The 96,088-nt window shown below is 47.8% G+C and carries 92 protein-coding genes, 1 tRNA gene, 1 rRNA gene and 1 pseudogene; 61 read left to right on the top strand and 34 right to left on the bottom strand.

Annotation, left to right across the window (positions count from 1 at the left end):
* The 3 genes from G358_RS0121750 to G358_RS0121760 all read right to left on the bottom strand — a co-directional run.
* Positions 1-205: ribosomal RNA gene (locus tag G358_RS0121750) — 16S ribosomal RNA — on the bottom strand; the annotation flags it as partial.
* A 337-nt stretch (positions 206-542) separates the two neighbouring features.
* Complete coding sequence (locus G358_RS0121755) at positions 543-1,661, bottom strand: HD-GYP domain-containing protein (protein ID WP_019639376.1); 1,119 nt, start codon at positions 1,659-1,661, stop codon at positions 543-545.
* A 200-nt stretch (positions 1,662-1,861) separates the two neighbouring features.
* Positions 1,862-2,830 carry a LacI family DNA-binding transcriptional regulator gene (locus tag G358_RS0121760; RefSeq protein ID WP_019639377.1) on the bottom strand — a complete coding sequence of 323 codons (969 nt, stop codon included), beginning with the start codon at positions 2,828-2,830 and terminating at the stop codon, positions 1,862-1,864.
* A gap of 115 nt (positions 2,831-2,945) precedes the next feature.
* On the opposite strand from G358_RS0121760, the gene G358_RS0121765 reads away from it, so the two are divergent.
* A complete protein-coding gene (locus G358_RS0121765) occupies positions 2,946-4,379 on the top strand; it encodes a glycoside hydrolase family 1 protein (RefSeq protein ID WP_019639378.1) in 1,434 nt (477 codons plus the stop codon).
* Positions 4,380-4,588: 209 nt separating this feature from the next.
* Here G358_RS0121765 and gyrA read toward each other — a convergent pair whose 3' ends face one another.
* Positions 4,589-7,147 (bottom strand): DNA gyrase subunit A, encoded by a 2,559-nt coding sequence (gene gyrA, locus G358_RS0121770; protein ID WP_019639379.1) that lies wholly within the window; start codon positions 7,145-7,147, stop codon positions 4,589-4,591.
* Positions 7,148-7,496: 349 nt separating this feature from the next.
* Between gyrA and G358_RS0121775 the strand changes: the two genes are divergently transcribed.
* On the top strand, positions 7,497-8,276 hold the full coding sequence (locus tag G358_RS0121775) for a YheC/YheD family protein (protein WP_019639380.1): 780 nt from the start codon (positions 7,497-7,499) through the stop codon (positions 8,274-8,276).
* Positions 8,277-8,376: 100 nt separating this feature from the next.
* On the opposite strand, the gene gyrB is transcribed toward G358_RS0121775, so the two are convergent.
* The 10 genes from gyrB to gnd form a co-directional block, all read right to left on the bottom strand.
* Positions 8,377-10,290, bottom strand: a complete 1,914-nt coding sequence (gene gyrB / locus G358_RS0121780) for a DNA topoisomerase (ATP-hydrolyzing) subunit B (protein ID WP_019639381.1) — start codon at positions 10,288-10,290, stop codon at positions 8,377-8,379.
* 50 nt (positions 10,291-10,340) lie between these two features.
* Entirely contained in the window at positions 10,341-10,589 is a 249-nt protein-coding gene (gene remB, locus G358_RS0121785; protein WP_019639382.1) for an extracellular matrix regulator RemB, read from the bottom strand.
* 17 nt (positions 10,590-10,606) lie between these two features.
* The gene (gene recF, locus G358_RS0121790; RefSeq protein ID WP_019639383.1) at positions 10,607-11,719 is read right to left on the bottom strand and encodes a DNA replication/repair protein RecF; all 1,113 of its coding nucleotides are present in this window, start codon (positions 11,717-11,719) and stop codon (positions 10,607-10,609) included.
* Positions 11,720-11,788: 69 nt separating this feature from the next.
* Positions 11,789-12,004, bottom strand: coding sequence for a S4 domain-containing protein YaaA (gene yaaA / locus G358_RS0121795; protein ID WP_019639384.1), 216 nt, complete (start codon positions 12,002-12,004; stop codon positions 11,789-11,791).
* 61 nt (positions 12,005-12,065) lie between these two features.
* Positions 12,066-13,208, bottom strand: a complete 1,143-nt coding sequence (gene dnaN / locus G358_RS0121800; RefSeq protein ID WP_019639385.1) for a DNA polymerase III subunit beta — start codon at positions 13,206-13,208, stop codon at positions 12,066-12,068.
* A gap of 294 nt (positions 13,209-13,502) precedes the next feature.
* A complete protein-coding gene (dnaA, locus tag G358_RS0121805) occupies positions 13,503-14,849 on the bottom strand; it encodes a chromosomal replication initiator protein DnaA (protein ID WP_019639386.1) in 1,347 nt (448 codons plus the stop codon).
* A 749-nt stretch (positions 14,850-15,598) separates the two neighbouring features.
* Complete coding sequence (gene gntK / locus G358_RS0121815) at positions 15,599-17,146, bottom strand: gluconokinase (RefSeq protein WP_019639388.1); 1,548 nt, start codon at positions 17,144-17,146, stop codon at positions 15,599-15,601.
* A 74-nt stretch (positions 17,147-17,220) separates the two neighbouring features.
* Complete coding sequence (locus G358_RS0121820) at positions 17,221-18,582, bottom strand: GntP family permease (RefSeq protein ID WP_019639389.1); 1,362 nt, start codon at positions 18,580-18,582, stop codon at positions 17,221-17,223.
* Positions 18,583-18,752: 170 nt separating this feature from the next.
* The gene (locus G358_RS0121825) at positions 18,753-19,424 is read right to left on the bottom strand and encodes a GntR family transcriptional regulator (RefSeq protein ID WP_019639390.1); all 672 of its coding nucleotides are present in this window, start codon (positions 19,422-19,424) and stop codon (positions 18,753-18,755) included.
* Between the two features lie 71 nt (positions 19,425-19,495).
* Positions 19,496-20,392, bottom strand: a complete 897-nt coding sequence (gene gnd, locus G358_RS0121830) for a phosphogluconate dehydrogenase (NAD(+)-dependent, decarboxylating) (RefSeq protein ID WP_019639391.1) — start codon at positions 20,390-20,392, stop codon at positions 19,496-19,498.
* Positions 20,393-20,709: 317 nt separating this feature from the next.
* On the opposite strand from gnd, the gene rpmH reads away from it, so the two are divergent.
* The 12 genes from rpmH (at position 20,710) to G358_RS0121895 (ending at position 33,161) form a co-directional block, all read left to right on the top strand.
* A complete protein-coding gene (rpmH, locus tag G358_RS0121835) occupies positions 20,710-20,844 on the top strand; it encodes a 50S ribosomal protein L34 (RefSeq protein WP_019639392.1) in 135 nt (44 codons plus the stop codon).
* Positions 20,845-21,348: 504 nt separating this feature from the next.
* Positions 21,349-21,699 carry a ribonuclease P protein component gene (gene rnpA / locus G358_RS0121840; RefSeq protein ID WP_019639393.1) on the top strand — a complete coding sequence of 117 codons (351 nt, stop codon included), beginning with the start codon at positions 21,349-21,351 and terminating at the stop codon, positions 21,697-21,699.
* A 75-nt stretch (positions 21,700-21,774) separates the two neighbouring features.
* On the top strand, positions 21,775-22,650 hold the full coding sequence (locus tag G358_RS0121845) for a YidC/Oxa1 family membrane protein insertase (RefSeq protein WP_019639394.1): 876 nt from the start codon (positions 21,775-21,777) through the stop codon (positions 22,648-22,650).
* Entirely contained in the window at positions 22,647-23,357 is a 711-nt protein-coding gene (gene jag, locus G358_RS0121850) for an RNA-binding cell elongation regulator Jag/EloR (protein ID WP_019639395.1), read from the top strand. The genes G358_RS0121845 and jag overlap by 4 nt, the downstream gene beginning before the upstream one ends.
* Before the next feature lie 766 nt (positions 23,358-24,123).
* A complete protein-coding gene (mnmE, locus tag G358_RS0121860; protein WP_019639397.1) occupies positions 24,124-25,503 on the top strand; it encodes a tRNA uridine-5-carboxymethylaminomethyl(34) synthesis GTPase MnmE in 1,380 nt (459 codons plus the stop codon).
* Positions 25,504-25,641: 138 nt separating this feature from the next.
* Entirely contained in the window at positions 25,642-27,528 is a 1,887-nt protein-coding gene (gene mnmG / locus G358_RS0121865) for a tRNA uridine-5-carboxymethylaminomethyl(34) synthesis enzyme MnmG (protein WP_019639398.1), read from the top strand.
* Between the two features lie 4 nt (positions 27,529-27,532).
* Positions 27,533-28,255 (top strand): 16S rRNA (guanine(527)-N(7))-methyltransferase RsmG, encoded by a 723-nt coding sequence (gene rsmG, locus G358_RS0121870; protein WP_019639399.1) that lies wholly within the window; start codon positions 27,533-27,535, stop codon positions 28,253-28,255.
* A 448-nt stretch (positions 28,256-28,703) separates the two neighbouring features.
* Positions 28,704-29,522 (top strand): nucleoid occlusion protein, encoded by an 819-nt coding sequence (gene noc, locus G358_RS0121875; protein WP_019639400.1) that lies wholly within the window; start codon positions 28,704-28,706, stop codon positions 29,520-29,522.
* A 242-nt stretch (positions 29,523-29,764) separates the two neighbouring features.
* Positions 29,765-30,526 (top strand): ParA family protein, encoded by a 762-nt coding sequence (locus G358_RS0121880; RefSeq protein WP_019639401.1) that lies wholly within the window; start codon positions 29,765-29,767, stop codon positions 30,524-30,526.
* A complete protein-coding gene (locus G358_RS0121885; protein WP_019639402.1) occupies positions 30,519-31,358 on the top strand; it encodes a ParB/RepB/Spo0J family partition protein in 840 nt (279 codons plus the stop codon). Before G358_RS0121880 ends, G358_RS0121885 begins: the two co-directional genes overlap by 8 nt.
* Positions 31,359-31,482: 124 nt before the next feature.
* Positions 31,483-32,637, top strand: a complete 1,155-nt coding sequence (locus tag G358_RS0121890) for an aminotransferase class V-fold PLP-dependent enzyme (RefSeq protein WP_019639403.1) — start codon at positions 31,483-31,485, stop codon at positions 32,635-32,637.
* Positions 32,638-32,660: 23 nt separating this feature from the next.
* Positions 32,661-33,161, top strand: a complete 501-nt coding sequence (locus tag G358_RS0121895) for a DUF4446 family protein (RefSeq protein ID WP_019639404.1) — start codon at positions 32,661-32,663, stop codon at positions 33,159-33,161.
* On the opposite strand, the gene yyaC is transcribed toward G358_RS0121895, so the two are convergent.
* A complete protein-coding gene (yyaC, locus tag G358_RS0121900; protein ID WP_019639405.1) occupies positions 33,133-33,741 on the bottom strand; it encodes a spore protease YyaC in 609 nt (202 codons plus the stop codon). The two genes, G358_RS0121895 and yyaC, sit on opposite strands and share 29 nt — an antisense overlap.
* A 171-nt stretch (positions 33,742-33,912) precedes the next feature.
* Here yyaC and G358_RS0121905 point away from each other — a divergent pair, with 171 nt between their 5' ends.
* The 4 genes from G358_RS0121905 to G358_RS0121925 all read left to right on the top strand — a co-directional run bounded on the left by G358_RS0121905 (position 33,913) and on the right by G358_RS0121925 (position 35,646).
* The gene (locus G358_RS0121905) at positions 33,913-34,146 is read left to right on the top strand and encodes a putative Se/S carrier protein (protein ID WP_205621561.1); all 234 of its coding nucleotides are present in this window, start codon (positions 33,913-33,915) and stop codon (positions 34,144-34,146) included.
* 15 nt (positions 34,147-34,161) lie between these two features.
* Positions 34,162-35,040 carry a mechanosensitive ion channel family protein gene (locus G358_RS30650; RefSeq protein ID WP_019639407.1) on the top strand — a complete coding sequence of 293 codons (879 nt, stop codon included), beginning with the start codon at positions 34,162-34,164 and terminating at the stop codon, positions 35,038-35,040.
* 135 nt (positions 35,041-35,175) lie between these two features.
* Entirely contained in the window at positions 35,176-35,394 is a 219-nt protein-coding gene (locus G358_RS0121920) for a DUF951 domain-containing protein (RefSeq protein ID WP_019639409.1), read from the top strand.
* A 161-nt stretch (positions 35,395-35,555) separates the two neighbouring features.
* A tRNA-Ser gene (locus G358_RS0121925) sits at positions 35,556-35,646 on the top strand.
* Between the two features lie 666 nt (positions 35,647-36,312).
* On the opposite strand, the gene G358_RS0121930 is transcribed toward G358_RS0121925, so the two are convergent.
* Positions 36,313-36,510, bottom strand: a complete 198-nt coding sequence (locus G358_RS0121930; RefSeq protein WP_019639410.1) for a YjzC family protein — start codon at positions 36,508-36,510, stop codon at positions 36,313-36,315.
* Between the two features lie 329 nt (positions 36,511-36,839).
* On the opposite strand from G358_RS0121930, the gene rpsF reads away from it, so the two are divergent.
* The 17 genes from rpsF to G358_RS0122020 all read left to right on the top strand — a co-directional run bounded on the left by rpsF (position 36,840) and on the right by G358_RS0122020 (position 54,396).
* Positions 36,840-37,124, top strand: coding sequence for a 30S ribosomal protein S6 (gene rpsF, locus G358_RS0121935; RefSeq protein WP_019639411.1), 285 nt, complete (start codon positions 36,840-36,842; stop codon positions 37,122-37,124).
* 80 nt (positions 37,125-37,204) lie between these two features.
* The gene (gene ssb, locus G358_RS0121940; protein WP_019639412.1) at positions 37,205-37,693 is read left to right on the top strand and encodes a single-stranded DNA-binding protein; all 489 of its coding nucleotides are present in this window, start codon (positions 37,205-37,207) and stop codon (positions 37,691-37,693) included.
* Between the two features lie 20 nt (positions 37,694-37,713).
* Complete coding sequence (gene rpsR, locus G358_RS0121945; protein WP_018750422.1) at positions 37,714-37,983, top strand: 30S ribosomal protein S18; 270 nt, start codon at positions 37,714-37,716, stop codon at positions 37,981-37,983.
* Positions 37,984-38,438: 455 nt separating this feature from the next.
* A complete protein-coding gene (locus tag G358_RS0121955) occupies positions 38,439-39,467 on the top strand; it encodes an ABC transporter ATP-binding protein (protein ID WP_019639414.1) in 1,029 nt (342 codons plus the stop codon).
* 16 nt (positions 39,468-39,483) lie between these two features.
* Positions 39,484-40,425 (top strand): ABC transporter ATP-binding protein, encoded by a 942-nt coding sequence (locus G358_RS0121960; protein ID WP_019639415.1) that lies wholly within the window; start codon positions 39,484-39,486, stop codon positions 40,423-40,425.
* A complete protein-coding gene (gene opp4B / locus G358_RS0121965) occupies positions 40,425-41,387 on the top strand; it encodes an oligopeptide ABC transporter permease (RefSeq protein ID WP_019639416.1) in 963 nt (320 codons plus the stop codon). Before G358_RS0121960 ends, opp4B begins: the two co-directional genes overlap by 1 nt.
* A gap of 27 nt (positions 41,388-41,414) precedes the next feature.
* Positions 41,415-42,323 carry an ABC transporter permease gene (locus G358_RS0121970; protein ID WP_019639417.1) on the top strand — a complete coding sequence of 303 codons (909 nt, stop codon included), beginning with the start codon at positions 41,415-41,417 and terminating at the stop codon, positions 42,321-42,323.
* Positions 42,324-42,338: 15 nt separating this feature from the next.
* Positions 42,339-44,168 (top strand): oligopeptide ABC transporter substrate-binding protein, encoded by a 1,830-nt coding sequence (locus G358_RS0121975; protein ID WP_019639418.1) that lies wholly within the window; start codon positions 42,339-42,341, stop codon positions 44,166-44,168.
* A 454-nt stretch (positions 44,169-44,622) separates the two neighbouring features.
* Positions 44,623-45,693: an LCP family protein gene (locus G358_RS0121980; RefSeq protein ID WP_019639419.1), complete on the top strand. Its 1,071-nt coding sequence runs from the start codon at positions 44,623-44,625 to the stop codon at positions 45,691-45,693.
* A 199-nt stretch (positions 45,694-45,892) separates the two neighbouring features.
* Complete coding sequence (locus G358_RS0121985) at positions 45,893-46,324, top strand: CBS domain-containing protein (RefSeq protein ID WP_019639420.1); 432 nt, start codon at positions 45,893-45,895, stop codon at positions 46,322-46,324.
* A gap of 94 nt (positions 46,325-46,418) precedes the next feature.
* A complete protein-coding gene (locus G358_RS0121990; protein ID WP_019639421.1) occupies positions 46,419-46,721 on the top strand; it encodes a MazG-like family protein in 303 nt (100 codons plus the stop codon).
* 6 nt (positions 46,722-46,727) lie between these two features.
* Entirely contained in the window at positions 46,728-47,651 is a 924-nt protein-coding gene (locus tag G358_RS0121995; protein WP_019639422.1) for a DUF2232 domain-containing protein, read from the top strand.
* Between the two features lie 11 nt (positions 47,652-47,662).
* Positions 47,663-49,651 carry a DHH family phosphoesterase gene (locus G358_RS0122000; RefSeq protein ID WP_019639423.1) on the top strand — a complete coding sequence of 663 codons (1,989 nt, stop codon included), beginning with the start codon at positions 47,663-47,665 and terminating at the stop codon, positions 49,649-49,651.
* Positions 49,648-50,091: a 50S ribosomal protein L9 gene (gene rplI / locus G358_RS0122005; RefSeq protein ID WP_019639424.1), complete on the top strand. Its 444-nt coding sequence runs from the start codon at positions 49,648-49,650 to the stop codon at positions 50,089-50,091. The genes G358_RS0122000 and rplI overlap by 4 nt, the downstream gene beginning before the upstream one ends.
* 1 nt (position 50,092) lies before the next feature.
* Positions 50,093-51,454: a replicative DNA helicase gene (gene dnaB / locus G358_RS0122010; protein ID WP_019639425.1), complete on the top strand. Its 1,362-nt coding sequence runs from the start codon at positions 50,093-50,095 to the stop codon at positions 51,452-51,454.
* A 212-nt stretch (positions 51,455-51,666) separates the two neighbouring features.
* Positions 51,667-52,614 carry a hypothetical protein gene (locus G358_RS33720; RefSeq protein WP_019639426.1) on the top strand — a complete coding sequence of 316 codons (948 nt, stop codon included), beginning with the start codon at positions 51,667-51,669 and terminating at the stop codon, positions 52,612-52,614.
* A 240-nt stretch (positions 52,615-52,854) separates the two neighbouring features.
* Entirely contained in the window at positions 52,855-54,396 is a 1,542-nt protein-coding gene (locus G358_RS0122020; protein WP_019639427.1) for a peptidoglycan DD-metalloendopeptidase family protein, read from the top strand.
* Between the two features lie 174 nt (positions 54,397-54,570).
* On the opposite strand, the gene G358_RS0122025 is transcribed toward G358_RS0122020, so the two are convergent.
* From G358_RS0122025 to G358_RS0122040, 4 genes are all read right to left on the bottom strand, one after another.
* Positions 54,571-55,620 carry an efflux RND transporter periplasmic adaptor subunit gene (locus G358_RS0122025; protein ID WP_019639428.1) on the bottom strand — a complete coding sequence of 350 codons (1,050 nt, stop codon included), beginning with the start codon at positions 55,618-55,620 and terminating at the stop codon, positions 54,571-54,573.
* Complete coding sequence (locus G358_RS0122030) at positions 55,617-58,733, bottom strand: efflux RND transporter permease subunit (protein WP_019639429.1); 3,117 nt, start codon at positions 58,731-58,733, stop codon at positions 55,617-55,619. Before G358_RS0122030 ends, G358_RS0122025 begins: the two co-directional genes overlap by 4 nt.
* Before the next feature lie 102 nt (positions 58,734-58,835).
* Positions 58,836-60,185 carry a sensor histidine kinase gene (locus tag G358_RS0122035; protein WP_019639430.1) on the bottom strand — a complete coding sequence of 450 codons (1,350 nt, stop codon included), beginning with the start codon at positions 60,183-60,185 and terminating at the stop codon, positions 58,836-58,838.
* Entirely contained in the window at positions 60,182-60,868 is a 687-nt protein-coding gene (locus G358_RS0122040) for a response regulator transcription factor (RefSeq protein WP_019639431.1), read from the bottom strand. Before G358_RS0122040 ends, G358_RS0122035 begins: the two co-directional genes overlap by 4 nt.
* Positions 60,869-61,083: 215 nt before the next feature.
* Here G358_RS0122040 and yycF point away from each other — a divergent pair, with 215 nt between their 5' ends.
* The 5 genes from yycF to G358_RS0122065 are packed head-to-tail and all read left to right on the top strand — an operon-like array spanning position 61,084 to position 66,503.
* Entirely contained in the window at positions 61,084-61,797 is a 714-nt protein-coding gene (gene yycF, locus G358_RS0122045) for a response regulator YycF (RefSeq protein ID WP_019639432.1), read from the top strand.
* A gap of 1 nt (position 61,798) precedes the next feature.
* Positions 61,799-63,622, top strand: coding sequence for a cell wall metabolism sensor histidine kinase WalK (gene walK, locus G358_RS0122050; protein ID WP_019639433.1), 1,824 nt, complete (start codon positions 61,799-61,801; stop codon positions 63,620-63,622).
* The gene (locus tag G358_RS0122055) at positions 63,619-64,902 is read left to right on the top strand and encodes a YycH family regulatory protein (RefSeq protein WP_019639434.1); all 1,284 of its coding nucleotides are present in this window, start codon (positions 63,619-63,621) and stop codon (positions 64,900-64,902) included. The genes walK and G358_RS0122055 overlap by 4 nt, the downstream gene beginning before the upstream one ends.
* A gap of 36 nt (positions 64,903-64,938) precedes the next feature.
* Complete coding sequence (gene yycI / locus G358_RS0122060) at positions 64,939-65,688, top strand: two-component system regulatory protein YycI (protein ID WP_019639435.1); 750 nt, start codon at positions 64,939-64,941, stop codon at positions 65,686-65,688.
* 8 nt (positions 65,689-65,696) lie between these two features.
* Positions 65,697-66,503, top strand: a complete 807-nt coding sequence (locus G358_RS0122065) for an MBL fold metallo-hydrolase (RefSeq protein ID WP_019639436.1) — start codon at positions 65,697-65,699, stop codon at positions 66,501-66,503.
* Here G358_RS0122065 and G358_RS0122070 read toward each other — a convergent pair.
* On the bottom strand, positions 66,472-66,678 hold the full coding sequence (locus tag G358_RS0122070; protein WP_019639437.1) for a hypothetical protein: 207 nt from the start codon (positions 66,676-66,678) through the stop codon (positions 66,472-66,474). The genes G358_RS0122065 and G358_RS0122070 overlap by 32 nt on opposite strands.
* Positions 66,679-67,113: 435 nt before the next feature.
* On the opposite strand from G358_RS0122070, the gene G358_RS30655 reads away from it, so the two are divergent.
* From G358_RS30655 to rlmH, 5 genes and pseudogenes are all read left to right on the top strand, one after another.
* Positions 67,114-68,439: a S1C family serine protease gene (locus G358_RS30655; protein WP_084662866.1), complete on the top strand. Its 1,326-nt coding sequence runs from the start codon at positions 67,114-67,116 to the stop codon at positions 68,437-68,439.
* A 283-nt stretch (positions 68,440-68,722) separates the two neighbouring features.
* Positions 68,723-70,075 (top strand): annotated as a pseudogene (locus G358_RS31870) (glycerol-3-phosphate dehydrogenase/oxidase); the annotation flags it as partial.
* 132 nt (positions 70,076-70,207) lie between these two features.
* Complete coding sequence (locus G358_RS34610) at positions 70,208-70,675, top strand: glycerol-3-phosphate dehydrogenase C-terminal domain-containing protein (RefSeq protein ID WP_420836070.1); 468 nt, start codon at positions 70,208-70,210, stop codon at positions 70,673-70,675.
* A gap of 132 nt (positions 70,676-70,807) precedes the next feature.
* Entirely contained in the window at positions 70,808-70,975 is a 168-nt protein-coding gene (locus tag G358_RS32570; protein ID WP_019639440.1) for a CxxH/CxxC protein, read from the top strand.
* 399 nt (positions 70,976-71,374) lie between these two features.
* Entirely contained in the window at positions 71,375-71,854 is a 480-nt protein-coding gene (gene rlmH / locus G358_RS0122090; protein ID WP_019639441.1) for a 23S rRNA (pseudouridine(1915)-N(3))-methyltransferase RlmH, read from the top strand.
* A 143-nt stretch (positions 71,855-71,997) separates the two neighbouring features.
* Here rlmH and pssA read toward each other — a convergent pair whose 3' ends face one another.
* Genes pssA through G358_RS0122105 form a run of 3 tightly spaced genes read right to left on the bottom strand, consistent with a single transcriptional unit; the run spans position 71,998 to position 74,530 of the window.
* Positions 71,998-72,693, bottom strand: a complete 696-nt coding sequence (gene pssA / locus G358_RS0122095) for a CDP-diacylglycerol--serine O-phosphatidyltransferase (RefSeq protein ID WP_033404315.1) — start codon at positions 72,691-72,693, stop codon at positions 71,998-72,000.
* Between the two features lie 46 nt (positions 72,694-72,739).
* Complete coding sequence (locus G358_RS0122100) at positions 72,740-73,819, bottom strand: MBL fold metallo-hydrolase (protein ID WP_019639443.1); 1,080 nt, start codon at positions 73,817-73,819, stop codon at positions 72,740-72,742.
* A gap of 15 nt (positions 73,820-73,834) precedes the next feature.
* Positions 73,835-74,530, bottom strand: a complete 696-nt coding sequence (locus G358_RS0122105) for an SDR family NAD(P)-dependent oxidoreductase (RefSeq protein ID WP_019639444.1) — start codon at positions 74,528-74,530, stop codon at positions 73,835-73,837.
* A 117-nt stretch (positions 74,531-74,647) separates the two neighbouring features.
* Here G358_RS0122105 and G358_RS0122110 point away from each other — a divergent pair, with 117 nt between their 5' ends.
* The 3 genes from G358_RS0122110 (at position 74,648) to G358_RS0122125 (ending at position 76,642) form a co-directional block, all read left to right on the top strand.
* Positions 74,648-75,271 (top strand): TetR/AcrR family transcriptional regulator, encoded by a 624-nt coding sequence (locus G358_RS0122110; RefSeq protein WP_019639445.1) that lies wholly within the window; start codon positions 74,648-74,650, stop codon positions 75,269-75,271.
* Positions 75,271-76,080 carry an archaetidylserine decarboxylase gene (gene asd / locus G358_RS0122115; protein WP_019639446.1) on the top strand — a complete coding sequence of 270 codons (810 nt, stop codon included), beginning with the start codon at positions 75,271-75,273 and terminating at the stop codon, positions 76,078-76,080. Before G358_RS0122110 ends, asd begins: the two co-directional genes overlap by 1 nt.
* A 325-nt stretch (positions 76,081-76,405) precedes the next feature.
* A complete protein-coding gene (locus G358_RS0122125; protein ID WP_019639448.1) occupies positions 76,406-76,642 on the top strand; it encodes a DUF6953 family protein in 237 nt (78 codons plus the stop codon).
* Between the two features lie 380 nt (positions 76,643-77,022).
* On the opposite strand, the gene G358_RS0122130 is transcribed toward G358_RS0122125, so the two are convergent.
* Genes G358_RS0122130 through G358_RS0122140 form a run of 4 tightly spaced genes read right to left on the bottom strand, consistent with a single transcriptional unit; the run spans position 77,023 to position 80,139 of the window.
* Positions 77,023-77,934, bottom strand: a complete 912-nt coding sequence (locus G358_RS0122130; protein WP_019639449.1) for a DMT family transporter — start codon at positions 77,932-77,934, stop codon at positions 77,023-77,025.
* A complete protein-coding gene (locus G358_RS34710) occupies positions 77,874-78,155 on the bottom strand; it encodes a Rid family hydrolase (RefSeq protein ID WP_338042723.1) in 282 nt (93 codons plus the stop codon). Before G358_RS34710 ends, G358_RS0122130 begins: the two co-directional genes overlap by 61 nt.
* Positions 78,156-78,201: 46 nt before the next feature.
* Positions 78,202-79,200 carry an alpha/beta hydrolase gene (locus G358_RS0122135; protein ID WP_019639450.1) on the bottom strand — a complete coding sequence of 333 codons (999 nt, stop codon included), beginning with the start codon at positions 79,198-79,200 and terminating at the stop codon, positions 78,202-78,204.
* 42 nt (positions 79,201-79,242) lie between these two features.
* Positions 79,243-80,139 (bottom strand): MBL fold metallo-hydrolase, encoded by an 897-nt coding sequence (locus tag G358_RS0122140; protein ID WP_019639451.1) that lies wholly within the window; start codon positions 80,137-80,139, stop codon positions 79,243-79,245.
* Between the two features lie 329 nt (positions 80,140-80,468).
* Between G358_RS0122140 and G358_RS0122145 the strand changes: the two genes are divergently transcribed.
* On the top strand, positions 80,469-81,014 hold the full coding sequence (locus G358_RS0122145) for a helix-turn-helix domain-containing protein (RefSeq protein WP_019639452.1): 546 nt from the start codon (positions 80,469-80,471) through the stop codon (positions 81,012-81,014).
* A gap of 311 nt (positions 81,015-81,325) precedes the next feature.
* Here the strand turns inward: G358_RS0122145 and G358_RS0122150 are convergent, their stop codons facing one another.
* On the bottom strand, positions 81,326-81,796 hold the full coding sequence (locus G358_RS0122150; RefSeq protein WP_019639453.1) for a MarR family winged helix-turn-helix transcriptional regulator: 471 nt from the start codon (positions 81,794-81,796) through the stop codon (positions 81,326-81,328).
* 107 nt (positions 81,797-81,903) lie between these two features.
* On the opposite strand from G358_RS0122150, the gene G358_RS0122155 reads away from it, so the two are divergent.
* The gene (locus tag G358_RS0122155) at positions 81,904-82,824 is read left to right on the top strand and encodes an alpha/beta hydrolase family protein (RefSeq protein ID WP_019639454.1); all 921 of its coding nucleotides are present in this window, start codon (positions 81,904-81,906) and stop codon (positions 82,822-82,824) included.
* A 53-nt stretch (positions 82,825-82,877) separates the two neighbouring features.
* Positions 82,878-83,870 carry an alpha/beta hydrolase family protein gene (locus G358_RS0122160; RefSeq protein ID WP_019639455.1) on the top strand — a complete coding sequence of 331 codons (993 nt, stop codon included), beginning with the start codon at positions 82,878-82,880 and terminating at the stop codon, positions 83,868-83,870.
* Positions 83,871-84,075: 205 nt separating this feature from the next.
* Here the strand turns inward: G358_RS0122160 and G358_RS0122165 are convergent, their stop codons facing one another.
* Entirely contained in the window at positions 84,076-84,615 is a 540-nt protein-coding gene (locus G358_RS0122165) for a hypothetical protein (protein ID WP_019639456.1), read from the bottom strand.
* Positions 84,616-84,640: 25 nt separating this feature from the next.
* On the opposite strand from G358_RS0122165, the gene G358_RS34080 reads away from it, so the two are divergent.
* The 5 genes from G358_RS34080 to G358_RS0122190 all read left to right on the top strand — a co-directional run bounded on the left by G358_RS34080 (position 84,641) and on the right by G358_RS0122190 (position 89,386).
* The gene (locus G358_RS34080; RefSeq protein WP_019639457.1) at positions 84,641-84,844 is read left to right on the top strand and encodes a helix-turn-helix domain-containing protein; all 204 of its coding nucleotides are present in this window, start codon (positions 84,641-84,643) and stop codon (positions 84,842-84,844) included.
* A gap of 536 nt (positions 84,845-85,380) precedes the next feature.
* A complete protein-coding gene (locus G358_RS0122175) occupies positions 85,381-85,968 on the top strand; it encodes an RNA polymerase sigma factor (RefSeq protein ID WP_019639458.1) in 588 nt (195 codons plus the stop codon).
* Positions 85,943-87,001, top strand: a complete 1,059-nt coding sequence (locus tag G358_RS0122180; RefSeq protein WP_019639459.1) for a hypothetical protein — start codon at positions 85,943-85,945, stop codon at positions 86,999-87,001. Before G358_RS0122175 ends, G358_RS0122180 begins: the two co-directional genes overlap by 26 nt.
* Positions 87,002-87,200: 199 nt before the next feature.
* Positions 87,201-88,274, top strand: a complete 1,074-nt coding sequence (locus tag G358_RS0122185) for a hypothetical protein (RefSeq protein WP_019639460.1) — start codon at positions 87,201-87,203, stop codon at positions 88,272-88,274.
* An 83-nt stretch (positions 88,275-88,357) separates the two neighbouring features.
* Positions 88,358-89,386: a hypothetical protein gene (locus G358_RS0122190; protein ID WP_019639461.1), complete on the top strand. Its 1,029-nt coding sequence runs from the start codon at positions 88,358-88,360 to the stop codon at positions 89,384-89,386.
* Positions 89,387-90,095: 709 nt separating this feature from the next.
* Here G358_RS0122190 and G358_RS0122200 read toward each other — a convergent pair.
* The 3 genes from G358_RS0122200 to G358_RS0122210 form a co-directional block, all read right to left on the bottom strand.
* Complete coding sequence (locus tag G358_RS0122200) at positions 90,096-90,923, bottom strand: CPBP family intramembrane glutamic endopeptidase (protein ID WP_019639463.1); 828 nt, start codon at positions 90,921-90,923, stop codon at positions 90,096-90,098.
* 88 nt (positions 90,924-91,011) lie between these two features.
* On the bottom strand, positions 91,012-91,665 hold the full coding sequence (locus tag G358_RS0122205) for a response regulator transcription factor (RefSeq protein ID WP_019639464.1): 654 nt from the start codon (positions 91,663-91,665) through the stop codon (positions 91,012-91,014).
* Positions 91,652-92,827: a sensor histidine kinase gene (locus tag G358_RS0122210; RefSeq protein WP_019639465.1), complete on the bottom strand. Its 1,176-nt coding sequence runs from the start codon at positions 92,825-92,827 to the stop codon at positions 91,652-91,654. Before G358_RS0122210 ends, G358_RS0122205 begins: the two co-directional genes overlap by 14 nt.
* Positions 92,828-92,967: 140 nt before the next feature.
* Between G358_RS0122210 and G358_RS0122215 the strand changes: the two genes are divergently transcribed.
* Together G358_RS0122215 and G358_RS0122220 are read left to right on the top strand one after the other, a co-directional pair.
* Complete coding sequence (locus G358_RS0122215; RefSeq protein WP_019639466.1) at positions 92,968-93,393, top strand: MerR family transcriptional regulator; 426 nt, start codon at positions 92,968-92,970, stop codon at positions 93,391-93,393.
* Entirely contained in the window at positions 93,393-93,746 is a 354-nt protein-coding gene (locus tag G358_RS0122220; RefSeq protein ID WP_019639467.1) for a DUF4260 domain-containing protein, read from the top strand. The genes G358_RS0122215 and G358_RS0122220 overlap by 1 nt, the downstream gene beginning before the upstream one ends.
* A gap of 282 nt (positions 93,747-94,028) precedes the next feature.
* On the opposite strand, the gene G358_RS30670 is transcribed toward G358_RS0122220, so the two are convergent.
* Positions 94,029-94,385, bottom strand: a complete 357-nt coding sequence (locus tag G358_RS30670) for a DUF4190 domain-containing protein (RefSeq protein ID WP_019639468.1) — start codon at positions 94,383-94,385, stop codon at positions 94,029-94,031.
* A gap of 253 nt (positions 94,386-94,638) precedes the next feature.
* On the opposite strand from G358_RS30670, the gene G358_RS0122230 reads away from it, so the two are divergent.
* From G358_RS0122230 to G358_RS34300, 3 genes are all read left to right on the top strand, one after another.
* Entirely contained in the window at positions 94,639-95,076 is a 438-nt protein-coding gene (locus tag G358_RS0122230) for a DinB family protein (protein ID WP_019639469.1), read from the top strand.
* A gap of 12 nt (positions 95,077-95,088) precedes the next feature.
* On the top strand, positions 95,089-95,421 hold the full coding sequence (locus G358_RS0122235; RefSeq protein ID WP_019639470.1) for a hypothetical protein: 333 nt from the start codon (positions 95,089-95,091) through the stop codon (positions 95,419-95,421).
* Positions 95,422-95,521: 100 nt separating this feature from the next.
* Positions 95,522-95,644 (top strand): hypothetical protein, encoded by a 123-nt coding sequence (locus G358_RS34300; protein WP_019639471.1) that lies wholly within the window; start codon positions 95,522-95,524, stop codon positions 95,642-95,644.
* Positions 95,645-96,088 lie beyond the last annotated feature (444 nt).

Consider the following 96,088-nt stretch of genomic DNA (forward strand, 5'->3'; position numbering starts at 1 on the left):
CCCTCATGCGAGAAAGCAAATTATCCGGTATTAGCTAACGTTTCCGCTAGTTATCCCGAGCATAGGGGCAGGTTGCCTACGTATTACTCACCCGTCCGCCGCTAGGTGATTTCGGAAGCAAGCTTCCAAAATAACCTCGCTCGACTTGCATGTATTAGGCACGCCGCCAGCGTTCGTCCTGAGCCAGGATCAAACTCTCCAATAAAGTTCGGATAAGTGCTCTTGCCCGAAAGCAAGAGGCGCTCCATCCGATTATCGAATAAGCTGATAGCTCATTTTGAATCTGACGAGATCAGATTTATATCTGACTCTATTATTTAGATTTCACTTGCGTGAAACCCGCTCACTCGTTGTTCAGTTTTCAAAGATCAACTTCGTTTCTTGCATGTGCCGTTGTTTCAGCGGCAACTCTTATAATATAACATCTGCTGCGAATAATTGCAAGAGTTTTTTTAAAAATATTTTTAAAGTTTCAAGTTCAACTCTTTCAGTTATCGTACAGCAAGGAATACTATATCCTATTTTCTATTTAAAAAGCAAGCCTAGGAAAGAACTTCCTCAATATACAAACTAGTATCCTGCATTAAATTAATAATTTCGCCATTTACCGATACCATGGGCCGGGTAGGATGATTACGATCGGAGAATACAATTTCCCCTGTCATATCATTGTTGAGGCGTACTTTCATTCCGTTATGGAACTGCGTTACCTTCTCGACAAAGGTTTGTACGATACTCGGATCCAACTTGCCGAATGCTTCGGATTTTATCTGCTCCAATACTAAATACGGCGATTGCGCCTTGCGATATCTGCGGTTCAAGGTCATGGCATGAAATATATCTGCTACCGCTACGATCCTCGCATATATATGAATCTTATCTCCCGTCAAGTGGAAAGGATAACCCGAACCATCCATTTTCTCATGATGCTGCAGGGCAGTCAGACGAACTCCCTCATTAATGGCGGACGTTTTCCGAAGCTGTTTATATCCATAGGTCGTATGCATGCGCATTTCTTCAGCTTCGCTCTCTGACAGCGTATCGGGATTGTAAAAAATCCGCGGATCCACTTTCGTATTCCCAATGTCATGCAGCAATCCGGCAAAAGCGACCTGCATCCAATCCTTCTGCGGCAGGCCATACCACTGGGCAAGCAAATAAGAAGTCATCGAGGAGAGGATGGCATTATGGTACAGATAGTCATATTCGTTCATATTTCGTGGCGTAAACGTCAATACTTTGTAATGTTTCATTTGACCGGTCAAAGCCTCCAACTGACGACGCAGCTCATAGATCGGCAAATCGGCTGCTAATACAGACTGAAAGGCGCTTTTCGTCAAATGAAGCATACGGTCATATTCCTGATGAAGTGCACTTACCGATAAAGAAAGCTCTGCTTCCGGATGAGCTGCATCGGATTTTGTTGAAGCGGCTTGCGATTGGTTTCCCGTTTCTGGAGCTGGAGAAGCTGCCTGCGAATTTTTCGCAGAAGCAGGTGATTTCTCGATCTCTACCTCCTGAATTAGAAAAGCGCTTAAAATATCCAAATCCCTCGGCAGCAGTACCTTCCCTTTTTGCAATAAAAGACCGCCTAAAGGACTATAGACGTGGTTTACAATTTTAAATCCAGGTTTAAGTTCTGCTACAGGGATGCTGGTCATTTGCATTCTCTCCTCAAAATTCGCTTTTATAGCGTATTTCTTCTGCTCTTAATATGAATTCTTAATATGAATTAGACTTAGTACTATTGTCATTATAGTATGACCGTAAATACCCAACAATCTCCTTTTTGTAAAAACGCTCTAAAAAAAGAATTTTGCTTAATCGTGTATTGTAGCAGATAACTTCAATTCTCGTATATTCAAGTCGTTTGGCGCTCAACAAGGCGGTAACTTAATTGCGGAAGTTCTAAGCATTCGTCACCGATGATGTTCCATATATGATAAAAGGCATTCTGCGCCTGCTCTTTGATAGGATTATGAACGGTCGTTATGGCTAGTGAGGCCGATAACTCTGTATCGTCAAAGCCGACTATCGCCAGTTGGCCAGGGATAGCCAGGTGTTGGCGGCGAGCCTCGTTCAGCATGCCTGCGGCTGCATAGTCGTTAGAGCAAAGAACGGCTGTGGGAGCCTCCTTCATGGCGGAGAGCGAACGCCAAGCTTTTTCTCCGTCAAGCATTCCGTAAACCCCATAACGATACCATTCTGCTCTGATCGGCAAGCCGTGCTGCTTCATCATGGATTCATATGCCAGCCTGCGGCTTCTCGTATTCAAACTGTCCGGTCTGCCAAATATATTGGCAATTTGGGTATACCCTTTCTCCAGCAAGCGGGCAAGCCCCAGCTTGTACCCTTCACCTTGATCCATCGCGATGGAAGAAATTTGGCCTCTCCGCATACGCTGCCACGCTATAATAGGCCCATATTTGCAATAAGCAGACAGCTTTCCCGGATCATTGACACAGGTAATAATCAATAAGCCATCTACCCGTTTGCTTCGCAAATCTTCAAAGGCCTGCATCTCTTTCGTTTTATCCCCTTGAGAAGTGTAAATAAGAGTTTGAAACCCATAACCTACAGCAGTTTTTATAAAATGATCCAAAAAGGAAACCGTAATTTCATGAAGCGCCACAATGACGATGCCGATTTGATTCGTCCGGCCCTTCGACAGCGCTACGGCGTTCCGGTTAGGGGCATAGTCGAGCTGCTTCATAATTGTTAAAATTTTGTCTCGCGTTTCTTTGTTCACGTTAGGTGAATTGTTGATGACTCTTGACACTGTTGCCCTGGAGTAACCGGATAATAACATGATCTGTTTGAACTTTGACATGTAAATATCCCTTTCTCAAAAGTTAAGTTGACATGTAACCCGTTCCAACAATTACGATGAAATCAAGTCTTATCTAGTGTAGCATAAATCCAAAAATTCGAATGGGGTGCAGTAAATGAACAAGAACAACGGATTAGAAATTAATTTCCCGGAAGATTTTCTGTGGGGAGGAGCTGTCGCGGCCAATCAACTGGAGGGTGCTTATAATAAAGATGGCAAAGGTTTATCCACGCAGGACATTATGCCGAATGGAATAGCCGGGCCAATCACGGAAGCTCCGACACCTGACAATATGAAGCTGGTTGGCATCGATTTTTACCACCGTTACAAGGAAGATATCAAACTGTTCGCGGAAATGGGCTTTAAAGTGTTCCGGACCTCTATCGCCTGGTCACGCATTTTTCCACAAGGGGACGAGACGGAGCCGAACGAAAAGGGGCTGCAATTTTACGACGATTTGTTCGACGAATGTTTGAAATACGGCATTGAACCGCTAGTGACTTTGTCCCACTATGAAACCCCGCTGCATCTTGCCAAACAATATGACGGCTGGGTCAACCGGAAGCTGGTGGATTTCTACAAACGTTATGTTTCCACCGTATTCCGCCGTTACAAAGGAAAAGTGAAATACTGGCTGACCTTTAATGAGATCAACTCTATTCTGGAAGCCCCATTTATGAGCGGGGGCATTTACACGCCAAAGGAAAAACTGAGTAAACAGGATCTTTATCAAGCTGTCCACCACGAATTAGTAGCCAGTGCTGCTGCGGTCAAGCTCTGTCATGAGATCGATCCGCAGGCCAAAATTGGCTGCATGATATTGAGCATGCCCACCTATCCACTGACGCCGAACCCCGATGATATCATTAAGGTCATGGAGTTCGAACACCGGAACTATTTCTTTGGAGATGTGCACGCCCGGGGCGTTTATCCGGGATACATGAAACGTTACTTCAGAGAAAACGGTATAGAGATCAAGTTCGAGCCTGGCGACGAGGAAATTTTACGGCACACGGTTGATTTTATCTCCTTCAGCTATTATATGAGCATTTGCCAGACCGCTGATCCAGAGAAAAAGGCTGCCGGCGAAGGGAATTTGCTTGGCGGTATCCCTAACCCTTATCTGCAAGCCAGCGAATGGGGATGGCAAATTGATCCGCAAGGTCTGCGCGTTGTGTTGAACGACTATTATGACCGTTATCAAAAACCGCTATTTATTGTTGAAAACGGTCTGGGCGCGGTCGATGAACTAATCGTAAACGAAGCGGGAGAGAAAACGGTGGAAGATGACTATCGCATTAATTATTTGAATGATCACCTGGTTCAGGTAGCGGAAGCTATTGCCGATGGCGTGGATGTAATGGGCTATACGTCCTGGGGCTGCATTGATCTGGTCAGTGCTTCGACAGCACAGTTGAAGAAGCGTTACGGCTTTATTTATGTAGATCGTCATGATGATGGCTCGGGTACGTTGGAGCGTTACCGTAAAAAATCGTTCCACTGGTATAAGGAAGTTATCGCAACGAACGGAAAAAGCCTGAAGCGGTAATCCACCCCAAGAAAATAGTATGCGATCAGCAGACAGACTTCAATCAGCAAACAGTTCTGTTCAGCAGAGTAGGCGCCGTGATCAGCGGTAGCTTCTTGTGATATCAAAAAGTTTTAACTGTGTCCCTTGTACTTTCTGATTCCATCAAAAAAAACGCCCGAAGACAGATTTCTGGCAAATGCCAGCCGTTCTTCGGGCGTTTCTGCTATTTATTCCTCGGAATGATCCGAGTCTGTATCGGAATCCACTTCATTCGCTTCTGCCTGCTGGCTTGAATCCGTCGACTCCCCATTTACTGAACCTTCCAGGTAATCGCCGTTTTCATCGTCCTCGTTCTCCGTCTCTTCGCTCTTGTCCGAACGGCAAACCGTAGCTACGGCATCATCTTCACGAATGTTAATCAGCTTCACGCCCTGCGTGTTACGGCCCATGGTCGAGATGCCTTCCATGCTCGTACGGATGAGCGTTCCGCTGCTGGTAATAATCATCAGATCCTCTTCATCTTTAACTACTTTGAGGCCGACGACTTGACCGTTCTTCTCCGTGACATTGATCGTCTTGATCCCTTTGCCGCCCCGGCTTTGAATCCGGTATTCGGAGACAGGGGTCCGTTTACCGTAACCCTTCGTCGTGACGATCAGAATATCCTGATCAGGAACGATGACATCCATGCCGATCAGCTTATCTTCTCCATCAAGCGTGATCCCCTTAACCCCGGTAGCTGCTCTGCCCATAGAACGAACATCGCTTTCCGGGAAGCGGATGGACATTCCTTGAGCCGTACCCATGATGAGCTCTTGCTCCCCATCCGTGAGTCTTACATCAATAAGGGTATCGTCTTCACGCAAATTGACAGCAATCAGTCCGCCCTTGCGAATGTTGATGTAGTCCTCGAGCGGCGTCTTCTTCACGATACCTTGACGTGTCGCAAAGAACAGATATTTATCCTCATCAAATTTCTCCACGGGAATTACCGCATTTACCGTTTCCCCTTGTTCGATTTGAATCAGGTTAATAATCGGTGTTCCCCGCGCGGTCCGGCCGAGTTCAGGTATTTCATAGGCCTTCAGGCGATACGCCTTGCCTCGGTCCGTAAAGAACATCAGATAATGGTGAGTATTCGTTACGAACAAATGCTCGACGAAATCATTATCCTTTGTATCCATTCCGACGACGCCCCGTCCACCGCGCTTTTGACTGCGATAGGTCGTAACCGGCAGACGCTTAATATATCCGGTGTGCGTAATCGTAATGACTACTTCCTCCTGCGGGATCAAGTCTTCGTCAAGAATGCTCTCCGCGCCGATCGTGATTTCCGTCCGGCGTGCATCGGCAAAGCGATCGCGAATTTCCTGCAGCTCGTCGCTGATGATTTGCAGAACGAGAGCTTCGTTCGCTAGAATCTCGCGATATTCGGCGATTTTCTGAAGAAGCTCATTGTACTCTTCCTCGATCTTCTCGCGCTCCAAACCTGTCAGACGCTGCAGACGCATGTCGAGGATCGCTTGCGCTTGCTCCTGACTCAGACCGAACCGTTCCATCAACCCTGTACGGGCAATTTCGGTTGTCCGCGATCCGCGAATGAGGGCAATTACCTCATCCAAATGATCCAGAGCAATTCGTAATCCTTCTAAAATATGAGCGCGTGCTTCCGCTTTTCGAAGCTCGAATTCTGTCCGGCGGCGAATAACTTCCACCTGATGTTGCAAATAATGTTGAAGTACTTCCTTAAGCGTCAAAATTCTCGGCTCGTTGTTCACGATCGCAAGCATGTTGATGCCGAAAGTACTTTGCAATGACGTATGCTTATATAAATTGTTCAGCACGACATTCGGATTGACGTCGCGGCGCAGCTCGATAACTACGCGCATCCCGTTACGGTCGGATTCGTCCCGCAAATCGGTAATGCCGTCGATCTTCTTCTCTCTCACGAGCTCAGCGATCTTCTCTACCAGCCGGGCTTTATTGACCTGGTAAGGAAGCTCGTCCACGATAATGCGTGCTTTATTGTTATTCTCTTCAATCGTCGTTCTCGCTCGCATTGTAACCGAGCCGCGGCCCGTTGTATAGGCTTGGCGAATGCCGGAGCGGCCCATAATATACCCTGCGGTCGGGAAATCCGGACCTTGAATATAATCCATCAGCTCGATCGAATCGATATCCGGGTTCTTGATCATCGCTTGAACCCCATCGATGACTTCGCCTAAGTTATGCGGGGGAATATTCGTAGCCATCCCTACTGCGATTCCGGATACGCCGTTAACGAGCAAGTTCGGATAACGTGCCGGAAGCACAACCGGCTCGTGCTCCTCCCCGTCGTAGTTCGGCATGAAGTCGATTGTATCTTTATTAATATCGCGCAGCATCTCCATAGCTATTTTGGACAGGCGCGCTTCCGTATAACGCATTGCTGCGGCAAAATCACCGTCAATGGAACCAAAGTTTCCGTGGCCTTCTACAAGCATATAGCGCATTGAGAAATCCTGTGCCATCCGAACCATCGTCTCGTATACCGCCGAATCACCATGCGGGTGATATTTACCGATTACTTCACCGACGATTCTCGCCGATTTCTTATACGGCTTATCGGGATACATGCCAAGCTCGGACATCGCATACAGGATACGGCGATGCACCGGCTTCAAACCATCCCTAACATCTGGCAGAGCACGGCTGACAATAATGCTCATCGCGTAATCCATAAAGGATTCGCGCATTTCCACATTAATGTCCCGATCTACGATTTGCGAAAATTTTTCTTCCGCCATGCTGGACCTCCTTCAAATTCTATCCAAATGCCTATGCTCGGGAAATACCTAGAATAAACCGGTAAGCCACTAGTACTTATTATATTACTTTCACATTTTAAGCACAATTAAACGTATTTGATTTCCCGGTTATCTTCCCGAACCAAGCACCTTTAAAAAAATGGTGATGTGTCCACTCCCATTCAAACTTCTGCTCATATACTACGGATATAGGCATTTTCTTTTACACGTCAATGAACTAACAAGATTCCCACATCTCATAATTATATCATTTTTTATCTCTTCTGTCCTATGTTTTCATCCCTGAAGAAAATGTACGACAAGTGCTCAGGAAAGGAAGGAATATTACTTGGCCATTCAACGTATTGCAAGCAAATGGGAAAAAACAAAAGTTTTGAAACAAGGAGAGCATCTTGTGCCGTATATTCCAGACACCCGCAGATACTCTCTCGCTCAGCTTAAAGATATGTTAGGCGCATACCAGATGGTATACATTAAACCAGACTGCGGAACTTACGGCATAGGGGTGATGTGTGCTGAAATAGAGAAAGATGAGATCGACAATAACAAAGCGCCGCAATACAATCTCAAATATGGTACCCATAGCGAAGGTCATCAAAGCATAGAACATCTGCATAGGTCCATCAAAGATAAAATCGGATCAAAGTCATATTTAATCCAAAAAGGGATTGATCTGTTAACCTATAAGCATCGAAAATTCGATCTTCGCGCCCTAGTTCAAAAAACGCCTCATAACACTTGGGAAACTACAGGATTCATCGGCCGCGTAGCCGCCCCGCACAAAATCGTTACCAACCATCACAGCGGGGGGACAGCTTTGCCGATAGAAGAATTGTTAGGCCCCCATTTGGCTCCTCCACAGTTCGCGAATCTTTACAAGGAAATGAAGAGTCTCGGCGTACAAGCAGCATCACAGCTATCGCGCAAATATCCCAAACTCAAGGAAATAGGCCTTGATCTGGCGATTGACGAACAGTTTCGGATTTGGATATTGGAAGTAAACACGAAACCGGCTCTCTTTCCCTTCAAATGGCTGGAGGACAAAGGCGTTTATAAAAAGGTGCGCCGCTATGCGGTCGCTTATGGACGGCTGAAATCCGCTAAATAGGACCCCCAGTATACAAGCGTACAAAAAAGACCTCGTCAAATAACGAGGTCCTTTAACATGGATGACAAACTATTTCGCTGCCATTTGTTTAATCTATTTCCTAAATGTCAAGATTTGTAACATATTTAGCATGCTCATGAATAAAATCGCGGCGCGGCTCCACGTTGTCCCCCATCAGTGTATCGAAGATCGCATCTGCCTGGATCGCATCGGAGATGGACACCTGCTGCATCGTACGGCTCTCGGGATCCATCGTCGTCTCCCATAGCTGCTCGGCATTCATCTCGCCAAGCCCCTTATAGCGCTGTACGTTAAATTTAGCATTCTCGCCAAACTCAGCAATAATCTCATCGCGCTCCCGTTCTGAGCCAGCATACCGGACGACTTTGTTGCGCTCGATTTTGAAGAGCGGCGGCTGGGCGATATAAATATAACCGACCTCAATCAGCTTCCGCATATAGCGGAAGAAGAACGTCAGCAGTAAAGTGCGGATATGCGCGCCATCGACGTCGGCATCGGTCATAATGATAACTTTATGATACCGCGCCTTGGAAATATCAAATTCTTCGCCGATTCCGGTACCGAGCGCCGTAATGATCGCCCGAATTTCGGCATTGCCCAGAATACGATCCAGTCGCGCTTTCTCCACGTTCAAAATTTTACCGCGCAGCGGCAGTATCGCCTGGAAATGACGATCCCGCCCTTGCTTGGCAGATCCGCCAGCAGAGTCCCCTTCGACGATGTACAGCTCGCTGATCGAAGCATCCTTGGAGGAGCAATCCGCCAGCTTGCCCGGCAAGGCGCTTACCTCCAGCGCACTCTTGCGCCGCGTCAGCTCGCGCGCTTTACGGGCAGCTTCGCGCGCCCGCGAAGCTTGCAGCGCCTTCTCCAAAATCCGCCGCGATACCGCTGGATTCTCCTCCATAAATTCCTGCAGCTTCTCGGAGAACAACGATTCCACAATACCGCGTACTTCACTGTTTCCTAGCTTTGTCTTCGTTTGCCCTTCGAATTGCGGCTCTGGAATTTTAACGGAAATGATCGCCGTTAAGCCTTCCCGCACGTCATCCCCGGTCAAGTTGGAATCATTGTCTTTAATCATATGATTCTTGCGGGCATAATCGTTAATGATCCGGGTAAGGGCACTCTTAAATCCGGATTCGTGCGTTCCGCCTTCATGCGTATTAATGTTGTTGGCAAAAGAATGAATATTTTCCGTATAGCTATCGTTGTATTGCAGCGATACTTCCACCACAATCATATCCCGTTGTCCTTCGACATAAATCGGCTCTTCATGCAGCGGTTCTCTATTCTGATTCAAAAATTTGACATACTCGATAATCCCGCCTTCATAGTGGAACCTTTCCGATTGACCTGTCCGCTCATCCGTCAGAGACAAATTAATCCCCTTATTCAAAAAGGCCAGCTCACGAATCCGGGAAAGCAAAATATTATAGTCATAGACCGTTGTTTCTGTAAAAACTTCCGGATCGGGGTGAAACGTAGTTTGGGTACCTGTCTTCTCCCCCGCTTCCCCAACGATGCGGATATCATATTGAGGCACTCCGCGTTGGTACTCTTGCATGTATACATGCCCATCCCGGCGGATTTTGACGATAACTTTCTCCGAAAGGGCATTGACGACAGATACGCCTACACCGTGCAATCCGCCGGATACTTTATAACCGCCGCCCCCAAACTTGCCGCCTGCATGCAGAACGGTCATAACTACTTCGAGTGTCGAGCGTTTCAGTTTAGGATGCTCCCCGACCGGAATTCCCCGGCCGTTATCGGTTACAGTAACACTGTTATCCTGGTGCACCGTCACATCGATCGTATCGGCATAACCGGCAAGCGCTTCGTCAATACTGTTGTCCACGACTTCCCATACCAAATGATGCAAACCCCGGGAACTAGTCGAGCCAATATACATACCTGGCCGCTTACGGACGGCCTCCAGGCCTTCGAGCACCTGTATCTGACTCTCGTCATACGATTGTTCGTTCATCGACATGCCTTCATTCACCTACTTCTATAGATTCAAATCCCCGCCATATGGGGCAGCTAGACTGCAAAGGAAATGTTCGCTTTCTTCTTTAGCGTTGCGGAAGAGATGGGGGAGTAAAACACCGTGCTTTTTGTAACTACGATAGATTTGGCTTCTTCCTCTCCGATGCGCAGCACTTTTTTCTCCTTCATTGCATGACTGACGAACTGCTTGGAAATTTTCGATGATTTCTCAATCGAAATATCGAAGATCGCAACCAGCTCCGAAGAGAAAATGACCCTCTCGCCGCCTAAATGAATATACATCTCATTCCTCCGCTCAATTATGAATTGATTTTTCCTTCCTGGACATGAAAAATGCTGGCGTCCTGCAGCCGGCTCGCATTAATGCTTTCAATGCCCGTCGCTGTAATGAACGTCTGCACTTTACTCTGAAAAGTCTCGATCAACTGCGTCTGCCGATAAGGATCCAGTTCAGACAGCACATCATCCAGCAGAAGGATCGGGTATTCGCCAATCTCCTCATGAATGAGCTCGATTTCAGCCAGCTTCAACGATAAAGCCGTCGTCCTTTGCTGTCCCTGGGAGCCGTACACCTGGGCTTCATTGCCATTGATATAGAAAGCCAAATCATCGCGGTGCGGCCCGGAAAGCGTCATGCCACGACGGATCTCCTGATCTTTCATTTGTGATAACTTTATCATAAATTGCTGCATTAGGACAGCTTCATCTTCTTCATCCGCTTCCCCAAAGGAGGGTAAATAGGTTAATTCCAGCTTTTCTAGGCCTCCGGTAATGCCTTGATGGATCTGTTCCGCCCATTTTTGCAGCTTTCTTATAAATTGTTTCCTCTTTTTGATAATTTTAACACCATGCTCGGCAAGCTGCTCATTCCATATTTCCAGCATTACGCCCATTTCTGGCCCGGCTCCCCACGCCTGCTTCAGCAGGTTGTTTCTTTGCATAAGCACCTTCTGGTATTGCTGAAGATGGAACAAATAGCTTGGCTGAACCTGGCCGATCTCCATATCGAGAAAGCGCCGGCGAATACCCGGCGTGCCTTTGACGATTTCCAAATCTTCTGGGGCAAACATAACGACGTTCAGTGTACCGATGAAATCGCTGAGCTTCCGCTGCTCCAAACCGTTTATTTTCGCTCTCTTGCCTTGCGGCGATAAGCGGAGCTCCAGATTGACGGCCCCATATTTCTTCTCCACTTGTGCCGATACAACGGCATGGTCACTGCCGAAGGCGATCAGCTCTTTGTCCTTCGTTGTGCGGTGGGATTTGGTTAAAGCAAGGACAAGAAGCGATTCGAGCAGATTCGTTTTCCCTTGGGCGTTACGACCGATCAGCAGATTAACATGACCGAATTCCCCCAAATCGAGGCTCTCGTAATTCCGGTAATGCTCCACACGCAAATGATTTACATACATGCGGATATGAGCCCCCTTATTTCCCGCTGTTCCCGGATGAAGCCATCATCCAAGAGCAGTTCAGGGACCTTATGGCTTAGCAACTTGAAAAACACCGCATCCCTCTACTTCAACCGTATCCCCAGAGTACAGCTTACGGCCGCGCCGTTCTTCGGGCGCACCGTTAACCTTTACGGCATTATCCTGCAAAAGCGCTTTGGCCATGCCCCCTGTTGATACGCAATCCGCCAGCTTCAAAAATTGATCCAGCTTAATGTACTCGGTCGATATCGCGATTGTCTTCATTTTTCGTTTCTTCCTTTCTTTCCTCGTCATCACCGCTTGAAGGCCTGTTCTGCCCCGGCGATTAATTCGTTGTGCGGTAAGGGAGAATGAGGTACAGGCTTTGGCTCTCATCCAAAGGCTTAATAATGATCGGGCTCATCGCGCCTGTAAAGCCGATATGCAGCTGCTGGCTCTCCACCACTTTGAGTACGTCCAGCATATACTTCGAGTTAAAAGAAATTCGCAGCGGTTCTCCCTCAAAACGAGCAACCTCGAGTTGTTCTGTCACCTTCCCAAGCTCCGATGAGCTGGAGGAAATTTCAATCGTTCCATCGTCCAGCGTTTGCAGGCGCACGATATTTGTCTTCTCTTCACGAGACAGCAAATAGGCCCGGTCAATGGAATCACTCAATTTTTTTGTATCCAGCACGAGTTCTGTTTTGTAATTTGTGGGAATAATTTTGGATGTATCGGGATAAGTTCCGTCTAAAATACGAGAATAGAACAATATTCGGTCAATTTTAAATAAAACCTGATTATCGGCAACTACGATTTCGACCATTGTATTTTGATCGGGAACAATTTTGCTTAATTCATTCAATGTTTTGCCTGAAATGACGATGTTGCTGAAACGAATATCATCCGCATCGTTCAATGAAGCTGTACGGCTGGCTAGACGGTGACGGTCCGTCGCCACGAATTTGAATTGGTTGTCGCTTAAATTCCATAATACTCCGGTTAGAATCGGTGAAGTCTCATTGACGGAAATGGAAAATGCCGTTTGCTTGATCATATTTTTGAGCAGGTCACCGGGAATCGTAATAATTTGATCCTCTTCAATGCTAGGAAGAACAGGGAATTCTTCCGGATCCAATCCAACCATCTGAATATCCGTTGAACCGGAGCGGATTAAAGTTTGGAAGCCTTCCTTAACCTCCATCTCAATTTCTTGGGAAGGAAGCTTCTTAATAATTTCCACGAAAAATTTAGCGGGCAGTACAACACTGCCGGAGCGTTCTACCTGCACGATTTGTTTGTCATGATCTTCCGCAGGAATAAAAGCCTGGATCGATATATCCGTGTCGCTCGCAGTTAAAGTCATGCCTTGAAAATTTACCTCTAGCTTGATGCCCGTCAAAATAGGTATGGTGGTCCGGCTGGAGATCGCTTTGGATACATGCTGGATAGATTCGTTTAGTTCATGCTTAAGAATGCGGATTTTCATAACTTCAACTCCTAAAAATTTTATGTAACAAGAACGGTATAAATGTTCAACTCAAAAAAAGTAATAAGCGTCGTCCGATAAGCATACATTATTTTATATCGACATAAAGCTCGTACAATTTGGCAGTCAGGTGCTGTTTGATCATTCACGGCATAGGCCGCTTATATGATGATGTATATCTTTTAATTATATAGAAGAAGTAGTAGGGGCACTGAATATGTGGATAACACACATAATGATATGAAATCAAGCCTATCCACATGTGTATAGAATGTGCATAGGCTTCGAGCTTATTCAGGATAAGTTTTTAATTTTTTCGATCAGGTTATTCACAACTTTATATAAGTCCTGGTCTGTTTTCAATGCTTGGGATATTTTTTCATGCGCATGAATTACGGTAGTATGATCGCGGCCCCCGAAAGCGTCGCCGATTTTCGGCAGCGAGAAATCTGTCAGCTCCCGGGATAAGTACATGGCAATTTGCCGCGGAAATGCGATAGCTTTCGTACGTTTGCGCGCTTTGAAATCTTCCATTTTCAAATTGTAATATTCGCCGACTTTTTGCTGTATATCTTGAATGGTAATCATTTTTGGACGGCTCGATGGGATAATATCTTTCAGCGCTTCAGCGGCTAGATGGGTAGTTACGTCCTGATTGATCAGTGAGGAGTAAGCGACAACCCGTATTAATGCCCCTTCAAGCTCTCTGATGTTCGTATCGATCTGGTTGGCAATATACATCATCGCTTCGTTTGGAATATCCAAATTTTCAGCCTTGGCTTTCTTGCGCAGAATAGCGATTCTTGTCTCCAGGTCCGGCGGCTGGATATCGGTAATCAGTCCCCATTCAAACCGTGACCTAAGCCGTTCCTCCAACGTTGGAATTTCCTTTGGCGGCCGGTCGCTGGAAATAATAATTTGCTTGCGCTCTTCATGCAGCGCATTGAAGGTATGGAAAAACTCCTCCTGTGTCGATTCCTTCCCGGCCAAAAACTGAATGTCATCAATGAGCAAAATATCAATGTTCCGGTATTTGTTCCGGAAGCTTTCCGCCCTGTTATCCCGGATAGAGTTAATGAATTCATTTGTAAATTTCTCGGAAGAAATATAAACGACTTTACTGCTTGGACTATGCTCCAGAATGTAGTGTCCAATCGCATGCATGAGGTGGGTTTTGCCTAAGCCTACGCCGCCATATAGGAACAGCGGATTGTAAGCCCGGGCTGGCGCCTCTGCGACAGCAAGCGATGCGGCATGGGCAAACCGGTTGCCTGATCCAATAACGAAGGTGTCAAACGTATATTTCGGATTCAGCATATGGGAGACAGTTTCCTCTATAGCAACGGGGGCGGGAGTCTCTTTTTGCTTCTGCGTTTGCTCCGCTGGTGCTGATTCCTCGATGACGAAAGAGACGTCGACTTGTTTGTCGAGATATTCATATACGGTCGTCGCCACCAGTTTCGTATATCGGCTCTCCAGCCATTCTACGGCGAAGGTGGTCGGAGCGGAAATGACGATCGATTGTTCGGTAAGCGATACTACTTTGGTAGCTTTGAACCAGGTATCGAAGCTCGGTTTGCTTAGCTTGGTATTAATGATGGATAAAATATGTTGCCATATTTCGGAGGTATGGCTGTCCACAGACTGTCACTCCTTTTAAATCTCACTTTGTGGCTTGAGCCATGAGGATCGGGTCGAAAAAAGCATAAATAAAGGGGAGCGTTATCCCCATTAGTCAGAAGGCTATGATAATTATAAACGTGGATAAAACTGAATTGTTCACAATCTTATCCACAGCCTGTTGATAATTATGTTATTAACCAGAGATATTCACAACAAAAAGTAATCTAATCATAGCAAAATAAGCCTTGTATTTCAATGATCGACTCCAAATTATCCACAAATTCAATAACTTGTGTATAATTTTAATTCACACCACTATATATTGTTTATAAATTGTTTAATATTCGACATTTTGAGTGGAATATCGCTAAAAATTATACACAGGTTGTTAAAGTATAGGTAGAACTTTGTAGAATAGATCCCCTAAGAAAATTTGTGAATAACTATTGAAATCTATTTTTGACCTTTGTATGTTGACCTTTTGATGGTAAGGAAAAGACACGCCTGAACAGGGCGAACCTGAATACAGCAAACCAGAACAGGGCAAATGAGAAATGGGAGGAAGGAGAAAGGGAGGGAAGGCAAGCGGCGAGGATGACAATAATAAAAGGGAATGGGGGGAGGAAGCTCAGATCCTCGCACCCAAACCCATTCAATTGAAGCCTCTTTTTTAAACAGAATTATTGATGCATCTTTAAGCAGCTTAAGAAATTGTTTTATCGGAGACGCCGCGAGGCGTTTTTTTTGCTTAAGGTATCAGATTTTTCTTATTGTTTACTGCTGTTTTTTTGGAAACGGGCAATCGCCTCATAATCCTCCTCCAGCTTGCGCGAAATCCGAATATAGATCGGAAGCAGCTCCTTGTAAATCGCCGCATTGTCTTTATTCGGGATATGCTCGTAAGTTTCCCCGATCATTTCTTTGACGACGTCGAAGGAATCGATTTTGCCGAGAGCGTACAGGCCAAGAATGACTGCTCCGAGGCAGGAGCTTTCTATGCTTTCCGGAATAACGACCTTTTGGTCGAAAATATCGGCCATCATTTGCCTCCACAGCGGTGAACGGGCGAAGCCGCCAGTCGCTTGGATTTTGCACGGCACCCCGATTTGCTCCTCCATTGCTAGCAGAACCGTATACAGGTTGTAGATAACGCCCTCTAATACGGCGCGGATCATATGCTCCTTCTGGTGGTTCAGCGTCAAGCCAAAGAAAGAGCCTCTGGCGTTAGAATTCCAAAGCGGCGCCCGTTCTCCGGACAGGAAGGGGTGAAATAACAATCCGTCAGAGCCCGGAGTTACCCGTTCTGCAATTCGCGTTAATACGTCATAGGGGCTGATGCCCAGCCGGTTGGCTGTTTCGACTTCCGAAGCGGCAAACTGATCCCGCACCCAGCGGAAAATCACGCCGCCATTGTTCACAGGGCCGCCGATAACCCAATGTTTATCGGTTAGCGCGTAACAGAAAATTCGGCCTTTCGGATCCAACACAGGCTGATCCACTACCGTGCGGATCGCCCCGCTGGTGCCGATGGTGACAGCAACGACGCCGGGGTCAATCGCATCTACTCCCAGATTGGACAGCACGCCGTCGCTTGCGCCGATCACAAAAGGGGTAGAAGGGGAAAGTCCCATTTCTTTGGCATAGGCTGCAGAAAGCCCTTGAATCACATGCGTGGTAGGGACGAGCTGGGACAACTGGTCCGGTGTAATTCCGGCCAGCGCAAGAGCTTCATCGTCCCAATCGAGCTGCTGCAAATGGAGCAGGCCTGTGGCCGACGCAATCGAATAGTCGACGATATACTGTTGAAACAGCTTGTAAAATACATATTCTTTAATAGAAATAAACTTATATGCCGCATTAAATACATCTGGATGATCATGGCGAAGCCACATCAATTTGGTGAGCGGCGACATCGGATGGATGGGCGTTCCGGTACGCATGTAAATGTCGTGGCCGCCCAGGTTATTTTTTAGGCGGTTTGACCATTCCGCACTGCGATTGTCCGCCCAGGTTAGACAGCGCATTAAAGGCTGGCCGTCCCGGTCGACGGGAATGACGCTGTGCATAGCCGAGCTGAAGGAGACAAGCATAATATTTTCCGGGGCAACCAGGCTTTTTTTCATGACATGTTTCACCGCACTGATGACGGCTGCAAAAATTTCCTCTGGATCTTGCTCCGCTATGTCTGCGGAAGGCGTATATAGCGGATATTCTTCATTGGCGGAAGCTATTATGTTGCCGTTGTCTTCAAATAAGACAGCCTTTGTACTTGTCGTGCCAATGTCTATTCCGATCATACAGGATAATTTGGCCATATGTATCATCCTCTCTTAGGATATACCCTATTTATTTAGGTTCCATTCAATAATCAGTTTATCGAAGGAGAAATTTAAAGTATAGTGCTGGCGATGAGTATAAATGCCAGACCAGCGACGGAAAGGATCGTCTCCATCACGGTCCATGATTTCAAAGTTTGCGCTACGGACATGTTGAAAAATTCTTTAACCATCCAGAAGCCGGCGTCATTTACGTGAGACAGCACGATGGATCCGGCACCGGTCGCAAGAACGACCAATTCCACGTTCACGCCGGGGGTAAGGGCCAGAATTGGAGCAACGATGCCCGCTGCAGTGGTCATCGCAACGGTGGCCGATCCCGTCGCTACACGGATCAATGCCGCTACGAACCAAGCGAATACAATAATGTTCACATTAGCTCCCGTGGCGATTTCCGCAATCGCTCCGCCGACGCCACTATTGACCAGCACCTGCTTGAAAGAACCGCCGGCACCGATAATAAGGATGATGGAAGCGATCGGAGCAAGGCACTCATTGGTGAACCGGGACAGATCATGCTTGGTAAATCCGCGGGAGAAGCCCAGGGAGAAGAAAGAGAAAACAACAGCGATGAGGAGCGCCATAATTTCATCTCCAATAAAATGACAAAACAAGGTGATGCTGCTTGTAGCTTCAGGATCGATAATGCTGGCGATCGAACCGGACATCATTAGAATAACAGGCAGCATAATTGTGAAGATGGTTATGCCAAAGCCGGGCAGCTCGCGATCGCCTTTGACGGCAAATTGATCGGCAAGTTCAGCAGGTGGATCAAGCAAGATGCGTTTACCGATAAATTTTCCGAACAATGGACCTGAAATGATCGCTACCGGCAGACCGATCAATAAGGAATATAAAATTGTCTTGCCCAGGTCAGCTCCAAATGCATTTATGGCAATCATGGGAGCCGGGTGGGGAGGAACAAGCCCATGCACCGTTGACAGACCAGCTAAAATAGGGATACCGATATGCAGGAGCGACATTTTCGTTTTCCGCGCTACCGTAAATACAATAGGAATAAGCAAAATGAGACCTACTTCGAAAAATACCGGAATACCGACGATAAAACCGACAATCATCATAGCCCAGTGAACTCTTTTTTCTCCAAACCGGTCGACGAGCGTAGTGGCAATGCGCTCCGCACCGCCGGATTCAGCCATCATTTTACCAAGCATTGTACCTAGACCGATGACGATGGCAATAGTGCTGAGTGTTCCGCCGAGCCCGCTCGTAATCGAATTGACGACTTCCATCGGTTTCATTCCTGCCAGAAGTCCTAGCATTAATGCGGAAATCAGCAGGGTAACGAAAGGATTCCATTTATATTTGGAAATCAATATGACAAGAAAGAGAATCGTAACAAAAGTCCATAATAGTAAAGTGGCGTTGTGACTCATGCCGAACAGGCTGTCCATAAAATACCTCCTAAATAATATGAATGCTGATAAATGATAGGAATATTTTTCTTATAGCGCTTTCAAAACGTTGGATTATTGTATATTAGGAATCTGTATACTTGTCGACAATGTAGATTGAAAAAATAAGGGGATATCAATCCCCTCCATTAATGAATAAGTCTAAACACTTATTGAATACTCTTATGTAGAGTTTGATGTGAATCGGCAAAATACTCTTCAATATGGGCTGAGACGACAGCAGGATCCCTCGTTTCCAGCCCTTGAAGCAATTTACGGTGCTTGTTGATGACGAAATTAATATGCTCTTCCTCTTGGGAAAGTACTTCTTCCGTCGTAATTAGCAATACCGTCTCCACAATTTGCCGGATGCTTAACCACAAGTGCCAAATTCTTGCATGCTTCGCTTCTTTAATAATCAGTTCATGAATGGAGAGATCTTGATATGCAAATTCTACTACATCGCGATGCTTTGCAGCGAGCTGCATTTTGTCGATGATTTGCTGCAGTTGTGAGATGACGGATGTCGGATCCTGCTGAGCGAGACGCTTCCAAGCGAAGCTTTCAATCAGAAATCTTACATCATACAGCTCAGAAATATCGTCAAGCTGCAGCCCGACAACTACAGCTCCCATACGCTGAAGTGTGATTAAACCTTCGCTGGACAGCGTTTTCAATGCTTCTCTGACCGGTGAACGGCTTGTGCCGAAATCGGCCGCAATCCCATTTTCGGACAGAACCTCTCCCGGTTTAATCGTGCCGTTAATTATTTGTAGACGAAGTTCGCAGGCGATCGATTCGCCTAGCGAGTTTCCCTTTAGCCAAGAGGATGGATATTTCATGTCATGGACTCCTATACAAAAAGATACGAATTAATCATAACATGAATGATCCTGCCAGGGTAAGCCTATGATTACTTGCTTTCCACCGCATGTCCGCCAAATTCATTGCGCAGGGCGGCGACGACTTTGCCATGGAAGGTATCAGCATCGAGCGAGCGGTAACGCATGAACAGGGACATCGCAATGACCGGCGCAGCCGCCTGGAAATCAAGCGCCGCCTCGACGGTCCATTTGCCTTCGCCCGACGAGTGCATGACACCGCGAATGTTGTCCAGCTTTGCATCTTTGGAGAAGGCATTCTCGGTCAGTTCCATTAACCACCCGCGTATGACCGAACCGTTGGACCATACTCTGGCCACCTCTTCATAGTTGAAATCAAAGGGGCTCTTGTCCAAAATTTCGAACCCTTCGGCTATCGCCTGCATCATGCCATACTCTATTCCGTTATGGACCATTTTCAGAAAGTGTCCGCTGCCGGTAGGGCCGGCATATAAGTATCCTTTGTCAACAGCAATATCTTTAAAGATGGGTTCGATTTTGCGAAATACAGCCTCATTGCCGCCGATCATGAAGCATCCTCCATGCTCAGCTCCGTTTATCCCTCCAGAAGTGCCGACATCGAAAAAGTGAATGCCCTGTTTCTCTAGTTTCTCAGCCAGCGCAAGCGAATCTTTGTAATACGAATTGCCGCCGTCAATAATGATATCGCCTTCATTTAAAAGTGGGGCTATTCCGTCAATCACCGAGTGAAGAGCCTTCCCGGCGGGAACCATAATCCATACAATACGCGGGCTTGGAAGAGAAGAGATGAACTCTTTTACGCTGAACGCCGGAATTGCTCCATCCAGAGCAGCGTTTTCAACCGAATCCCGGTTCATATCGTAAGCAACTACCTCATGATGACATTGCAGCAGATTGAGTACGAGATGGTAACCCATTTTACCAAGTCCGATCATGCCAAGCTTCATAATCGCATCACTCCTTTAAACAAGTATACTTGTATACAACTTGATATGAATTCATCATACTCTCTCCTTGATGTTCTGTAAATGGATAATTGTTTAATATTTCTTTTCAGCAAAAATACTTTTCCACATGTGCATAACTTTTATTCAATAAGTCAAAATGAAACGCTGTGGACAATTATTGAAACTTCTAAATAAAAAGAAATGCCGGGCCCGGTTGACTTTCGGCAAGGTTGTATGGTTAAATGAAAAAAGGCATTTTCTGCGCGTATAATGAAAATGGTGAATATTGAAGTTAGTCCTGTGAGGGGGTGCAATAAATGAAACCGACTTTCAAACCGAATGTGAGCAAACGTAAAAAGGTTCACGGTTTCCGTAAGAGAATGAGCACGAAGCACGGCCGTAAAATTATAGCTGCTCGTCGTCAAAAAGGTAGAAAAATTCTCAGTGCGTAATGACTTCGTAAAGACCACTACGGTGGTCTTTTTTTAAAGAGACGGGTCAATTCGTCCCATGGATTTTCTTGCAAAGTCATGCTAATTGGATAAATTAGTGCAGTATAATGAATTGTTTGTGAAGGACTCCCTGCAGTAAACGTTCCGCTTTTCGTTTCCGCCCCTCGGTTGTGGTACCGCATGATGTTTGCCGGAAGTGATTTGAAGCGCTCTTTAGCTGCGGGGCTATTTTTGTTGATGTGCTTGTGCCGGCGGAGCGGCAGGGTAGGGACAGGATCATGAGCTTAAACGTTATGAATTTCACGTGCCCCTCATATACCCAGATACGTGCCCAGTGTTTAAGTACAGGATTATAAGTAAAGTCTAAGGAAGAATATGATTATTAGCGGAACGGGATACCTAATTTAAAGTGAGGTTTACCGTTTTTGGCGTTGGTTTATAATACAAAGAAAGTGAAGCCCGCATTGCCCAGGCATTTGTGGGGTTTGAAGCAAGGAGATTGTTGTGCAGAAGAAGCTACGATTAAGGAACCGGGCGGATTTCAGCCGGGTATACCGGTTCGGAAAATCTTTCGCTAACCGCCAGCTTGTCGTCTATTGGTCGAATAAGCCGGAAATCGAGAGATTTCGGCTCGGTGTGTCGGCCAGCAAAAAAATTGGCAACGCCGTCGTCCGCAACCGGATGCGCCGTATGTTGAAAGAGATTGTCAGGCTGAATGAGGCGAAGATCCGGGATCATGTGGACATCATTTTTATAGTGCGTAAAGGTGCAGTCGGGATGGAGTATCAGGAACTGGAGAAAAGCGTGCTGCATGCTTTGCGTAAAGCCTCGCTGCTCAAGCCTTCCAGACCGTAGGGATGCTTGTTTATTTGTCCTTTTAAATATGTTATGATTTACGATGAATGGATAGGTTAAGAGAGGGGTTTTGAAGTGTCGCGTTTTAAGAACAACAGAAGCAAATGGCTTCTCCTCATTTTAGCGATCGGCCTAGTTGTTGTGCTTGCCGGTTGCGGACAAGTTGCGAATACGGCAACGACGACTGAAGATATGCGAAACAGTGGTTCGTGGTGGACGGCAAACGTCGTTTATTATTTCTCCTTTGCTTTGGATACGTTTGCGGACTGGTTCGGCGGGGAATACGGTCTGGCCATTCTTGTGCTGACGATTATTGTTCGTACGCTTATTTTGCCGTTAACTCTTAAACAGGTCAAGAGCTCAAAGGCAATGCAGGCGATCCAGCCAGAACTCGCTAAAATTAAGGAGAAGTATAAAGATAACCCTGAGAAGCAGCAGCAAGAGACGATGAGGCTGTTTCAGGAGAATAGTGTCAATCCGATGGCCGGCTGTTTTCCGTTATTAATTCAAATGCCGGTATTTATCGCATTGTATAACTCCATTTATACTAACGCGGCGATTGGTTCCCATTCTTTCTTGTGGCTCCAGCTTGGAGAGAAGGATAGCTTCTACATTTTGCCGATTATTGCTGCGTTAACGACATTTATTCAGACGAAGATGATGTCGAGCATGAATCCATCTGGTATGCAAGGGCCAATGCAATTCATGATGTTGATCTACCCTGTGTTGATCTTCGTCATGGCGCTTAATTTCCCTGCGGCACTTCCTCTATATTGGGTGTACAGTAACCTATATACGATCGGGCAAAACTATTTCATTTATCGTAAAAAAGAGCCTGTTGCTGCTACCGCTGGAAATGATGGCGGTGGAACTAAGTCGAAAAAGGGCGGTTCCAACTTAAAAGCCGGTCATCCCGGCAAAGGAGCCAAGGAGGCCAAAAAGTCAAAATGAACAAAATTGTGACGTCGGGAAAAACCGTTGAAGAAGCTGTAAAACAAGGATTGACCCAGCTCGGCACGACCGAGGATAAAGTCGCCGTGAATGTATTGGAGCAGCCATCAAAAGGATTCCTGGGACTGATCGGAGTCAGGGCAGCCAAGGTAGAAATAACCTTGCTGGAAGAAACCCCTTCAGAACCGCTTCAAGGAAGCCGTTCAAACATTTCCGCTCCCGTACTTCAAAAGGACGCAGTTGGTGATGGACGGGATCCTTATGAGGAGGCGGCGTCATTTGTTCGGGACGTCGGTGAGAATATGGGTCTGCATGTAGAGGTTGAAATACAGCATAAGAAAGACAATACTGTGCTTAACATCTCTGGCAGTGACCTGGGCTTACTTATCGGGCGGAGAGGACAAACCCTCGATGCCTTGCAATATTTGGCGAATATTATCGCTAACCGTTATTCCGATAGCTTCATTCGTATCGTGCTTGATGCGGAGAATTTCCGGGAACGCCGTAGAAAGACGCTCGAGGATTTGGCCGTCAGGCTTGCTGGTCGGGTGATTCGCACCCGAAAAGAGCTAGCGCTTGAACCGATGTCGCCGCACGAGCGCAAAGTGATTCATTCCAAACTTCAGGATCATCCGGAGGTTAAGACTTACAGTAAAGGTGAGGAACCTAACCGCCGTGTCGTTATTACACTGAAGCAGAGCAAATGAATGAGACGCAATGACGTTGTTTCGGCAAATGTCATTGCGTTATTTTATTTGGATCTCAACCCACCCAAACCCTCCCTTACCGTAAGGGAGGGCCCCCGAGGACTTGCAGCCCTCGGGACTCCCGCAAATTGGAGTAACGTGGGAGGTAAAGAGGCGCTCCTACGGGCGTAGGTGTGAGGCTCGCTTTTCCCCCTTCGGGTACGTCTTACTTTAGGAGCACCGGGGTAACCTGAAAACATGCTGCAGGCACTTCTGCTGTTGATGCGCCAGGGGAACGTTAGTGATATAAGCCGCTTACGCCCTGTCGGGCACGCTTTACTTACGGCGCTCTTGCAGATGTGGGAGTGGGAGTGAGGTTAGTGTTTGCGATGTCCTGACTGCAAGGAGGCGCTATCCCTGCGGGATGCGCTTTTGGTGTGTGCAGTAATGACAGTGATTGCTGTGGTTTCTGTATGGGAACTATAGTGTTAAAATGCGGTTTGGCTCGTGGAGGGATACCTGAAAGAGCGTGGTGAGACCGCGCGAGGACAAATGTTAGTAGGTGAAAAGAGCAGCAGAGCAGGCCGTTTGAATTCGGAGAAGCGTTAGCGTTCGCCTTTGTCGACGGATTATAACCTCTTATGAACTTATAAGATCATAATAATCTGACGACAACAGCGATCGGAGAATCAAACGGAAAGCGTCGCGTGCAGCATTTTCACCACTTGTTTTAAGCGAAGCAAGTTTTAACCTATAATTCTACTCTATATAATGAGGTGAATAAATCATGTTGAGCGATACGATTGCTGCCATATCTACGGCGGTAGGCGAAAGTGGGATAGCCGTTATTCGGGTGAGCGGACCAGAGGCGATAGCAGAAGTGGGGGAATTGTTTCGCTCGAAGCAGCCGTTGACTGAAGTGGATAGCCATACGGTGCATTACGGCTTTATCATGCATCCAGCGACCCAAGAAAAGCTGGAGGAGGTCCTGGTGTCGGTATTCCGGGCACCTCGTTCGTTTACGACAGAGGATGTTGTAGAAATCAGCACACACGGCGGGATTATTTCCGTAAAGCGGGTCATGGATCTTTTGCTGCTGCAGCCGAATATTCGGTTGGCGGAGCCGGGAGAGTTTACGAAGCGCGCATTCTTGAACGGACGGATCGATTTGTCGCAGGCGGAGGCGGTCATTGATTTGATCCGCTCGAAGTCGGATCGGGCATTCTCAGTGGCCCTAAAGCAAGTGGAGGGCGACTTGTCTCGTAAAATTACGGAGCTGCGCCATACGCTGGTGGAGACGCTGGCTCATATCGAGGTCAACATTGACTATCCAGAGCATGATGTGGAGTCTTTAACGACACAATTTATTAAGACGAAATGCGCGGAAGTGACAGAGGGGATCGATCGGCTGTTAAAGACGGCGAACCAGGGCAAAATATTGCGCGAAGGCATTACGACGGCGATCGTAGGCCGGCCCAATGTGGGTAAATCATCGCTTTTAAACGCGCTGGCAAGGGAGAATAAAGCGATTGTGACGGATATTCCGGGAACGACGCGGGATGTGATTGAGGAGTTTGTAACGATCAACAATATTCCGCTTAAGCTGCTTGATACGGCGGGGATTCGTGAGACGATTGATGTCGTAGAGCAGATTGGCGTAGAGAAGTCCAGGGCCGCTGTTCATGAAGCGGATTTAATCCTGCTTGTTCTGAACAGCGCGGAGCTGCTGCATGAGGATGAAATTCATTTGATGGAGCAGCTGAGAGGGCGGCAAACGATTGTTTTGCTGAATAAGATAGATCTGCCTCAGCAATTGAACCGGGAGGTTGTAACCCGCTATTTTTCCGAGGAAGCGATCGTAGAGCTGTCTGTGAAGACGGAAGAAGGATTGGATCATTTAGAGGACGCGATCTCGACGCTGTTTTTTGGCGGTCAATTGGAGTCTGGTGACTTGACTTATGTTAGCAACGTAAGGCATATCGCGCTGCTTAATAAAGCGAAGCAATCTTTAGCGGATGCATACGAGGCGGCAGATATCGGCATACCGATCGATATACTACAAATCGATGTCCGGCTAGCTTGGGAGCAGCTTGGTGAAGTGATTGGGGATGCCGCGCCAGATGCGTTGATTGATCAAATTTTCTCACAATTTTGTCTTGGAAAATAAGTTGTCGTACGTATGGTGATTGTTCATTCATGGTATGATGAAAAAGAACGATTTAAATAGTTCAAATTTTAAATAAGCGATCTGTTTAATGATCGTTTTTGTAACTATATATTTATTGAAATTAAAGGGGGTTTTAGGATGGGGTTTGAAGCAGCACAATATGACGTCATCGTCGTCGGCGCCGGACATGCAGGCAGTGAATCCGCTCTGGCCGCTGCGCGTATGGGTTGTAACACACTATTGATTACGATCAACCTGGATATGGTCGCCTTCATGCCATGCAATCCTTCCATCGGAGGGCCGGCCAAAGGCCATGTCGTTAGGGAAGTGGACGCTATTGGCGGTGAAATGGGGCGTAATATCGATAAAACGTTCATTCAAATGCGGATGCTGAATACAGGAAAAGGACCGGCGGTTCATGCGCTTCGCGCACAGGCGGACAAAGTGATGTACCAGCATGAGATGAAGGACACACTGGAGAAGCAGGCGAACCTGACCTTGCGTCAAGGTATGGTTGAAGACCTGATCGTAGAGGATGGCAAGTGCGTTGGTGTGACTACCCAGACAGGGGCGCAATATCGCAGTAAAGCAGTTGTACTAACAACGGGAACTTATTTGCGCGGTAAAATCATCATGGGTGAGCTGGCTTATGAGAGCGGACCGAACAACCAGCAGCCTGCGGTTACCTTATCCCATAGTCTGAAGAAGCTTGGTTTTGAACTTGTTCGGTTCAAGACAGGCACGCCGCCTCGCGTTCACAGAGATTCAATTGATTTTGCCCAAACGGAAATTCAGCCGGGAGATGAGAATCCGAAGTTTTTCTCTTATGAAACAAAGAGCTCCGATAACGAACAGATGCCGTGCTGGCTAACGTATACGTCTCCGGAGACACATGAAATCATCAATGCCAATCTGCATCGTGCCCCGATGTTCTCAGGTATTATTGAAGGAACAGGCGCTCGTTACTGTCCTTCCATCGAGGACAAAATCGTCCGTTTCAGCGATAAGCCGCAGCATCAGGTGTTCCTGGAGCCGGAAGGGAAAAATACAGCCGAGTACTATGTACAAGGTTTGTCAACGAGTATGCCGGAAGAAGTTCAGGAGCAAATCGTGCGTTCGGTTCCCGGCTTGCAAAATGCAAAAATTATGCGTAACGGCTATGCGATTGAATACGATGTAATTGTACCGACTCAGCTGTGGCCGACGATGGAAACGAAACTGCTGCCTGGACTGTTCACAGCGGGACAAATTAACGGTACCTCAGGCTATGAAGAGGCTTCTGCTCAAGGAGTGATGGCGGGCATTAACGCTGCGCGGAAAATTCAAGGCAAGGAATCGATTGTACTGGATCGTTCTCAGGGCTACATTGGAGTGCTGATTGATGATCTGGTGACGAAAGGTACGAATGAACCTTATCGCTTGCTCACTTCACGGGCAGAATACCGTTTGCTGCTTCGTCATGATAATGCGGATCTAAGGTTGACGCAAATCGGTTATGACATCGGTCTGATTTCAGAGGAGCGCTATGCGCAGTTTCTGGATAAGAAAGAGAAGGTGGAGCAGGAGGTTGAACGTTTGCGGGCAACGAAGGTACGGCCTTCAGACATCAACCCTTTGTTGGAATCGATCGGTTCAGCGCCAATTCAGGATGGCAGTCATTTACTGGCGATATTGCGGCGTCCAGAAGTAACCTATTCGCTTATCCATCAATTCTCTCCAACAGAGCACGAATTGGACGAGGAAATGAGGGAGCAAGTAGAGATTCAGGTGAAGTATGCCGGATATATTGAAAAGCAATTGATCCATGTAGAAAAATTGAAAAAAATGGAAAAGAAAAAACTTCCGGAAAATATCAAATATGAGGATATACAGGGGCTCGCAATTGAGGCACGTCAGAAGCTTGCGAAAATTCGTCCTATGTCGATTGGTCAAGCATCCCGTATATCCGGGGTTTCGCCAGCTGACATTTCCATTTTGCTCGTATATTTGGAACATTATAACCGGGTTACCGCTGCAGGAGGATAAGTGATTGGATCCGATACAATCTCAATTTCAGGCTTTGCTTCGCGATCATCATATTGAGGTGGATGAGAAGCAGCTGTTACAGTTTGAAACTTATTTTGAAGAGCTGGTTTCTTGGAATGAGAAAATGAATTTGACCGGAATTACCGAGCGCGAACAGGTATATGTGAAGCATTTTTATGATTCACTTTCGTTGGCCTTCTATGTAAACATGAGAGAAGTTCATTCTCTGGCTGATATTGGTTCAGGTGCGGGTTTCCCAGGTATTCCGTTAAAAATATGTTTTCCTCATTTAAAGCTGACGATCGTTGATTCACTTAACAAACGAATTCAATTTTTGCAGCATGTAGTGGATCAGCTTGGTCTTCATGATGTTGAGTTAATCCACGGCCGTGCGGAGGACGTAGCGCGCAAGCCCATCTACCGCGACCAATTTGATTTAGCTACAGCACGAGCGGTTGCACGCATGACCGTATTGAATGAATTTTGCCTTCCTTTTGTCAAAATAGGGGGCGCATTTGCAGCTATGAAGGGCAGCGATCCGAGCGAAGAAATAAAGGAGGCGGCACGCAGTATGAAGGTGCTGAATGGAAAGCTTTTGGCGAGCCATCATTTTTCCTTGCCGCTTGATCATTCTGACCGGCATATCGTGCTGGTGAATAAAACAGCTGCAACCCCTAAGGCATATCCTCGGAAGGCAGGCACACCTTTAAAGTCACCTATTATTTAACATGAACAACTTATTTAACATGAACAATACCTATCAAATATAGTAAATGGATCCCTCCCGACAAATTGTTCCACGTGAAACAACAAGTCGGGAGGATCTTTTCCTCACGCTATGAAATGGTGGAAAATTTACTGAATAAGAGAATAGGATTATAGAGCAAAAAGTGGTAGAATAGATATATCGATCATCAATTGCCCGAGTTACTTGATTTCTACAGCTACGTGGTCAGCCTTCTGTAATTGTAGGCCGACTTGTGTTGTGCTTGTGAACTCTCATCGAAATAATGCCAGCTTAGAAATGGTTCACCTTGCAGAGTACATAGGTGTTCGAACTTCATGATGGGACTATTTCACCGTTTACTGTGCAGCGTTCCTGTTGCAAGGCAGGGAAATGCAGCCCATAGGGCGATAGCCTTATGACACTATGAAATTAGGTGGTAATTTACGGAATGAAAGAACAATTTTCTAAATTGTTTGGTTTTACCGAACGAAGCAGCGGAGATGAAGTGAAACAAATTCCGGTTGGTGAAATTGTCAGCAGTCCATACCAACCAAGAACGATTTTTGACGACGATAAAATTGAAGAGCTATGCCAAACGATCAAAACACATGGCGTCATTCAACCGATCGTCGTTCGTATTCGCAATGACAAGTATGAGTTGATTGCTGGCGAAAGGCGCTGGCGCGCAGTAGTGAAGCTGGGATATGAGACGATTCCTGCCATTCTGCGTGAATTCAACGATTCCCAGGCCGCTTCGATTGCGTTGATTGAAAATCTGCAGCGGGAAGGTCTTACTTCCATTGAGGAAGCAATTGCTTATCAAAATTTAATAGATCTGCATCAATTGACTCAGGAAAGCCTTGCCCAAAGACTAGGCAAGAGTCAATCGACGATTGCAAACAAAATTCGGCTGCTGCAGCTGCCCGAACAAGTAAAGACAGCGCTTATGGAGCGCAAAATTACGGAACGTCATGCCCGGGCTCTGTTGTCACTGGATACGGAAGAGCTTCAGCTGAAGGTTCTTGAAGAAATCATCAGTAAAGAACTTAATGTTAAACAAACCGAAGCACGCGTGGCATTCTATAAAGAAGTCGCGAACAACAAAAAGGCGCCAAAGCGAATTTCTTTTTCCAAAGATGTTCGTCTGGCCCTGAACACGATTCGCCAATCCATTGACATGGTATCTGGCTCTGGAATGCAGATTAAAACTTCGGAAAAAGATCATGAAGATCATTATGAAATTGTCATTCAAATTCCTAAAAGATAATGTGATTCTCGCTGACCTTAACCGCGAGGGGGGAGGTCAGCTTCTTTTTCGGCAAAATGGCTTGACTCACCCAGGTGTATTTCCATATAACCGAACGATGCAGCTAGCGGGAATGATCTTATGTCATAAGAGTGCGGCTTACACTGGGATGACTTTGTTGTCTTTTTGTAGCTACAGCTTAGTGAATACTTACATTTTCAAAACTACAAGAAGATTTTTAACTGATACTGAGGTGAAATAGATTGTCTAAAATCATTGCCATTGCTAACCAAAAAGGAGGAGTCGGGAAGACAACAACCTCCGTTAACCTCGGGGCAGGACTTGCTGCGATCGGAAAAAAAGTGCTGCTCATTGATATTGACCCGCAAGGAAATACAACGAGTGGAGTTGGTATCAACAAGGCCGACGTTGCCAATTGCATTTATGATGTACTGATTAATGAGGTCAATCCTAAGGAAGCAATTACTTCTACACAGGTTGAAGGTCTGGACATTATACCTGCGACGATTCAGCTTGCTGGGGCAGAAATTGAACTTGTTCCGACGATATCACGGGAAGTCCGGCTTAAGAAGTCGATTCAACAAATCAAGCATATGTATGACTATGTACTTATTGATTGCCCGCCGTCACTGGGAATATTAACGATTAACTCTTTGACAGCGGCTGATTCAGTATTGATTCCCATTCAGTGTGAATATTATGCCCTTGAAGGGTTGAGTCAGCTTCTCAATACGGTACGTCTCGTTCAGAAGCATTTAAACACCTCACTGCAAATTGAAGGTGTTCTTCTTACGATGTTTGATGCCCGTACGAACTTAGGTATTCAAGTCATCGAAGAAGTTAAGAAGTATTTTCAGCAAAAAGTTTACAAAACCGTTATTCCACGCAATGTTCGCTTAAGCGAAGCGCCATCGCATGGTCAATCGATTATCACCTACGATCCCCGATCCAAGGGAGCGGAAGTATATCTAGAGTTGGCAAAGGAAGTGGTTTCTTATGAGTAAACGTTTGGGGAAGGGCCTGGATGCGCTGATACCATCACTCTCCATTCAAGAGGATGATAAAGTGGTGGACATACCACTGAATCAGCTTCGTGCCAACCCGTATCAACCACGTAAAACTTTTGATGAAGATGCAATTCGTGAGTTGGCGGAATCGATTCGTCAGCATGGCGTCATTCAGCCGATCATTGTCCGCAGTGTATTGAAAGGATATGAAATTATAGCAGGGGAACGTAGATTCCGCGCTTCGCAATATTGTGGAAACAATACAATTCCGGCTGTTGTGCGGTCTTTTTCGGATCAGCAGGTTATGGAAATTGCTCTCATCGAAAACCTGCAGCGTGAAAATTTGAATGCCATGGAAATCGCGGTTGCCTATCAAGGGTTAATGGATCAGTTCCAATTGACGCAAGAGGAATTGTCTATGAAGGTAGGAAAATCCCGATCCCATATTGCTAACTTCTTGCGATTGCTATCACTGCCGGAGGAAGTTAAGGAATATGTTTCACGTGGAACATTATCCATGGGACATGCTCGAGCATTGGTTGGTTTGAAGGATGCAGCAATTATTAAAGAACTTGCTAAACAGTGTATAGATCATGAATGGAGTGTCCGGGAGCTAGAGGATGCCGTTCAACAGCTTGATCGTAAAAAGAATGACAAGCAGAAACCTGCTTCGCCAAAGCGCGACCCTTATATAGAAGAAGTAGAAGGAAGCTTGCGCGAGAAGTTTAAGACAACGGTGAAAATCAAAGCGGGGAAAGAAAAAGGGAAAATTGAAATTAACTACTACAGCCAGCAGGATTTACAGAGATTGCTTGATTTGCTCTCATGATCTAGTAAGTTAAATTAAGGATGACATATTCATCTTATCTGTGAGAGTCGTTCCATTCTCAGCAGGGGAGGGGTATGTCATTCTTGGTCTTATATAGTATCGCTTGGCAAGGGGGAATTGTCTGATGGAACCGTCTGTAATTTATTTGGATCATGCTGCCACATCCTGGCCTAAGCCTCCGGTAGTAGGAGAAGCGATGATGGCTATTTTGAATGGACAGGCTGCCAGCGCGGGGCGCGGCAACCACAATATGGCGATTCAAGCAGGCAGAGTTATGTTTAATGCTAGGAAAGCGTTAGCCTCCTTGTTCCATATTTCCAATCCCAATGATATCATTTTTACCTCCAATACCACCTCGGCACTGAATTTAGCGATTAAAGGCTGGTTAAAGCCGGGAGACCATGTCATTGCTACAATGATTGAGCACAACTCCGTGCGAAGGCCTCTTGAATACTTGAAAAGAACGATAGGGATTCAAGTGGACTATGTTGCTGTTAGTGATCAGGGTCAGCTGGATTTGGGTTCGGTGAAAAAGTGTTTTCGTCCTGAAACAACGATGGTTGTCTGCTCCCACAGTTCCAATTTACTTGGCTGTATTATGCCGCTGCAAGAGCTAGGCCGACTGGCCAAAGAACATGGAGCAATTTTGCTCGTCGATGCCGCACAAACGGCAGGAACGTTTCCGATCAATGTGACGGAAATGGAGATCGATATGCTGGCTTTTCCAGGGCATAAAGGTCTGCTGGGCCCGCAAGGAACCGGAGGGTTGTATATTGCTCCTCACGTGGAACTGGAGCCTTTGCTGCATGGAGGGACAGGCAGTCAATCCGAAGAGTTGGAACAGCCCTCCGTACGTCCTGATCGTTATGAAGCTGGAACAGCTAATACGGTCGGCATAGCGGGACTGGCGGCCGGCGTGAATGCTGTGCTTGAAGATGGAGTAGAACGGATTTATGAGCGCCAATGGAAGCTGACTCAGATGATGATGAGGGAATTGGAAAGCATGCCAGGCGTGTCAGTGATTGGTCCCAGACTTGGGCTGCCGCGGACAGGCATTGTAGCTTATAATTTAGAAGGCAGAGATGCGGCGGAAATCGCTTTTACATTAGACCGGAAATATCAAATCGCAGTCCGTGCCGGTTATCATTGTACTCCCTTGGGACATGAGACGGCGGGAACGTTAGCAGGCGGTGCGGTTAGAGCAAGTGTAGGGTTTGATACGAAAGAAAAAGAGATTGAGGCATTCATAGCAGCTATGCGGCATATTTCGGCGCAATGAAATGAACATAGGGGAGAGAAAGCATGCAAGAATGGAATGAGCTCATTCTGGAACAATTAGTTTGGGTTGTAATCGGGTTAGTGATCGTTGTAGTTTGGCTGCTCATATGGAATTTGCTGCAAGGCAGCAAGTTGCGAAAAATGCGCCGGAAATACGAACTAATGATGCAGGGCAGCGGTGTGGAGGATTTGGAAAGCTTGCTGATTGATTTGAAAATTCAGCAGGGGAAAATTGAGGACTCGCAAGCAGAGCAGAAAAACGTCATTGACCAGTTGCTGAAGCTTGTGCCGAAGCAAAAGGCAAAAATCGGCATGAAGCGTTACAACGCTTTTGCTGAGCAGGGCAGTGAACTAAGCTTTTCCGTAGCTTTTATTAATGATGAGAAAAACGGGGTTGTCATTACCGGTATTTACAATCGGGACGGTTCATATGTATATGCCAAGCCGTTAACAAACGGTGAATCACCGCATGCACTCTCTCCCGAAGAGGTAGAGGTTATTGCTCTCGCCGCGAAAGGGGAATGAAGCCGCGATTCCATTCTTTAATAGCGGAATAGAGACTGCTGGCAATAATTTCAGATAAACGCATCACTAGACTGAGACGTGTGTTTTGTAATACAAAATATTCCATGAAGCCGCCGACATTGACGATGCCTGTAAGATGGATATCGCCGACCGGCGGTAATTCTTTATTTACTCCTGCTCCAGGGCGCAGCGGACCGCTAACGACTTGAATAGACCCGACACTGGAGGTTTGCCCCAGACAGGCATCAATACCAATGATATAAGGGTCTGAAAATGTGGTATTAATATGCTGAAGCGTATCTTTTAAATTCATGGCATGAACGGGTTCTTCCAAGGTACCATAGAGATGGAAATGGGAGCAGTTGTGTTTGGACAAGGAAGTGCCGACCAGGGGCCCCAGACAATCGCCAGTCGAACGATCGGTGCCGATGCATACGACTACGATTTCCTGTCCTGGCTCCACTTGAGCAAGATGAAGCAGCAGGCGGTGAATAATAGCGGAATGTATGCCGGGCTCAGTATGGGATATTTTTAAATAAGGGATTTCTTGACCGGGGCAAGAAGGATTTAACTGTGACATAAAATCTTCCTTTCCGCTAATTAGCTTGAGATTATTCGGTATAGCAATTGTTGAATCCGATCGAAAGCTATACGGAATAATAGATAGTATATGGAAAAAAGGGCATTTATATACTCGGACTAAAGTATCGCTTCTCATAGGAGGCTTAAGGCTGTGGACACATGGTTAGTAATGGCGTTTGATTCAACGCAGCAAGCATTAAGAGCGGAAATGCTGCTAGAATATGCAGAGATCGATATTGACTTGTTTCCGACACCCAAGGAAATTACGGCGGGCTGTGCTTTGTCGATCCGTTTTCCCGAGGAATCATTGAATTTGGTTAAGGAGATTATCGTGAACGAACACGTGGAAATTAGGGGGATCTTCATGCCGATGGCCTCCGGTTATGATTCCATCGGTTTATAGGAAGGAGAGACGTCTATGCGGCTGACAACGGAGACTGACCCTGCAGAAGAAGCGATTCAAGCGGCGATAACCTGGAAGGATAAGCTGTGGGAATGGGTAACCAATTTAGATATGTGGGAAATGGTGTTGTTCTCCGCATTGCGGATCCTGCTAATTTTTATACTGACGAGAATATTTATTCGGATCATTTATCGGCTGATCGATAACTCGCTGAAAAGACGGGAGAAAGGCCGGCTAAAAGTTAATCCTCGCCGATTTATCACGGTAGGCGAACTGCTAAAAAATATGACCTGGATCACCAGCAATTTCATTATGGTTATGCTTGTCTTGGGGGAATTCGGCTTTAAGCTTGCACCGCTGCTTACTGGGGCGGGAGTGCTTGGCTTGGCTATCGGTTTTGGAGCTCAGAGCCTAGTGAAGGACGTCATTACAGGATTCTTTATTATTTTGGAGGATCAGTTTGCCGTTGGGGATGTCATACAAACCGGCAGCCTGAAGGGAACGGTCGAGATGATTGGGCTGCGTTCAACGAGGCTCGTCAGTTGGACGGGAGAGGTGCATATTATCCCTAATGGAATGATCACGAATGTAACGAACTATTCATTAAACAATGCGCTGATTATCGTCGATTTGCCGTTCAGCAATTCCAAGAGGCTCGAAGATAGTGTCCATTTGCTAAAAAAGGCAATGCTAAAGATGAAGGAAGATCATCCTCATCTGCTGGAGGTGCCGCATGTGCTGGGGATACAATCGCTCTCGGCGAGTGAGTTCGTCATACGCATCGCTATGGAAAGTACCTCCAACGCCAGGGAAGAAGTCGAGCGGCAAATTCAGACATACGCCAAGCAAGCATTGGAGGAGGCCGAAGCATTAGAGCTTGGGAGAGGGGATTAATGGAACGGCAATCGTTTGAAGCACTTTCTATAAATTCCAAGCGGATGAAAATGCCTCTGTCTGCGCAGATCAACATAATTCAAACAAGGGTTATCTGACAACAACAATAATTAAGGAAGTAGGAGAGGAATAAGGATGGAGCGTAAATCGTTTGGATTGGGCGATATCGTGTTGATGAAAAAAAATCATCCTTGCGGCAGCAATGAAATGGAAGTTATTCGCATGGGGATGGATATCCGCATTAAATGCGTCGGCTGTAAACACAGTGTACTTATCCCCAGAGCGAAATTCGAAAAAAACATGCGTAAAGTTATCCGGTCAGCTGACAATGGAGAAGAGGACCAGACTGTTTAATGTACAGTTTAGATAGAGGGGATAGAGGGGCTTAGATAGGGAACTCAAGCCGATACCAGGCAAGAATTATTTGCAGAAATAATTAACATCACTAAGTAAAAATAAGGAACGTACATTCCCTTGTGTTATGCGCAGTTTTGTGGTATACTCATTCTTGCTGTGGAAAGGTACCCAAGAGGTCCAAGGGGGCTGACTCGAAATCAGCTAGGCGTGTCAAAGCGTGCGTGGGTTCGAATCCCACCCTTTCCGCCATTATAGTCGAAGACTATAATTAGCCGGGATGAGAACCCACAAGAGTGGGGGCGTCGGAGCGTAAGCTTCGATAGCATACACATCGCAGTCCCGGAATGAAATGAAGGGTATCCCACCCTTTCCGCCATTATAGTCGAAGACTATAATTAGTCGGGATGAGAACCCACAAGAGTGGGGGCGTCGGAGCGTAAGCTTCGATAGCATACACATTAAAGGATTAAAATCGTAATCATATATGATCTAAATATCAAATACAAAGAAGAACCCGAAAGGGTTCTTCTTTTGCGACGGGATGCGGATTGGAATTCTTCTCTCACGACTAAGAAACAGTTGATCTTCGCCTAGGCTTTAACGAAGTGACAAAGAGGGGTCTTTCTCAATTCGCGATCGTTTGCTTCTAACGGGTAGTGAATAAGACTCCAGGCAGCTGTGTTGCTCGTGGATAGTCCAACGGAACCACACCTCTCTTTGCATCGCCGTCTAATTGTATTGTGCGCAGGGTGCCGTTTTTTTATGCAAGCGATTCAGAAAAAAATAAAGTGGAGATGTCAATCAGCTCAGCCGCGGTTAAAGCTAACTGAAGCTGGATTCTTTATAGCCCATTAAGGTTCAGTTTAGATCCTTTTTAAATCCTCTTTAAAAGCTGGCTAGGACGCCTGATCTGGATTAATGCACTCGTGCCTTCTCGGCTTTTTTCCATTTACGGTCTTTGTTTGTCGTTTCCGGGAAGGTATCGCCGCGCTCCAATTTAATCCGCTTCGGATTTTGAATTTGCGTGTGGAAGCTGCGCGCTTCGCCTACTTCTGTATAAACCCCCGGATTCGGAGCTTTATCCCCGGGTTCGAACTCGGTTTGTTCACCCATGCAATCATCCTCCTTTCAAGCTGAAATCAATAAGGACAGAAGCTAGAGATACCGCCTTATTATGTGTTTTTTTCTTATGTTTCATGTAGATTGACCTCGGTTCATCCTGAAGACACCGCAGACAACAATTGTGCCTCAACGGATAATCAGCGAGTAGCGATTAAGCATCCACCCACCTAAGCACCCCAAGCCAAAACTGGAAAACGACCATTTTATACTTGCAGGGACTACGCGGGTTTGATATAATATTTTGGTGCGAGTTGAAGAGCTCGTTCCTTGCTCCCATGGGGAAGAAGGTGGGGGCCATAGTCCAAGAGGAGGTGACATATATGCGCAAATATGAAGTGATGTACATTATTCGTCCTGAACTTGAACAAGAAGCAGTTCAAGCTGTAGTTGACAAATTCCAAGGCATCATCCAAAACGGCGGTGAAATTACAAAGCATGAAGTGATGGGTAAGCGCCGGCTTGCGTATGAGATTAACAAGATCCGTGACGGTATTTACGTCCTAGTGAACTTCACAGCGACTCCTGATGTCGTTGCTGAGCTTGAGCGGATTCTGAAGATTTCCGATGAGGTTATCCGTTATCTCATTACGAAAGACGTAGCTTAATCCAGGATGTTCAAGCAGTCTTTGGACTTGCTGAGCCCTGAGTGTATTTTGTAGACATTAGCCCGGAGGAGGGGATTTGATTGTTGAACCGTGTCATTCTGATCGGACGTCTTACGAGAGATCCCGAGCTGCGTTATACGCCGTCTGGCGTAGCGGTTACCCAGTTCACGATTGCCGTGGACAGACCGTTTACATCGCAGGGCGGAGAGCGCGAAGCGGATTTTATTCCGGTCGTAACGTGGAGACAACTGGCGGAGACTTGCGCAAATTACTTGCGCAAAGGGCGTCTCACTGCCGTGGAAGGACGTATTCAGGTACGGAATTACGAGAATAACGAAGGCAAACGTGTATACGTAACCGAAGTGATTGCTGATAATGTCCGTTTCTTGGAGTCTAACCGCGAAGGCGGCAGTGGTGGCGGACAGCGCGAGGAAAATCCGTTTGGAGGAAGCAGCGCGGGCGGCAATAGCAACAGCAACCGCAGCAGCAATCCCTCACGCGGCAATCAAGATCCATTCTCTGACGACGGGAAGCCGATTGATATTTCGGATGACGATTTGCCATTTTAATATAGGAAGGACTGAATAGCATGAGCTTCAAGCAAAGAGAAGGCGGAGACGACAAAAGACCGGCACGCCGCGGCGGCCGCAACAAACGTCGTAAAGTATGTTTCTTCACTGTGAACAAAATTACTCACATTGACTATAAAGATACAGAACTGCTCAAAAAATTCATCAGCGAGCGTGGCAAAATTTTGCCGCGTCGTGTGACGGGTACGAGCGCGAAGTATCAACGTCTCTTGACGATTGCCATCAAACGCTCTCGTCAAATCGCATTGCTTCCGTACACTACGGAGTAATCGATAATTAGACATCGCAAAATCCCCCTTAAGTAAACAAAAGGCGAGGGAGCATCCATGGAAATGGAGATCCCGAACCGGCTGTTGAACGAGGGGGATTTTTTTTCGTTTTTCTCAGTTGGAATACGGTGAATCGGGTGGAGCTTACAAAGTATAGGAAAGGGAATGAATCAATTGGCCGCGAGAATTGCTTTCGTTACTATTTTCGTTGCTATTGATCACCGCATTTCTTCCTTTTTTATTTCATATGCTTTAAAAAAGTACTTGGAATATAAATGGTAATCATATATAGTAATAAAAAGAATATTTTTCTAATATTTCTAATATAGGTAATTTAATAAATATATACAACAATATACCACTATGCATCACTTCAAAACCAAGTAAGTAGGGCAGAATTATTGATTATAGGTGTATTTCTATGGGCTTAAAAACCTTTTGATAGGGTGATGAGTGTGAATGAAGAGCTCCTAACCATCGAGAATCTGTCGACCTCCTTTCCAATTGCAGGCCAATTGTACGCCGCCGTAGATGATGTGAACTTGACGGTAAAAAAGAATGAAATCCTCGCCATAGTAGGAGAATCGGGATCGGGAAAAAGCGCTTTGGCTTTTTCTATTATGGGCTTGCATACCCGCGCCCAAATCCAGGGCCACATCTATTATAAGGGCCAGAATCTCGCCACAATGTCCCCAGCTGAATTGAACCGTCTTCGCGGTAACGAAGTCAGCATGATCTTTCAGGATCCTTTATCCGCATTAAATCCGCTGATGATGATAGGTGAGCAAATTGAAGAAGTGCTCCTGCTTCATGAATCCAAATCCAAAACCGCTAGATCTTCTAAGGGTTCCGGCCAGACCAGACACTCCAAAAAATTCAGAAAAGAACAAACGCTCGATTTGCTGAGCCAAGTCGGCATTCCCCGCCCGGAATATACATATGGGCAATATCCTCATGAATTATCTGGGGGGATGCGGCAGCGGGTCGTCATTGCTATGGCGATTGCCAATCAGCCCCATCTATTAATCGCTGACGAGCCGACGACAGCTCTGGATGTCACCATCCAGCTTCAGATCCTGGAACTGATCCGACGTCTTAAGGAACAAATGGAGGCAGGGATCATATTAATTACCCATGATCTGGGCGTTGTAGCCGAAATGGCCGATCGTGTCGCGGTCATGTATGCTGGACAAATTGTTGAAATCTCTTCGATCCACTCCTTGATGTCAAATGCAAAACATCCCTATACGAGATCATTAATGAGCTCTATCCCTACTGGGAATGAGAAGAAAACAAAGCTCCATGTCATTCAAGGCGTAGTTCCCTCTTTGCAGCATTTACCACGTCAAGGGTGCCGCTTTCGATCCCGGATTCCATGGATAGAAGAAGCGGCGCATGAGGCGGATCCGCAAATGCATGAAGTAGAGCCAGGACATTACGTTCGCTGTACATGTTATAAGCATTTTCACTTCCTTGATGAATAAGAGGAGGAATACGGATATGGCGCTGCTTGAAGTAAGAGATTTGAAAGTATACTTTCCGGTATATGGCGGGATATTTCGTCGTATAGTTGACCGGATTAAAGCGGTGGATGGTGTAAATCTGACGATTGAACCAGGCCATACCTATGGCCTTGTCGGGGAATCCGGCTCTGGGAAGACGACGACGGGGCGGGCAATTATTGGCCTGAACCCGATCACTTCAGGACAAATATTGTTCCAGGGGGAGGATATCGGCTGGGGGATGCGGGGTCATCAATCCCGATTCCGCAAAGATATCCAGATGATCTTTCAAGACCCTTATTCTTCCTTGAATCCGAAGAAGCGTATCCTGGACATCGTATCTGAACCGCTGCGCAATTTTGAGAAATTAACGCCTGCAGAAGAGAAGCGGCGGGTTCAGGAGCTTTTAGCGCAGGTTGGTCTGAGCTCCGAGACGATTTATAAATACCCTCATGAATTTTCCGGCGGGCAGCGCCAGCGGATCGGCATTGCACGGGCGATCGCCCTGAAACCCAAGCTGATTATTGCAGATGAGCCGGTATCTTCCCTCGATGTATCCGTTCAGGCCCAGGTGCTCAACTTTATGCAGGACATTCAGAAGGAACTCCATCTTACCTACTTGTTCATCAGTCACGATCTCGGCATTATTCGTCATATGTGTGATCATATCGGTATTATGTACAGAGGCCGATACGTCGAACAAGGGACAACGCGCGAAATATTTGAAAATCCCCAGCATATTTATACGAAACGTTTGTTAGCGGCCATACCGGATCTTGATCCAAGCCAGCGCGGGAAGCGGCAAAGGCAGCGCCAACTAATCTACCAGGAGTACGATAAGGAGTTTTCGCAATATTTCGATCATGACGGCTTGGCATATGCTCTAAGGCCGCTGTCTGACACCCATTCAGCAGCAATTCCCGGAAGGGGGCAGGGCTGATGTGGAAGACGACTTTACGCCGATTTTTGATTATGATTCCACAGATTATCTTGTTAAGCATCCTTGTTTTTATGATGGCTAAGGCGCTGCCGGGGGATGCCCTTTCAGGACTGCTCGACCCGAGCGTGGACCCGTCGATGATTGAAGCGCAGCGGGAGAAGCTGGGTCTGAACAATCCATGGTATGTCCAATATTGGGATTGGATCACAAAGGCGATTCAGGGCGACTTTGGCCAATCCTTCCGGTTTAAAATGCCGGTTACGGATTTGATTGGCCAGCGGATTACGAATACGATCTGGCTATCTCTTGTTACTCTAATTTTCACTTACCTCATTGCGATTCCCCTCGGCATTATAAGCGGACGCTATAACGACACATGGGGAGACAGGCTGATTACCGGTTATACTTATCTCGGCTTTGCCGCCCCACTGTTTATCTTTTCTCTACTCATGCTGTGGGTTTTCGGCTTTCATCTCCAGGCCTTCCCAACGGAAGGCAGCGTTACCCCCGGGCTTGTTCCAGGCACCCTCGAATACTCATTTAGCAAAATATACCATATACTCTTACCGGCTCTATCTATGGCGCTTATTACTACCGTATCGACCGTCCAGTACTTGCGCAGTGAAATTATTGATACGAAGCAGAGAGACTTCATCCTGACGGCTCGCGCCAAAGGAGCATCTGAATCGCGAATCTATACCCATCATATTTTACGCAACTCGCTTTTGCCGATTGCTGCTTTTTTTGGATATGAAATTACGGGCTTAATCGGAGGAACTGTTTTTGTCGAATATATTTTCAGTTATCCTGGCATGGGCCAGTTGTTTTTAAACTCGATTATGCTCCGGGACTTTAGCGTTGTGACTGCTTTGGTCTTGCTCTATGGCATTGCATCGATTTTGGGTTCATTAATTTCTGACATCATTCTGAGCATCGTTGATCCTCGCATCCGGATTAAATAACTTGTCATGCGTATGGGGGGGATGAAAATGAATAAGGTGACCGGCAGGATCGAAGAAGAATTGCGCGATCCAAGCACAAGTCCTTCCAGCTGGACAATTTTATGGAGGGAATTAAAAAAGGATAAGTTGGCGCTGATTTCCTTGATTTTTCTCGGGCTGACCATCGTGGCTGTGTATGGCGTATCTCTTGTATTAGACCAGAAGCAGATCGTTAGGGTCGATTTATTCGCTCTTTATCAGCCGCCTTCCGCCGAGTTTTGGCTAGGTACGGATTACGGCGGGCGGGATGTGTTCGGGCAGCTCTTTATCGGCACGAGAAATTCGCTATCGATCGGGATTATCGTAACCCTGCTGACCGGAACGATCGGCATTTTGGTGGGACTCATTTCGGGATACTTCGGGGGAGCTGCGGATAACCTGGCGATGCGGGTCGTCGATTTTTTCATGATTCTGCCTACGCTGATGATCGTCATTGCCTTTGTGGCTGCAGTTCCAAAATACAGCATCGTATCTTTCTCTTTAATCATGACAGCTTTTCTATGGATGGGGATAGCCCGTCTCATACGATCGAAGGCGCTGCAAGAAAAGGAGCTTGAATACGTAAAAGCATCAAGGACGCTTGGTTCGTCCCATCTGAAAATTATGTTCACGCAGGTACTGCCCAATTTAAGCTCCATTATCATTGTGACGATGACGCTGAACTTAGCGGCCAATATCGGTCTGGAATCGGGCTTGTCCTTCCTGGGATTTGGTTTTCCAGAAAGCACCCCTAGTCTTGGAACCTTAGTCAGCTACGCCCGGAATCCACAGACGCTGGAATATCGATGGTGGATTTGGCTGCCGGCATCACTGCTCATTCTTGTATTGATGCTTAGCATAAACAATGTCGGTCAAGCGCTAAAGCGCGCGACGGATGCAAGACAAAGAAGAGGATAAAAGGGAGGAAATGTGATGAGAAGAAGGTTAGGCTTCAAAATGCTGCTGCCGCTAATGCTTGCATTCATGATTGGTCTCTCCGGGTGCACATCCAGCAAAGGGAATGATGCGGCCCAGCCAGATCCGACGAACACCCAGAACCAGACGGAGGGCGAGAAAAGGCAAACAGAGGATGGCTTGTTTTCGATTAAGGACTTCAGCAATATAAAGACAAATGAAGGTGAAGCGATCGAGGGAGGAACGATTACGTACGGCCTCGTCTCCGACACTCCATTTGAAGGTGTCCTGAACTATAATTTTTACTCCGGCAACCCTGACTTTAGAGTGCTCCAATGGTTTGATGAAGCGCTCTTAACCTGGGACCAAAACTATGTGTATACAAATGACGGAGCAGCGACGTATGAAATATCTGACGATGGAAGGACCTTCACCTTTACGATCCGCGACAACGTCAACTGGCAAGACGGCCAGCCGGTAACTGCGGAGGACTGGGAATTTGCTCATGAGGTCATTGGTCATAAAGATTATGACGGTCCCCGTTATGGCTCCGATTTTACGAACATTGAAGGCATGGTAGAGTACCACGAGGGGAAAGCGGACAAAATTTCCGGCATTAAAGTATTAAGCGAGAAGAAGCTGCAAATCACATATCTCCAATCCACCCCCTCCTTATTAACGGGTAGTATTTGGACTTATCCGTTGGCAAAGCATATTTTTGGGGATATGGAGGTGGGTAACATGCTCTCTTCCCCGGAAGTGCGCGAGAAGCCGATTGGTTTCGGTCCCTTTAAAGTGGAGAGCATTATTCCGGGAGAGTCGGTTGTGTTTACGAAAAATTCAGACTATTGGCGCGGTGAACCCCATCTCGATAAAGTCGTACTAAAGGTCATCAATCCGACGACGATTGTGCAGCAATTGAAGTCGGGCGGAGTCGATCTGGTCGATTCGTTCCCTATTGAACAGTTCCCTGACAATGCAAACATGTCCAATGTAGAGTATTTAGGCATTATTGATCGTGCTTATACTTATATCGGCTTCAAGCTGGGCAAATGGGATGAGGCCAACAAGGTGGTTGTCCCTGATCCTAATGCTAAAATGGCAGATGTAAACCTGCGCAGGGCGATGTGGTATGCCGTGGACAACGACCAGGTAGGCAAACGTTTCTATCACGGTCTGCGCTGGAACGCTACGACGCTGATTCCGCCGTCCCATCCGGAGTTTCATGACGCCAGCAACCCGGGAATTCCATATGATGTGGAGAAAGCCAATCAAATCCTTGATGAAGCCGGGTATAAGAAAAATGGCGAGTTCCGCACTAATCCAGACGGCAGTGAACTGGTTATTAACTTTATATCGATGACGGGTGGAGATATTGCAGAACCGCTCGCCCGGTACTATGTCCAGTCTTGGAACGCGATCGGGTTAAATGTGCAGTTAGATATGGTGGAGTTTAACACCTTCTATGACCGGGTCGGCAGCAACGGGAAGGATGATCCGAAGGTCGATGTGTATCAGGGGGCATGGAGCGTAGGCATTGACGTTGATCCAACAGGATTGTATGGCCGCGATGCACTCTTTAATTTCCCGAGATATGCTAGTGAGGAGAATGACCGCCTTCTCGCAGAAGGAGTATCCGAGAAAGCTTTTGATGTGGCAACCCGCCAGGCGATTTACAAGGAATGGCAGCAGTTTATGATCGAGGAGATTCCGGTATTTCCAACGTTGTATCGCTCTCAAATCGTACCGGTTAATAAGCGGATTCTCAATTATGCGATCGGTGACGGAACAGGGGTTTATCTTCACCAACTGGCGGTGACGCAAGAGAAACCTGTTGTGGCTGAATAACAAATGACAATTTGGATGGCATAACGCTATAATCCCCCCCGGTGCTGGGCACCGGGGGTAATCCGTTTGCAGACACCTCTGCCGACGGGATTCATCTGCCTATTTTTACTATATAAAATGAACTAGAAAGTAGGATGTAGGCAAGGGAGAAAGATGATTCCGAAGAAAGCTGCTTTGGGAGCATAAGATTGTGTTCTACATCCATTTCAATGGTTCAAATGATATAGATTCATAGCATAGAAATTTGATGATATTTGTATGGAAAAACCTCTTTATGGTATAGTACGAAACGGTAGAGTTATTTTCATTATTTCGGTTTAATGACTATTTTGTAGTTTTTTGCTGAAGTCTACGGTTTACAATTAATTGAAGACACCTGGTTGAATGCGGCGGTATACCGTAAAAGCGGAGAACGACATGGAGACCGTATAAGACAAACCATGGGAGGCATATGATGTTAGAACGAAGAAATAGAGTAAAGAATGGATCAAAGAATAAAGTAACAAATAAAGTAACGAAACGAAGCAGACTTAAGGGCCTATTCATTACATTGTTGGTTTTGCTCCTTATCGGGGCTGGCGCATATACGTTTCGCAAACCGTTAGCTGTTATGGCTTTTGACCTATTTCTGTCCGGTCATGTAGAGGAGAAGCTGGAGAAATCGTATTCTCCAATTGATGGTGAGCTGCCAAAGCCGGTATCAGTCAAGCGGCCGGAGCCATTCACGGCATTGCTGCTTGGCATCGACCAGCGCGGTAATGAGCCTGCCCGTTCGGATACGTTAATTTATGCAATTGTCCGGCCCGAAGACTCCAAGGTGCTGCTAATCTCAGTTCCGCGCGACACCTATACGGAAATTGTTGGTAGAGGCAGGGAGGATAAAATTAACCATGCTTATGCTTATGGCGGCGCTAAGATGAGTAAAGATTCGGTAGAGAACTTCTTAGGTCATCCTGTGGATTACTATGCGGCAATTAATTTTGAAGGATTGCGGAACGTCGTCGATGAACTGGGCGGAATCGAACTGCCGATCGACAAGGATATCGTAAACAAGCATAAGGACCATGAGAAATTTACTATTAAAGCAGGCAAACCGTTGTATGATGGGCAGGAAGCCCTTAACTTTGTACGCTATCGCGAGGACAGTGATTTCAATCGCACGAAGCGGCATCAAGTTTTTCTAAATGCGATGATCCAGCGGATGCTGAAGCTCGATCAGATTGGAAAAATTCCTGAGCTGATGGATATGCTGGGCGACAACTTTAAGACGGATATGACACCAAGCTTTATCATCGACTTGTCCAAGCGGCTCTTAACGAACCAGGCACCGCAAATTAGCGGATTTACGATTATGGGAGAAGGGGTTCGAAAGAACGGGATCTATTATATCGAAGCGAATGAAGAGGATGTGGCATTCGCCGCCCAGTTAATCGAAAATTGGATTGATCCGGATACGAAGACAGAGGAACTGCTGAGCCCAGAGGCGCAGGCCGACCAGGAAGCACATTCTGGTGAACAGCCCTAATTGATCAATTCATTACTAATTCATCAATTTATTATACGTAACGTCCTATATGCAAATTATGTCCTAAATGCAAATTGTAAACATGATTCGGCAGTCCGGTTTTTCCGGCTGCCGATTTCGCACCTGTAATGGAACAAAAAGCGGTTTGAAACGTAACAAAAAGGAGAGTCTGAAAAGGGTAGAGGAGGACTTGATTTTTATGAACATCGCGTTTTTTTTACTCCCTAAACATGATGTCGTGGCCGTGACGCTGGATTCGACTTTGAGACAGACGCTGGAGAAGATGGAGTATCACAGGTATACAGCCGTGCCGATTATCGGCAAAGACGGTGTTTATGTCGGTACCGTGACGGAAGGCGATCTTCTGTGGTACATGAAAAATTCTGGCGGGAAGGTTACTTTTGAGAACGCTTCTAAATTTCTGCTCAAGGACGTTCCGCTCAAGATGAACATTAAGCCGGTATCCATTGATGCCGATATGGAAGGTTTAATTAATCTCGCCAAGGTGCAGAACTTTGTCCCTGTTGTGGATGATATGGGGCGTTTTATCGGCATTGTGCGCCGCAGCCAGATTATTGAATATTGCGAGAGATATGTAACCCGGGAAAATGTGCCTGTTCCCAAAAATTAACGCACAGAGACTGAGAGTTTGCTTCAAGGGAAGGAATTGCTTTATGCTATAATGAAGAATAAAGCTAATTCAGGGAGGGTGGAAGCTGTCCGCCATGCAGAAAGAAGTGGATGTGGCCAAACGCGCCAAAGTGATTGAATGGCTCAAAACGGAAGTAGTCGATCACGTATCCCGTTTATTCAAAGCATTGTGGGAAGGCAGCACGACACGGGTAAACGACAGTCTAGCCAGTCTGATTGTCAGTTGTTACATACTGGGACGCAGACTTGGCGTATCCTATCGGGATATGGACGATCACATACTGGAGAAATTGAACAAACATCAAAAGGAAGGTCACCAGTTGGAAGATTGGTATCAGGACATTTCTACATTGGAAGAACATATGCGTAAGAGGTGAACCCATTTGAATTTACGCTGGACCCCGATAGCATGGAGCGCGGTATATTTGCTGTTCCTGCTATCGTTTGTTACACCCTTTTCTTTGATTACCATTTTTGTCATGCTAGTGCCCGGCGTAATTCTCTACACAACGTTATCGCTGCGCGCATTTTTGCTCCATGTCGGGGTAGTGTGGGCGGTAGCGTTTGTTCTGCTGCTTGATCCTCTGATTCTGCTCACGGCTGCAGTTTTTGTTGTTCCAGTACTCGTTATGGGGCACCTCTATAAGCTGAAAGCCTCCGCGCTCAAAGTGGTTGCCGCAGGAACAGGAACACTGCTTGGTGAAGGCTTGCTCGGGCTTTTGGTGATCACGGCTTTCTTTGATTTCCATCTGGCGACATCAATCGAGAACTTTTTGAATATCATGGCAGCCCCGCTGCAAAATATGGCGAATAGTCCATTCGCGGCCAATGTGCTATGGTCTCCGGAAATGTCACAGCAAATATCGAGCCTGGTGGTGCGAGTTACGCCAGTTTCGCTCGTCCTGAGCTCGCTTATGCTTGCTGCGATCACCCATACGATCGCCAGACCGACCTTAAGCAGCATGGGGCATCCCGTTCAGGGCTTCCCGCCGCTGCGGGAGTGGCGGCTGCCCAGAGCATTGATCTGGTATTACCTGATTAGCTCTTTAATTACGATGTTTAGCGGACCAGAAGCTATGCAGGGGTCTATCGGTACGATGCTGCTGAATTTGCTGCTGGTGCTCAATTTCCTATTTATGATACAGGCGGCCAGCTTTATATTTTTTCTGGCTTATGAAAAGAAGTGGAATCCGGCCATTCCGGTTTTGTTCATTATTGCGATGTTACTTTTTTCGCCTTTGAAAATTGTCGGGATACTGGATATTGCGGCTCCACTGCGTGAGATGATTACGAGATCAAGACGATAGGGTGAGAAATCATGCCTAATTTACTTCAAAAACGTTGGCACGGCTACCAAACCGTGTGGGTGTTCGCGCTGCAGCTTCTGCTCGTCATATTCGTCTCGTATTATAACTGGGTCCTTGGTCTGATCAGTTTATGCCTGGTCTGTGGCTTGACGTTCATCATGCTGCAGGCGGAACAGCGCTTTCGCAAGGAGCTCGTTCGTTATGTGACCGATCTGACTTACCGGATTAAACGAGTGGAAGGCGAGGCGGTGAGCCGGCTGCCGTTCGGTATTTTGCTCTATAGCGAGGAGCGCACGGTAGAGTGGCACAATCGATTTGTCAGCAGTATGTTTGGGCTCGACTCGGTTGTGGGACAACCGCTCACCGAGCTGCTTCCGTCACTTCCTTTACAGGCCCCCCGGGAGAAGAAGGATGCATCCGCACAGGCAAAGACTACGGTCGAGGCGGTCGTAGCAGACCGTCATTTTGAGTTGACGGTGCTGCATGATGAACGCCTGATTTACGTTCACGATGTGACTGAGCTGGCGATTCTTCGCAGCCGCTATGAGGACGAGAAGGCAGCGCTGGGCATCGTCATGCTAGACAACCTGGATGAGGCGACCCAGGGGATGGACGATCAGCAGCGCACGGCGCTTATTGCGAGGGTGGCCACGGCTTTAACCGAATGGGCGAAGCAATATAGAGTCTATTTGCGAAGACTGTCCTCGGAGCGTTATTTGATGATGCTGAATCAAAAATCGCTGAACGAACTGGAGCAGAGCCGGTTCGTCATCCTGGATGAGGTCCGCGAGATGACCGCGGACCTGAAGGTGCCGATGACGCTGAGCATCGGCCTCGGCTTTGGCACCGAGCGCTTCAGCGAACTGGGCGAGCTTGCCCAGTCGAGTCTCGATATGGCGCTCGGGCGCGGAGGGGACCAGGCCGCCGTGAAGGCCGGTCAGCGGCTCTCATTCTATGGCGGCAAGTCGGGCGCCATAGAGAAGCGGACGCGCGTACGGGCGCGCGTCATCGCGCATGCTCTCCGCGATTTGATGCAGGAGAGCGACAAGGTCATTATTATGGGCCACCGAATGCCGGACCTGGATGTCATCGGTGCCTCAATCGGGGTGCTGAAGGCGGCCGATATGTACAAGGTGGAGGCCCATATCGTGCTGGATGAGAAAAACCCGGGCATCGACCGCTTAATGGAGCGTATTGAGAAGGAAGAAGCGCTGCGCCGCAGGTTTATTACCTCGGAGCATGCTCTGGATATAATGACCGAGCATACGCTGCTGGTCGTCGTCGATACGCATAAGGCATCGATGACGATGGAGCCGAAGCTGGTGGAAGAGGCCAGCCGGGTCGTCGTCGTCGACCATCACCGCCGCGGCGAGGAGTTCATCAACGACGCGGTGCTCGTCTATTTGGAGCCTTATGCATCCTCGGCCAGCGAGCTAGTCACCGAGCTGATACAGTATATCCATGAGAAGGTGGAGCTCAGCCCGTTGGAGGCAACGACCTTGCTTGCAGGAATTACGGTGGACACGAAGCATTTCGCGCTCCATACTGGATCGCGTACGTTCGAGGCTGCGGCATTCCTGCGGCGCATCGGTGCGGACAGCGTGATGGTGCAGCGAGTCCTGAAGGAAGACCTGCAGGAATATATCGCTAAAGCCGATATTATAAAGCATGCGCGCATGCTTTATAATCATATCGCTCTGGCGGTGACGGAGCCGAACCGTAAAATTCCGCAGCTGCTGATCGCCCAGGTGGCGGACACGCTGCTGAACATGACGAATGTGCTGGCTTCATTCGTCATTAGCGAGCGGCCAGACGGCTTGATTGGCATTAGCGCCCGCTCGCTAGGGAACATGAATGTTCAGATGGTTATGGAGCGGCTTGGCGGTGGCGGGCATCTGACGAACGCTGCCGTGCAATTGGAAGGAACCCAGGCTGAGGCAGAAAGAAGACTGCTGCAGGTGCTGGATGAAATAGAAAAGGAAGAGGGGTTATTCGAATGAAGGTAATTTTCTTGAAGGACGTAAAGGGTCAAGGCAAAAAAGGGGAAGTCAAAAATGTATCCGAAGGGTACGCGCACAACTTTTTGCTGCCGCGGGGACTTGCCCGCCTGGCGACGGACGGTAATTTAAAGACGCTAGAGGTTCAGAACGCAGCGGAAGAGAAGCGTAAGGAGCAAGAGAAGGAAGAAGCGATTCAGCTCGGCGCGAAGCTGGAAGAAATGACGGTAACGGTGAAGGCCAAGGCAGGGGAAGGCGGCCGCTTATTCGGCGCAATTACTAACAAACAGATCGCGGAGGCGCTAAGCCAAGCGGGTGTGAAAATCGACAGACGTAAAATCGAGCTGGCTGAGCCGATCCGGACGCTGGGCGTCACTCAGGTGCCGGTGAAGCTTCACCCCGACGTGAAATCAACGTTTAAGGTTCAAGTAACGGAGGAATAAAATGGGCGGAGATCAGTTTTTCGACCGTATTCCCCCACAGAACCTGGAAGCGGAACAGGCGGTGCTCGGCGCTATATTGCTTCAGTCGGAGGCGCTTATTACGGCGATGGAGCGGGTGCGGACGGAAGATTTCTATGATCCTCCCCACCAATTGATCTATGATGCGATGGTTCAACTTGGCGAGGAAGGTCAGCCGATTGACCTTATTACGCTAACGTCAAAGCTTCAGGATCGGGGGCAGCTGGAGGATATCGGCGGAGTCAGCTATTTGGCTAAGCTGGCGAATGCGGTGCCTACGGCGGCTAACGTCGATTACTACGCTCGAATCATAGAAGAGAAGTCGATGCTGCGCCGCTTGATTCGGACGGCGACGCAAATCGTCAGCGAGGGCTATGCGGGCGGCGAGGATGTCGGCGGATTGCTGAGCGATGCGGAGCGGAAGATCCTCGAAATTTCCAACAGCCGATCAGGCAGTGGCTTTATCGCGATTCGCGACGTCTTGATGGAAGTGTTCGAAAAGGTGGAGGAGCTCCACCAAAACCGGGGCAATACTACGGGAATCCCTTCAGGCTTTGTCGATCTGGACCGGATGACTTCCGGATTCCAGCGTAACGACCTGATTATCGTTGCCGCCCGTCCTTCCGTGGGTAAGACGGCGTTCGCCCTGAACATCGCTCAGAACGTCGCTGTACGGGCTAAAGAGACCGTTGCGATTTTCAGTCTGGAGATGTCGGCGGCTCAGCTCGTTCAGCGGATGATTTGTGCGGAGGCGAATCTGGACGCGGGAGTTATGCGGACAGGCGATTTTAAAAATGATGACGATTGGTCCAAGCTGACGATGGGGATTGCCGCATTGTCAGAATCGGAGATTTATATCGATGATACGCCTGGGATAACGGTGGCCGATATTCGGGCGAAGTGCCGCCGGCTCCAGAAGGAGAAGGGCCTCGGTATGATTGTGATCGATTACCTGCAGCTCATTCATGGACGCGGCAAAGCCGGCGAGAACCGGCAGCAGGAGGTTTCGGAAATATCCCGTACCCTGAAGCAGATCGCCCGTGAGCTCGAGGTTCCGGTTATCGCTCTGTCCCAACTTAGCCGGGGCGTAGAGCAGCGGCAGGACAAGCGGCCGATGATGTCCGACTTGCGGGAATCCGGTTCGATCGAGCAGGATGCGGATATCGTCGCATTCTTATACCGGGATGATTACTACAACCAAGAGACGGAGAAAAAGAACATCATCGAGATTATCATTGCCAAGCAGCGTAACGGCCCGGTAGGCACCGTTGAGCTGGTGTTCCTGAAGAACTTCAATAAGTTCGCGAATTACGAACGTGCGCATACTGACGCGTTTGCGGGATAACGGGAAAATTATTAATTATTAAATAACTAAATAACTAAATAACTAAATAACTAAATAACGGTATTGTCTATTTACATTTAGCCGCTTGGGGCATTCGTGGGAACGACTGGCTCCGAGCGGCTTTTTTGCGTTATCTTTTTTCCCTTTATGAAGGTTGAAATCTTTTTCTATCGTCCATACTGGTAGGTAGAAGACGTAGAAGGAGGTTTAAGATGAGGTGGGTTACTTGGGTTTCTTGGCTGGTAAAGCTATCGATTACTGTCATTATGGTCAGCATGCTAACCGTGACCACGACCGGTTATGTCGTGAACTGGTATATTCAATCGCTGCTGGGCAGTTATAACATACCTCTTGAAGTGCAATCGCCTACTCTTGGAAGCATGATGAAGGGCATGCTGGGCTTTGGAGGTCCAGTAACAGACAGCAAAAATCCGGGCGGCAGGAATACAGGCGAGGCTGAAAATAAAAATAGGAATGCAAGTGTGAATACAGGGACCGGTGGAAGCAGCAATGGAAACAGCAATGGAAACAGCAATGGAAGCAGCAATGGAAGCAGCATTGGGAACAGCAATGAGAATAGTTATGGAAATAGTGCCGGGAATGGTAGGGACAATAGCGGGGGTGGCAGCGGTATAGGCCTCGGCACCGGTAATGGCGCCGGCAATGGCAACAACAACGGCAGCGGCAACAACAACGGCAGCGGCAACAACAACAACAACAGCAACGAGCCCAATCGTCCCGTCGAAGACGGGGTGAATGCGGAAGAGGGTACTCCTGAGGACGCACTCCCGGTGATGGGGGGGATGGCTTCCGGCCAGTCGCAGCAGTCGCAACAGGCGCAGTCCCAACAATCGCAGCAGTCCCAACAATCTCAACAGACGCGACAACAGTCCCAGCAGGATGCGCGGGGGAGCCAGGATCAGGTAGTTGTCATTTCCCCGGATGATTTATTGGCCAAAAAGGATGGGCTGCCCGACCAGCAGAAAGAAGAGATTTTTAATATCCTGATGTCCAAGCTTCCAGAGGACGAAATGCAGAAGATGACCGAGGCCATGGAGGGCGGATTGACCGAATCTGAAATGATAGAGATTCAGCAAATTTTGTCCAAGCATTTAGATAAAGAACAGTATGCAAAGGTTATGGATATGCTCAAAAAATAAATGGAGCCCCTTCCACTATGATACCATGATAGCGGTTCCATTCACAGAATTGTAAATAAAATACTTGCTGGGTATTTTAGTAAAAGATAAGTTAAACCCGCTCCTGGAGCGGGTTTTTGCCATTTGTGAACATAGTTGAAATCCGGGAGGATCGTATGCTAAAGTAGACGATAGTGACAAAAGGTTAAAAATTTGAAACTATTTATTGTCGAATAGAGTCAAATAAAAAAGGAGATTACCATGAAAGGTTTCAGGGGAAGACTCGGGCTTGATTGGCTCACGGAGCGGTTTCAGTCCGTAGTTCGGAGCATCAGGCTAAGCCACAATCTACCGAAAAATGAGCAAGATGTTATAGATAGCATGGATAAAGGGCGGAAAATGACATTACGCAGAGTCAAAGCCGGGGCAGCCGCAGCCGTACTTACAACAGGCCTGTTATTGGCCGGTTACCAATACGCGCAGGCGCATACGGTAACCTATTACCATGTTATGCTCCATGACGAGGAGATCGGGACGATCGATAGCGAGGAGCAGCTGCAGGAGCTCTACAAGCGCAAAGAGCAGGAGTACGCCGAGAAGTATCCGCAGGCGGATATGGTCGTTAATACGAAGGGCATTACAACGGTCGAGGCGAAGAAGTATAAAGCCAAGATAGACACGGAGGCGACTCTGTCCAAGCTGAATGAGAGGCTGACGGGTTACTCCCGGGGGGTGGAGCTGAAGGTCGATGGAAAGACCATCGCGATCGTGAAGGATCAGGCTACGGCAAACGCGATTCTGGAGCAAGTGAAGGGGAAATACATACCGGGCACTTCATCCAATAATGCGGCTTCCAAAATTAAATTAGTGAGCAGCAATCCGAACGCGGCCAAGAAGCAAAACGGCGTTGAGGTGGAATCCGCTGAAATCATCGAGGATGTGACGCAGGTTCCCGTGAAGACGGATCCGAACAAGGTGCTGAGCGCTGAGGAGGCGGTGCAGCGCATCGTAGAGGGCAGCGAGGCAGCGATCACCTACATCGTTCGCGAGGGGGATACGATTTCATCCATTGCTAAGCGGTACGGGGTGACTCAGAAGGAATTGTTCGCGAGGAACCCAGGCGTTCAGGAGAAAACGATGCAAATCGGCACAGAGCTGAACGTGAAGGCTTTGAAGCCTGCTCTTACCGTAAAGACGGTTGAGCTGGTATCCGAGGAAATCGTCACCGAACCAGAGGTGGTCATTCAGAAGAACGCGGATATGCAGGCGGGTCAGTCCAAGGTTGTGGCGGAAGGGCAAAGCGGCCTGAAGATCATGGATTACCGGCTGACCAAAGAGAACGGCGAGGTGATCGCTGAGGAATGGCTTGGCCATGAGGTGATTAAGGCATCATCGCCGCGCATCATCATGAAAGGAACGAAGATCGTCGGCGAGGGCAGCGGGCAGTTCGCGTGGCCGGTATCGGGCGCACGAATGACGAGCAGCTACGGCGAGCGTTGGGGCCGAACCCATAAAGGTATCGATCTGGTCTCCTCGAATCGGAACATTCTTGCCGCAGATGAAGGAGTTATCAGCTTTGCAGGCGTCAAATCCGGTTATGGCAATGTTATTATTATTAATCATAATAACGGATATGAGACACTGTATGGGCATCTGAGCAAGATCAGCGTCAAGAAAGGCGAGATCGTCGAGAAAGGCGCAAAAATCGGGGTTATGGGCAGCACGGGACGTTCCACCGGCACTCATTTACATTTTGAAATTCATAAAAACGGCAGCGTCCAGAACCCAATGAAGTATCTATAAGTGATGAAATATCCTAAGTATAGAGGAAGCTCAACACAGAAGTATACGCTTTGTACTGAAAACCTGACTTTTTGAATACTCATTTTAGTACAATTTCAGTACCGTTTAAATAAAAATGGCCCGCGCGTCGGGCGTTCCAGATGGAACGCCGTCGCGCAAGGCCATTTTTTTAGTTCAATTCGCCGCAACTGCTTCGACTTCTTGCTTGTCTTTCAACTGGTGCTGACCGGACACCACGACCTGGTCTTCCAAGGCCAAGCCGGTGATGACCTCCTGAAACAGTTCGTTGAGGCGTCCCAGTTCTACTTGCCGCTTCTCAACTTTGCCTCCGGAGAAAATATAGACGTAAGTGTTGCTCTCTTCCCGGATAATTGCCGTAGTCGGGATGGTGAGTACTTCCTGCTCTGCCTCATCAGTCAGACGCAGCTGTACCTTTGTTCCCGGCTTCAACGCTAGGTTCGCGTTGTCGGCTTGCAGCTCCAGCTCATAGGTTCTGTTCATCGTGTCCATGATGTCGGCGAAATAGATAATTTTCCCCTTGTACAGCTGCTCCGGCTGATCGGTGGCATAGAATGAAAGCTCGGTTTTGCCTTTAAGGAACTTGGCATTTTCTTCTGTGATGTTCGCCTTAATCTTGACCGGGTTGATCTGCTGGATTTTGCCGACGATTCCTTGGCTTATGATCATGCCGGACTCAATCGTGAAATCGGTCAGAATGCCGCTGATCGGCGCGGTCACTTTATAATTGTCCAAGGTGCGATTGATTTGCTCGATATCGATTTGCGCCATTTTAATCTGATCTCTTAGCGGCTGTAGGGCATCGGGATCGTCTTGCATGGCAAATTGCCCTTCTTTCAGACTTTCTTGGGCCGTGCGGAGTCCGATTTCCGCTTTTTGCTTCTGCAGCAGCACGTCGGCCGGATCCAGTTCAAACAGCAGTTCCCCCTGTTTTACCTGATCACCGCGGCTTTTCAACGCTTTAAGCACGTCGCCGCTTGCTTTGACGACGACATCCCTTTCGGCCGAAGCTGTCACTTCGGCTACCGTTTCCTGCGGAGCGCCAATGCTTCTCTTTTGAACTTCACTGATCTTTACAGACGGTTTCTGGACGTTCTGCACTTCCATTTGAGTTTCCTGAGGGGCATTGCAGCCGGCCAGGACTATTCCGCCCACGGCCAGTAATGCACAGCCCATTATAATTTTGATCCATCTATTATTTCTCATTGACTTACCACTCCCTCACTGATGTCGGTGTCGTCGGATGATTTATCGACTCGGCCTCCCCTATGGAACAAACGGCCCACCCGGTTCTTGAACGATTCGAGCAATTCGTAGACGACCGGAACGACGACCAGCGTCAGAATCGTCGACGTAACGAGCCCGCCGATAACGACGACGGCCATGCCTTTCGAAATCAGGGCTCCGCCTTCGGTAAATCCAAGCGCAAGCGGCAGCATGGCGGCCATCGTCACGACCGCCGTCATGATGATCGGTCTTAGGCGAAGCATACCCGCTTCGACCAAGGCGTGGCGAACGGTGTAGCCTTCTTCGCGCAGCTGCTGCGTCCGGTCGATCAGCAGAATCGCGTTGGTCACGACGATCCCGATCAGCATCATGAAGCCGATCAGCGAGGTGATGCTCAGCGCTTCGCCGCTGATCAAGAGACCTAGTAGACCGCCGATGACGGCAAGCGGCAGCGAGAAGAGGATGACAAACGGCGCGCTCAAATTGCCGAAAGCAATAACCATGATCAGATAGACGATAAATACGGCTGCTCCCATGGCGACAAACAGCTGGGAGAAACTTTCTGCGATATCTTCATTAATCCCGCCGATTTCACGCGACACGCCGTCCGGAAGCTCGACCTGATCCAGCGCCATCGCGACTTGACCGGCAACGCCGCCCTTGTTTTGGCTGTCGATTTTAGCGGTAATGTTCACGACTTGTTCCTGGTCGTTACGCTGAATGCTAGAGGCGGCGTTGATAATGTTCAGCTTGGCCACTTCCTTCAGATAAACGATGGAGCCGCTCCCCGAACGGAACGGGATGTCCCCTAGTTTGGACAACGTATCGAGGCCCGATTTATCCAACTGGACCGTTGTCGTATAAGTTGTGTTATCCAGCTTGACATCACCGATCTCATCCTCTGCAAGCCAACTGGCAACGTTTTGATGTACCGTGGAGGCGCTTAGTCCATATTGCCATACTTTGTTCTGATCAACTTCTATCTCAAGCTCCTTCTTGGCATCGCTGAGGGAATCCTCCACTTCCTTAATTTCCGGAAATTCCTTCAGCTTCTCCTTCAGCAGCGCGGAAGCTTCAACCAGCCGGTTGAGGTCGTTCCCTTTCAGAGAATATTGGAAATCGGTGCCGCCTGAATTACTTTCGAACGATCTAACGTCCAGTTCAGAGTCTTCCGGCAATTCGGCCATCAAAATGTTCTTGTATTGTTCTTGAACGGTTTTGACATTGCTGCCTTCGCTGACTTCGGTGAAAATCTGCGCCCGGTAAGGCGTTGCCTCAGTGGAGTCGTTAAATCCGATTAGCGATTCGGTAAAGGTAAATTGCGGCTGGCCGTCGGCTGCCTTCGCGCTATGCAAAATCTCTTCCATATCTTTGACTTTGGCGTCCATAGTTTTCAAAGAAGTTTCGTACGGCATCTTAATGACGAAGTAAAACTGCCGCGGAGGCTCTTCTTCCGGCATAAAGGTGATCGCTAAAAACGGTACAGTTCCAATAATTGACGCGATAAAGAGGAATCCTGCTGCCAGCAGCGTTTTGATCCGGTGGCGCAGTGACCATTCCAGGACACGGCGGTAAAAAGCCGTCGAACGTCCTGCTTTCTCTTCATGGTGCTTGATCTTGTTTCCGCGGAGCACCAGCACCTTGGCCAGCATCGGGATCACTGTCAATGCTACGAGTAGCGAGGCCAACATGGCAGTGGACAACGTAATCGCGAATGGCTGGAACAATTGCCCGACCATACCGCTGACAAATGCGAGTGGGGCAAAGACCCCGACCGTCGTCAGCGTGGATGACGTAATGGCTGCGCCGACTTCGCGGGTGGCCAGCTTAATGACCGATTCGCCGCGCTCCTGCGCTTTCTGCAAATGCGAATATATATTTTCGATAACGACGATACTGTCGTCCACGACCCGTCCGATCGCGATGAACATGCCGCCGAGCGTCAGAATGTTCAAGGAAATGTCCAAGGAATTCATAACGAGCAGCGTAATCAGGATCGACAGCGGAATCGAGACCAGGACAATCAAGGTCATGCGTATATTCCGCAGGAACAGCAGGATGACGAGCGCCGCCAGCAGCGCGCCGGTGAGCCCCTCATGCACCATTCCGCTAATGGAGGAACTGACGAGTTCCGAAGTGTCATAAATCGTCTTAAAGCCGATATCGGGAAGCTGCTGCTCCCAGTCTGCGAACAGGGACTCGACTTTCCTCGCGAAATCTACGGCGTTGGCATCGCTAGTTTTGTATAATTGGATGCCGATGGCTGGCTGCTGATTCAGGCGAGCTACAAAATCAGATTCCGAGATCGATTCAACCTTAGCCAGCTGATTCAAGCGAACCCGGGTGCCGCTCTGGGTCAGCAGGTCCATATTTTCCAGGTTGTATACGCTGTTGGTATCGCCCTTTACACGGGCCATCAAGGAACTGCCATCGAGATCGACGGCTCCTGCAGGCAGCGAAGTAAGGTTTTGACGAACCTGGCCGGACACTTGTACGGGAGTAAGGCCAAAATCGTTCAGCTTCCCTGCATCAAGCTTGATGGTAAGCTTCGTTTCCCGTGCTCCGATTTCGTCCATATGGTCGTAGCCGGGGATCGATTCTAGTTCAGGCTTGATCTCGTTGGCATACCATTGATCCAGTTCCGTCTGGCTCATGCCGTTTCCGCCATAGATGGCGAAATAATAAGCCGGAATCGAGGCGTAACCGAAGGTGGCCACCTTCGGGGTGCTGGCCGAAGCGGGCAGATTGACCTCTTGCAGCAAGCTTTCAATATCTTGCTTTTTCTTTTCGGGGTCGGCCTTATCGGTCAACATGACTATGATGGTCGCAAAGTTGTCGCTGGACGTAGAGTCCAGCGAGGTAACTCCCTCCATGTTGGCTATTTTTTTCTCTATCGGTTTGGTTACTTGTTCCATGACGTCGCTGGGAGACCCGGGATATTGGGCCGTTATGAATACCACGGGAATCGAGATGTCCGGCATGATCTCCGTCTTTAAATTCCCAGCCGCATACAGGCCGCCGAAAAACAACATGATGATCATAATAAACAAGGCGCCTATATTCTTCATGGAAAAACTGGTTAGTTTGTTCATGGTAATCCTCCTATCTTAAGAAAGATTACCGGATAAATGTGAACTGAGTATGAATAAAAAGCCAAAATTACCTAAAAATTTAGAAAAAAAGAACTAAAACGCTTAGGATGGCAGGGTGACGGTGATTTCCGTACCGATTCCGGGCTCACTGCTCACCTCAATGTGGCCCTGATGCAGGTCCACGATTCTTTTGACGATGGCCAGCCCCAGCCCATTGCCGTTACTCACCCGGTTACGGGAGCGGTCTGCCTTGTAGAACCTTTCGAACAAATGGGCCTGGTCTTCCGGCGCGATGCCGATTCCCGTATCTTTGATGGTCACGGAAACCTGATGGACGCCCCGGTGAGCGGAAATCGCGATTTTGCCGCCTTCCGGTGTAAAGCGGATGCTGTTCCCCAGCAGGTTGATCCATACCTGGTCTAACTGGTCGCGGTCGCCGAAAATTTTGACGACGGGCAGTTCCAGATCGATGACAATGGATTTGGCAGCCCATTGCGGTTCAAGAGCGACCGCTGTTTGCCGAATCTGCTCGTCAAGGCGGAATGTGACTGGATGGAACGGATGATGCTCTGATTCAAGCGAGGCCAGCTGCAGCAGGTTATCGCTCATTCGGGACATCCGCTCGCTTTCCGCGATAATGATGCCCAAATAACGGTCACGCTCCATGCTGCTGAGCGTTTCCTTCTCCTTCAGTGCTTTGGCGAAGCCGCGGATGGATGTGAGCGGCGATTGAATTTCGTGTGAGACGTTGGAGACGAAGTCCTGGCGCATTTCCTCGATTTGCCGCAGCTGCCGCCTCATTTCGTTAAAGCTTTGTACCAGGACGCCCAACTCATCTTTGCGCCGCGCTGTCAGCTCGCTGCTGAAGTCCCCTTTGGCCATCCGCTTCGTCGCTTCCGTCATTTTACGCAAAGGCCGGATCAAAAAGGCGGCTTCCACGATGAAAAACAGGCTGCCGCCCACCAACAGGACAGTGATCCCGGTGAGGATCATGCCGCCGATCGGATAACTGATCTGGTTGTTCGAATTTGGCTCGATAAACATGGCATAGGTTTGGCCCTGATGGCCGAAAGGCAGCCCCACGTAGACATGCCCATCGGAGGTAATCCCCTTCAAGATTTCCCCTTGAAGCACGCGCTCGGCTTGCTCCCGGCTTACTTCGATTAGGGGCAGCGGGCCGTATTGTTCTTCGGACAGGGAGCCGTCGAAAATTTGCATGCTGACCATATTGGTCAGTTCCTTGATGTCGTCCATCACCAGGGACCGGCTGTCGTACCCGACCCGATCGAAAATCCGGATGAGGCTTTGGCCCAGCGTAATCATGTAATCCTGGGTTCGATCCTGGATCTGACGCTGATATAAGTAACCGATAGCCATCGTGGAGGCTAGCAGGCTGACGAGAATGGCGACCAGAAACATGACGACGATACGGACGTAAAGCGATTTGATCATTTTTCCACCACAAGTCTATAGCCGAGCCCGTATACGGTGGCGATATGAAAGGCAGGAGCCTCCTGGTCGCTTGCCGTAAAGCGTTCGCGCAGCCTTTTGATATGGACGTCGATCGTACGGTCATCCCCTGTGTAGTCTGGGCCCCAGATTTGTTCGATCAGCTGCTCGCGGGTAAAGATTTGCCCGGGATAGCTTCCAAGCTTAAATAACAGCTCGAACTCCTTGGGAGGAAGCATGAGCTCTTCGGACCCGCGGATTACTTTATAGGTTTGGCGGTCCAGCAAAATGTTCCCCAAATGAATGCTTTGAGAAGAAGCGATTTTGTAGCGCTTAAGCAGCACTTTGGTGCGGGCCACCAGTTCGAGCGGCTCGAACGGCTTCACGACATAGTCGTCAGCACCGAGGTCGAAGCCCTTTATTTTTTGCCCGGTCTCGCCCTTTGCGGTAACCATGAGCAGCGGCGTATCCGGATACAGGCGGCGCAGCTCGGCGCACAGCTCCCACCCGTCCATGACCGGCATCATGATGTCGAGGACAACCAAATCAACCGTCATTTGCTCCATCAATTTCAGCGCCGCAATGCCGTTTTCAGCCTGGATGGGACGGAATCCTTCATTCGATAAATAGAGACAAACCAGCTCGCGTATATGGGGATCGTCATCGACGATCATAATGGTGGCCATAGGCTTTATTTTCCTCCTTAAGTGACTGGTAAAAATAAGTTAATGTATGTATGATCTAAGGCAACCATGATAGTTGCCGATATTGATAGATTAACAGCTTTAGCCTGAGGCAATCAACAATTGCCTTAGGCTTCCCGGATAGCTGATGCCGCTAAGGATATGGTAAGATAGAAGGAGATCAATCCATGATCGAAAGTTTGGGGTGAATCACGATAATGCTGGGTAAAATTTTAGTTGTGGACGATGAGCGTCCGATTGCCGATATTTTGAAGTTTAATTTGGAAAAAGAAGGGTACGAGGTTATCCTTGCTTTTGATGGAATTGAGGCCGTGGAGCTGGCATTCAACGAGCAGCCGAATCTCATTCTGCTTGATTTGATGCTGCCCGGCAAGGATGGCATGGACGTATGCCGAGAGGTACGCGCTAGGCTGCAGACGCCGATCATTATGCTGACCGCCAAGGATGGCGAAATCGATAAGGTGCTGGGACTGGAGCTTGGAGCTGATGATTATGTCACGAAGCCGTTCAGTACGCGGGAGCTGCTCGCCCGGGTGAAAGCGCAAATGCGGCGGCAGCAGAAGCCGGCTCAGTTGGAAAGCGCAGAGGGCAAACAGGGGATCAGCTTGTTTGAACTGTTTATCGATACGGATATGTATACAGTATACAAGAACGGCGAACCGCTTGATTTGACTCACCGGGAGTTCGAGCTGGTTCATTATTTGGTGAAAAATGCCGGGAAAGTGATGACCCGGGAGCATTTGCTGCAAGCAGTGTGGGGTTATGACTATTTCGGAGATGTACGTACGGTGGACGTGACGATTCGCCGGCTGCGGGAAAAGATTGAGAGTGATCCGAGCAAGCCTGAGTATATTTTAACCCGGCGCGGGCTCGGTTATATGATGCGCAGCTCCAAGGCGGGTGGATTCTAGGATGAATCTGCCCTCCTTCTTCCGTACAATCCAGGCTAAGCTGATCATTATTTATGTGCTCCTGATCCTGATCGCGATGCAATTGATCGGGGTCTATTTCGTGAGCGCCATGAAAACGTCGCTGACCAGCAACTTTACGAAGGAGCTGCAGGAGCGGGCGGCCTTGCTATCGGTGCTGGCTGCGCAAAACTTGGGGGTTACCGGAGAATCGGCAGATGCATCGTTAGACAATTTAAGCGTTCTCGTCAACAATTTATTCAATATTAACGGCGCTGAGATCCAGGTGCTGGATGCGAGCGGCCGGGTTCTGACGACTTCCAAGCCGTCGCATGCTGATTATGTCGGCACGAAGAATACGCAAACGGTCGTCAGCCGCGCATTACAGGGCATACGCGACAATGAAGAGTATATGATCGATGAGGATAACGTACGCAAAAAGGTAGTAGCCAAGCCGGTTGTCAGGGATGGAAAGACGGTTGGCGCCATTTATATCGCGGCGTCGATGACCGAGCTCTACGGCACGATGGAGCGGATCAACAGCATATTTATTTCCGGCTTATTGCTGGCCCTTGCTTTGACTGCTGTGCTGGGCGTTATCCTCGCTCATACGATAACTTCACCGATCAAGGAGCTGACCCGGCGGGCGACGGCGGTGGCGGAAGGGCGGTTCCATCAGAAAATGCCGGTGCTCGGCAACGATGAGATCGGCCAATTGAGCAAAGCGTTCAACTACATGACAAGCCGGCTGCAGGATGCGCTGGCTCAGAACGAGGAAGAGAAGGAGAAGCTGGCCTCTATTCTTACCAATATGAGCGACGGCGTCATCGCCGCGGATGAGAAATATCAGGTCATTCTGATGAACCGCAGGGCGAGCGAGATGCTGCGGATTCAAGAGGAGGCAGTTAGCGGCAAGGATATTATGACGCTGCTGCATTTGCCGCTGGAGGAACGGGCCGTACTGGAGCGGGGAACGATGCACTCGGCTATTCTGGAGATCGATTCTCCGGAAGGGGACATGTTTTTGATTCGCGTGACGTTTACGCCGATTCACCGGCGGGAATTCGGCGTCAGCGGGACGATCGCCGTGCTGCAGGACGTGACGGAGCAGGAGAAGCTGGAGGCGTCACGGAGAGAGTTCGTTGCGAACGTCTCCCACGAATTACGGACGCCGCTAACGACGATCAAGAGCTATACAGAGGCGCTGGAGGACGGCGCGCTGCAGGACCCTGAGCTGGGTCCGCGGTTTGCTTCCGTCATTCAGAATCAGACGGACCGGATGATCCGGCTCGTCACGGATCTGCTTCATTTATCCCGTCTCGATTCGAAGGAGGCTCTGCTGCGCAAGCAGGCGATCGGCGTGCTGGAAATGCTGGAAGAGGTCGTGGATCGTTTCTCCTTCCAAATGCAGGAGAAGGAAGTTCATCCGGTGATCTTTATCGAAGAAGGGGTCGATACCGCCTGGATGGACCGGGATCAAATCGATCAAGTGCTGGACAATTTGATATCCAATGCGATGAAATATACGCCGGAAGGCGGGAAGATTACATTTGAGGCGCGCCGGGTGGATGATGGCATGATTGCCATATCGGTTCAGGATAACGGAATCGGGATTCCGAAACGCGATTTGGAGCGTATTTTTGAGCGGTTTTACCGTGTGGACAAGGCTAGGGCCCGCAATATGGGAGGAACCGGCCTCGGCCTGTCCATTGCCCGGGAAATTGTGAAGGCCCATGGCGGCACGATTACCTTGGAATCGGAGCTGGGGGAAGGCACCAAAATAACCTTTACACTGCCTACACAGGAACAAGGAGGCGAAGGACGGTGAAGGAAACGGTGAAATCTTTCCTGCTTACTTTGCTTGTAGTCTGCAGTCTGGTGCAGAGTTATTTTCTGATTTATCGGCTGCCGGGCAGCGATCCCGTGGTCAAGACGGAGAATGATTATATTAAAACCGAGAACATGGGTGCCGAGATGCGGGCGGAAGATTTAATATACCCCTTGCAAATTTCGGTCCATATGGGTGACAACCGCCATACGGTATTTTACCCGGACTCGATGTTCTATGAGCTCATTTATTCGCGCCTGAAGGGCCGGATGTTTGAAGGATTCCAGCGCTATGCCGTCGATAATATCGATTGGACGGATATTCGCAGCCGGTATACGGGGGTCGAACTGCAATTCGGCAGCGGGGTGCCGGTATCCCTGCTGCAGAAATTGATGCAAATTTCGGCTGATCCGTTATTTGAGGAAGAGAGCATTAACCGGGTGTTTATCTACAGCGCGGAAAATGAAGAGCGGGTGCGCGTGTTCTTTTTCAGCTCGCATGGTGATGTTGTATATGAAGCTACCAAGGCGGATTTGACGGTGCAAGATGTGAAGCAGCAGGTCGATTTCGGCAAGGACTGGACCCCTTATACATTAAAGAACGGTTATTATATTCCAGAGAAGCCTGTAGACATGGTGGAGACTAAGCTTAAGGTAGGGGTATTCTCGACAGAACAAATTCAGGGCTTATTCTTTGACCCGAGTATTACGAGAATTATCCGGGAGAAGGACGGTTCGGAGATCTATACGGATAGTAGACGGAGTCTCCAAGTGAAGCAGGATGGCAACTGGATTAATTATACCGATCCGGCGGCTCCTTCGGCAGGAGAAAACAGCGCGGCTAGCAATGCGCTTTCTTCGATTGATTTCGTAAATCAGCACGGGGGCTGGAATGGCAGCTATCGTCTGGAGCAAGTGGATGGCTCGGAGGATATCAATTCGGTCGTTTTCCGGCAGTATTTCGGGAATGGCCAGTTCGGGGCTTTTCCGATTATGGATTTCACAGCGTTCCGTTATGGGACGATATCGCTTGCGATGCGGCAAGGGACGATTACCGGGTATGAGCGGTCCCTGATTTATGAAAAGACCGGGGAGCTGGACAAGCAGGTCGTTCAGCTTATGGGCGGCAAAGAGCTGAAGGACAAGCTGGAGCAGTTCTCGGAGGCGGACGTTATCAATCTGTATCCGGCCTATCTTCCTTCACTGAGCGAGGACCAGCTGCGGCTGAAGCCGGCGTGGATCGTCGAGCTGAGCAACGGTGCTGTGCATGAGCTAAAATGAGAAGTAAAAGCCAGAAATTAAGGGAGGTCTTGAAATATGGATTGGGGGAGGGCCAAAAATGTGCTCATCTACGCTTTTTTGCTGCTGAACCTGGTACTCGGTTATCAGCTCTGGAACGATCTGAGGGAGCAGGCCGATTCCAATCCGGACCTTACCTCCCTGGAGAGCAACATACAGCAGATCATGGAGACGAAGCGAATTAAGGTGCTGGCGCAAATTCCGAGCGAGTCGCCACAGCTGCGCAAAATTTCCTACCGGTTCGTGGACGGGCAGCAAAGCGACAAGATCATCGATATTCAAGAGCCTGTAGACAGCAGGCTGATCTTCACACCCAAGGAGCTGGCAAATGCACTGCGGGGCAGCCTGCCTGACATTAGCAATTATCGCTATGACGAGTCGGCAGGAAATGAGAATGTGTTCGTACTGCATCCGCTAGTCGAGGGGAAATGGCCGCTTTTTAAAATAAATTTAGAGCTGTATTACAGCAACCAGAAAATTGTATCGTACCGTCAGGATCTGATTGAAATCAATGACTCTTCAGATGAAAAAGAGCAGCAGGTGCTGTCCGCCTCGAAGGCCTTAGGCAACTTGATCGAGAATTTCTTGCCGGAAGGCTCGGTTGTGACTGGAATTGAGCTAGGCTACTACGGACAGGTGTTCGATTCAGACGCTGAACTGCCGGCCTCGCCGGCTTGGCGGTTTTTGCTGGAGAATGGAGAAGAGTATTACGTACAGGGTATTAGCGGGGACGTCATCAGTCCAAACACGAAGGAATCAAAGGAGTAATGGGGAATATGGGCATAAGATTTACGGTACTGTCGAGCGGATCTACCGGGAATGCCACCGTGGTGGACGACGGAGAAGTGACACTGATGATTGACGCGGGGCTTAGTGCCCGCCGGATCGATGAGCTGCTGCTGGAGCGAGGCTTGACCGGGGCAGACTTGACCGGCATCCTTGTGACGCATGAGCACTCAGACCATATTAAAGGGCTGGGCGCGATGGCGCGAAAATATAATCTTCCCATTTATGCGAATGAGAAGACCTGGAGAGCGATGGAGAAGGCGCTCGGCAAAATTGCGGAGGAAAACCGCTGTTTTCTCGGTACAGGAGAAGCCCGCGATTTTGGCTCCTTGCGGGTGCAGTCCTTTGGGATTTCGCATGATGCGGCAGAGCCTGTCGCCTACACTTTCAGTGACGGCAGAGAGAAGCTAAGCGTTTGTACGGATCTCGGGTATGCGAGCGATAAGGTTAAGGAAGCGATCGCCGATTCCGATGTGCTTGTCCTTGAAGCGAATCATGACATTGAGATGCTGCGTATGGGGCGGTATCCATGGAATATTAAGCGGCGCATTCTCGGCGACATGGGCCACTTGTCGAATGAAGCTTCCGGAGAGGTGCTGAGCGAGCTGCTGAACGGGCGGATGAAGCGAACTTATTTGGCCCATCTTAGCCGGGAGCATAATATGCTGGATTTAGCAAAAATGTCGGTTCGCGATGCGATGGAGGATCGCGGCTGCTTTTTCCGGGACAGCGAGTTCCGTCTTTGTGACACTTTCCCGGACAAGCCTACACCGTGGGATAGGGTGGGTGAGCTTTAAAATGATCCAGCTCTGAGGTTTTCTGAAGTATTTCCTCGCGGCTGATCACCCCTTTTTCTATGAGCAGCTCCATCATGGCGCTAAGGGCCAGCAATTGCTGGTAATGATCTTCTTTCAGGTCAGCCAGTTTGGCCAGAATGTTAATTTCATTCATTGGTGATTGATAGGAATCCATAATAACCTCCTCATGTTAAACTCCCGGTATTTCCCTTGGTGGAAAAACCTTCAGGAGTGCGTCATATATGGTAAAATGAATCTATAAATCTATTGCAACGTTACTAGTATAGTCTTGGCTGAGCAGAAATATACCTGGATAAGGATGCAGAATTGCCGGAAAGCCGCAGTTCAGGAATATAGGAATGGAGCCCCATGGAGTGATAGTATAAAGGCGTAAGGTGCAGAATGGTGCAAGTGGGGTAATTCGGAAGTTTTAAGTATCAAATGAGCAACTTCAAGCCGGTCTGTCTCGTCAAGAAGTTGGTGGTCTTGCTGGCATATGGCTTTGCCTGCCGGGAATAAGGTTGAAGTAGAGCTTTACTTCCAGGGGATGAAGAAGGTAGACAGCGGGAGCGAAACCTTGGATGTGAAGTTAAGGAGGGAGAGAGTCCGGATGGGATTGTTTGACGACGATTTTTATTCCACGAAAGTATCACGACGGCATGAACGCAGAACGGAAAGCAACCGCGGTTGGAATAGAAAGAAAAACAGGCCGGGATGGTCAACATTGCAGGTTTCAATAGTCTCATCCGTGCTCAGCGCGATTGTCGCTGTGCTGCTGTTCAGCTTCATAACAGGGCTCCCATCCACGAAAGCCAGACTTGGATCAGACGGTGGTTCATATCTCGTCGGAGATACGGATCCATTCAGCCGCCGGATCAGCACTGCTGCCGCGAAAGTCGGCCCGTCGGTTGTCAGTATTTTGAATCATCATAAACTGTCAGGCGGTGATCCGGAACAGGCGGCGCTGGGATCTGGTGTGATTTTTAAGAAGGAGAAAGGAAAGGCATTTATTATTACGAACGCTCATGTCATTCAAGGGGCCAGCGATCTGGAAATTTTAACGAGCAGTGGGGAGTCCAAACGGGCTAAGGTTGTTGGGCAGGACATCATTAGCGATATTGCTGTGTTGGAAGTCGACGATAAGGGGATTACCTCGGTCATTTCACTCGGAAATTCCGGCAGCCTGCGGCCGGGAGAGGCGGTTCTGGCAGTAGGAAATCCGCTGGGGCTTGGCGGATCGCTTACCTTTGGCATTGTCAGCTACACCAGCCGGGTCATTCCGGTATCGATTAACCAGGATGGCCATTATGACTGGGAGCAGGAAGTTATTCAAATAGATGCGGCAATTAATGACGGCAACAGCGGTGGTGCACTGGTGAATCTCAATGGAGAGCTGATCGGCATCAATACGATGAAAATTGCGGATACAGGGGTTGAGGGCCTTGGGTTTGCTATTCCGGTGAGCGAGGTAATGAAATCGGTCAACGATTTAATGGAGCACGGGAAGGTTGCTCGTCCGTATTTGGGGGTGTACACCCTGGATTTGAACAATCCGTTCTCAGAGCTTAGCGAGGAGGATCACCGGGAATTGATGCTGCCGGCGGACGTGAAGGATGGAGTCATTGTGCTTGAAGCTCACGGGCCGGCGAAGTCGGTGGGACTGAAGCTGAATGACGTCATTGTTAAGCTCGATAAGCAGCCGATTCAGTCAACGCTTGATCTTCGCAAGTATTTGTACGGGCATAAGAAGATAGGAGATGAGCTGGAAGTTAGCTTTTACCGGGATGGTCATCTGCAGCGTGTGAAGGCGAAGCTGTCGGATAAGCCGGCGGAGAGTGAGCTGGAGAATGAGCTGGATAGTGATCTGAACAATGATCTGCATAATGATTTTCATGAATGGGATCGGGATTATGAGGAGTCGGATATTCATCGATAACGAGTGGCAGCGTGCAATAACGATCGATAACGAGTCAATAACGAGTGATAAGTAGCCGATAATGGGTCGTTAGCGGTCGCCGGCGGGTCGGGCCTAGGCTGTTTATAGCATTGTTCTGTACAATTGTAATTATGAAGTGAATGAAGTGGATAAAAGGGGTCGCATTACAGGATAGCCGTTCGTTTGCGGTTGGAAGTAATTGCGGTCCCTTTCTTGCTAAGAGGAGGTATAGATTGTGAAAGCCCCGTTTGCAAGCAAGAAGCGTGAGCAATTTCTTCATGACATGGCACAGACATCGTTAGATCTGTTAGTTGTTGGCGGCGGCATAACGGGTGCAGGGATCGCCCTTGATGCGGCTGCGCGCGGAATAAAGGTTGGACTGATCGATATGCAGGATTTCGCGGCGGGCACGTCCAGCCGTTCGACGAAGCTCGTCCATGGCGGGCTGCGTTATTTGAAGCAGCTTGATATCGGCGTCGTTGCGGAGGTAGGCAAGGAGCGGGCGATTGTGTATGAGAACGGCCCGCATGTGACGACGCCGGAATGGATGCTGCTGCCGATTTATAAAGAGGGTACTTTCGGCAGGTTCAGTACATCGCTCGGGCTCAAAGTGTATGATTTCCTGGCTGGCGTGAAGCAGGGGGAGCGCCGCCGAATGCTGAATGCTGCTCAGACACTGGGGAGGGAGCCGCTGCTGCGCCGCGAAGGGCTGCAGGGCGGCGGATACTATGTGGAATACCGTACGGATGATGCCCGGCTTACGCTGGAGGTGATCAAGGAAGCAGCGGCGCATGGCGCGCTTGCTGTAAACTATGCCCGGCTGGAGAAGTTTATTTATGAGGACGGCAAGGTGGCGGGCGCGGAAATAGCGGATACACTTAGTGACGGTAAGCGCTATGTCGTGAATGCACGGTGCATCGTCAATGCGGCTGGCCCCTGGGTCGATACGCTGCGGCAGCTCGACGGCTCACAGCAGGGCAAGCGGCTGCTGCTGACAAAAGGGATCCACCTCGTGGTGGATCAGAGCCGGTTTCCTTTGTGGCAGGCGGTGTATTTTGATACGCCGGACGGCCGCATGCTGTTTGCCATCCCCCGGGACGGCAAAACTTATGTGGGCACGACGGATACGGAGTATACGGGGGATATGGTGCATCCCCGCATGACGGAGCAGGATCGGGAGTATGTTCTCGATGCTGTGAACGGCATGTTCCCTGAGCTGCGGATTACGACGGAGGATATCGAGTCCAGTTGGGCCGGCATTCGTCCTCTGATTTACGAGGAAGGGAAGGGTCCTTCGGAAATTTCCCGCAGGGATGAGATCTGGCAATCGGAATCCGGCCTGATCACTATAGCCGGTGGGAAGCTGACGGGTTACCGGAAGATGGCGGAGACGGTGGTGGATAGGGTTGCGGCTCAGCTGGAGGCGGAAGCTGGCCACAGCAGAGAGACGGACAGGGGAAGAAGTGCAAGTAGTGAAGGAACTGGAAGTTTCCGCAAGGGAGATTTCCGTAAGGATGCTTCGGGCGGCGGGGTTGAGAGAGATGGCGGAATTGCGCGTTCTGTGGAAGCTGGTGGGAAGTACCCGCCATGCCGAACGAAGGAGCTGCCGATTTCTGGCGGACATGTGGGGGGCGCGGCCTCTTTTCAGAGTTATGTGGAGAGGAAGACCGCGGAGGGAATTGCCCTTGGCTTGCCTCGCGAATTAGCTGAATGGTGGTCGGCTTGCTATGGGTCTAACGTGGATCGGCTGTTTGAGCTGGTGCGGGAGATGGGAAATGAATCGGCTGTAGAGGTTGAGGCTGCAAAGGCAGCAGGAGAATTGCGAGCATTGGGTGACGCTGGAGCGGAAGACACTTCAGAAGTGCCTGAACCGGCGGAGATCAGCAAAGTGGAAGATAGGACTGGAGCAATTGAACAGCCTGTTGCGTCGGGCGTGTCCGATGTGGCTGAGACTAAACTTCCTCTGGAAGTCAGTGTGCCGCTGAGGTATGCGATGGAGCATGAGATGGCCGTCACACTGGAGGATTTTTTTGTCCGCAGGACAGGGGCGCTGCTGTTTGATATCGACTGGGTGAGGAAATGGAAGGGGCCTGCCGCCAAGTATATGGCTTCTTATTTAGGCTGGAGCACGGATGAGCAAGCTCGGTATGCGAGGGAGCTGGAGAGTCGGCTATATGAGGCGGTCGTGCCGGAGGATGGTGTGGATGCTGTGGATGCTGTGGATGCGGACCGTTAGGCGGCGATATTTTGTGGGAAGATGGTTCCTTTTTGGCCGGGAGTGTGGTAGAACTGAAAAGGGTATACTGTGTTTGTCGTGGAACCGAGAGGCGGATCGTGAGACGAGCTAGAGAAAGGATGCTTTCATTTTATGTATGTAGTTTGTAAAGATCATGTGGAATTGGCGATCGATATGTTCGTGGATGAGTTTGAGGAGGCACCGGACATTGTCGATTTGGATCAAACGAAATTTATCGAGTGGGATCCTCCGGTGACCTGCCAGGAATGCGAGCAGCGGGCGAAGTTTTTAATTATTTGACATGCGGCTAACCTGGAAGTGAATTGTAGCCATTTTGGACGGCTAAGCGATGTGCATAGGGTTAGAGTCGATGGCACACACTTTTTGGAGTTATAGATTGAATGTAGAGGGCGGCGTCTTCATCCTTGGGTGTGAAGAGCGGCCTTTTTGCGTAGATGGGTGATGATAGGTAAAATGGGTGGGGAAAGCGGATGTACTTAGGGGATGAAAGTTCAATAGGGATCAAACCAGTGGTAACGACAGTTAGGATGATACAATCAGGATGGCATAGGAGAACTAAGGAAATTACATAAATGATAGATCGAAAGAAGAGCAATGGTGAGAAAAAGAGCCATGGACCGATAAAATTAACTGCCGTTTGCCTTGGGGCAGGCTGGAGCTGGATAGGAGATGCTTGGGATGTTTATTCAAATTGTGGCCGTCGGCAAGTTGAAGGAGAAGTATTTGGTGCAGGGGATCGCGGAGTATGCGAAGCGGCTGACCCCTTATGTGAAATTTCAAGTCGTGGAGGTGCCCGACGAGAAAGCGCCGGAGACGATGAGTGAGGCGGAGGTGCAGGCAGTGAAGGCACGCGAGGGTGAACGCGTGCTGGCCCAGGTGAAGAGCGATGCGCATGTCATCGCTCTGGAAGTAGGCGGCGAGCTGTGGAGCTCGGAGGAGCTCGCCGCCACGTTCGACAGGCTCGGCACGTATGGGACGAGCCATGTCGTGTTTGTCATCGGCGGGAGCCATGGGCTCGCCGATGCAGTGCTTCGCCGCGCGCAGCAGCGGTTGTCGTTTGGGCGCATGACGCTGCCCCATCAGCTCATGCGCCTGGTGCTGGTGGAGCAGATTTATCGCGCGGTGAAGATTAATCGGGGGGAACCGTATCATAAGTGAAGCGAATTCTCTTCTTCCATCACCACACACCGAAGATCATCAGAGACGAAGCCGCTGTTTTCCATCGACTAGATGACATACCAGGAAGCACTCCTGCGGAAAACGCACCATAATGTTTAGAAAATGGCCGCAGCGATTGTTTGTTATTCGCCCTGTCCCCTATTATTGGAAACCAGGCGTACCAGGTAAATCATACTGCCATACGCTGCATACATAAAAAGTGGGGCAAACAAGATTTCATATAATTGCTTCTCGAATAAAAATGCTCCCCCCGCCAGTATCAACATGAGAGTTAGAACAAACCAAATCGTTCTGCGGGAGGGACTAAAATTTGTAACGCTCGGGTAACGAATCGAACTGACCATAAGCAATGCTAGCAGAAGTGAGACGGCGAATAGTACAATGACGGGAACATCATTTTTGAAAAAAGACAGCAAAGCCAGCATCCCGCCCGCAGCGGGAATCGGCAGCCCGACAAAGTATCGCTTCATTCCGTTCTGAACATTGAATCTTGCCAAGCGCAAAGCGCCGCAAACCGGAAATAGTATTGTGATCCCCCAGCCCAACGCTGGACTTAGCTCATGGAATACTGCCTCATATAGAATATATGCTGGTGCCGCACCGAACGTAATGATGTCTGATAACGAGTCTAAAACCTTCCCAAACTCGCTTTGCGCATGCAATTTACGGGCTGCCCATCCATCTGCGCCATCTAGTATGATTGCAACAAAAACGAGAAGCGTAGCCATACCCGCATTGTTGTTAAATGCAAGTATGATCGAAATTAAGCCTAAGCTCAGATTACCAAGAGTAAGAAAGCTCGGTATGAAATTTAAAATAAGTCATTCACCTCTCTCCAATCCGGTATTAGCCGGAATACGTTATTCATTTACTCCACCATTCGTGAATGGGATAGTGGTCTCCACCTAGCGATACAGATTCGCCCATACGAGGAACGGCAATTTTGATCGATCGTTGTTTAGCCGCAATCAAGACACGATGGATGGGGTCGAGCCACCCGTGAGGCGCTAATTGAAAAGCAGCCCAATGAATCGGGATCATGAATTCGCCTCTTAAGTCTATATGGGCTTGCGCCGCTTCTTCCGGAAACATATGAAGGTCCGGCCAACGTTCGTCATATTGCCCGCACTCCACTAGCGTAAGTTGAAAGGGTCCATACTTTTCCCCGATTTGACGAAAGTGAGGGCCATATCCGCTGTCTCCGCTAAAAAACACGCTTCCCGATAAGCCGATGATTGACCATGAACACCACAAAGTTTGATTTTTGTACAAGAAGCTTCGCCCAGACACGTGACGCGCAGGCGTGCAGACGATCTTCAATCCTTCCCACTCTAGTTCCTCCCACCAGTCCAACTGGGTGATCTTGGAGTCAGGGACACCCCAGCGTTCAAGATGGCATGCGACTCCCAGCGGAACAAAAAAATGACCGACCTTATCTTTAAGGTGTTTGATTGAATAATAATCCAGGTGATCATAGTGATCATGGGAAAGAAATACCGCATCAATGGCAGGCATATGTTTGACATCAATCGGCAGGTTATCGTTAAATCGCTTGCTTCCCAGCTTCGGAAAAGGAAATGGAGACCGTCCAAACATCGGGTCGAATAGCAATCGTTGGCCGTCTAAATCCACTAGTGCGCTTGAATGACCGAACCAGATCGCCTGGTTGAGATCAGACGATGGTTTCGTTTTCTCGATATCGGTCAATACAAGCTCAATTGGCGAGGAAGGCCTGCCATGGGCAGGCTTCCCGCGAGCAAAGTCCCAAAGAACAGATAATTGGTTGCGCAAAGACATTCTAGTTATTGTAGGGATAGCATTCACGAACTTGTTATTTTTGTAATTAACGGAATTGTTTATGCGTGTTTTCGTTCTTCTGTCTGGCTTTCTTCCGAACGCCGGGTTAAAGAGCATCAGGAGCATTGCCGCGATAAAGCTACTCACAACATAGTCCCCTCCTTACCAAGGAACGACTCCATTCCGATCCATAAAAGTACCCGTAGGTCCATTGCCGTCAAGAGTCGCAAGCTTCACAATCACATCTGTACCCTCACTGACGGTTTGGTAGCCGCGATGCCCATTGAGGTCGGTTGCTGTCGGGCCGGGATCCGCGGCATTTATACGGAATTCGGGCAAGGCTTTGGCATATTGCACAGTCAGCATTGTTACTGCGGCTTTGGATGACGAGTAAATCAAATCGTTTATTTGCGATTCAATCTTTTCAGGATTCGTCACGCGGGTAAAGGAACCTAACCCACTGCTGACATTGACGATAACAGGCGTTGCCGATTTGTGCAGAAGAGGAAGAAAAGCTTGTGTCACACGAACAATACCGAAGACATTGGTGTCATAAACGGTGCGGAAGTCTTCTGCAGCCACATCATTAGCGCCCAGAAGTCCGCTTGTTATTCCCGCATTATTGATAAGTACATCCAAAAGCCCTTCATTTTGATTAATCTCGGCAGCTGCTTCGTGTATAGATGCAAGATCGGTCACATCAAGCCGTACAAACTTTGCGCCAAGCTTATCAGCCGAGTCTTTCCCACGTTCTTTATCGCGAGCACCAATGTACACATTGTGACCCTGTGCGATCAATCGCCGTGCAGTTTCGAAGCCCAGCCCTTTGTTTCCACCTGTAATTAATGTAACTGTCAATTCAAACAACTCCTCGTCATTAATGTGATATACCTATCACATAATAACACGACTAATGTGATATGTCTATCACATTAGCCTTTGTTGTGATATAATTACGAAAAAAGGGGTGCACACATGCAGAATAACAAACGAAATTATCATCATGGAAACTTAAAAGAAACGCTAATACGAACCTCGATGGAAATGATTTCAGAACATGGGATTCAAGGCTTTTCCGTGGCCAAGGTAGCGAAAAATGCGGGAGTTGCAATTAGCGCTCCTTATCGTCATTTCCCTAATCGAGAAAGCTTGCTTGCGGAAACCGGGATCGTTTTTCTAACGGAACTCACATCGAGAATGAAGTCTGCAGCAACCGAAGCGGGTAATGATCCAATTGAGCGTGTGGCTTCTGTTGCCGGCGCCTATGTGCAGTATGCACTTGAACATAATGTCAGTTTTCAATTATTTTCCGCAGCCAGAGAATCTCAGCTGACCACATTCCATGAACGAAGCCGCGAGATGATCAATTTTCTTTTTACGTTAACGCAGGAAGCTGTTCCTGAAGCAACATGGGATGAATTGCTCGAGCTTATGGAAGCACTGCTTGCTCTCGTTCAGGGATACGCAGATATGTTCCATCAAGGGCATTTTTCTCAGTTAAATTTGACAAAGAATCAGATAGCAAGACGTTCAGCTATCGCCGCCAAACTGCTTATCAACGGGTGGAATCAATGCAGAAAGGATGTTGAGCAAACGTAATGATGAAATGGCTGATGCGATCCATGACTGAGCTCGGTTCGCGCAAATGGATTTCTCGTTTGACGGGCAGGCTGGCGCAGTCTTCGGTGAGTCGGGTGTTTATACGTTCGTTTGCCCGAATCTACCGAATCCAGGTTCATGAAGCGGAGAAGCCGATCAGCGAATATCGTTCTCTGAACGAATTTTTTACGCGACGCCTTAAGCCCGGAGCGCGCCTTATCGATAACGATCCCGCTACGCTCGTCTGTCCCGTAGACGCGCTGATTACGGGGGCAGGCCCGGTGAAATCAGGCACGATATTCAACATTAAGGGACAGGACTACGCAATCGAAGAGTTGCTGGGATGTTCTCCCCGGGCAGCTAAATATGCCGAGGGCTTCTATCTTGTTCTTTACTTGAGTCCGACTGATTATCACCGAATTCACGTCCCTGTAGACGGCACGATCGTCGAGCGTGTTCACATCCAAGGCAAGGTCTACCCGGTGAACGAGTTTGGTCTTCGACATATGAAAATGGTGCTGAGCCGCAATGAGCGGCTGACGACCTATATTCGTTACTCCGACGGCGAGATCGCGGTCATTAAGGTAGGCGCTATGAACGTCAGTAGTATCAAGTACGTAGATCCGTTGGCTAAGGATGTCAAGAAAGGCCAGGAATTGGCTTATTTCGAATTCGGCTCCACCGTGGTGCTTCTCACAGAGAGTCATACGTTTACTCTTCGCAAGGATTTGAATCCGGGCATGAAGGTTCACATGGGCGAGTCGCTTGGCACGTTGCGCCTTTCCAATATCATAAAAGGAAGAGGATGATGTGAACATAGCCGAACGGATGTTGGCCATCGCCATAGCGATCCTTACGGACTCGTTTTTTCCCAGGAAGATAATGAGTAGGAACACATCGAAAGGTTTGATGTGGAATGTACTTTGACGACGGATGGCGAACCGAATGATTTGACTTTGAGTGTGGAGTGGCTATAGTTGTGACAGCAGAATTGACGGTTATCCTTATTTTGTTCAGAATGACTACATAGGTTTTGATGTGTAAATGACTTTCTGTTATTGCAACTGGATATAGAGGATGAATGCAGTCACACTCCCAGCAATGGGCAATAAGCAAGTAGAAAGGAGGATCCCTATGGAAGTAACCGCACAAGAAGTGGCTGAATGGATGGTCAAGGAAATCAGGTCTACGGGAACGCTATACCAGACCGATGCGATTGAATATGTGAAGACCCACTTCGGCGAACAATTCATATTTGTGAATGAGAATGGAAATACATCGCTGTCTAAAGAGGTGAAGAAGGCATTCCGCAAACTCCACGGCGGCAGAATTGCTTGGGACCGCGACGGATTCTTTTGGGCTTGGACCTAAGGAGGCATTGGCCGAAGTAGACCGGAGCTGCTGCATGCTTACTATCGCATGTCGCTTGTTACAACGCTACGTGATCGTGCAGGATCTTGATGGCAACTTAATCAATCTTTTCGCTTAGTAGGGATGCCAACATAAGATTTACTAATTCAGGACACCCAAGCGGATGCCTTGAATATCGCCTTTTGAGTAATATGCTGAGCCTTATCATAAATAAAGGATAAATTTTTTCTCAAGCAGAGGCTGCCAAGGGAGTTATCAATATACTCTCTGAACGCTACCCTAAATTTGCAGTGCTGTCTTTTCCATTATACAAGCCAAAGGGAGCCATGATATAAAGGGCTCCCTTTGGCTTGTCGTAAGTCCATTACTGTGTAGGCTTATTACCTCTCGGTAGGGGATAATTTCAGTTTATCGTCTTGTGTTTTCCTTGTTCTCTGTCCCTGCACAGTGGCTAGAACTACGCCGGAAATGATGAGAACAGATCCTGCCACTTGCGTTAAGGAAATCGGGGTGCCGAGCGTGATATAGCCTAAAATCATGGCGACAAACGGTTGTAAATTCAGAAACAGGGAGGCTTTAGCCGCCCCTACCTTGCGGATCTGCGCATTCCAGATAACCGCGCATAAGCCCTGAATAAGCAGCGCCGATCCGACCAAGAGAACCCACCACCAGAATTGAGGTTGTACCTGTACGCGAGGCTCACTCCAGACCGCCACCGGATATACCGAGATGCAGCCTAGCACGGTGGTATACACCGTTGCGACAAACGCATCCATACGTTCCGTCAGCTTTTTCATGAGGATCATAGATCCCGACAATGCCAGCATACAGATAAACATGATCCAGACGCCTTCGGTAATGGCTGTGCCCATGCTTCCGCCAGTTCCAACTACGAAGAAGACACCGGCGAGGGCGACAATTGAGCCTGCAGCCATGCGTATCGTTAACGGCTCTTTCAAAAATAAGCGGGCAAACAGCGCCGTAAAAATTGGAGCTAACGATAAGATGAGCGAAGCCGTGGTTGCGTCCGTTGTCCGGAGACCCGTAAAGAAAGAAACTTGGTGAAGCAGCATCCCGATTAGAACGAAGGGGACCAAATAAACGGAGTCGCGGAACGTAATCTTCGTTAAGCCACGGGTTACAACCAAATAAATAAGCAGGAACGCCGATGAAACCATAAGCCGGTATGCTGACAGATGCAAGGCAGGAAATGCTTCCAGCAGCAGCGAGCCTAAGACGAAGTTGCTCCCGTAAAGGGCTGCGCAGAACAAGAGAAGCAAATAAGTTCGCAAGCAGATGCGCCTTCTTTCAAATTTCCTTCAGCATCAATCGGAAGCATGCCCGACGTATAGACGGCATTTCCTAAAGCGATGGCCTGCGAATAAGGGCTGATAGCTGCGGGTGCTTTTGTTGTTGTAATAGCGGTATGGCTCATCGTATTTAATTCCTCTCCGTCTCTTTTGATAAATGGGTGAAGAAAAAGGCCCGAGGCGACAATGCCCGGGCCTCTCATTAGGCAAGCAATATAATCTTAAAGATCCGCTCGTGCAGTGGCAGCTTTACTTCGCCGGCGCGTATGCTTCATCCAAGAAACCGCGGATGGCTTGAAAAGCCTGAAGTCTGTTTTTCTCCAGTAATACCATGTGCGTCCCTTCACCGATTTCCACCCAGCGGCGATAAGCGGCCCCTGTCAAGGAAGTGAAGAAATTCTGGGCCAATTCAAGAGGGACATCGATATCCCACTCGGCATGGACAAGAAGGACAGGAACCGTGATATCCTTAGGATCATAGAAAGCTTTGCCAGCCGTCCAGTATTCGCGGATATCCAGAATAGGGCCGTTGGTCGCCCGGATATGCTCAGGATGATCGGTTAAGCTCCCCGGATCCGAAGCAAGAGTGGCTTTGACCCATTGTTCAAACCAACCGTCCGGAATCAGATCACCGCGTTTATGTTCTGGCGCCGCGCTGAGCCAGCGTTCCTTCGTGCTGCCGACAGCAACAAGGCGATATGAACCGAGTGGGCCTCCGGTATCGATCGGAACCGGTTTGGAGCTTAGCCATTGCGGTGCAACAAGCGTAAGCTTGTTTACTATCTCGTTGTTTTGGCTGGTATAAGCTCCCGCGACCGTTCCCCCCCAAGACATTCCCAGTATGTTGACCTTCGTTAAATTCCGGCGTTTCAGAACGTAGTCCACGGCTGTACCCAAGTCCCGGACCCCTGTCTCCGTGCGGACAAGCGGCGGATTAAGGTCGGCAGGCTGCTCCATCTCAGGCGGTCTTGTCGAGCCGCCGTAGCCGCGAACGTCCACGGCGTATACGTCATAGCCATGGCCGGCAAGGTAGTCCAGAAAAGTGAAGCCGTCCAGCTCCACATCGTACAGACTGCCAATTGAATAGGTAGCGCCATGAACCATCACGATTGTTTTTTCGTTTGAGAAGGTATTCATGGAAGCGGGACGTTTATTTCGTATATAAAGCTCGATTCCGGGCGTATCGCTCGGGATACGCAGGTCTTCGGTCACGATATGGTTATCTTTAAGAAAATCACGGGTTGTCATAAGCTCAGCACCTTTCGTATTGGATTTTGTTGTCAGGTTGTATTAAATAAAGTTCCACTTATACTTGCCCTCGCTGCGAGTCACGTACCCCGCCGCGCTTCCGGGGAAATGCGTACTGAAATAAATGACTGGGAGATCCGCTATGAGCTCTAGCACCCTAAGCCGTGTAATACGCGCTTGATCGGTAAATTCGCAGTACATGGAATTCCATTCCGGATTATAGACCTGAAACGGATGGTGCATCACATCGGCGCCGAATAAAGCTTCTTCCCCGCCAGATTTGAGACGGATGGACATTTGGCCGATGCTGTGGCCGGGTGTCGGAATGAATGTGAATATATCAAGAAATTCTCCGCCCTCAGGGCCAATGGTCTGCGTTAATCCGGCTTCAACAACAGGCAATACGCTTTCTTCGTAAACGTTAAAATTTGCTTCGTTTGCTTTGTTGTGGCTGGCCTCGCTGGAGTAATATTGCTGTTCTACGAGGGGAAATATGTATTTGGCATTGGGGAAGGTCGGTACCCATTTTCCGTCCACAAGCTTTGTATTCCAGCCGACATGGTCCACATGCAGATGCGTCAGCAGAACGTAGTCCACTTCCTCCGGTGTAACCCCTGCCTCCTTCAGCCGCTGAAGATAGGGGAGCTGGAGATTGGCGAGATCGGGATTTAAAGGCAGGTTTTTATCGTTTCCTGTAGCCGTATCGATAAGGATCGTATGCTTCGGAGTTTTCACCACCCACGTTCCAATGCTGACGATAAGCTTAGAATTGCCATCGATCAGGCCGGCCGGAAGAGAGTTCCGATTCTCCTCCAGGAACAGGGGGTTCCACGATCCCGGAAAATATACTTCTGGCGGAATACCGTCCAGCATCATCTCCGTGATACGCGTCACGGTAACATCACCGACTCGATAGACCTTGGGAATTTTAGCAGTCATTCTTTTAACTCCTTTCGTCCTTCTAACTTATCTCTTTGATCCGGATAACAAGGAGGCCATTGAATCAATGTGATTCGTTTCTCATTATCCATGAGAATTTCGCTGTAAATGAAAATGATTCTGTTGAAACGAACGATCGCTAAGAAACCCGGGTAAGATTCGTTCACCAACCTTGATTAAATGGTAGCCCAATAATGGCGCTAACTCAACGTTTTTACACCGTAATTTCGCTCTAGTGAAAGGGCTTGATATTGCTCATGTTTACGCCTATTATAAATATACAAATTTCGCCGATAGCGAAATCATATCGAAATTTAGGAGGTTTGCACATGAATTCGATCGGCGAAGCCATTCGAAGCACGCGAAAAAAACAGAAATTAACGCTTAAGAAGGTAGCTCAAGCAGCCTCTGTATCCTTATCTTTTCTCAGTGAAATTGAACGCGATAAGGCGAATCCGTCCATCAGTGTTCTGAAGCGCGTAGCAAATGCATTAAACGTGAATTTTACCGATTTGTTCGGCGAGGAGAAACGAAGCATTGTCGTTAGAAAAAACGAACGCAAACCTTTGGTACATTCCGAAGGTTCCCGTATTACCTGGTACGCGCTCAGCCAAGGAAGCAACAACCGAATGGGACCGATATGGGGAGTGTTGGAAGAAGGAGCGGCTTATGGCGACATCGGCGTCGGCCATAGCGATGGCGAGGAATTTCTTTTTGTCCACTCCGGGCGTTTGGAGTTTATGCTGGGCAATGAACGTTACACGCTCGAAGAAGGGGACAGCATCTATTATGATGCCAGAATCCCCCATAGTTATAAGAATATCTGGGATGGCGAAACGCTGCTAATAGCGGTTGCTACCCCGCCTACTTTTTGACGGAACGGAATTGGAGGTACATCCGTACGAACCGCTGTTGACCATTTATGAAGAACAGCGGAAAGGAACTCCTTTAGCATTTTTCGCCGATAGCCCCGTTAAGCTGAACCGTATCATAAGTAGGGCGAAGTTTTTCGGAGATACCCGAGTTCTTGGAAAGGCACTTTCCCAGACATGAGTTTGGGATGGATCTTACTCAGAGGAAAAGGGGGGTAAACGGGCTGCTGCTTGCTGAAGCAAAGGCCTCCTCCGTTTTTGGCGGAAGGGGCCGGTTCAATTGACGTTCAACATATTGGTTTCAAAAAACGTGGTCACGGCGTCGAGGCACTACTAGACGCTGAAGACCTTTTTTTTGTTCTTTCCGCCAGCCTCGTAATCGACTCAATGTCTAGATCAGTTAACTGATCTAGGAAATGTTTGCGTATGGCCATGGAGACAATTGGCCGGGCATCATCTAATGCTGACTTTCCAATGGGAGTGATGATGACCTGAACACCGCGATCGGTGTCTAATGGTTTCCTCATCACCAGCTTGCGTTTCTCCATCCGCGTCAGATGATGTGACAATCGGCTCTTATCCCAGTCCATGGATTCCGCCAGCTCCTGTTGGCGAAGGCTGCCGTCCCCCAGAAGGTCTAACCGGTCCAGTACTCCATAATCGCCCTCTGATAGTCCGGTGTGATCGGACATCTCTTTGATTACGCGACCGAAGATGCTGTGAAAGGAGCCTTTCCACTTATACCATAATTGAATTTCTTCTTCGTTCAGTTCGCTCTTATTCATGTAATCATCATAGCATGGTTGACGCATCAACCGCAACGTGCTACAGTTATCGAAGGTTGATACGTCAACTAACTAATACTGAGAAGTCTAAGAAAGGAACATCTATTATGCAAATGAACGTAAGTACGTCTACTCCAGTTATTTCGTTTAAGCCGGTAGTACTATCGGCCCCAAGCCGTGGCGAGGATTTGCAAGTGCGAGTATCAGCGCCAGCGACGGGTAGCCAATTGCCTATTATTATTTTCTCGCAAGGCTTTGGTTGGTCGATGGACAGCTATGCTCCGTTAGTCGACTACTGGGCTGCTCACGGCTTCGTGGTCATTCAACCCACCCATCTCGACTCGAGGACGCTGAATCTTCCCCCTGACGATCCCCGTACACCACTGATCTGGCGTTTCCGCGTCGAAGACCTAAAGCTCATCCTTGACCAACTTGATCTTATTGAAGCTTCCGTTCCAGGCCTCAGCGGACGTCTCGACCGAAGCAGTATTGCCGCAGCCGGACACTCCTGGGGAGGCCAAACGGTGAGCATTCTGCTCGGCGCGCGAGTCCTCGATGCCAATGGCGAACCGGGAGAGGACATGTCCGACTCGCGGATCAAGGCGGGCGTATTGCTTTCCACGACAGGCCTTGGTGGAGCTGACCTGACTCCGTTCGCGGCAGAGCACTTCCCATTCATGCACCCGAGCTTCTCTGAGATGAGGACGCCGACTCTTGTGGTCGCGGGGGATCATGACCAATCCCACCTGTCCACTCGGGGGCCTGACTGGTTCACGGACCCCTACTTCCTGAGCCCGGGCAGCAAGAGCCTACTCACCCTCTTCGGGGCAGAACATATACTTGGCGGAATCTCCGGGTACAACGTCGCGGAGACGACGGACGAGAACCCCGAACGAGTTGCGTTGCTCCGGCAGCTCACATGGTCGTACCTACGCGATGCGCTCGACCTCGACAATTCCAGTTGGTTGGAAGCCCGCAAAGCTCTGGAAGAGAGTACCAATCCGTTAGGTCGAATTGAATCCAAATAAGAGTAATTGATCTCTCAAAGAAGGGACCATCCTAAAAAAGGAGAGTGTTACTAATGCAGGCTAATCCAAAGGGAGAGCATTCCATGAGCAAGCCGTTCACTGAAACTGCCGGTATTCCTGTCAACGATCCCACCCCTGTTATAGCCTTCAGCCCCGTGGTGCTGTCGGTCCCGGGTCGGATTGTGAATTTGCAGATCAAGGTCTCCGCGCCCTCGACGGGAAGCGACCTGCCCGTGATTCTTCTGTCGCACGGCCATGGGCCTTCGAACTTCGTGTCATCCCTACACGGCTACGGGCCCCTCGCAAACTTCTGGGCAGCCCACGGCTTCGTCGTTATCCAGCCCACTCACTTAGACTCGAAGGCGCTGGGTCTGCGTGAATCGGATAACCCAGAGGCACCGTTGTTTTGGCGGTCCCGAGCCGAGGACATGCGCTACATTCTCGATCACCTCGACCAGATCGAGGCTGCTGTTCCGGGGCTCGGCGGGCGCCTAAACCGGAGCCGGATCGCCGCAGTCGGGCATTCAATGGGCGGGCATACGGTAGGCATGCTGTGTGGTCAGGGGGTTACAGATCCGGTCGACGGGACGGAAGTGAATCTAGCCGACCCTCGGATCAAGGTGGGTGTACTGTTGGCTGCGCCAGGCAAAGGTGAGGACCTCGCCGCGTTCGCAACCGAGCACTACCCGATCTTGAGGACAACTAGCTTCGCCACAATGACAACGCCAGCCCTCGTCATCGTGGGTGATAACGACTGGAGCCCAGCGTTCTCCGATCGCAAGGATTGGCACTCTGATGCGTACTTCCTGAGCCCTGGCCCCAAATGCCTGCTGACGCTGTTCGGAGCAGAGCATGGGCTAGGTGGGGTGGCCGCGTACGACGCGAAGGAAACGACAGACGAAAACCCCGAGCGCGTGGCTACGCTGCGAGCGCTCGTCTGGTCCTATCTCCGTACCGCGCTCTACCCTGAAGACCCCGCCTGGCCCGCAGCGTTTGCCGCGTTGATGGATACGCCTAATCCGGTGGGTATTATCGAATGTAAATGAAGCTCTTAGAAGCCATACGACACTATTATACAAGAGCAAAAAACACAACTGCTCATTGGGCAGACTGGTCTTACCCCCACCTCATCACGCTTGGTTGCGTCATTCCCGATTTAGGATAAGAACTTGCATTGATTGCCTAAGTGGGAATTGGCATTAAGCTAACTAGGAACGATTGCGCAATATAATGACAAGCCGATTGTCCATATTAAATGAGGATGGTTAACTTATTCTTCAATGTTGGGGCTTTTCCGGACAAAGGAAAAGCCCCTTCCGACTGTTGCTCAGCGGAAGGGGCAACGCTTAAAAAATGCTTCTCGGTCTCCTCGTTGAAAGCTAGCTCGACGCTGTCGACTCGCTTCCTGATGTCCAGCGTGATCTTCTTTACGATCAGGTGCATCAGGGTCTTACGCTGCGGGAACGGAGAGCGATGGAGCAGGGTGTCGAACCGGCCCACCAAGGAACGTACGAGCTCGTAGGAGACGGGCTCGGCCTGATCGTCGCGGAGTTCCAGTTCCAGCTTCGACCGGCGGGTAAGCTCGGTGTCGAGCTCCCTGTTCAGGTCGTTCAGGCGTTCCGCGAACAGGTCGCGATCGATCTCGTCCATCTCGTACAGCCCGAGGTACTTGCGTTTCTTTTCTTCCAGCTTGTCGATGCGGGCTTGGACTGCTGCTAGCTCGTCGCGAAGCGGCTTGATGCGTCCCAAGTATTCTGAATTGTCATTACGTTTTTTATTGGAATTAAGCAAACGCCTGCGAGATCAGGATGAATTGGTGGAAAAATTGGTTTTTAGGGATCTGCGTGGCAAAGTGCTTTACTTTCTCAACCGACTATCTAAAAAGTTCGGCATAGAAGAAAACGGATACCGAAAAATCGATATTCCCCTGACTCATCAAGAATTGGCCAATATGATCGGTGCCACAAGAGAAGCGGTATCGCTTACCTTACAGGACTATCCAATGAAGGTATTCTCGTGACCAGCCGCAGGATGATCATGATTCATATTGAAAAGGCGATGAAAGAACTGGCTTGATTTCATGACCCGTATGAATTTTTCTTCAACTGTTGTCGGTGGATTTGGTAGCAACTTCTTGAAATCGATCCATCCTCCTCTTTAGAGATGCCACGCTTACGATTCTCCGCGGTGAACCGTATCATAAGTAAGGCGGAGCTCTTAGACAAAACAGAGAGAGGCGAAAGGTCGGCCATGTGAGTGGTCCTTTCGCCTTTTTGTGATCTTTTTGGGTAACTGGTTGTAGCTTGTTGCTGGATTAATCGCAGGAGGTGCTTTCCAGTCGTCTTAATGATCCGTTGCTTGCCTTCGGCAAACCACGGGCTTCGTACGTTACAAGTGGATAACAAGGCTTCTCTAGTGTTTTATACCCGTAAATATTCTTTTTCTTTTTCACCATTTCAAGGTCGATGATGTTACCAAGTATTATTCTTGATGTTGCTGTCACAAAATGAGCTGCATTGGTGTATTAAGAGTGTAGCCAGGAGGGGGGGATGATTTTTGGATAGACACTACAGAGAGTATAAATCAAACTCAGAAGAAATTGAGATGCTGATTGAAAGGACTAAGTTTGGTGATAAGGAAGCTTTCGCTTCAATTATAAGAAACTTTGAAAAACCAATGTATATCTATTGTTACCATATGCTCAAAAGCAAGGAAGAAGCCGAGGATGCTCTACAAGAAATATTTATTAGAGTGTATGAACAGATACATAAGTATCGTCCAAATATGAGTTTTTCGGCATGGCTGTACAAAATTGCCTACAATTACAGTCTGAATCAAATCCGGGGCAAAAAAAGGTGGCTTCGTTTTATAGATCGTTATAAATATGATCAGCCTGAGGCCTCGACTGAGCAAATCGACAGTCAAACTATACTGAAGGATATTCTAAATTTACTGACTACTGAAGAGAGACATATATTAGTTCTCCGGGCGATTCATCGATATCACTTTAACGAGATTAGTGAAATGATGAATATGAAACCAGCAACCGTGCGAAAAAAGTATGAACGTCTTCGCAAAAAACTACAAACGAAGGAAGTTAATGAAGGAGGAACAGTGAATGCGTCGATCACCAAATCCATCTAAAACCGTAAGTATTCACCAGGTGGAGCAAATGATTCGGGATACGGAGACGCCAGAGCACAGCATGAGTCAACAGATTGTAGAAAAACTTGAATTAAAAGGCGTGCCACCACAAAAGCCATTCTTCACAAGAAGAGCGGGAATCATCACAGCGGCATTAGTTGCTTTTTGTGTGTTTCTAACTCCTGTGATGGCTCAAACCATAGAGCGTCTATCATTGCTTGAATATATCAATCCTTTTGTCAAAGAAATGAAAGTAAATCCAAATGAGAAGGTGGATACACTTTATGCGCAAGGCTCGGATGGGAATAAGCAATTTCATACGGGGATGATTCGCTTTGATGACATTGAGGACCAAGAGTTTAAAAGCCAGTTGCAAAGGGTTTGGGATGAAATTTTCCCCCAAGGAGAAGGAATTAATGATGTGATTATGTACGAATATGAGCGTGACACATATCACATAGAGGCGCGAAACGAAAACAGATCCATCGAATTTGACCAGGGTAACTGGTATTATGCGAAACAAACGATTGGAGAGGACCAGGTTCCAGATGCTGCAAAAGATGCAGCGGATCGAGCTTTTAATAAAGTTGGGGATTTTAAACAAAGTAAACGGTCAGTAAGTCAAATGATCTTAAGACCCGATCAAAACCCGGTGTATAAGTTCGTGTATGAAACAAACAAGGGTTCTATCCTCATTGATGTACAAAAAAATACGAATCAGATCATAAGGGTATTAGCTTTTCCGTTGTCGGATCATCTTAATAAATTGGATGATAATAAATATCGTGACTTAGTCGAGAAAACAAAAGCAATTAAGCTGGACAAGGTTCGTGAGGAAACCGTGAAACAAGCTAAAGTATGGATGAATTTGGACTTAGCTGAGTATAACGTATCCAAACTTGAACACCGGTTTGATACATTAACTTTCACAAAAGCAGGTTCTCCAGACGTGACTGCGCTGTTCACCTCTAAAGGGACGATCTATTCTATTGAAATAGAGCTACGGGAGTTATCTGAAAAAGGAACGGACTAATCAAGGAAATGATGAGTAGGCTGGATTAAAATGGCTCAATCTGTAAAGCCTAGCAAGTTGAACGTGGGTGCTGCTCGGTCTAAGGCAGATAGGGGAGGTGATGACTACTGGTTTTCTATAGATTCATTCCAACGTGACTGAACCATTCCATTAAAAAGCTGAGGGCAAAGCAAAATAAAAAATAAAGGAGTTTATAAATATGAATAAAAAAATAATTTTTCCTATCCTCGGAGTAGCCTTATTATCAGGAAGTCTGCTGGGATACCAACCACCTGTTCAGGCAGATGCACCTAACACGGTAAATATCAATGTTTCACAGGATGTGAAGCTTGATCAGAAGCTTATGCAACAGGCTCAGGATAAACTTAAGGAGCTGACAGGAAACACGTATACGTTAATTGAAGGAACTGCCATGAAAGGTTTTATGAGTTTTAAAAGAGAGAATTTCAAGGACGATATTATTACTTATAAAGAAAATGGAAAGCTCGACAATATCGGTATTAAGATCAATTATGAAGATTTAAATGGCGGAAAATATCAAACCAAACTGAAGGAAACGTGGGAAGCTTTGTTCCCAGGGGAAACACCAAAGTATGTGAGTATCTCAGAGTCAATCTACTATGAGGGTACAATCTCATCGAATGCTATGCAAAATAAGCAAATTTATATGCAAGAGAATGGCAATGTTTATGGCGTAAATTATGCTCCTGACGATGCCCCGGCAAGCGTGCAGAACAAAGCTGCTCAGGTATTCTCCAAGCTTACCGATGGAAAGGTCAAGCAGGGTGCCAAGTTGGATCGTATATATGTCAGCGATGGCAAACCGAATGTGTATCAATATAAGTATAAATCAAAAACGATGGATGTAATCTTTGCAATTGAAGAACAAACGCTGGAACTGTTCCAAGCAGATGTATATCATTCTGACGGTAAAAGTGTAGACAGTTATGAAGAATTTCAGAAACGTGAAAATGAAAAAAGCGCAAAAATTAAGAAGTTGACGTTAGACACTTTAATGAAGAGCGCAATGAGAGATGCAAAAAATATGCTAGATCTGGATTTGGAAGGATATAAGGGAGCAAGAGGAACAAATGCATGGGATGAGGATTATATGACGTTCACAAAAGAAGGGGCTCCTTCCGTTACTGCTAGATTTAATAAAGACGGATCGTTTAGCAGCTTTATTATTGATAAGTATAATCAGAGTATCGATTTTTACGGAATGACCATCCAAGGTCCTCCAAATGAAGAAGTCAAATTGTTAATTGACTGATATGTATTGAAAAGTAGCTTGGAGATGCACTTATATTTTATTCATTATGTCCATGAGATTGCAAAAGAAAGGAGTTCATTGATATGAACAGAAAAAAAATGATCCCTATCCTCGGAGTAGTCTTATTATCAGGAAGTTTGCTGGGATACCAAACAGTTGTTCAGGCAGATGCACCTAACACGGTAAATATCAATGTTTCACAGGTTGCTAAGCTTGATCAGAAGCTTATGCAACAGGCTCAGGATAAACTTAAAGAGCTGACAGGAAATACGTATACGTTAATTGAAGGAACTGCCATGAAAGGTTTTATAGGTTTTAAAAGAGAGGATTTCAAGGACGATACTATTATTTATAAAGAAAATGGAAAGCTCGAAAATATCGGTATTAAGATCAATTATGAAGATTTAAATGGCGGTAAATATCAAACCGAACTGGAGAAAACGTGGGAAGCTTTGTTCCCAGGGGAAGCGCCGAAATATGTGAGAATCTCAGAGTCAATCTACTTTGTGGGTACAATCTCATCGAATGCCAAGCAAAATAAACAAGTTTATTTAAAAAAAGACGAGCAGGCTTATGGTGTGAATTATGCTCCTGACAATGCCCCAGCAAGCGTGCAGAAGAAGGCTGATCAGGTATTATCCAAGCTTACCAATGGAAAGGTCAAGAATGGGGCTAAGTTGGATCGTGTGTTTGTCCGTGATGGAAAACCGACTGTTTATCAATATAAGTATAAATCAAAATCTATCAATGCGAGCTTTGCAATTGAAGAAAAAACGCTGGAACTGCTCCAAGCAGGCGTACATTATAGTAATGGTAAAGATGCAAAGACCAAGAAGCTGACGTCAGACACTTTAATGAAGAACGCAATGAGAGACGCGAAAACGATGATAAATTTTGATTTGAAAGGATATAAGGGAGCAAGAGGAACAAATGCATGGGACAACGATCAAATGACTTTCACCAAAAAAGGGGCTCCCACAGTCACTGCCACAGTGGATGCAGCCGGGTCGTTTAACGACTTTATAGTAGAGAAGTATGGTCAGTATCTCGCTTTCAACGAAAACACGATTGTAGGGGCTCCAGATGAGGAACCAAAATTATTAATCGACTAATTCTAAATTGTTATGCGATGGATAAGAAGGTAGGTATGCTTGTATATAATTTCGGACGAGTGGCAAAGCAATTACCTCTTTAATACTAGGTATAATATCCTTAATTACTTTGCCATTAGGAGGAATCATACTCCTTGGAATCGTTGGCTTCCCATGAATGCTGTGAATACTGTGTAGACACAACAAGACCGCTTTCCCAAAACTGGAAAGCGGTCAGACTGTTTAGAAAAGCTAATGAATCGTTTGTTGGTGGATGACATTGTCGTATCCCCCCATACAAAAGTCTCCTTAGAGCCGTCCCTTGAGGGATTGACGCATAAATAACAACCTCTAACACTAATCTTCCATAACCCTTTTCATTTTCCAACACCAAAATTTGTCGCCGTTACTTATGATAGGCTCTACATATCTCTAAAGCGAAGTTTCTTGCGCCGCGGCGGTTACGTTATACTATTTATCTAAAAGGCTAAAGAAGGCGCGTTCAGTAACTACATTATTTTTTTAAAAGCGCGGTTCATTAAAACAACCTAGGCTGCTTTGAGCGAATGCAGAGCATTAAACTATATTAACTCCGTTCTTCTCAGTTTGGGCAATATTGGGAAATACCTCCAGTAATAATTCCTTATCGTTTACTGGGGTTGTTTTTTCGTTCATGAGCTGGACAATCTTTTCAAGATCCAGCTTTCCATGCAAATCAGAGAGAAACAAATCATGGCCGTTTCCGTGCAGCACGGATCAGCATCGGAATGGCAATCACAAGTCCTAGGATCACCGTAACAATAGAGCCCTCCAGCCCAAAGTCTCCCCCGGTGAGCCATGCTGCGCCGTTTGCCTTCACAGTATACAACCCGGCCGAGGGGAGTCCGGATACAGGAATGCCAAGCGCAGCTTCGAGTGCATTCCAAGCAAAATGCAGCCCCATGGCGAACCACAAATTACGCCGCCACAAGAATGCAGCTCCGAGCAGAACCCCTGCTTCTAGGGTGATGGCAAGTGCGCTCCATAGTGTTGCTCCTGGATTGCCCAGATGGAAGGCCCCAAAGGTAAGCGAGGTTATCGCGAGTGCAATCCAGCTGCCCCCTAATTTCTGTATAGCTTGAAGCATCAATCCACGAAACACCAGTTCCTCGACGATGGCTGCGCTCAGCGCTGTTGCAATGGACGTCATGAGAATAGAACCCGGATCTGCAGCAGCCGCCCATTGAAAGGAGTAGCCGCCGAGCAGAACAATAATAAGCGTGGACACTGCGATAAAAACCGTTCCCGTGATTACGCCCAGGACAGCTTCCACCCCTGCGTGCTGCCCGGACAGCTCTGAAATGGGCCGCTGAGCCAAGTATTTCATAATAAGCTTATACACTAGGATAGCTAATAAGCCCATCAGGAGTGTTAAGAATAGGGAACCGGCCCCTTCTACTCGCTCGGTCAGCACAAGGAATAACCCCTGCACAAGAATAATAGCGACCGAACCCACAAGCATCCAGGTAATTGGAAAGCGCAGCAGCCTCTCTATGTTGTTGGACCTTGTTTTCTTCATGTCTTTCATCAGCTCCTATAACGTTTGGTAGTTATGAGTTTATGCTGAAAAAGTCATAAAGACACAGTGCGCTTTGGTCATGACATGATTACTTGTGATCCAATATGCCCGAATCTCGGGCTATGCGGGCAGCTTCTCGCCTTCCCTTGACATGAAGCTTCGAATAAATCGTTGAGATGTAATTCTTAACTGTCCCTTCACTAAGAAAAAGCGCCTCAGCAATGTCTTGATTGCGCAGGCCGAGAGCCAGCTTATGCAGCACTTCGAGTTCACGGGCGCTGAGCCCGTATTCATTACTTTTTACGGCGGAGGAATTGTTCATGTTCATGCTTTTAATCATTTTGCCCGCCATCTCTTGTGTTATTAAGGTGCCTCCCGCATGAACCACGCGTATACCTGCAGCCAGATCCTTGGGATGGATGGCCTTGAGCAGATAACCTTCTGCGCCATGACCTAACGCCGCAAGCACATACTCCACTTCCTTATAAGAGGTCAGCATAATAATCTTGATGTCAGGGAATCGCTTCTTAATCAGGGCCGTTGCAGCCACGCCGTCCATGACAGGCATGTTGATATCCATCAGCACAATGTCGGGCTGAAACTGCTCGCAGCCCTGAATGGCTTCCTCCCCGTTTTTTGCCAATGCAGCTATTTCGATATCTTCCTCCATGGATAGCACGATATGTAAGCTTTCCAGGATTAATTCTTGATCATCAGCAATCAGCACCTTAATGTTCGACATGCAGCAGCACTCCCTTCAGCGGAATTTCACATCTGACTTCGGTCATCGCCTCAGCTTCCTCCTTAGAATCCACGGACAAGCTGCCTCCCAATCGCTCGATTCGATGCTTCATCGTGTTCAAGCCGAAGCCATAATCCATTTTTTTAATCGGTATGCCGTTATTTCGGACAATTAATTGCAGCGTGCTCACGGCAAACTCCAGCTCCAAGAACAATTGAGATGCTTTTCCATGCTTTAGCGCATTCGTAAAAGCTTCCTGAATGACACGGAGGACCGTTTGCCGCGCTTCAAAAGGCAACCTGGGCTCTGTCCCCAGCAGATTGACGGTGAGTACAGTTCCCGTGTGCTCCTGGAAACGGAGGACAAGGTTCTCCACCTGCTGTGTAAGACTCGACCCCTCTTCTTCTCCCATCTCATGCACAATGTTTCGCATGTCGTCCAAATTTTGTTCAGCGAGTGCCCTTAAGCGGATTAAACGGCCTTTAACCTCTTCTGGCTTCTGATCCAGAAGGGCAATAGAAGCATCAAGGCTCATAATAAGTGCGATAAAGGAGTGCCCCAATGTATCATGAAGCTCCTTCGACATACGGTTGCGCTCTTCTTGAAGCGTCATTGTCTCGATTTCCGCAGTGTAGAGGGTTAGCAGCTTATTTTGCCGCTCCACTTCTAGTGCTAGTTTATTCTTCTCTTCATATGCTTTGGCTACGGAGCTCGCCCAAATGCCGATGAAGCAGAACAGCAAATTGTCTGATGCGAAGCTAAACGCCTCCTCCCAAGGCAAATGCAAGTAAGTCTGCGATAAAAAAGGAATGAAAGCCACCACAGGAATAACCCAGATCGTCTTCTTCGTCATTAGGTATCCCAGGATAAGACTGAGCAGCAAATAGTCCGCCCTCGAAGTCAGATCCGGATGAATGTCAGAATTCACATAATAAGAACCGCCCAGCAGCAGCTCTAGTATGCAGAACCAAGTCTTGTTATTTCTAAGCCCAGGGAACCAGAACAGCATAGGGACGACAAGCGCTAGAGTCAGCCAAAGAATATTCACTACCGTCAGGATTGAAAATTCACTTACTTCCAATAGACGGGACGCTAGCAAAATATAGTGATACGAACGAAGGGCAAATAGGCCCCATTCCATGAAAGATAATATTTTTTTCATATCGTCATCCCACTTTTCCAGTAAAAATAAATCAGCACCAGTGCATCCAGTGTATCAATTATAAGGGAAAAATATGTTAATTAATAGTTGACTCTGGAGTTTACTCCAATGTTATGATTTTACTGGAAGGGAGGCCGACAATGAAAATCAAGGATTTTGCGAATAAATATCAAATTCAAACCGATACCATTCGTTATTATGAGAAAGAAAACTTATTGAATCCAATAAGACGAGAAAATGGTTATCGGGAATTTGATGAAGAATGTGAGAAGCAGATACAGCTTATCATCGTATTAAAGCAATTAGGATTTACAATTAAGGAAATTCAACAATCACTTATACTACGAGACAGATCCATATCTACGGAATGCAAGGATGCAACTGTATTGTTATTGAATCAAAAAATAATGAATCTTGAGGAAAAAATTCGGTTTTACCAACAAGCATTGAGAGTGGTTCAAACCATTAAAGAACTTGCGAGTGAAGTAGAGTATTCAGAGAATATTGAAGATATCGAAAACCTATTGCTTGGTTTATTTCAACATGGTTTAAAGGGAGAGATATGATGACAAATAAACAAATCGTTCATGTTGAATATGCACTTGCCTTTGTACTTTCCTTTTTTATTTACATGCAGCTACACTTTCCTATATGGTTGTTTGTTGCTCTTTTATTCGTTCCCGATCTTACAATGCTTGGGTACACCATGAATAAGAAAATAGGTGCGATTGTTTATAATTTGGGACACACCTTTATTTTCCCCCTGCTTTTTACATTAGGTTACTTATATTTTTCAAACGATTATCTATTATTAGGATCGATCATCTGGATCGCTCATATCTGTATGGATAGAGCAATAGGTGCTGGGTTGAAATATCAAGATTCTTCATTTACTAATACACATATACAAAGGCTTTAACGTAACAAATTAGACAGAAGGTTCTTGGATCTGCTACTTCGCTCTATAGATGTTACGGTGAGCCGCAGCACAAATGAGGCGAATTTTTGGACCGCCGCGGCGCAAGAAAATTCACTTTTGAGATGATATGTAGTGCCTATCATAAGTGACGGCGACAAATGTTGGTGTTGGAAAGTGAAAAGGGTAATGGAAGAATAGGGATGGAGGTCTAAGGAGACTTTTGTATGGGGGAATACGACAGTCTGACCGCTTTCCAGCTTTGAGAAAGCGGTTTTGTTGTGTCTACACATTATTCATCGCATTCATGAAGCTAGCCACAAACGAGATAACAAAGGCAAGCACATTGATAGCCGTCGCGACGATTCCGCATACCAATCCTGCAATTGCCATACCGCGTCCTCGCACCTGTACTCGCTTGATTTCTTTAAACGATAAAGACGATAACACAATCGCAACGATACCGCTGAAGAAGCCAATGATTCCAAGGACTATGATTACTCCTAATGGCAAAGTAATTAAGGATATTATACCTAGTATTAAAGAGGTAATTGCTTTGCCACTCGTCTTAGCCTGTGGCGGAACGTAAGATTGGGTTAGCGGAGAAAACCCGTATTGTGGCTCTTTGTGATTGTTATCCAAGGAATACCCTCCTATTAATGAGTCATTGTTTCTATTATACGCCCCATAGTAAATTATTGTAAATCTATCTCGTAAATTAATAATTTTTGCCGAACCGTATACAACTCCCCTTTAACTCACTCTAACAAGTGTGAATGAAATATTGATTCGGAATTTGAGGGCACGAGCAGAAATTCTCATAGTTGCATATAATGGATTATTTTGGTACAGTAAATGGAAACATATGTTCTTAAATAGTTAAGGAGGATTTCAGATGAATTCAAAAGGATATCTCTACGCAGCAGAAATGTTGGATTTACTAGTCACAGTAGTTAACAAGGAAAAATGGAATGATGTTTTGATACCCGAACTTGGGTCGCTTGGAAGGCTATTCGCCCATATGATAAGAGTAAGAGATGTTTATCGTAAGAGCTTGATTACTGGTCGTGTGATTTTACCCGGAACCCCTGTTCCAAAGGGGATTGATTTGGTTGATGAATTAATTCGCAGTCGGAATGAGTTAGCGGAAGCAATTGTTAAAACACAGGTTGAAAGGGTTTATTGGAGTGACGATTATTTTGTGCCCCCTAGTGAATTAGTCAGTATGGCTATTCAACATGAGGCCATTCACCAAGGTCAATGGTATGTGGCATTAAAACAATTAGCAATTCCTATACCAGAACAATGGAAATCAGATTGGCACTTATTTTAAGGGGAAATTGTTATGATTAAGTATGAAATCATAAACTCCAATTTGTCCCAAGTCAAACTGTTTGACCACGAACTTGTTATTCAAGAGATTGAAGAGGTTATAAATCAGTTTAAACTTAACATTACTCAAAAGACAACTTTATCGACAATGAAGGGTTCAGTTCATTATCATTTAAAACAAGAAAAGAAAGCAGGGGTTTTGGAAATTACTTACTGGCCGGATAAGCATCGGTTGTGGGTAGAGATACATAACAATAGGTGTTATGAATGGAATAAATCCATAATTAAACCCTTTGCGGAGGCATTATCTGTTCGTTTCAAAGGTGAAGTGGCGTTTATTACATAGTGGAGAGTAGCATATTTTACAGAAAGGGCTGTCCAGAAAGTAGTCAATAAAAACTGACTTTTTGGCAGCCCCTTGATCTTCATAGGTGGTTTGAGGGCTAATGGAATGGGTGAGAGTGGTAGAACTGATGAGAATGATGTTTGATGAGATTACTGGTAGAACTGATGAGAATGATGAGATTACTGGTGGAACTGATGAGAATGATGAGATTGATGAGACCTGAGTGGAATTGGCTAAACTCGCAGGACTGGCCACCCGTTAATGGACACCAGATCCGCTATTTGTTGAAATAGACCCTCTTTCACAATGCTTGCGGACCCTGGTTCCGTTATTTGACCAAATAGACTGCAAAATCCACGTTTTTGGGCGCAATAGCGGAACGTAGGTCCGTTAGCTCTCCAAACTCCTCGTTATTTCACCAATAGTTATAATGAACGAAACCGACGTCCTCTTTTGCTCATACGTAGGTTACTTGTGGGAATAATGGGAATGAAATGCCCCAAAAATCCCAAAACAGAGCTACAAACAAAAAGGAGTCGGTTCACTATGAAGTCTTTCACAAAATACGTGGGTTTAGACGTATCCAAATCAAAAATTGCTGTCGCGATCGCGGACCAAGGCCGGGATGAATCCAGGTTCTATGGAACCATTGAGCATACCGAGGAAG

Source organism: Paenibacillus fonticola DSM 21315 (assembly GCF_000381905.1).
Taxonomy (GTDB): Bacteria; Bacillota; Bacilli; order Paenibacillales; family Paenibacillaceae; genus Fontibacillus; species Fontibacillus fonticola.

What these genes read in the sequence shown, in the direction of transcription:
- G358_RS0121755 (WP_019639376.1), bottom strand. Translation starts at nt 1,661, where the DNA reads ATGACCAGCATCCCTGTAGCAGAACTTAAACCTGGATTTAAAATTGTA.
- G358_RS0121760 (WP_019639377.1), bottom strand. Translation starts at nt 2,830, where the DNA reads ATGTCAAAGTTCAAACAGATCATGTTATTATCCGGTTACTCCAGGGCA.
- G358_RS0121765 (WP_019639378.1), top strand. Translation starts at nt 2,946, where the DNA reads ATGAACAAGAACAACGGATTAGAAATTAATTTCCCGGAAGATTTTCTG.
- gyrA (WP_019639379.1), bottom strand. Translation starts at nt 7,147, where the DNA reads ATGGCGGAAGAAAAATTTTCGCAAATCGTAGATCGGGACATTAATGTG.
- gyrB (WP_019639381.1), bottom strand. Translation starts at nt 10,290, where the DNA reads ATGTCGATGAACGAACAATCGTATGACGAGAGTCAGATACAGGTGCTC.
- remB (WP_019639382.1), bottom strand. Translation starts at nt 10,589, where the DNA reads ATGTATATTCATTTAGGCGGCGAGAGGGTCATTTTCTCTTCGGAGCTG.
- recF (WP_019639383.1), bottom strand. Translation starts at nt 11,719, where the DNA reads ATGTATGTAAATCATTTGCGTGTGGAGCATTACCGGAATTACGAGAGC.
- yaaA (WP_019639384.1), bottom strand. Translation starts at nt 12,004, where the DNA reads ATGAAGACAATCGCGATATCGACCGAGTACATTAAGCTGGATCAATTT.
- dnaN (WP_019639385.1), bottom strand. Translation starts at nt 13,208, where the DNA reads ATGAAAATCCGCATTCTTAAGCATGAACTAAACGAATCTATCCAGCAT.
- gntK (WP_019639388.1), bottom strand. Translation starts at nt 17,146, where the DNA reads ATGGCCAAATTATCCTGTATGATCGGAATAGACATTGGCACGACAAGT.
- G358_RS0121820 (WP_019639389.1), bottom strand. Translation starts at nt 18,582, where the DNA reads ATGGACAGCCTGTTCGGCATGAGTCACAACGCCACTTTACTATTATGG.
- G358_RS0121825 (WP_019639390.1), bottom strand. Translation starts at nt 19,424, where the DNA reads ATGAAATATCCATCCTCTTGGCTAAAGGGAAACTCGCTAGGCGAATCG.
- gnd (WP_019639391.1), bottom strand. Translation starts at nt 20,392, where the DNA reads ATGAAGCTTGGCATGATCGGACTTGGTAAAATGGGTTACCATCTCGTA.
- rpmH (WP_019639392.1), top strand. Translation starts at nt 20,710, where the DNA reads ATGAAACCGACTTTCAAACCGAATGTGAGCAAACGTAAAAAGGTTCAC.
- jag (WP_019639395.1), top strand. Translation starts at nt 22,647, where the DNA reads ATGAACAAAATTGTGACGTCGGGAAAAACCGTTGAAGAAGCTGTAAAA.
- mnmE (WP_019639397.1), top strand. Translation starts at nt 24,124, where the DNA reads ATGTTGAGCGATACGATTGCTGCCATATCTACGGCGGTAGGCGAAAGT.
- mnmG (WP_019639398.1), top strand. Translation starts at nt 25,642, where the DNA reads ATGGGGTTTGAAGCAGCACAATATGACGTCATCGTCGTCGGCGCCGGA.
- noc (WP_019639400.1), top strand. Translation starts at nt 28,704, where the DNA reads ATGAAAGAACAATTTTCTAAATTGTTTGGTTTTACCGAACGAAGCAGC.
- G358_RS0121885 (WP_019639402.1), top strand. Translation starts at nt 30,519, where the DNA reads ATGAGTAAACGTTTGGGGAAGGGCCTGGATGCGCTGATACCATCACTC.
- G358_RS0121890 (WP_019639403.1), top strand. Translation starts at nt 31,483, where the DNA reads ATGGAACCGTCTGTAATTTATTTGGATCATGCTGCCACATCCTGGCCT.
- G358_RS0121895 (WP_019639404.1), top strand. Translation starts at nt 32,661, where the DNA reads ATGCAAGAATGGAATGAGCTCATTCTGGAACAATTAGTTTGGGTTGTA.
- yyaC (WP_019639405.1), bottom strand. Translation starts at nt 33,741, where the DNA reads ATGTCACAGTTAAATCCTTCTTGCCCCGGTCAAGAAATCCCTTATTTA.
- G358_RS0121905 (WP_205621561.1), top strand. Translation starts at nt 33,913, where the DNA reads ATGGCGTTTGATTCAACGCAGCAAGCATTAAGAGCGGAAATGCTGCTA.
- G358_RS30650 (WP_019639407.1), top strand. Translation starts at nt 34,162, where the DNA reads ATGCGGCTGACAACGGAGACTGACCCTGCAGAAGAAGCGATTCAAGCG.
- G358_RS0121920 (WP_019639409.1), top strand. Translation starts at nt 35,176, where the DNA reads ATGGAGCGTAAATCGTTTGGATTGGGCGATATCGTGTTGATGAAAAAA.
- G358_RS0121930 (WP_019639410.1), bottom strand. Translation starts at nt 36,510, where the DNA reads ATGGGTGAACAAACCGAGTTCGAACCCGGGGATAAAGCTCCGAATCCG.
- rpsF (WP_019639411.1), top strand. Translation starts at nt 36,840, where the DNA reads ATGCGCAAATATGAAGTGATGTACATTATTCGTCCTGAACTTGAACAA.
- rpsR (WP_018750422.1), top strand. Translation starts at nt 37,714, where the DNA reads ATGAGCTTCAAGCAAAGAGAAGGCGGAGACGACAAAAGACCGGCACGC.
- G358_RS0121960 (WP_019639415.1), top strand. Translation starts at nt 39,484, where the DNA reads ATGGCGCTGCTTGAAGTAAGAGATTTGAAAGTATACTTTCCGGTATAT.
- opp4B (WP_019639416.1), top strand. Translation starts at nt 40,425, where the DNA reads ATGTGGAAGACGACTTTACGCCGATTTTTGATTATGATTCCACAGATT.
- G358_RS0121970 (WP_019639417.1), top strand. Translation starts at nt 41,415, where the DNA reads ATGAATAAGGTGACCGGCAGGATCGAAGAAGAATTGCGCGATCCAAGC.
- G358_RS0121975 (WP_019639418.1), top strand. Translation starts at nt 42,339, where the DNA reads ATGAGAAGAAGGTTAGGCTTCAAAATGCTGCTGCCGCTAATGCTTGCA.
- G358_RS0121980 (WP_019639419.1), top strand. Translation starts at nt 44,623, where the DNA reads ATGTTAGAACGAAGAAATAGAGTAAAGAATGGATCAAAGAATAAAGTA.
- G358_RS0121985 (WP_019639420.1), top strand. Translation starts at nt 45,893, where the DNA reads ATGAACATCGCGTTTTTTTTACTCCCTAAACATGATGTCGTGGCCGTG.
- G358_RS0121990 (WP_019639421.1), top strand. Translation starts at nt 46,419, where the DNA reads ATGCAGAAAGAAGTGGATGTGGCCAAACGCGCCAAAGTGATTGAATGG.
- G358_RS0122000 (WP_019639423.1), top strand. Translation starts at nt 47,663, where the DNA reads ATGCCTAATTTACTTCAAAAACGTTGGCACGGCTACCAAACCGTGTGG.
- rplI (WP_019639424.1), top strand. Translation starts at nt 49,648, where the DNA reads ATGAAGGTAATTTTCTTGAAGGACGTAAAGGGTCAAGGCAAAAAAGGG.
- dnaB (WP_019639425.1), top strand. Translation starts at nt 50,093, where the DNA reads ATGGGCGGAGATCAGTTTTTCGACCGTATTCCCCCACAGAACCTGGAA.
- G358_RS33720 (WP_019639426.1), top strand. Translation starts at nt 51,667, where the DNA reads ATGAGGTGGGTTACTTGGGTTTCTTGGCTGGTAAAGCTATCGATTACT.
- G358_RS0122020 (WP_019639427.1), top strand. Translation starts at nt 52,855, where the DNA reads ATGAAAGGTTTCAGGGGAAGACTCGGGCTTGATTGGCTCACGGAGCGG.
- G358_RS0122025 (WP_019639428.1), bottom strand. Translation starts at nt 55,620, where the DNA reads ATGAGAAATAATAGATGGATCAAAATTATAATGGGCTGTGCATTACTG.
- G358_RS0122030 (WP_019639429.1), bottom strand. Translation starts at nt 58,733, where the DNA reads ATGAACAAACTAACCAGTTTTTCCATGAAGAATATAGGCGCCTTGTTT.
- G358_RS0122035 (WP_019639430.1), bottom strand. Translation starts at nt 60,185, where the DNA reads ATGATCAAATCGCTTTACGTCCGTATCGTCGTCATGTTTCTGGTCGCC.
- G358_RS0122040 (WP_019639431.1), bottom strand. Translation starts at nt 60,868, where the DNA reads ATGGCCACCATTATGATCGTCGATGACGATCCCCATATACGCGAGCTG.
- yycF (WP_019639432.1), top strand. Translation starts at nt 61,084, where the DNA reads ATGCTGGGTAAAATTTTAGTTGTGGACGATGAGCGTCCGATTGCCGAT.
- walK (WP_019639433.1), top strand. Translation starts at nt 61,799, where the DNA reads ATGAATCTGCCCTCCTTCTTCCGTACAATCCAGGCTAAGCTGATCATT.
- yycI (WP_019639435.1), top strand. Translation starts at nt 64,939, where the DNA reads ATGGATTGGGGGAGGGCCAAAAATGTGCTCATCTACGCTTTTTTGCTG.
- G358_RS0122065 (WP_019639436.1), top strand. Translation starts at nt 65,697, where the DNA reads ATGGGCATAAGATTTACGGTACTGTCGAGCGGATCTACCGGGAATGCC.
- G358_RS0122070 (WP_019639437.1), bottom strand. Translation starts at nt 66,678, where the DNA reads ATGGATTCCTATCAATCACCAATGAATGAAATTAACATTCTGGCCAAA.
- G358_RS30655 (WP_084662866.1), top strand. Translation starts at nt 67,114, where the DNA reads ATGGGATTGTTTGACGACGATTTTTATTCCACGAAAGTATCACGACGG.
- G358_RS34610 (WP_420836070.1), top strand. Translation starts at nt 70,208, where the DNA reads ATGGGAAATGAATCGGCTGTAGAGGTTGAGGCTGCAAAGGCAGCAGGA.
- G358_RS32570 (WP_019639440.1), top strand. Translation starts at nt 70,808, where the DNA reads ATGTATGTAGTTTGTAAAGATCATGTGGAATTGGCGATCGATATGTTC.
- rlmH (WP_019639441.1), top strand. Translation starts at nt 71,375, where the DNA reads ATGTTTATTCAAATTGTGGCCGTCGGCAAGTTGAAGGAGAAGTATTTG.
- G358_RS0122110 (WP_019639445.1), top strand. Translation starts at nt 74,648, where the DNA reads ATGCAGAATAACAAACGAAATTATCATCATGGAAACTTAAAAGAAACG.
- asd (WP_019639446.1), top strand. Translation starts at nt 75,271, where the DNA reads ATGATGAAATGGCTGATGCGATCCATGACTGAGCTCGGTTCGCGCAAA.
- G358_RS0122125 (WP_019639448.1), top strand. Translation starts at nt 76,406, where the DNA reads ATGGAAGTAACCGCACAAGAAGTGGCTGAATGGATGGTCAAGGAAATC.
- G358_RS34710 (WP_338042723.1), bottom strand. Translation starts at nt 78,155, where the DNA reads ATGAGAGGCCCGGGCATTGTCGCCTCGGGCCTTTTTCTTCACCCATTT.
- G358_RS0122135 (WP_019639450.1), bottom strand. Translation starts at nt 79,200, where the DNA reads ATGACAACCCGTGATTTTCTTAAAGATAACCATATCGTGACCGAAGAC.
- G358_RS0122140 (WP_019639451.1), bottom strand. Translation starts at nt 80,139, where the DNA reads ATGACTGCTAAAATTCCCAAGGTCTATCGAGTCGGTGATGTTACCGTG.
- G358_RS0122145 (WP_019639452.1), top strand. Translation starts at nt 80,469, where the DNA reads ATGAATTCGATCGGCGAAGCCATTCGAAGCACGCGAAAAAAACAGAAA.
- G358_RS0122150 (WP_019639453.1), bottom strand. Translation starts at nt 81,796, where the DNA reads ATGAATAAGAGCGAACTGAACGAAGAAGAAATTCAATTATGGTATAAG.
- G358_RS0122155 (WP_019639454.1), top strand. Translation starts at nt 81,904, where the DNA reads ATGCAAATGAACGTAAGTACGTCTACTCCAGTTATTTCGTTTAAGCCG.
- G358_RS0122160 (WP_019639455.1), top strand. Translation starts at nt 82,878, where the DNA reads ATGCAGGCTAATCCAAAGGGAGAGCATTCCATGAGCAAGCCGTTCACT.
- G358_RS0122180 (WP_019639459.1), top strand. Translation starts at nt 85,943, where the DNA reads ATGCGTCGATCACCAAATCCATCTAAAACCGTAAGTATTCACCAGGTG.
- G358_RS0122185 (WP_019639460.1), top strand. Translation starts at nt 87,201, where the DNA reads ATGAATAAAAAAATAATTTTTCCTATCCTCGGAGTAGCCTTATTATCA.
- G358_RS0122190 (WP_019639461.1), top strand. Translation starts at nt 88,358, where the DNA reads ATGAACAGAAAAAAAATGATCCCTATCCTCGGAGTAGTCTTATTATCA.
- G358_RS0122200 (WP_019639463.1), bottom strand. Translation starts at nt 90,923, where the DNA reads ATGAAGAAAACAAGGTCCAACAACATAGAGAGGCTGCTGCGCTTTCCA.
- G358_RS0122205 (WP_019639464.1), bottom strand. Translation starts at nt 91,665, where the DNA reads ATGTCGAACATTAAGGTGCTGATTGCTGATGATCAAGAATTAATCCTG.
- G358_RS0122210 (WP_019639465.1), bottom strand. Translation starts at nt 92,827, where the DNA reads ATGAAAAAAATATTATCTTTCATGGAATGGGGCCTATTTGCCCTTCGT.
- G358_RS0122215 (WP_019639466.1), top strand. Translation starts at nt 92,968, where the DNA reads ATGAAAATCAAGGATTTTGCGAATAAATATCAAATTCAAACCGATACC.
- G358_RS0122220 (WP_019639467.1), top strand. Translation starts at nt 93,393, where the DNA reads ATGACAAATAAACAAATCGTTCATGTTGAATATGCACTTGCCTTTGTA.
- G358_RS0122230 (WP_019639469.1), top strand. Translation starts at nt 94,639, where the DNA reads ATGAATTCAAAAGGATATCTCTACGCAGCAGAAATGTTGGATTTACTA.
- G358_RS0122235 (WP_019639470.1), top strand. Translation starts at nt 95,089, where the DNA reads ATGATTAAGTATGAAATCATAAACTCCAATTTGTCCCAAGTCAAACTG.
- G358_RS34300 (WP_019639471.1), top strand. Translation starts at nt 95,522, where the DNA reads ATGGAATGGGTGAGAGTGGTAGAACTGATGAGAATGATGTTTGATGAG.